This is a genomic window from Mesorhizobium sp. 43Arga (assembly GCF_053714255.1).
Genome location: NZ_JBSKBO010000003.1, coordinates 112553 through 225552 on the forward strand (window position 1 = coordinate 112553; position 113000 = coordinate 225552).

General features: G+C 62.6%; 108 protein-coding genes (2 of these 108 running past the window's edge). 67 read left to right on the forward strand and 41 right to left on the reverse strand.

The features are described 5' to 3' along the window. Positions 1 to 347 carry the beginning of a hypothetical protein gene (locus ACWGS8_RS13180; RefSeq protein ID WP_454581368.1) on the reverse strand. The gene continues 490 nt to the left of window position 1, outside the view, so only the first 347 of its 837 coding nucleotides appear in the window; the start codon lies at positions 345 to 347; its stop codon lies beyond the left edge, outside the window. Between the two features lie 209 nt (positions 348 to 556). Between ACWGS8_RS13180 and ACWGS8_RS13185 the strand changes: the two genes are divergently transcribed. Further along, entirely contained in the window at positions 557 to 1852 is a 1296-nt protein-coding gene (locus tag ACWGS8_RS13185) for a glycosyltransferase (protein ID WP_454581756.1), read from the forward strand. 10 nt (positions 1853 to 1862) lie between these two features. On the opposite strand, the gene ACWGS8_RS13190 is transcribed toward ACWGS8_RS13185, so the two are convergent. Together ACWGS8_RS13190 and ACWGS8_RS13195 are read right to left on the reverse strand one after the other, a co-directional pair. After that, positions 1863 to 3929: an acyltransferase family protein gene (locus tag ACWGS8_RS13190; RefSeq protein WP_454581369.1), complete on the reverse strand. Its 2067-nt coding sequence runs from the start codon at positions 3927 to 3929 to the stop codon at positions 1863 to 1865. A 247-nt stretch (positions 3930 to 4176) separates the two neighbouring features. Next, a complete protein-coding gene (locus tag ACWGS8_RS13195) occupies positions 4177 to 4707 on the reverse strand; it encodes a hypothetical protein (protein WP_454581370.1) in 531 nt (176 codons plus the stop codon). Positions 4708 to 4881: 174 nt separating this feature from the next. Here ACWGS8_RS13195 and ACWGS8_RS13200 point away from each other — a divergent pair, with 174 nt between their 5' ends. From ACWGS8_RS13200 to ACWGS8_RS13220, 5 genes are all read left to right on the forward strand, one after another. Continuing rightward, the gene (locus ACWGS8_RS13200; protein ID WP_454581371.1) at positions 4882 to 5940 is read left to right on the forward strand and encodes a glycosyltransferase family 4 protein; all 1059 of its coding nucleotides are present in this window, start codon (positions 4882 to 4884) and stop codon (positions 5938 to 5940) included. 44 nt (positions 5941 to 5984) lie between these two features. Next, positions 5985 to 8147 (forward strand): amylo-alpha-1,6-glucosidase, encoded by a 2163-nt coding sequence (locus ACWGS8_RS13205; protein WP_454581757.1) that lies wholly within the window; start codon positions 5985 to 5987, stop codon positions 8145 to 8147. 109 nt (positions 8148 to 8256) lie between these two features. Beyond that, entirely contained in the window at positions 8257 to 10029 is a 1773-nt protein-coding gene (locus ACWGS8_RS13210) for an alpha,alpha-trehalose-phosphate synthase (UDP-forming) (protein WP_454581372.1), read from the forward strand. Then, positions 10026 to 10829, forward strand: coding sequence for a trehalose-phosphatase (gene otsB, locus ACWGS8_RS13215; RefSeq protein ID WP_454581373.1), 804 nt, complete (start codon positions 10026 to 10028; stop codon positions 10827 to 10829). The genes ACWGS8_RS13210 and otsB overlap by 4 nt, the downstream gene beginning before the upstream one ends. Before the next feature lie 35 nt (positions 10830 to 10864). Next, positions 10865 to 11071, forward strand: coding sequence for a hypothetical protein (locus ACWGS8_RS13220; protein ID WP_454581374.1), 207 nt, complete (start codon positions 10865 to 10867; stop codon positions 11069 to 11071). A 9-nt stretch (positions 11072 to 11080) separates the two neighbouring features. Here ACWGS8_RS13220 and dprA read toward each other — a convergent pair whose 3' ends face one another. Genes dprA through ACWGS8_RS13240 form a run of 4 tightly spaced genes read right to left on the reverse strand, consistent with a single transcriptional unit; the run spans position 11081 to position 15139 of the window. Next, positions 11081 to 12214 (reverse strand): DNA-processing protein DprA, encoded by a 1134-nt coding sequence (dprA, locus tag ACWGS8_RS13225; RefSeq protein ID WP_454581758.1) that lies wholly within the window; start codon positions 12212 to 12214, stop codon positions 11081 to 11083. Positions 12215 to 12231: 17 nt separating this feature from the next. After that, on the reverse strand, positions 12232 to 12819 hold the full coding sequence (plsY, locus tag ACWGS8_RS13230; protein WP_454581375.1) for a glycerol-3-phosphate 1-O-acyltransferase PlsY: 588 nt from the start codon (positions 12817 to 12819) through the stop codon (positions 12232 to 12234). A gap of 56 nt (positions 12820 to 12875) precedes the next feature. Next, positions 12876 to 14162 (reverse strand): dihydroorotase, encoded by a 1287-nt coding sequence (locus ACWGS8_RS13235; RefSeq protein WP_454581376.1) that lies wholly within the window; start codon positions 14160 to 14162, stop codon positions 12876 to 12878. After that, on the reverse strand, positions 14159 to 15139 hold the full coding sequence (locus tag ACWGS8_RS13240; protein ID WP_019858236.1) for an aspartate carbamoyltransferase catalytic subunit: 981 nt from the start codon (positions 15137 to 15139) through the stop codon (positions 14159 to 14161). The genes ACWGS8_RS13235 and ACWGS8_RS13240 overlap by 4 nt, the downstream gene beginning before the upstream one ends. Positions 15140 to 15312: 173 nt before the next feature. Here ACWGS8_RS13240 and ACWGS8_RS13245 point away from each other — a divergent pair, with 173 nt between their 5' ends. The 3 genes from ACWGS8_RS13245 (at position 15313) to ACWGS8_RS13255 (ending at position 18004) form a co-directional block, all read left to right on the forward strand. After that, positions 15313 to 16941: a DNA alkylation response protein gene (locus tag ACWGS8_RS13245; protein WP_032930346.1), complete on the forward strand. Its 1629-nt coding sequence runs from the start codon at positions 15313 to 15315 to the stop codon at positions 16939 to 16941. Positions 16942 to 17096: 155 nt separating this feature from the next. Then, positions 17097 to 17645 carry a hypothetical protein gene (locus tag ACWGS8_RS13250; RefSeq protein ID WP_454581377.1) on the forward strand — a complete coding sequence of 183 codons (549 nt, stop codon included), beginning with the start codon at positions 17097 to 17099 and terminating at the stop codon, positions 17643 to 17645. Next, complete coding sequence (locus ACWGS8_RS13255; protein ID WP_454581378.1) at positions 17645 to 18004, forward strand: DUF6105 family protein; 360 nt, start codon at positions 17645 to 17647, stop codon at positions 18002 to 18004. The genes ACWGS8_RS13250 and ACWGS8_RS13255 overlap by 1 nt, the downstream gene beginning before the upstream one ends. Here ACWGS8_RS13255 and ruvX read toward each other — a convergent pair. Continuing rightward, positions 17904 to 18428, reverse strand: a complete 525-nt coding sequence (ruvX, locus tag ACWGS8_RS13260) for a Holliday junction resolvase RuvX (protein WP_454581379.1) — start codon at positions 18426 to 18428, stop codon at positions 17904 to 17906. The genes ACWGS8_RS13255 and ruvX overlap by 101 nt on opposite strands. A 126-nt stretch (positions 18429 to 18554) precedes the next feature. Between ruvX and ACWGS8_RS13265 the strand changes: the two genes are divergently transcribed. The 6 genes from ACWGS8_RS13265 to ACWGS8_RS13290 all read left to right on the forward strand — a co-directional run bounded on the left by ACWGS8_RS13265 (position 18555) and on the right by ACWGS8_RS13290 (position 22972). Beyond that, positions 18555 to 19262, forward strand: coding sequence for a metal-dependent hydrolase (locus ACWGS8_RS13265; protein ID WP_454581380.1), 708 nt, complete (start codon positions 18555 to 18557; stop codon positions 19260 to 19262). A gap of 24 nt (positions 19263 to 19286) precedes the next feature. Next, positions 19287 to 19703, forward strand: a complete 417-nt coding sequence (locus ACWGS8_RS13270; RefSeq protein ID WP_454581381.1) for a hypothetical protein — start codon at positions 19287 to 19289, stop codon at positions 19701 to 19703. 124 nt (positions 19704 to 19827) lie between these two features. Further along, a complete protein-coding gene (gatC, locus tag ACWGS8_RS13275) occupies positions 19828 to 20115 on the forward strand; it encodes an Asp-tRNA(Asn)/Glu-tRNA(Gln) amidotransferase subunit GatC (RefSeq protein WP_027029060.1) in 288 nt (95 codons plus the stop codon). Between the two features lie 7 nt (positions 20116 to 20122). Beyond that, positions 20123 to 20578, forward strand: coding sequence for a GNAT family N-acetyltransferase (locus tag ACWGS8_RS13280; RefSeq protein WP_454581382.1), 456 nt, complete (start codon positions 20123 to 20125; stop codon positions 20576 to 20578). Continuing rightward, entirely contained in the window at positions 20578 to 22143 is a 1566-nt protein-coding gene (locus ACWGS8_RS13285) for an amidase (RefSeq protein WP_454581383.1), read from the forward strand. The genes ACWGS8_RS13280 and ACWGS8_RS13285 overlap by 1 nt, the downstream gene beginning before the upstream one ends. 28 nt (positions 22144 to 22171) lie before the next feature. After that, positions 22172 to 22972 (forward strand): YdcF family protein, encoded by an 801-nt coding sequence (locus tag ACWGS8_RS13290; RefSeq protein WP_454581384.1) that lies wholly within the window; start codon positions 22172 to 22174, stop codon positions 22970 to 22972. On the opposite strand, the gene ACWGS8_RS13295 is transcribed toward ACWGS8_RS13290, so the two are convergent. Next, the gene (locus ACWGS8_RS13295) at positions 22945 to 23664 is read right to left on the reverse strand and encodes a DUF599 domain-containing protein (RefSeq protein WP_454581385.1); all 720 of its coding nucleotides are present in this window, start codon (positions 23662 to 23664) and stop codon (positions 22945 to 22947) included. The two genes, ACWGS8_RS13290 and ACWGS8_RS13295, sit on opposite strands and share 28 nt — an antisense overlap. 172 nt (positions 23665 to 23836) lie before the next feature. On the opposite strand from ACWGS8_RS13295, the gene ACWGS8_RS13300 reads away from it, so the two are divergent. The 3 genes from ACWGS8_RS13300 to ACWGS8_RS13310 all read left to right on the forward strand — a co-directional run bounded on the left by ACWGS8_RS13300 (position 23837) and on the right by ACWGS8_RS13310 (position 26726). Beyond that, positions 23837 to 25240, forward strand: a complete 1404-nt coding sequence (locus ACWGS8_RS13300) for an L-serine ammonia-lyase (protein WP_454581386.1) — start codon at positions 23837 to 23839, stop codon at positions 25238 to 25240. A 70-nt stretch (positions 25241 to 25310) separates the two neighbouring features. Then, on the forward strand, positions 25311 to 25748 hold the full coding sequence (locus ACWGS8_RS13305) for a DUF1489 family protein (RefSeq protein WP_454581387.1): 438 nt from the start codon (positions 25311 to 25313) through the stop codon (positions 25746 to 25748). Positions 25749 to 26024: 276 nt separating this feature from the next. Further along, the gene (locus ACWGS8_RS13310; protein ID WP_454581388.1) at positions 26025 to 26726 is read left to right on the forward strand and encodes a DnaJ domain-containing protein; all 702 of its coding nucleotides are present in this window, start codon (positions 26025 to 26027) and stop codon (positions 26724 to 26726) included. Between the two features lie 45 nt (positions 26727 to 26771). On the opposite strand, the gene ACWGS8_RS13315 is transcribed toward ACWGS8_RS13310, so the two are convergent. Beyond that, positions 26772 to 28229: a D-alanyl-D-alanine carboxypeptidase gene (locus ACWGS8_RS13315; RefSeq protein WP_454581389.1), complete on the reverse strand. Its 1458-nt coding sequence runs from the start codon at positions 28227 to 28229 to the stop codon at positions 26772 to 26774. A gap of 285 nt (positions 28230 to 28514) precedes the next feature. On the opposite strand from ACWGS8_RS13315, the gene ACWGS8_RS13320 reads away from it, so the two are divergent. The 3 genes from ACWGS8_RS13320 (at position 28515) to clpA (ending at position 31928) form a co-directional block, all read left to right on the forward strand. After that, positions 28515 to 28844: a phasin family protein gene (locus ACWGS8_RS13320; RefSeq protein WP_454581390.1), complete on the forward strand. Its 330-nt coding sequence runs from the start codon at positions 28515 to 28517 to the stop codon at positions 28842 to 28844. Between the two features lie 279 nt (positions 28845 to 29123). After that, the gene (clpS, locus tag ACWGS8_RS13325) at positions 29124 to 29453 is read left to right on the forward strand and encodes an ATP-dependent Clp protease adapter ClpS (RefSeq protein ID WP_454581759.1); all 330 of its coding nucleotides are present in this window, start codon (positions 29124 to 29126) and stop codon (positions 29451 to 29453) included. A gap of 6 nt (positions 29454 to 29459) precedes the next feature. After that, positions 29460 to 31928 (forward strand): ATP-dependent Clp protease ATP-binding subunit ClpA, encoded by a 2469-nt coding sequence (gene clpA, locus ACWGS8_RS13330; protein ID WP_010909564.1) that lies wholly within the window; start codon positions 29460 to 29462, stop codon positions 31926 to 31928. 169 nt (positions 31929 to 32097) lie between these two features. Here clpA and ACWGS8_RS13335 read toward each other — a convergent pair whose 3' ends face one another. The 4 genes from ACWGS8_RS13335 to ACWGS8_RS13350 all read right to left on the reverse strand — a co-directional run bounded on the left by ACWGS8_RS13335 (position 32098) and on the right by ACWGS8_RS13350 (position 35113). Further along, a complete protein-coding gene (locus ACWGS8_RS13335; protein WP_454581391.1) occupies positions 32098 to 32529 on the reverse strand; it encodes an HIT family protein in 432 nt (143 codons plus the stop codon). Between the two features lie 107 nt (positions 32530 to 32636). Then, positions 32637 to 33851: a GNAT family N-acetyltransferase gene (locus tag ACWGS8_RS13340; RefSeq protein WP_454581392.1), complete on the reverse strand. Its 1215-nt coding sequence runs from the start codon at positions 33849 to 33851 to the stop codon at positions 32637 to 32639. Between the two features lie 55 nt (positions 33852 to 33906). Further along, on the reverse strand, positions 33907 to 34635 hold the full coding sequence (locus ACWGS8_RS13345) for a glycerophosphodiester phosphodiesterase (RefSeq protein WP_454581393.1): 729 nt from the start codon (positions 34633 to 34635) through the stop codon (positions 33907 to 33909). 13 nt (positions 34636 to 34648) lie between these two features. Further along, positions 34649 to 35113, reverse strand: coding sequence for a RidA family protein (locus tag ACWGS8_RS13350; protein WP_454581394.1), 465 nt, complete (start codon positions 35111 to 35113; stop codon positions 34649 to 34651). Between the two features lie 138 nt (positions 35114 to 35251). Here ACWGS8_RS13350 and ACWGS8_RS13355 point away from each other — a divergent pair, with 138 nt between their 5' ends. From ACWGS8_RS13355 to tsf, 5 genes are all read left to right on the forward strand, one after another. Beyond that, positions 35252 to 36082, forward strand: a complete 831-nt coding sequence (locus tag ACWGS8_RS13355) for a cell envelope integrity EipB family protein (protein ID WP_454581395.1) — start codon at positions 35252 to 35254, stop codon at positions 36080 to 36082. Positions 36083 to 36118: 36 nt separating this feature from the next. Further along, positions 36119 to 36397, forward strand: coding sequence for a DUF4031 domain-containing protein (locus tag ACWGS8_RS13360; protein ID WP_454581396.1), 279 nt, complete (start codon positions 36119 to 36121; stop codon positions 36395 to 36397). Further along, complete coding sequence (locus ACWGS8_RS13365) at positions 36394 to 37005, forward strand: LysE family translocator (RefSeq protein WP_454581397.1); 612 nt, start codon at positions 36394 to 36396, stop codon at positions 37003 to 37005. The genes ACWGS8_RS13360 and ACWGS8_RS13365 overlap by 4 nt, the downstream gene beginning before the upstream one ends. A 207-nt stretch (positions 37006 to 37212) precedes the next feature. Beyond that, positions 37213 to 37995, forward strand: a complete 783-nt coding sequence (gene rpsB, locus ACWGS8_RS13370; protein WP_010909556.1) for a 30S ribosomal protein S2 — start codon at positions 37213 to 37215, stop codon at positions 37993 to 37995. A 110-nt stretch (positions 37996 to 38105) separates the two neighbouring features. Then, complete coding sequence (tsf, locus tag ACWGS8_RS13375; protein ID WP_454581398.1) at positions 38106 to 39026, forward strand: translation elongation factor Ts; 921 nt, start codon at positions 38106 to 38108, stop codon at positions 39024 to 39026. Positions 39027 to 39039: 13 nt separating this feature from the next. Here the strand turns inward: tsf and ACWGS8_RS13380 are convergent, their stop codons facing one another. Next, positions 39040 to 39975 (reverse strand): LysR family transcriptional regulator, encoded by a 936-nt coding sequence (locus ACWGS8_RS13380; protein WP_454581399.1) that lies wholly within the window; start codon positions 39973 to 39975, stop codon positions 39040 to 39042. A gap of 111 nt (positions 39976 to 40086) precedes the next feature. Between ACWGS8_RS13380 and ACWGS8_RS13385 the strand changes: the two genes are divergently transcribed. The 13 genes from ACWGS8_RS13385 (at position 40087) to lpxB (ending at position 53227) form a co-directional block, all read left to right on the forward strand. After that, entirely contained in the window at positions 40087 to 40629 is a 543-nt protein-coding gene (locus ACWGS8_RS13385; protein ID WP_454581400.1) for a nuclear transport factor 2 family protein, read from the forward strand. 37 nt (positions 40630 to 40666) lie between these two features. After that, on the forward strand, positions 40667 to 41776 hold the full coding sequence (locus ACWGS8_RS13390) for an aldo/keto reductase (RefSeq protein WP_454581401.1): 1110 nt from the start codon (positions 40667 to 40669) through the stop codon (positions 41774 to 41776). A gap of 160 nt (positions 41777 to 41936) precedes the next feature. After that, positions 41937 to 42659 carry a UMP kinase gene (pyrH, locus tag ACWGS8_RS13395; protein WP_454581402.1) on the forward strand — a complete coding sequence of 241 codons (723 nt, stop codon included), beginning with the start codon at positions 41937 to 41939 and terminating at the stop codon, positions 42657 to 42659. Positions 42660 to 42767: 108 nt separating this feature from the next. Continuing rightward, positions 42768 to 43322 carry a ribosome recycling factor gene (frr, locus tag ACWGS8_RS13400; protein WP_010909550.1) on the forward strand — a complete coding sequence of 185 codons (555 nt, stop codon included), beginning with the start codon at positions 42768 to 42770 and terminating at the stop codon, positions 43320 to 43322. A gap of 32 nt (positions 43323 to 43354) precedes the next feature. Further along, a complete protein-coding gene (locus ACWGS8_RS13405) occupies positions 43355 to 44089 on the forward strand; it encodes an isoprenyl transferase (protein ID WP_454581403.1) in 735 nt (244 codons plus the stop codon). After that, positions 44086 to 44901, forward strand: coding sequence for a phosphatidate cytidylyltransferase (locus tag ACWGS8_RS13410; RefSeq protein WP_454581404.1), 816 nt, complete (start codon positions 44086 to 44088; stop codon positions 44899 to 44901). Before ACWGS8_RS13405 ends, ACWGS8_RS13410 begins: the two co-directional genes overlap by 4 nt. Before the next feature lie 95 nt (positions 44902 to 44996). Beyond that, positions 44997 to 46139 carry an RIP metalloprotease RseP gene (rseP, locus tag ACWGS8_RS13415; RefSeq protein WP_454581405.1) on the forward strand — a complete coding sequence of 381 codons (1143 nt, stop codon included), beginning with the start codon at positions 44997 to 44999 and terminating at the stop codon, positions 46137 to 46139. A gap of 217 nt (positions 46140 to 46356) precedes the next feature. Then, positions 46357 to 48732 (forward strand): outer membrane protein assembly factor BamA, encoded by a 2376-nt coding sequence (gene bamA, locus ACWGS8_RS13420; RefSeq protein ID WP_454581406.1) that lies wholly within the window; start codon positions 46357 to 46359, stop codon positions 48730 to 48732. A 75-nt stretch (positions 48733 to 48807) separates the two neighbouring features. Then, entirely contained in the window at positions 48808 to 49863 is a 1056-nt protein-coding gene (gene lpxD, locus ACWGS8_RS13425) for a UDP-3-O-(3-hydroxymyristoyl)glucosamine N-acyltransferase (protein ID WP_454581407.1), read from the forward strand. Further along, complete coding sequence (gene fabZ / locus ACWGS8_RS13430) at positions 49856 to 50323, forward strand: 3-hydroxyacyl-ACP dehydratase FabZ (protein WP_454581408.1); 468 nt, start codon at positions 49856 to 49858, stop codon at positions 50321 to 50323. Before lpxD ends, fabZ begins: the two co-directional genes overlap by 8 nt. Positions 50324 to 50336: 13 nt before the next feature. Then, the gene (gene lpxA / locus ACWGS8_RS13435) at positions 50337 to 51170 is read left to right on the forward strand and encodes an acyl-ACP--UDP-N-acetylglucosamine O-acyltransferase (protein ID WP_454581409.1); all 834 of its coding nucleotides are present in this window, start codon (positions 50337 to 50339) and stop codon (positions 51168 to 51170) included. Continuing rightward, positions 51142 to 52056 carry an LpxI family protein gene (locus ACWGS8_RS13440; RefSeq protein WP_454581410.1) on the forward strand — a complete coding sequence of 305 codons (915 nt, stop codon included), beginning with the start codon at positions 51142 to 51144 and terminating at the stop codon, positions 52054 to 52056. The genes lpxA and ACWGS8_RS13440 overlap by 29 nt, the downstream gene beginning before the upstream one ends. Next, a complete protein-coding gene (lpxB, locus tag ACWGS8_RS13445; RefSeq protein WP_454581411.1) occupies positions 52049 to 53227 on the forward strand; it encodes a lipid-A-disaccharide synthase in 1179 nt (392 codons plus the stop codon). Before ACWGS8_RS13440 ends, lpxB begins: the two co-directional genes overlap by 8 nt. 49 nt (positions 53228 to 53276) lie before the next feature. On the opposite strand, the gene gltA is transcribed toward lpxB, so the two are convergent. Both gltA and gltX read right to left on the reverse strand, forming a co-directional pair. Next, positions 53277 to 54605, reverse strand: a complete 1329-nt coding sequence (gene gltA, locus ACWGS8_RS13450) for a citrate synthase (RefSeq protein ID WP_019858188.1) — start codon at positions 54603 to 54605, stop codon at positions 53277 to 53279. A gap of 183 nt (positions 54606 to 54788) precedes the next feature. Then, positions 54789 to 56213 (reverse strand): glutamate--tRNA ligase, encoded by a 1425-nt coding sequence (gene gltX / locus ACWGS8_RS13455; RefSeq protein ID WP_454581412.1) that lies wholly within the window; start codon positions 56211 to 56213, stop codon positions 54789 to 54791. Between the two features lie 104 nt (positions 56214 to 56317). Between gltX and ACWGS8_RS13460 the strand changes: the two genes are divergently transcribed. Further along, complete coding sequence (locus ACWGS8_RS13460) at positions 56318 to 58768, forward strand: ComEC/Rec2 family competence protein (RefSeq protein WP_454581413.1); 2451 nt, start codon at positions 56318 to 56320, stop codon at positions 58766 to 58768. On the opposite strand, the gene lexA is transcribed toward ACWGS8_RS13460, so the two are convergent. Then, entirely contained in the window at positions 58762 to 59499 is a 738-nt protein-coding gene (gene lexA, locus ACWGS8_RS13465) for a transcriptional repressor LexA (protein ID WP_032933442.1), read from the reverse strand. The genes ACWGS8_RS13460 and lexA overlap by 7 nt on opposite strands. Positions 59500 to 59877: 378 nt before the next feature. After that, positions 59878 to 60651 carry a GntR family transcriptional regulator gene (locus ACWGS8_RS13470; RefSeq protein WP_454581414.1) on the reverse strand — a complete coding sequence of 258 codons (774 nt, stop codon included), beginning with the start codon at positions 60649 to 60651 and terminating at the stop codon, positions 59878 to 59880. Between the two features lie 151 nt (positions 60652 to 60802). Here ACWGS8_RS13470 and ACWGS8_RS13475 point away from each other — a divergent pair, with 151 nt between their 5' ends. The 4 genes from ACWGS8_RS13475 to kynU are packed head-to-tail and all read left to right on the forward strand — an operon-like array spanning position 60803 to position 64824. After that, the gene (locus tag ACWGS8_RS13475; RefSeq protein ID WP_454581415.1) at positions 60803 to 61789 is read left to right on the forward strand and encodes an ABC transporter substrate-binding protein; all 987 of its coding nucleotides are present in this window, start codon (positions 60803 to 60805) and stop codon (positions 61787 to 61789) included. A gap of 59 nt (positions 61790 to 61848) precedes the next feature. Then, complete coding sequence (locus ACWGS8_RS13480; RefSeq protein WP_454581416.1) at positions 61849 to 62628, forward strand: ABC transporter ATP-binding protein; 780 nt, start codon at positions 61849 to 61851, stop codon at positions 62626 to 62628. A gap of 5 nt (positions 62629 to 62633) precedes the next feature. Then, complete coding sequence (locus tag ACWGS8_RS13485) at positions 62634 to 63557, forward strand: ABC transporter permease (RefSeq protein WP_454581417.1); 924 nt, start codon at positions 62634 to 62636, stop codon at positions 63555 to 63557. A gap of 19 nt (positions 63558 to 63576) precedes the next feature. Further along, positions 63577 to 64824, forward strand: coding sequence for a kynureninase (gene kynU, locus ACWGS8_RS13490; protein ID WP_454581418.1), 1248 nt, complete (start codon positions 63577 to 63579; stop codon positions 64822 to 64824). A gap of 67 nt (positions 64825 to 64891) precedes the next feature. On the opposite strand, the gene kynA is transcribed toward kynU, so the two are convergent. Together kynA and ACWGS8_RS13500 are read right to left on the reverse strand one after the other, a co-directional pair. After that, positions 64892 to 65728, reverse strand: a complete 837-nt coding sequence (kynA, locus tag ACWGS8_RS13495; protein ID WP_454581419.1) for a tryptophan 2,3-dioxygenase — start codon at positions 65726 to 65728, stop codon at positions 64892 to 64894. After that, on the reverse strand, positions 65725 to 67362 hold the full coding sequence (locus ACWGS8_RS13500) for an AMP-binding protein (RefSeq protein WP_454581420.1): 1638 nt from the start codon (positions 67360 to 67362) through the stop codon (positions 65725 to 65727). Before ACWGS8_RS13500 ends, kynA begins: the two co-directional genes overlap by 4 nt. A 313-nt stretch (positions 67363 to 67675) precedes the next feature. Here ACWGS8_RS13500 and ACWGS8_RS13505 point away from each other — a divergent pair, with 313 nt between their 5' ends. Continuing rightward, a complete protein-coding gene (locus tag ACWGS8_RS13505) occupies positions 67676 to 68506 on the forward strand; it encodes an alpha/beta hydrolase (RefSeq protein ID WP_454581421.1) in 831 nt (276 codons plus the stop codon). 46 nt (positions 68507 to 68552) lie between these two features. Here the strand turns inward: ACWGS8_RS13505 and ACWGS8_RS13510 are convergent, their stop codons facing one another. From ACWGS8_RS13510 to ACWGS8_RS13530, 5 genes are all read right to left on the reverse strand, one after another. Continuing rightward, entirely contained in the window at positions 68553 to 69758 is a 1206-nt protein-coding gene (locus ACWGS8_RS13510) for a molybdopterin molybdotransferase MoeA (RefSeq protein WP_454581422.1), read from the reverse strand. Next, positions 69758 to 70240: a cyclic pyranopterin monophosphate synthase MoaC gene (gene moaC / locus ACWGS8_RS13515; RefSeq protein WP_454581423.1), complete on the reverse strand. Its 483-nt coding sequence runs from the start codon at positions 70238 to 70240 to the stop codon at positions 69758 to 69760. The genes ACWGS8_RS13510 and moaC overlap by 1 nt, the downstream gene beginning before the upstream one ends. Positions 70241 to 70306: 66 nt before the next feature. Further along, positions 70307 to 71155, reverse strand: a complete 849-nt coding sequence (gene trpC / locus ACWGS8_RS13520; RefSeq protein WP_454581424.1) for an indole-3-glycerol phosphate synthase TrpC — start codon at positions 71153 to 71155, stop codon at positions 70307 to 70309. Between the two features lie 3 nt (positions 71156 to 71158). Then, positions 71159 to 72169 carry an anthranilate phosphoribosyltransferase gene (trpD, locus tag ACWGS8_RS13525; RefSeq protein WP_454581425.1) on the reverse strand — a complete coding sequence of 337 codons (1011 nt, stop codon included), beginning with the start codon at positions 72167 to 72169 and terminating at the stop codon, positions 71159 to 71161. After that, positions 72166 to 74058 carry a SurA N-terminal domain-containing protein gene (locus ACWGS8_RS13530; RefSeq protein WP_454581426.1) on the reverse strand — a complete coding sequence of 631 codons (1893 nt, stop codon included), beginning with the start codon at positions 74056 to 74058 and terminating at the stop codon, positions 72166 to 72168. The genes trpD and ACWGS8_RS13530 overlap by 4 nt, the downstream gene beginning before the upstream one ends. A 144-nt stretch (positions 74059 to 74202) precedes the next feature. Between ACWGS8_RS13530 and tpiA the strand changes: the two genes are divergently transcribed. The 5 genes from tpiA to ACWGS8_RS13555 all read left to right on the forward strand — a co-directional run bounded on the left by tpiA (position 74203) and on the right by ACWGS8_RS13555 (position 79363). Next, positions 74203 to 74973: a triose-phosphate isomerase gene (gene tpiA, locus ACWGS8_RS13535; RefSeq protein WP_454581427.1), complete on the forward strand. Its 771-nt coding sequence runs from the start codon at positions 74203 to 74205 to the stop codon at positions 74971 to 74973. Positions 74974 to 75140: 167 nt separating this feature from the next. Continuing rightward, a complete protein-coding gene (secG, locus tag ACWGS8_RS13540) occupies positions 75141 to 75605 on the forward strand; it encodes a preprotein translocase subunit SecG (RefSeq protein WP_454581428.1) in 465 nt (154 codons plus the stop codon). A gap of 211 nt (positions 75606 to 75816) precedes the next feature. Further along, positions 75817 to 76938, forward strand: a complete 1122-nt coding sequence (locus ACWGS8_RS13545) for a L,D-transpeptidase (RefSeq protein WP_454581429.1) — start codon at positions 75817 to 75819, stop codon at positions 76936 to 76938. 218 nt (positions 76939 to 77156) lie between these two features. After that, positions 77157 to 78794 carry a CTP synthase gene (locus ACWGS8_RS13550; protein WP_454581430.1) on the forward strand — a complete coding sequence of 546 codons (1638 nt, stop codon included), beginning with the start codon at positions 77157 to 77159 and terminating at the stop codon, positions 78792 to 78794. Positions 78795 to 78817: 23 nt separating this feature from the next. Beyond that, entirely contained in the window at positions 78818 to 79363 is a 546-nt protein-coding gene (locus tag ACWGS8_RS13555) for a DUF1697 domain-containing protein (protein WP_454581431.1), read from the forward strand. Positions 79364 to 79454: 91 nt separating this feature from the next. Here the strand turns inward: ACWGS8_RS13555 and ACWGS8_RS13560 are convergent, their stop codons facing one another. Both ACWGS8_RS13560 and ACWGS8_RS13565 read right to left on the reverse strand, forming a co-directional pair. After that, positions 79455 to 80912, reverse strand: coding sequence for an NCS1 family nucleobase:cation symporter-1 (locus ACWGS8_RS13560; RefSeq protein ID WP_454581432.1), 1458 nt, complete (start codon positions 80910 to 80912; stop codon positions 79455 to 79457). 210 nt (positions 80913 to 81122) lie between these two features. Beyond that, positions 81123 to 82025: a LysR substrate-binding domain-containing protein gene (locus ACWGS8_RS13565; protein ID WP_454581433.1), complete on the reverse strand. Its 903-nt coding sequence runs from the start codon at positions 82023 to 82025 to the stop codon at positions 81123 to 81125. Positions 82026 to 82287: 262 nt separating this feature from the next. On the opposite strand from ACWGS8_RS13565, the gene ACWGS8_RS13570 reads away from it, so the two are divergent. From ACWGS8_RS13570 to ACWGS8_RS13610, 9 genes are all read left to right on the forward strand, one after another. Next, positions 82288 to 83796, forward strand: a complete 1509-nt coding sequence (locus ACWGS8_RS13570; protein ID WP_454581434.1) for a leucyl aminopeptidase — start codon at positions 82288 to 82290, stop codon at positions 83794 to 83796. Positions 83797 to 83849: 53 nt separating this feature from the next. Next, on the forward strand, positions 83850 to 84755 hold the full coding sequence (locus ACWGS8_RS13575) for a proline iminopeptidase-family hydrolase (protein ID WP_454581435.1): 906 nt from the start codon (positions 83850 to 83852) through the stop codon (positions 84753 to 84755). Between the two features lie 18 nt (positions 84756 to 84773). Next, on the forward strand, positions 84774 to 86435 hold the full coding sequence (locus ACWGS8_RS13580) for an ABC transporter substrate-binding protein (protein WP_454581436.1): 1662 nt from the start codon (positions 84774 to 84776) through the stop codon (positions 86433 to 86435). 22 nt (positions 86436 to 86457) lie between these two features. Further along, positions 86458 to 87474: an ABC transporter permease gene (locus ACWGS8_RS13585; RefSeq protein ID WP_454581437.1), complete on the forward strand. Its 1017-nt coding sequence runs from the start codon at positions 86458 to 86460 to the stop codon at positions 87472 to 87474. Next, the gene (locus tag ACWGS8_RS13590; RefSeq protein WP_010909510.1) at positions 87474 to 88445 is read left to right on the forward strand and encodes an ABC transporter permease; all 972 of its coding nucleotides are present in this window, start codon (positions 87474 to 87476) and stop codon (positions 88443 to 88445) included. Before ACWGS8_RS13585 ends, ACWGS8_RS13590 begins: the two co-directional genes overlap by 1 nt. Next, the gene (locus ACWGS8_RS13595; protein ID WP_454581438.1) at positions 88442 to 89401 is read left to right on the forward strand and encodes an ABC transporter ATP-binding protein; all 960 of its coding nucleotides are present in this window, start codon (positions 88442 to 88444) and stop codon (positions 89399 to 89401) included. The genes ACWGS8_RS13590 and ACWGS8_RS13595 overlap by 4 nt, the downstream gene beginning before the upstream one ends. Positions 89402 to 89409: 8 nt before the next feature. Next, positions 89410 to 90390, forward strand: a complete 981-nt coding sequence (locus ACWGS8_RS13600; RefSeq protein ID WP_454581439.1) for an ABC transporter ATP-binding protein — start codon at positions 89410 to 89412, stop codon at positions 90388 to 90390. Positions 90391 to 90509: 119 nt separating this feature from the next. Beyond that, entirely contained in the window at positions 90510 to 90812 is a 303-nt protein-coding gene (locus ACWGS8_RS13605; RefSeq protein ID WP_454581440.1) for a DUF982 domain-containing protein, read from the forward strand. A gap of 674 nt (positions 90813 to 91486) precedes the next feature. Then, positions 91487 to 93532: an SPFH domain-containing protein gene (locus tag ACWGS8_RS13610; RefSeq protein ID WP_454581441.1), complete on the forward strand. Its 2046-nt coding sequence runs from the start codon at positions 91487 to 91489 to the stop codon at positions 93530 to 93532. Between the two features lie 248 nt (positions 93533 to 93780). Here ACWGS8_RS13610 and ACWGS8_RS13615 read toward each other — a convergent pair whose 3' ends face one another. Then, positions 93781 to 96927 (reverse strand): autotransporter, encoded by a 3147-nt coding sequence (locus tag ACWGS8_RS13615; protein WP_454581442.1) that lies wholly within the window; start codon positions 96925 to 96927, stop codon positions 93781 to 93783. Between ACWGS8_RS13615 and ACWGS8_RS13620 the strand changes: the two genes are divergently transcribed. Next, a complete protein-coding gene (locus ACWGS8_RS13620; RefSeq protein WP_454581443.1) occupies positions 96926 to 97129 on the forward strand; it encodes a hypothetical protein in 204 nt (67 codons plus the stop codon). The genes ACWGS8_RS13615 and ACWGS8_RS13620 overlap by 2 nt on opposite strands. A 264-nt stretch (positions 97130 to 97393) precedes the next feature. Here the strand turns inward: ACWGS8_RS13620 and ACWGS8_RS13625 are convergent, their stop codons facing one another. Beyond that, a complete protein-coding gene (locus ACWGS8_RS13625) occupies positions 97394 to 98113 on the reverse strand; it encodes a hypothetical protein (RefSeq protein ID WP_454581444.1) in 720 nt (239 codons plus the stop codon). Positions 98114 to 98315: 202 nt separating this feature from the next. On the opposite strand from ACWGS8_RS13625, the gene ACWGS8_RS13630 reads away from it, so the two are divergent. Beyond that, positions 98316 to 99776 carry a caspase family protein gene (locus tag ACWGS8_RS13630; RefSeq protein ID WP_454581445.1) on the forward strand — a complete coding sequence of 487 codons (1461 nt, stop codon included), beginning with the start codon at positions 98316 to 98318 and terminating at the stop codon, positions 99774 to 99776. A gap of 209 nt (positions 99777 to 99985) precedes the next feature. After that, positions 99986 to 100984, forward strand: a complete 999-nt coding sequence (gene dusA / locus ACWGS8_RS13635; protein WP_454581446.1) for a tRNA dihydrouridine(20/20a) synthase DusA — start codon at positions 99986 to 99988, stop codon at positions 100982 to 100984. A gap of 2 nt (positions 100985 to 100986) precedes the next feature. On the opposite strand, the gene ACWGS8_RS13640 is transcribed toward dusA, so the two are convergent. Beyond that, the gene (locus ACWGS8_RS13640) at positions 100987 to 101694 is read right to left on the reverse strand and encodes a TIGR02281 family clan AA aspartic protease (protein WP_454581447.1); all 708 of its coding nucleotides are present in this window, start codon (positions 101692 to 101694) and stop codon (positions 100987 to 100989) included. A gap of 10 nt (positions 101695 to 101704) precedes the next feature. Further along, a complete protein-coding gene (locus ACWGS8_RS13645; RefSeq protein ID WP_454581448.1) occupies positions 101705 to 101935 on the reverse strand; it encodes a DUF1289 domain-containing protein in 231 nt (76 codons plus the stop codon). 197 nt (positions 101936 to 102132) lie between these two features. Here ACWGS8_RS13645 and ACWGS8_RS13650 point away from each other — a divergent pair, with 197 nt between their 5' ends. Continuing rightward, positions 102133 to 103125, forward strand: a complete 993-nt coding sequence (locus ACWGS8_RS13650) for a nicotinate-nucleotide--dimethylbenzimidazole phosphoribosyltransferase (RefSeq protein ID WP_454581449.1) — start codon at positions 102133 to 102135, stop codon at positions 103123 to 103125. 30 nt (positions 103126 to 103155) lie between these two features. Here ACWGS8_RS13650 and ACWGS8_RS13655 read toward each other — a convergent pair whose 3' ends face one another. Further along, positions 103156 to 104676 carry a sensor histidine kinase gene (locus ACWGS8_RS13655; RefSeq protein WP_454581450.1) on the reverse strand — a complete coding sequence of 507 codons (1521 nt, stop codon included), beginning with the start codon at positions 104674 to 104676 and terminating at the stop codon, positions 103156 to 103158. Positions 104677 to 104752: 76 nt separating this feature from the next. Between ACWGS8_RS13655 and ACWGS8_RS13660 the strand changes: the two genes are divergently transcribed. From ACWGS8_RS13660 to ACWGS8_RS13675, 4 genes are all read left to right on the forward strand, one after another. After that, positions 104753 to 105376: a thermonuclease family protein gene (locus tag ACWGS8_RS13660; RefSeq protein ID WP_454581451.1), complete on the forward strand. Its 624-nt coding sequence runs from the start codon at positions 104753 to 104755 to the stop codon at positions 105374 to 105376. Between the two features lie 34 nt (positions 105377 to 105410). Continuing rightward, positions 105411 to 106022: a glutathione S-transferase gene (locus ACWGS8_RS13665; RefSeq protein ID WP_454581452.1), complete on the forward strand. Its 612-nt coding sequence runs from the start codon at positions 105411 to 105413 to the stop codon at positions 106020 to 106022. Next, the gene (locus ACWGS8_RS13670; RefSeq protein ID WP_454581453.1) at positions 105962 to 106636 is read left to right on the forward strand and encodes a uracil-DNA glycosylase family protein; all 675 of its coding nucleotides are present in this window, start codon (positions 105962 to 105964) and stop codon (positions 106634 to 106636) included. Before ACWGS8_RS13665 ends, ACWGS8_RS13670 begins: the two co-directional genes overlap by 61 nt. A 107-nt stretch (positions 106637 to 106743) precedes the next feature. Further along, positions 106744 to 107235 carry an Lrp/AsnC family transcriptional regulator gene (locus ACWGS8_RS13675; RefSeq protein WP_006205209.1) on the forward strand — a complete coding sequence of 164 codons (492 nt, stop codon included), beginning with the start codon at positions 106744 to 106746 and terminating at the stop codon, positions 107233 to 107235. A 15-nt stretch (positions 107236 to 107250) separates the two neighbouring features. On the opposite strand, the gene ACWGS8_RS13680 is transcribed toward ACWGS8_RS13675, so the two are convergent. The 8 genes from ACWGS8_RS13680 to mobB form a co-directional block, all read right to left on the reverse strand. Beyond that, positions 107251 to 107817, reverse strand: a complete 567-nt coding sequence (locus ACWGS8_RS13680; protein WP_454581454.1) for a DUF3299 domain-containing protein — start codon at positions 107815 to 107817, stop codon at positions 107251 to 107253. A gap of 44 nt (positions 107818 to 107861) precedes the next feature. Beyond that, positions 107862 to 108440 (reverse strand): N-acetyltransferase family protein, encoded by a 579-nt coding sequence (locus tag ACWGS8_RS13685; RefSeq protein WP_454581455.1) that lies wholly within the window; start codon positions 108438 to 108440, stop codon positions 107862 to 107864. Then, positions 108400 to 109104 (reverse strand): DNA alkylation repair protein, encoded by a 705-nt coding sequence (locus ACWGS8_RS13690; RefSeq protein ID WP_454581456.1) that lies wholly within the window; start codon positions 109102 to 109104, stop codon positions 108400 to 108402. The genes ACWGS8_RS13685 and ACWGS8_RS13690 overlap by 41 nt, the downstream gene beginning before the upstream one ends. Before the next feature lie 6 nt (positions 109105 to 109110). After that, positions 109111 to 109980: an NAD(P)-dependent oxidoreductase gene (locus ACWGS8_RS13695; RefSeq protein WP_454581457.1), complete on the reverse strand. Its 870-nt coding sequence runs from the start codon at positions 109978 to 109980 to the stop codon at positions 109111 to 109113. Between the two features lie 106 nt (positions 109981 to 110086). After that, positions 110087 to 110908: an ABC transporter permease gene (locus tag ACWGS8_RS13700; RefSeq protein WP_454581458.1), complete on the reverse strand. Its 822-nt coding sequence runs from the start codon at positions 110906 to 110908 to the stop codon at positions 110087 to 110089. Then, a complete protein-coding gene (locus tag ACWGS8_RS13705; RefSeq protein WP_019858121.1) occupies positions 110905 to 111624 on the reverse strand; it encodes an ABC transporter permease in 720 nt (239 codons plus the stop codon). Before ACWGS8_RS13705 ends, ACWGS8_RS13700 begins: the two co-directional genes overlap by 4 nt. 80 nt (positions 111625 to 111704) lie before the next feature. After that, complete coding sequence (locus ACWGS8_RS13710; RefSeq protein ID WP_010909469.1) at positions 111705 to 112490, reverse strand: ABC transporter substrate-binding protein; 786 nt, start codon at positions 112488 to 112490, stop codon at positions 111705 to 111707. 158 nt (positions 112491 to 112648) lie between these two features. Next, positions 112649 to 113000, reverse strand: partial view of a molybdopterin-guanine dinucleotide biosynthesis protein B gene (gene mobB, locus ACWGS8_RS13715; RefSeq protein WP_454581459.1) — the 3' portion only. The gene runs 152 nt beyond the window's last position; only the last 352 of its 504 coding nucleotides appear in the window; its start codon lies off the right edge, out of view; its stop codon occupies positions 112649 to 112651.

The window sequence follows — 113000 nt, forward strand, 5'->3', positions numbered from 1 at the left end:
ATATCAGACAGATCGGCGCTGATTCTCGCCAGCACATCGGCAAAGAAGCCGCTATCTCCAGCCAACAGCGCCTTGTACCAGACGGCATCGGGCATATCGCCGAACACCGCGCCGGCGGTTGCCCCGGCAGCTTCGACGAGGTCGCGTGAATATTGGGTTCGGGCAGGATGGCGTCCGCCCGAACCATCGGTCAACAGGTAGATTCGCGGTTTGCTCAGCTCAATCCAGTGATGAATCCTAAGCTCATGCCCTGGATGCGCAAGGATCAGCACATATTGTAATTTTTCGGGCAAACAACGGCTCCAATCCAGGCTTTGGCCTATATCCGCGTTTTTAATTGCATCCAAGGCGATCAGCCGTCAAAGGCCTCCCAACATTGGGGCAGGCGCTGGGTCATTTTTGTGCAAACTTGTCTGGCCGATGCCTTCAAACTAAGAACGCTGCCTAGCATCTGTTGTCCCTCACCGCCAATGCGGACGGTTGCGAAACAGACAGGAGGCGGCATTTGCGGGTTCTCATCACCAATCTGTTCGTAGCGCACAACAGCGGCACCGAAGTGGTTGTCGAATTGCTGGCCGACGGGCTTCGCGGCGCCGGTCATCAAACCATGGTGCTGGCGCCCACCCTTGGCGACATGGCCGACAGAATGCGCAGACGGGGACACCAAGTGGTGGACCGGATTGCCGAGATCGTCGAAAAGCCTGACATCATCCATGGCCAGCATTTGACGCCTTGCCTGACGGCGCTGGCGCGGTTTCCCGACGTGCCGGCCGTGTTTTCCTGCCACAGCGCTTTCTTTGAGATCGAAGCTCCCATGCTTCATCCGCAGATACGCCGCTGGATCGCGGTCGACGAAGCGTGCAAGGCCAAATGCCTGTCGCGTGGTGTACCGGCTGACAGGTTGGACCTCATCTACAACGCAGTCGACCTTCACCGTTTCAAGCCGCGCCTGCCGCTACCTTCCAGACCCGCCAGAGCGCTGCTGCTGACCAAGAATTTCGAACACCAGCAGGCGGTGCGCGAAGCCTGCTCGAAGAGCAACATCGTGTTGGATGAGGCGGGTCCGGCTACCGAACGCTTTTCCCATCAGATCGAAAAGGATTTGCTTGAATACGACATCGTCTTTGCAACCGCCCGTATGGCCCTTGAAGCGGCCGTGGTGGGCTGTTCGGTCGTCGTCTGCGACGCGCGGGGCTTCGCCGGGCTGCTCGATACAGCGAACATGGAGGCGTGGCGGCACATGAACCTCGGGGTTGGTCTTCTGACGAGGCCGACCACGATCGAGAACCTGATGGAAGCGATTTCGCGGTTCGATGCCGGCGATGCCGCGAAGGTTTGCGCCTATTTCCGCGAAGTGGCTGATGTCTCGCACTTCGTTCAAGACCATCTCAAGGTCTACAATCAGGCCATGCAGGCGCAGACCGATACGACTGCCGACGAGCGGTCGCTGGCAACCGCGCGCTGGATCGAGGAAATCGGGGTTTCGGTTGCGCCCCGCAGATGGGCCCACATTGTGAAAGAGATGCATGGATGGCAGGTCTCGCCAGGCCAGACCGCGCTTGTGGAATTGCTGCAATCACACACAAAAGCGCTGGAGAGCAATGTCGCGTCGTTGATAGAGCTTGGCGAGCAGGTCAAATCCATCGGACCCGAAATCGCAAAAATGGGACCGATCCTTGAAGTCTCGGCTTCGCTCGACAGGGTGACCCATGACAGCCAGGCCAGATTGCATCGAATTGACGAGGAGTTGTCGCGCCTTTCAAATTTCGTCAATGAGATCAAGCGGCTCTACAACGGCATGATCCCGCTTTTCATCAGAAGAATACTTCTCAGGGTTCGCAGGCGAGGGTGACGCAGATGGTCTACATCCCAAAGCGTGCGGCCTGGTCTTTGGAAATTGTGGACTCGATCCCTGACACGAAGTCCTCCGCCAGAAGCGAATTGGCATAGGCCGTGACATGATCGCCGTCGAAGAACAACGGGTGTCCGTTCCTGAATGCCGAACATGTAACTTGCGGACAGAGCGTGGGTAAAGGGTCCCAGACGTGAATGTTCGGCAGAACCGCTGATATCTCGGCGTAACCCTTCAAAATTGGTGATCGAAGATTTTCTATCAGCTTTCGATCGATGTCGAATCCGTTGGCACAGGACGGATTCATTGAATTGAACCAATCACTGCATCGAAAGGCCGAGGCCCCAAAGATTGGCTTTGGGCCTTCGAAAACAATCGACAGTCCCGCCTTGGAGAGTTGGCTAAGTTGATCGATAGCGTTCTTGACGGCTTGTTCCCTCTCCTGCTCGCTGTTCTCCGCGTTGCTATCGGAGCCAGCACCCCATTGAAGGCTAACCCGCGTCAGCCGGAGCGAGGGCAGGAACAGCACGTCGCGAGGCTTGGCAATCTTGGCTATGTAGGCTGCATTGGCACTCGCGGCATGAGCGCACGTCGGCTCGGTGTCGCGGCGAAGATTCAAGCTGATGAACGGGCAACCGGCGGTCGACACCACCACTGTTCTGATGCCGGTTTCGAGCGTGAAGCGCTTCAGGAGTGGGATGTAGGCTCCCGCGTGAGAGTCGCCCAGCACGAACAAGGTCTCGCTGCGTCCTTCGGCTGGGCACCCGCCTTTGGTGAGGAACAGCGCGTCTTCCACAGTTTCCGTGACGACGACGCAACCGGGAAATTGAGGAGAGGTGTCTGGCGAGGTCGCATACCATTCGCCTCGATTCCTCATGACCGTGCTCAAGGCGATTTCATATCGATTGTCGCGCATCAGTTCGAAGCCGAAAAATGCAGCAGCGATGACAGCTAGAAAGAGGGCGACGACGGCTATGTCAGGGGCGGTTCTCAAAAGTCGCAATCGGCGCGTCGGTGTTTCGATCCAGAAATACGAGCCGAGGCTGAACGCTGCCGCGACCAGCAACGCTGCTAGTTTTGTGGCGGTGGTTTCAATGCCTATCGTCCATCTTGCGATCACGAAGACTGGCCAATGCCACAGGTAGAGAGAATATGAGATCCATCCGACGAACCTGACCGGCTTTATTTCCAACACCGCAAAATGCGGCGCCCGATCGCTTCCCAGATAGCAGAGGCATCCGATCAAGACAGTTGTGCAGACAACTGCAGTGATGTTCTCAAGCCCATGAGAGTCCTTGCCGAAGTCGAGCGCGAATGTTGCCAGGAGGCCTATTAGCGCGATCGAGGCTGCAAGATTGCAATGCCTTTCGAAGCCCGCCCGGTCCCCTATCCGGCTGACAAGCTGAAAGCACAATATGCCGCATGCCAACTGCCAAAAGCGGGCATAGGGCATGTAGAAAGCGTGAAGCGGATTCGCGGCCAGAAGATGAAGCCATATCGCCACCGACGCGACGGCGAGCGCACCATAAACAAGCGCCGAAAACCTCTTCCCGCGCGGTCCTGTAACCCAAGGAAAAAACAGCAGCGGGAAAACGATGTAGAATTGTTCCTCAACCCCAAGAGACCAGGTGTGGGTGAATGGGTTAAACTCGGTCACGGGTGAAAAATAGTCGGTTCCCTTGGCCAGGAAGATGTTGCTCAGGCCGACGAAGGCCAAAGAGGCGGTTTTGCTGATTGATGTGCTGAGCCAAGCGTCTGGAACAAACAGAAACGTGGCGAGCGCACTGACCAGTAAGCACAGCAACAGGGCCGGCATGATTCTTGTGAATCTGCGCGCATAGAATTCCAAGATAAAATGAAAAGCGGACTGGCCCCGGTAGCGCCTCGACACGGTATAGCTGACGACGAAACCAGAAATTACGAAGAAAACATCAACCCCTAGAAAGCCATTGGGGAGGCGGTCGCCGTACAGATGGTAGAAAACGACTGACAGGATCGCGATGGCCCGAAGCCCGTCAAGGAAAGTCAGGTAGTCCTTCGACGAGCTTCCCGAGGTCGAACTAAAGTTATCGGCCATTGGATGAAACATACGTTCTTGTAGGTAAAAAATCCGATCGGATAACGTTCTGGTTTAGGCCAGTCGGTGTCCAGTTGACGCGCAGCGCCTTACCCTGCGGGGAGTTACAGGATGTGCCGCTGATGGGAAAGGCCGGACACAGGAATTGTTTCGTTCGAGGGCACTGTCAGGCTGATCCGCGGCTTGCAGCCGAATGTCGCGAGCGAGGACATCCGACTCGCTCGCAGGCCTCCGCGGTGCACCGCGTTCAGCCGTTCCGCGACAAATGCACGTCCAGGACGGCGGCCTTCTTGGCGATTAGGCCTTCCAGATCCGCGTCCGACCTTTTGGTGCCGGTCCGTTCGCGCAGCAGCGTGATCACCGCGCTCATTGAAAGCGGAGTAGTCTGGGAAAGCGGGATGTTTTGCGAGAGCGGGACGGTCTGGGTGGCCAGAATGACATCCACGGCCCCGGCAACATCCGGAATCTCCGTTGGTGCTCGCATGGTCGGCTCCTTTCTGCTCAGGTCCGCTTCGGCGGCGTCGGCAGGTCCTCTGACGCCGCGATCGAAGACGACCGCCAGGCCGTTCTTGACGGCCAGCGCTGCGACCATATCGTCGAGCTTGCGGTCGGAGAGGGCCGGGTCCGCGGGTTTCAGGATCTTGCGGATCACCCTGGCGGCCTGATCGGTCGACACGAAGTCAAAACGCCGTTTTCTGGCCTCGACATATTGTTCGATGATCATGCTCAGGCGGCGGGCCGCAATATCCCTGGGTTCCTGCACATCCTTGGGTTCCACCGGAGCCTCCCTTGCCTGCCATGCGTGCAAATTCGGCGGCCAAAAGGAGATAGGGCGGCCCGATGGGACATCAAACGTCCTTCGATCATTTCGTCGCACCCGCCAATGAGCCGGAACGATCCCGCGGCTCAAACATTTCGTTCCATGACTAGCGCATTGAGGGAAGGCCGGGCCATGAAGATTGCTCATGTCGCGCCGCTGTACGAATCCGTGCCGCCAAGACTGTACGGCGGCACCGAGCGCATCATTTCCTACCTGACCGAAGCCCTTGTCGACCTCGGCCATGAGGTGACGCTGTTCGCCAGCGGCGACACGAAGACCTCCGCCAGGCTCGTGCCGTGCCGCGAGCGGGCGCTTCGTCTCGATCCGCGCCCGTTGAAGTCCGAGATCGCGGCGCATTTGTCGATGCTCGACGAGGTGAGGAAGCGCGCCGACGATTTTGACGTCATTCATTTCCACCTCAGCCATTTCCTGCACTTTCCGTTTTTTCGCGACATGCCGCAGCGCACGGTGACGACACCGCATGGCAGGCTGGACTACGCGGATCTTGCGCAAGCCTATGACCGGTTCCCGCGCTTCCCGATGATTTCCATCTCCCGCAGCCAGCGGGCGCGATTTGCGTCCGCCAACTGGCTGGCGACGATCCATCACGGGCTGCCCGTCGATCTCTATGAACCCGATTTCGAGGCTGGTTCGGATGGCGGCTATCTTGCCTTTCTCGGCAGGATGTCGCGCGACAAGCGGCCGGACCGGGCGATCGACATCGCCCGCCGCACCGGGCTGAAACTCAAGCTCGCGGCCAAGATCGGCGACGACGATCGGGCCTATTTCGAGGAAGTCGTCCAACCGATGATCGATGGCGACCGGGTCGAATATGTCGGCGAGATCGGCGAGGACCAGAAGAGCAGGTTTCTTGGCAATGCAGCCGCCCTGCTGTTTCCGATCGATTGGCCTGAACCTTTCGGTCTTGCCGTGATCGAAGCCATGGCCTGCGGAACCCCGGTCATGGCCTGGAGTTGCGGCGCCATGCCCGAGATCGTCGACTATGGGGCTACCGGCTTCGTCGTCGAAACCATCGAGGATGCGGTCGCTACGATGCCGGCTCTCCTGCAACTGGACCGGCGGCGCATAAGGGCTATGTTCGAAAGGCGGTTTTCAGCCGACCGGATGGCCAGGGACTACGTCGCGGCCTATTCCCGGCTCAGCGGTCATGAGCAAAGCAGAGCCTCGTAGGCCTTCACCCGCCCGAAAAACCAGCAGGGACAATCTTCTTGACCATCACCCAACTCGACGAGCGCAAGCTTGATCCTGCCATCGCACTGGCTTCCCTGGACGAAACCGCGCCGAGGGAGCCGCACAGGCTGTTCGCGCTCAAGCATGGCGACTGCTTTGCCGTCGCCGATGCCTATGGCGACATACGCGGTGTCGGCGACGGGTTTTTTCGCGACGACACACGCGTGCTTTCCGAATTTCGCCTGACCGTCGGGGGGCGGTCGACATCGTTGCTCGGCGCGTCGCTTAGCCAGGACAACGTGCTCTTCACCACCAACCTGACCAATCTGCCAATCGAGAGCGCCGCTGGCCGCCAGATACCGCAGGGCGCTATCCATATCGAGCGCGTTCGGCTGCTGTGGGAGGAAAGGCTGTATGAGCGCATAACGCTCTCCAACTACAGCCGCGAGCATTCGACGATCCTGTTGTCGCTGCGTTTTGGCGCCGATTTCCGTGACATGTTCGAGGTCCGGGGCTCGACCCGCTCGAAGCGTGGAACCGCCCATACGGCCGAGATCTCAGGGAACGCCGTCGTGCTTCGCTACGAGGGCCTGGACAAGGTCGTGAGGACATCGGCGATTTCATTCTCACAGACGCCCGATCAACTGACTTCCGAGCGCGCCGATTTCGTCATCGCCGTCACCAAGCGCAGCAGCCAGACGCTATACGTGGAAGTGGGCAACGAGACGGACGATCGCCCCGAAAGCCGTCGGTTTCGCGCCGCTGCTGCCCGCGCTCGCTTCGGCATGCGCGCCAAGCGCCGGCATGGCGCGACGCTGCACAGTTCGGGCCGCGTTTTCAACGACTGGATGGAGCGGGCGCGCGCCGATGTCGCGCTGCTCACAACGGAACTGGCGACCGGCCCTTACCCCTATGCCGGCATTCCCTGGTTCTCCACCGCCTTCGGCCGGGATGGCGTGATCTCGGCCTTGCAGATGCTTTGGCTCAATCCCGGTCTGGCGCGCGGCGTCCTGGCGTTTCTTGCCCAGCACCAGGCGACCGAAACCTCTCCCTTCAGCGATTCCGAACCCGGCAAGATCATGCACGAGACCCGCAAGGGCGAGATGGTGGCGCTGAGCGAACTGCCATTCGGCCGCTATTATGGCGGTGTGGACACGACGCCGCTCTATATCCATCTTGCCTGCGCCTATGCGGACCGCACGGGGGACACGGGCTTCATCGATACGCTGTGGCCATCGCTTTGCGCCGCGGCGGAGTGGATCGAAACGGCGAGCCGTTCGACGGGATTCCTCACCTACCAGCGCGCCGCGGAATCCGGCCTTGCCAACCAGGGATGGAAGGACAGTTTCGATTCCGTCTTTCACGCCGACGGCCGCATCCCGAAAGGGCCGATCGCGCTGGTCGAGGTGCAGGGCTACGTCTTCGCGGCGTTCCAGGGCTTGGCGAAACTGGCGCGGCTGCGCGGTGAAGTGGAGCGCGCCGAGAGCTGGGAAATACGCGCCGACGCCATACGCCAAAAAGTCGAGCGCCATTTCTGGATCGAGGACCTCAATTACTATGCGCTGGCGCTGGACGGCGATGGTCAACCCTGCAAGGTGCGCACCTCCAATGCCGGTCACCTGCTTTACGTCGGCCTTCCCGGTCCGGAGCGCGCGCGCATGGTTGCCGACCAGCTGCTGTCGGCCTCGTTCCATTCGGGCTGGGGGCTGCGGACGCTGGCGGACGACGCGATCTTCTTCAATCCGATGTCCTACCACAACGGCTCCATCTGGCCGCATGACACCGCGATCTGTGCTGCCGGATTGGCGCGGTACGGCATCCGCGACAGCGTCGTGCGGCTGATGAGCGGCACCTTCGAATCCGCCGTTCATTTCAACATGCGGCTGCCCGAACTGTTTTGCGGCTTCACGCGCGCGGCCGGTGAAGCGCCGATCGCCTATCCGGTGGCCTGCCTGCCGCAAGCCTGGTCCGCCGGCTCCGCCTTCATGCTCATGCAATCATGCCTCGGCCTGCAGATCGATGGCTGGACAGGTGAAATCCATGTGACCCGGCCGCGCCTGCCGATCGGCATCGACAACCTCGTCGTCCGCCATCTTTCGGTAGGGCAGGCGGCGGTGGACCTGACGTTCCAGCGCGTGGGAGATCGTGTCGGCGCCTTCCTTGCCGAACCGCATGAGGGGCTCGTGCCACTCGTGGTCAGAAGCTGAAAAATCGGAACCATCCCGCGCCGTGGACGTTGGACCACCACGCCATGGGGTGCCGAAACCACAGCCCATAAAGCCGCTGCGGTATCCCGTTGAAAGGTAATCGATTTCAATGCCCGACAACAGTTCGTATCTAGTCGTTCCCGTATTCGCATTGTGGCTCTTCGTTCTTGTCGCTGTCAGCGTCCTGGCCGTTGTGCTGGTGACGATGAGGCTGCGGGCGCGCAAGGCCAGCAGGCTGGCCGCTGCGGGGGGTGACCCTGCTCGCGGCCCATTGCCGGAATTCGAGAAGAACGGGCAGTCGGCCGCCGCGGCACTGGTGCAGTGGTCGCCCGAAACGCTGCGTCACATCCTGGCGACGGAGCTTCCCAATGCCCAGGTGATCGTCGTCTCAAACCGTGAGCCGTATATCCACAACCGCGAGGGCGACGACATTCAACTGGTCGTACCCGCGAGCGGGCTCGTGTCCGCCCTGGAGCCGATCACGCGTGCCTGTGCGGGCACCTGGATCGCCTATGGCGGCGGCTCGGCCGACGCGCTTGTAGTCGACAAGAACGATCGGATCGAGGTGCCGCCGGACGATCCTTCCTACACGCTGCGCCGTGTCTGGCTGAGCGAGGAAGAACAGCAAGGCTATTATCTCGGCTTTGCCAATGAAGGCCTCTGGCCGCTGTGCCATATCGCCTTCACCCGGCCGATATTCCGCGCCTCGGATTGGGAAGCCTACGAGGCGGTCAACCGCAAATTTGCCGATACCGTCGTCGCGGAAGCCCGCAACGAGCGGCCGATCGTGCTGGTCCAGGACTACCATTTCGCGCTGCTGCCGCGGATGGTCCGCGAGCGCCTGCCCGAGGCGATCATCATCACCTTCTGGCACATCCCATGGCCGAATTCGGAGGTGTTCAGCATCTGCCCATGGCGCGAGAAGATTCTCGACGGGCTGCTCGGCAGTTCGATCGTCGGCTTTCACACGCAGTTCCATTGCAACAACTTCATCGACAGCGTCGACCGTTTCCTGGAAAGCAGGATCGAACGCGACGATTCGGCCATTTCCTATGGCGGCGAGATCAGCCTGGTTCACGCCTATCCGATTTCGATCGAATGGCCGCCGGCGCAACTGGGCAAACTGCCTGATGTGGCGCAATGCCGCCGGCAGGTCCGCTTGAAATTCGGCCTGGCCGAGAATGTCAAACTGTGCGTGGGGGTTGAGCGTCTCGACTACACCAAGGGCATCCTCGATCGCTTCAATGCCCTCGATGAACTGCTGACGCTTCATCCGGAATGGATCGGCAAGGTGGCGCTCCTGCAGATCGCGGCACCCAGCCGCGGCAGCTTGCCTGCCTACCAGCAGCTCTACGAGGAGTGCCTGCGCCATGCCGAGGATCTCAACCAGCGCTATGGTCGCGAAGGCTACACGCCCGTGCTGATGGTGACTGAACATCACTCGCAGCAGCAGGTCTATGAAATCTACCGTGCCGCCGACGTTTGCATGGTCACCAGCCTGCATGACGGCATGAACCTGGTCGCCAAGGAGTTTGTCGCCGCGCGTGAGGACGAACAGGGTGTGCTGCTGCTCAGCATGTTCGCCGGCGCTTCCAAGGAGCTGCTGGACGCACTGATCGTCAACCCCTATGACGCGGCGATGATGGGCGATGCCTTGCTGCAGGCCTTGACCATGTCGCAGGAGGAGCAACGACAGCGCATGCAACGCATGCGCGAGATCGTGCGCGACAACAATGTCTATCGGTGGGCGGGCAGCATGCTTCTCGATGCGGCGCGCTTGCGAAAACGTGACGCGGTCGATCGCGCCGTCAGCGCCGCTCCGGCGGCGGCACCAGGCAATGTGATATCGCTGCTCGATCGCAAACGCGTGGCTGCGCTATGATGTCGATCTCGCCAAACCTGGCCGTGCCTGTCGTTCCACAGGGGCCATGGAGCCTGTTCCTCGATATCGATGGCACGCTTCTCGAACATGCCGCGCATCCGGATGCGGTGGTTGTCGATGACGATTTGCGCACCCTTCTGGTGCGGCTCGAAGCGCAGCTGGACGGAGCACTGGCGTTCATCACGGGACGGTCGATCGCCGCTGTCGACCATCTCTTCCAGCCTCTCAGATTGCGCGCCGCGGGGCTTTATGGCCTCGAGCACAGGCTGGCGCGCGATGGTCCGGTCGAGGCGGCCGGCGAACCGGCTGACATTGCAGCGCTTGCCGACGAAATCGCCACGGAACTGGACAATGCGGATGTCTATATCGAGCGCAAGGGACCAATCCTGGCCATTCATACACGCGCGGCACCGCATTTGCTGCAACGCGCGACACAGCTCGTCGAACAGGCACTGGACAGATTGCCCGCGGGATATCGGGTCCTGGCCGGAAATGCCGGTGTGGAACTGATGCCGCTGGAGGCGGCGAAGGGAGCAGCCATCCGGCGCTTCATGCAAATTCCGGCTTTCAGAGGACGGCGACCGGTGTTCCTCGGGGACGATACATCCGACGAGAACGGGTTCGAGACCGTCAACGAATTGGACGGCATCTCGGTTCGCATAAAGCCGCAGGGATCGACAGTTGCACCTTTTGCGCTGGCCGGCGTGGATGCGGCCCTGGCCTGGCTGGACGAGATGAGCAGAAACGAGACCGCGGAAGCGGCGACGCTGGCCGCAACGGACAAACCGGATCGCCCCTAAATCATCGCCGGTTCATGTGCATGGAAGGAGTTGCAATGACCCAACTGACCAGCCTCATCCGGGAAGTCATGCCCGCCTGGCTCTGGCGGCGCTCTGAGCCACAAAGCGGCGAAGCGGCAGCTGAGCCGTTGCCTCCCGAAAATGCGGACGCAGTCTGGCGCAAGGCTGTCGAGAACGATTTGTTTGGAGCCAACACGCCGGACTACGCCGAGACCGGCGCGAAGGAACCCAACCGCCATTGACGGCTGCGGTCAGCCTTCTCCGAAAATCAGCGAAACATGGCCGCCGGCGTGGCGTTCGAGTCGGCCGGCGAGGTCGAGTTCCAACAGAACCATGAAGACCTGGGCCGGGTGCAGGCCGGTGTGGCGGATGATCTCGTCGACTGGCACTGGTGTCGGGCCCAGCGCCTCGATGACCTTGGCGCGGTCGCTCTCGCCGGGTGGTGATGTGGCCGAGAAGTCGGGCGGGTCCTCGAATGGCGGCACGGCAGGCGCCCGCATGCCGGTCAGCGGCGCGATCGCCCTGGAAATATCCGACGCCTCGGTGACCAGCGTGGCGCCGTCCTTGAGCAGGCCGTTGGTGCCGGCAGCGCGTGGATCGAGCGGCGAGCCCGGCACGGCAAAGACCAGCCGGCCCATTTCGCCGGCAAGCCTGGCGCTTATCAGCGAGCCCGAGCGCTGGGCGGCCTCGACCACCACCAGCCCGAGCGCCGCGCCCGCGACAAGACGGTTGCGGCGTGGAAAATCCTGGGCGCGCGGCTGCCAGCCGAAGGGCATTTCGGAGATGACGGCGCCGCGCTCGGTGATTTCCTCGCACAGGCCGGCATTTTCGGGCGGGTAGGGCAGGTCGAGACCTCCGGCCAGCACACCGACCGTGCCGGTTTGCAGGCTGCCCTGGTGCGCGGCCGTGTCGATGCCGCGCGCCAGCCCCGAGACGATGCCGTAGCCGTCGCCGCCAAGGGCGGCCGCCAGCATGCGCGCCATCTTGATGCCGGCGAGCGATGCGTTGCGGGCGCCGACGATGGCGACCCCAGGTAGCCGGAACACGGCGGCATTGCCCTTGACCGCCAGAAGAGGTGGAGGATTGTCCATGCTTCTCAGAAGCGGGGGATAGTCGGGCTCGCCGATACCGACAAAACGCGCGCCAGCCCGGCGGGCTGCCTCGAGTTCGGCCTCGGCCTCAGCGATTGACGGAATGCGGGCGACCCGGCTGGCGCCGCCCGAAATCATCAGTTCCGGCAGGATTTCCAGCGCCACCTCGGCCGAGCCGAAGCGGTTGATCAGGTCGCGAAAGGAAGCCGGGCCGACATTCTGGGTGCGGATCAGCCGCAGCCAGCTCAGCCGCTGCCGGTCGCTGAGGCGCGGCCCGGCGGCTGGCTCGCTCACCGCGGTGGCGTGCTCGCTCACCCCTTGGCTCCGATCTTGCCCTCGGTGCCAGCAAGCAGCCGCGAAATGTTCGCCCTGTGCTTGATGAAGACGATGAGGCTCATCACCACGAACAGAGCGGCAATCTGCGGTGCGCTCATGAAGTACAGGGCTATCGGCACGACGACGGTCGCTGTAAGTGCCGCAAGCGACGAGTAACGGAACAGGAATGCTATCACCAGCCAGACGACAGCGAAGATCAGCGCCACCTGCCAGGCAAGGCCGATCAGCACGCCGAGATAGGTCGCGACCCCCTTGCCGCCCTTGAAGCCAAGCCAGACCGGAAAGAGATGGCCAAGGAAAGCGCCGAGGCCGGCCCAGACCGCCGTTTCCGGCGCGAAATGGCCTGATATGAGCACGGCGGCCGTGCCCTTCAGCGCATCGAGCAGCAGGGTCGCTGCGGCCAGGCCCTTGTTGCCGGTGCGCAGCACATTGGTGGCGCCGATATTGCCGGAGCCGATCTTGCGCACATCACCAAGGCCGGCCGCGCGGGTCAGCAGCAGCCCGAAGGGAATCGAGCCCAAGAGGTAGCCGAATACCAGCGCCAGGATCAGGCCGTAAGTCATTGTTTCCCCCGCATTTTCCCTAGGTCAGCCGATCAAGCGCGACGTCCGTTCCCGGTCTATGCAGAAAACACTGTGCGGCCCGCCACCAGTGTTTGCAAGACCTTGCCTTGCAGGCGCGCGCCTTCGAAACAGGTGTTCTTCGAGCGCGAGCGGATACCGCTTTCGCTGACGATCCAGGGTTCGTCAAGATCGACAAGCGCAAGGTCGGCAATGGCGCCGGGCTTCAGCGTGCCGCCGGGCAGTCCGAACAGCCTTGCCGGCGCGGTGGACAGCGTTTCGACCAGCCGCAGCAGCGGCAAATCGCCATTGTGGTAGAGCCGCAAGGCCGCGCCAAGCAATGTCTCCAGCCCGATGGCGCCGGCCGCGGCGTCGGCGAAGGGCAGGCGCTTCGTGTCGACATCCTGCGGATCATGCGAGGAAACGATGATGTCGACCGTGCCGTCCCTGACCGCCTCGATCATCGCCAGCCGGTCTTCCTCGGCGCGCAGCGGCGGCGTCAGCCGGAAGAAGGTGCGGTATTCACCGACATCGTTTTCATTGAGCGACAGATTGTGGATCGACACGCCCGATGTCACATCAGCGCCATCGGCTTTGGCGCGCGTCACGGCGTTCGCGGCCATCGCCGTCGAGATTTTGGCCGCATGGTAGGAGCCACGCGTCAGCCGCGCCAAAGCCAGATCGCGCTCCAGCGGGATCGATTCGGCTTCACGCGGAATGCCGGAAAGGCCAAGCCAGCTGGCGTACAGACCTTCATTCATCACGCCTGACGAACCAAGGTCGGCATCCTGCGTCTCGTGCACGATGGCGGCGCCGAAATCGCGGGCATAGGTGAGCGCCCGGCGCATCACCAGCGAACTGGCGATGGTGTGGCGGCCATCGGTGAAAGCGACGGCGCCGGCCTCGCGCAGCAGGCCGAACTCGGTCATCTCGCGGCCGTAGAGGCCCTTGGTGATCGCCGCGGCCGGAAAGATGTTGATGATCGCGGTATCCTTGGCGGTGCGCAACACGAACTCGACCAGCGCGACATTGTCGATCACCGGATCGGTATCTGGCATCATGACGACGGAGGTGACGCCGCCGGCAGCCGCGGCGACGCTTGCCGAAGCGATGGTTTCGCGATGCTCGCCGCCCGGCTCGCCGATAAAGACGCGACCGTCGATCAGGCCGGGAATGATCGCCTTGCCCGCGCAGTCGATGGTGATAGCGCCTTCAGGCGCGCCCTGGTTCAACGCCGCCTTGCCGGCGGCAACGATTTTCTTGCCATCGACGACAACGGAGCCGACTTCGTCGATGCCGCGCGAGGGGTCGACGATGCGGGCACGTTCAAAGACCGTCGTGCTCATGCGCCGCGACCCTCTTGATTGCGGCCCTCTTGATTACGACGGGGGTCGAGCAGCGCTTCCATCACTGCCATGCGCACGGCGACGCCCATCTCCACCTGCTCCTGGATCACGCTTTGCGGGCCGTCGGCGATTTCCGAGGCGATTTCGACGCCGCGGTTCATCGGGCCGGGATGCATCACCAGCGCATCGTCCTTGGCGGCCTTCAGCTTTTCGGCATCGAGGCCGAAATAGCGGAAATATTCGCGCACCGAAGGCACGAAGGCGCCTTCCATGCGCTCGCGCTGCAGGCGCAGCATCATCACCACGTCGGCGTCCTTGAGGCCTTCGGCCATCGAGCGCGTGACGATGACGCCCATCTTCTCGATGCCGGACGGCAGCAGTGTCGAAGGCGCCACCACGCGTACCTGCGCGCCGAGCGCGTTGAGCAGCATGATGTTGGAGCGCGCGACGCGCGAATGCAGGATGTCGCCGCAGATCGCCACGATCAGTTTCGACAGCGGCCCCTTGGCGCGGCGGATGGTCAGTGCGTCGAGCAGCGCCTGGGTCGGGTGTTCATGCGCGCCGTCGCCGGCATTGACCACGGAGCAGCCGACTTTCTGCGCCAGCAGGGCGGCAGCCCCCGCCGATTGGTGGCGGATAATCAATATATCGGGCCGCATGGCATTCAGTGTCATCGCAGTGTCGATGAGTGTTTCGCCCTTCTTCACGGAAGAACTTGCCACCGACATGTTCATGACATCGGCGCCGAGCCGCTTTCCGGCCAGCTCGAAAGAGGACTGCGTGCGGGTCGAGGCCTCGTAGAAGAGATTGATCTGGGTGCGGCCGCGCAGCGTCGAGGTCTTCTTTTCGGACTGCCGCGAAATCGCGACGGCTCGATCCGCCCGGTCGAGCAAGAGCTCGATGTCGGCAGGCGAAAGATCGCTGATGCCCAGAAGATGGCGGTGGGGGTAGAGTGGCAGGGACGAAGCGTCGGTCATCTCAAGGCGCTGCTATAGGGTGCGGATTTTGCGCCCGCAAGCGCCAGCTTTGGATTGGCGCCGTTCTCCCCGGTATTTTCGTCGCGCGCGCGGCAACGCTTGGCTATATCTAGCCGATGGCTTCGGATTCGAAGTCTTCTTGCGGACTTTTCTACCGACAGTAAGGATTGGGCGTGACCGACGACGTGACGAACCAGCCGCCGCCGCTGACGGGCGGCAACGCCTGGCGGGGCGATCCGTTGCTGATCCAGCTTGCCGAGCGCTTTTCAGATCCGGTGCGCAAGGACCTCGACGGGCTCGGCCGTTTCGTGCTGACGCAGGAGGCGCAGGAGTTGGCGCGCCTGGCCAATGTCGAGACGCCGAAGCTCAGGACGCATGACCGCCAGGGACGGCGCATCGATCTCGTCGAGTTCCATCCCGCGTACCACGCCTTGATGCGCCGCTCGGTGGCCAACGGGTTGCATTCCTCGGTCTGGGAAAATGGCGACGCCGAGATCGGCCGCCGCCATCAGGTGCGCGCCGCCCGTTTCTACCTGACCGCCGAGCTCGAGACCGGCCATCTCTGCCCCATCACCATGACCAGCGCCTCGCTGGCGGCGTTGATGGCCAGCCCGAAGCTGTTTCGCGAATGGGCGCCCCGGGTGACGACCCGCAAATACGACCAGAGCCAGAAGCCGCCCGTCGAGAAGACCGGGCTGACGCTCGGCATGGGCATGACCGAAAAACAGGGCGGCACGGATGTGCGCGCCAATGTGACCAGGGCCGAACGCGCCGGCAGCGGCTTTTATCGCCTGACCGGACATAAATGGTTCATGTCGGCGCCGATGTCGGACGCCTTCCTGGTGCTGGCCCAGGCGCCGGAAGGCCTGTCCTGCTTCCTCGTGCCGCGCGTTCTCGGCGACGGATCGGGCAACGGTTTCCGCTTCCAGCGGCTGAAGGACAAGCTCGGCAACCGCTCCAACGCGTCTTCAGAGGTCGAGTTCGTCAATGCCATCGGCGAGATGGTCGGCGAGCCCGGCGCCGGCGTGAAGACGATCATGGACATGGTGACCCTGACCCGGCTCGACTGCGCCGTGGCGTCCTCGGCGATCATGCGGGCAGGGCTGGCGGAAGCGGTTCATCATGCCCGCCATCGCCAGGTGTTCGGCTCGACCTTGATCGAGCAGCCGCTGATGCAGCGCGTGCTGGCCGACATGGCGCTGGATGTTGCAGCCGCCACGGCACTGTCGTTCCGGCTGGCGCGCTCCTTCGACGAGGCGGCGAGCGATCGCGGCGAGGCGGCGTTTGCCCGCGCCATGACGCCGGTCGTCAAATACTGGGTATGCAAGATCGCACCGCCGTTGCTTTACGAGGCGATGGAGTGTCTCGGCGGCAATGGCTATGTCGAGGAGGCGCCGCTCGCCCGCTATTATCGCGAAGCGCCTGTCAACGCGATCTGGGAAGGGTCGGGCAATGTCATGGCGCTCGACGTGCTGCGCGTGCTCGGGCGCGCGCCCGGCCTGTTCGAAGAGGTGCTGGCCGGCATAGACCGCGACCTCGGCGCTGGCGGGCGTGGCACGATCGGCGTGCTGAAGGCGGCGATGCAGGTGGCTTCGACTGACGAGGGCTCGGCCCGACTGCTGACTGAACAACTGGCGCTGTCGGCCGCCGCGGCGGAGCTGCGCCGGCTCGGGGCAGGGCGGATCGCCGATGCCTTCGTCGAGACCCGCCTGGCCGGTCAGTGGCGCAACACCTATGGCATGATCGATTCGCGTCACGACGCGCGCATGATCATCGACACGCTCTATCCTCCGGTGAATTGATCCGAGAGCGGCGCAACGCTCGATTCTTCGATCAGTTGATCGCGTCTGAGAACAGTGGGCGCGCCCTGTGGATCGCCGTTAACCTTAACAAATGGTTTCCATTGCGGCGGCGGGCGGCAAAGCCCAGTGTCATTCCTGCCGAAGCAGGAACCGCGATGCGACACGTACTGACCTCCTTTCTGTCTGTGCACTGGGCAATTGTCTTCGCCCTGCTGGCGCTGATCTGCATCGATGGAGACCGCGGTGTGTCGGCAGCCCTCGGCGTGCTCGGTGTGACCGTCGAGAGCGCGCGGTTTGTCGATCTGCAAAATGTCGTCGTGGTCGCGCCGCTGGCGATCGCCTTGCTGGTCGTGGCGGTGCTGTTCTTCTGGGCCTTTGTCGATACGCTGATCAACGATGCGGCCAGCCCGGGCGCCGACAGCGTCGTTCGCGTCGCCTTCATTTCCGCGTCCGGCGTCCTGTCGATGATCCTGATCGGTGGCGCCGCGCAAGGCATCAACGGGCTGTTCATGGTCGTTGCGGTGCAATTGGCGGCACTTCTGGCCTCTTATGTCGCGATGCTCGCCGAGCGGCGCTCCGCGGCCGCGTTGGATGACGCCGATTTTCGCGCCACGGCGCATACCATGGCGAAGGCAGCGGCCCATAATTCGCTGCTTTCCCTGATATCGGGCCGGACCGAACCGAACGGGAAGGGAGGCCGCTGATGCGCCATATCTTCGCATTGTGGGCGGCCCCGATGGCGCTGTTCTGGGGCTGGTTCTACCTGTCGCTCAACGACATGAATTTCGGCTATGTGATGCTGACCCGGCAGCTGCACGATTTCGTGTTCCAGCTTTACGGCCAGATGCTCGGCATCGATCCGGCCGTCATCCCAGGGATGGTGGGAAAGGCCTGTATCTTCGACGGGTTTCTGCTGATGGCGATATGGGCTTTTCGCCGCCGCCGCGAAATTCTGGACTGGATCAGGCGGCGTCGGTCGGGCCCGGTTCCGTTCGACCGCCCAATTCCGTTCGAGCGGCTGAATCGAGCGACTGAAGCCGGTCCAAGACTCCCTGCAGAATAAAGGCCGCGGCCGCCGAGTCGATCTTGCCGGCGCGTTTGGCGCGCGAGAAATCCATTTCGATCAGCGTCCTTTCGGCCGCCACCGTCGACAGCCGTTCATCCCAGAACACGAAGGGCAGGTCGCTCAGCTGCGCCATGTTGCGCACGAAGGCGCGCGATTTCTGCGCGCGCGGACCTTCCGACCCGTCCATGTTGATCGGCAGCCCGATCGCCACCGCGCCGACATTCTCCTTCTTCAGCAGAGCCAGAAGCACGGCGGCGTCGAGCGAGAATTTCCTTCGCATGATGACCGGGCGCGGGTGAGCGAAGGAGAATCCCCGGTCGGAAACCGCGACGCCGATCGTCTTGTCGCCGAGATCGAGCCCCGCCAGCGTCCTGCCGTCGGCGAGCCATGCCGGCAATTGCTCGATCGTGATGATAGCCAACGGTTTTCCCTCGTCTCTTTCAGCAGCACGCGTCCTTCCGGATGCGCGGCGGACACTATACCCTTTGATCTCGGGGTCATCGGCGTTCTATCCTCTGGCCCGACAAAAATCGAGGAAAGCATTTTCATGAAACTGACCTGGTACGGCCATTCGGCCTTCCGTATCGAAACCGGCGACGCCAAGATCCTCATCGACCCCTATTTGCTGGGCAACCCGTCCTGGACGGGCGGCTGGGAAGGGCCGGCCGAAGGGATCACGCATGTCCTGCTGACGCATGGACACAGCGATCATATCAGCGGCGCGCTGGAGGTGCTCGGCAAGAGCGGCGCCCAACTGGTCGCCAATTTCGAGATCTGCATGTACCTGGTCGGCAAGGGCGCCGATGGCAGCAAGATCAACCCCGGCAATATCGGCGGCACGGTCGATTGCGGCGGCTTCACCACCACTTTCGTCCAGGCGCTGCACTCTTCCTCGTTTGGCGAAGACGGCGGCAAGAACGTCTATCTCGGCAATCCCGGCGGGCTGGTCCTGCACTTCCCGGAAGACCGCACGCTCTACCACATGGGCGATACCGACATCTTTTCCGACATGGCGCTGATCAACGAATTGCATGAGCCGAAGATCGGCATCGTGCCGATCGGCGACCGGTTCACCATGGGCGGCGCCGTGGCGGCACTCGCCTGCCGGCGCTTTTTCAAGTTCGATACGGTCGTCCCTTGCCACTTCGGCACGTTTCCGATGATCGATCCCACGCCTGAGAAATTCGTGGCTGGCCTCGAAGGGTCCGGTGTAAAGGTCGCATTGCCGAAAATCGGTGAAACGATTACGATCTAGAAACAGCCAAAGCGGAACAAATCCATGGCGTTGGGGCGGTCTCTTTGCGTGTCGATGTTTGTCGCGGCATCGCCCGCGCTCGCCGCGGATGATTTTATTGAAGGCGTCTACCTTCAGTCCGAGGAGCTTTGTGCGCAGGCCAAAAAGGATAAGCTGCAGACACTGATTGACGCCGGCAATATCGTGTTGTCGGCGCATGGGCTGCAAGGCGTCGAATACAACTGCGAGTTCGTGCAGGTCAGCAAGGCGACACGCTCGCCGAGTTGGGCGGTGACGGCTATCTGCCAGGAGCCGGGCTATGTCTTTCCCGATGTCCTGTCGGTGACGCGCATCGGCGCGACGCAGATCGATCTCGTATCGGTCCGGCCGATCGATGACGAAAGAGAGGCGAGCGGCAACAGCGGCAGCTATTATCTGTGCGAGGGCGTTGCCCTGCCATAGACTTGTCCTTGGACCGATGGCCGAGAGCCAGGCCGCCATGACGCCTGGTCTCTCGCACGATGCATGTTGCGCAGTACGCGCGGCGCCGCTATAGCCCGGATTGGTTTTCCCCGAGGCAAAATCTATGTCCGTTGATGTCAAGACTGTGAAGCGCGTCGCGCGTCTCGCCCGCATCGCGGTGAGCGAAGAAGACGCAGAACGCATGACCGGCGAACTGAACGCCATACTGGGCTTCGTCGAGCAATTGAACGAGGTCGATGTCTCCGGCGTCGAGCCGATGACCTCGGTGACGCCGATGGAGATGAAGAAGCGCAGGGATGTCGTCACCGACGGCAACAAGGCGGCCGACATCGTCGCCAACGCGCCGGCGACCGAAGAGAATTTCTTCCTCGTGCCGAAGGTCGTGGAGTAGGGCGCCGATGGCAATCGAGATCGCCATCGAGACACCGTTGCAGGACGACGTGCGCGGCCTTGTCAAGGAACTCAACGAGACCTTGCTCGAATTGACGCCGCCGGAGCACTGCTATCATCTGACGGTCGAGCAGATGGCCGGCCAGGACACGACCGTTTTCATCGCCCGCGACAATGGCATCGCCATCGGTTGTGGCGCGCTGAAGCGCCATGGCGGGGCCATTGGCGAGGTCAAGCGCATGCATACGCGGCCTTCGCATCGCGGCCAGAAAATCGGCGCCAGCATCGTTGAGCGCGTCGAGGCGCTGGCGAGGCAGGAAGGACTGAAGCGGCTGGTGCTGGAGACGGGCGACCGCCATCCCGCCGCCTGGACCGTCTACGAACGTGCCGGGTTTTCGCGCTGCGGCCCGGTGCTGGATTATCCCGATTCCAAGTGGTCGGTGTTTTACGAAAAGAGCCTTTGATGAGCGACCTGACCAGACTGACGATTTCGCAGGCCCGCGCCAAGCTGCGCGGCAAGGAAATCACCGCGACCGAGATCACCGAGGCCTATCTCTCGGCGATCGATCGCGCCAATCCGGCGCTCAATGCCTATGTCGCGGTGACCGGCGACAGAGCGCGTGACATGGCCAAGGCCTCCGACGCCAGGCTGGTCAAGGGCGAGGGCGGTGCGCTGGAAGGCATTCCGGTGGGGATCAAGGACCTGTTCGGCACCGAAGGTGTCCATACCCAAGCCTGCAGCCACGTGCTCGACGGCTTCAGGCCGCTTTACGAATCGACCGTTACCGCCAATCTGTGGGCGGATGGCGCGGTCATGCTCGGCAAGCTCAACATGGACGAGTTCGCCATGGGCTCGTCCAACGAGACCTCCTATTACGGTCCGGTCATCAACCCGTGGCGGCGCTCGCGGCTCGACACAGTGGTGATGCCGACGACGCATCAGGGCGACGGCGGTTTTGTCTCGGCCGGCGGCACGAAAACCCAGCGCAGCCTGGACAATGCGCAGCTGGTGCCGGGCGGTTCTTCCGGCGGTTCGGCGACCGCCGTCTCGGCGTTCCTGTGCGCCGGCGCGACGGCGACCGATACGGGCGGCTCGATCCGCCAGCCGGCCGCCTTCACAGGCACGGTCGGCATCAAGCCGACCTATGGCCGCTGCTCGCGCTGGGGCATCGTCGCCTTTGCCTCGTCGCTCGACCAGGCCGGCCCGATCGCGCGCGATGTTCGCGACGCCGCGATCCTGCTCAAGTCGATGGCCTCGGTCGACCCGAAGGACACCACCTCCGTCGACCGGCCGGTGCCGGACTATGAGGCGGCGATCGGCAAGCCGATCAAGGGCATGAAGGTCGGCATTCCCAAGGAATACCGCGTCGACGGCATGCCCGAAGAGATCGAGGCGCTGTGGCAGAAGGGCATTGCCTGGCTGAGGGATGCCGGCGCCGAGATCGTCGACATTTCGCTGCCGCATACGAAATACGCACTGCCGGCCTACTACATCGTGGCGCCCGCCGAGGCTTCGTCCAACCTGGCGCGCTATGACGGCGTCCGCTACGGCCTGCGCGTGCCGGGCAAGGACATTGTCGAGATGTATGAAAAGACCCGCGCCGCCGGTTTCGGCCGCGAGGTCAAGCGTCGCATCATGATCGGCACCTATGTGCTGTCAGCCGGCTACTACGACGCCTACTATCTGCAGGCGCAGAAGGTACGCAATTTGATCAAGCGCGACTTCGAAAATGTCTTCGCCGCCGGCGTCGATGTCATCCTGACCCCGGCGACGCCGTCCGCCGCCTTCGGCATCGCGGATGAGGACATGGCCGCCGATCCGGTGAAAATGTACCTTAACGACATTTTCACGGTCACCGTGAACATGGCCGGCCTGCCGGGCATCGCGGTGCCCGCCGGCCTTGATCCCAAGGGGCTGCCGCTTGGCCTGCAGCTGATCGGCCGGCCGTTCGAGGAAGAGACGCTGTTCCAGACCGCCGCCGTCATCGAGCAGGCGGCCGGCACATTTCAGCCTGAGAAGTGGTGGTAAGGATATCGATCCTCTGAAGGGGTGAGCGATGTTCTTCCTTCTTTCCAAGGTCTTCTGGTTCTTCATCCAGCCACTCAACCTGACGATCTTCCTGCTTTTGGCGGGGCTGATCGCCGCAATGATCGGCCGGCGGCGGCTGGCCGTCACCGGCAGCGTGCTGGCGTTTCTGATTCTGGCGCTCTCGACCTGGACGTCGCTTGGCGCGATGATGCTCAACCCGCTCGAGGAGCGCTTTCCCCCACGCCCGCCGCTGCCGCAGAAGGTCGACGGCATCGTCGTGCTCGGTGGCGGGTTCGAGGGCGCCATCAACCTCGCGCGTGGCGGTTATGAATTGAGCAGCAGCGGCGACCGCATGGTCGAGACCGCAATCCTCGCCCGGCGCTTCCCACAGGCCAAGGTGGTTGTATCAGGCGGACACGGCGCGTTTTTCATCGACGCCGAGGGGGACGCCGACACAGCATCCCGCCTGCTCGTTCCGCTGGGAGTATCGGCCGATCGTCTTGTCCTGGAAGACAAGTCCCGCAACACGTACGAAAATGCCGTCTTCAGCCGCAAACTTGTCGAACCGAAGCCGGGCGAGACCTGGCTGCTGGTGACCTCCGCCTTCCACATGCCACGGGCCAAGGCGCTGTTCGACAAGGCTGGTTTTCCAACCGTTCCATGGCCGGTCGACTATCACACCTCCGGCAAGGAAGGTGTCGGCTTGTTTCGCGACAATGCGATCGATTCCGTGCAAAACACCACCATAGCGCTGCGCGAATGGATCGGGCTTTTTGCCTATTGGCTTTCCGGCCGCATCGATCAGCCGTTTCCAGCACCGGGCGGCTGACCGATGACGGCGCGCCGCGCCGCCGAGAAAAACTGGCGCCGCACCAGCACGGCCAGCAGCAGAAGCGTCGACAGCACGAACACCACCGGATCGACGAACCAGCCGAGATAGCCGATCGAGAAGAACACGCCGCGCAGGCCCGAGTTGAAATGCTTGCCGGCCAGCATGTTCATCTGCGCCGCGCGCCATACCGCGGTTTGCGTGACCGGATTGCGCGAGGCTTCGCCATGTGGGATCGGCACCGCGCCGATCAGGATCGAGCAATAGTTGAACAGCCGGTAGGCCCAGCCGAATTTGAAGAAGGAGAAGGCGAGGATCAGCACCAGCCCCAGCACTTTGATCTGAAAGGCCGGGCGCGACGGCGCGCCGCCGAGCGGCAGGTTGCTCAGCACTTCCAGCACCCGATCGGACGCGCCGAGCAAGGCAAAACAACCGCCGAGAGCGATCAGCGAGCTCGAGGCGAAGAAGGCGGTTCCCTGCTGCAGGCCGCTCATGATGGCGGTGTCGACGATGCGGATTTCGCGCTCGGCCATGGTGCGCATCCAGGTTTCGCGCTGCGCATTCATCGCCGTCGTCAGCGACATGCGGCTGACCAGCTTGCCGTCCGAGGCGAGCGTATGCAGCAGCCACGCGATCAGGAAGAAGGCCAGCGCCCCGAGATCAGCCATCGAGAGATAGAAGGAATCGCCCATGGGCTGAATTTAGCACATCCAGCGCGGTCGCTTCGATGCCGGCTCCCGCGATCGAGAACAATGTCGCTGCCGGAGCAAACAAGGTCGGCAGGTGCTGCGCCGCGATCGCCAAAAGAGCGGAAACATCCGGGGAATTCCTATATGTAGTGCTCGGCGTGACTCAGGAGACAGCGTGTTCCTTTCGGTTTTCGACCTGTTCAAGATCGGCATCGGCCCCTCGAGCTCGCACACGATGGGCCCGATGACGGCCGCGCGGCGGTTTCTCGACGAGGTCGCGGGTGACGACTGGCCGCGGCCTGCCGGCGCCAAGGTCGCCCGCATCGGCGCCAGCCTGCATGGCTCGCTCGCCTATACCGGTATCGGCCATGGCAGCGACCGCGCCGTCATCCTCGGCCTTGCCGGCCAGACCCCGCAAACGGTCGATCCGGACCAGGCCGACGACATCATTGGCCGCATCACCGCCGACAAGCTGATTTCGCCGCCCGGCCACCCATCTTACAATTTCGACCCGGCCACCGATCTCGTGCTCGACCGCAAGACACCGCTTACCGGCCACGCCAACGGCATGGCGTTCTATGCCTATGACGCCAGCGGCCGCCTGCTGCTCAAGCGCATCTACTATTCGATCGGCGGTGGCTTCGTGGTGTCGGAAGAAGAGCTGCAGCGGATGAAGGCCAAGGGGTCGGTGACGACTGAAGGCAAGAAAGTGCCGTATCCCTTCAAAAACGCCGTCGAGATGCTGAAGATGGCGGCCAAGAGCGGGCTATCCATCGCCGAGATGAAGCGCGTCAACGAGGAATCGCAGATGTCGCGCGAGGACCTCGACGCCGGCCTCGACGCCATCTGGGGCGCGATGAAGGGCTGCATCGACCGTGGCCTGTCGCAGGACGGCATCATGCCGGGCGGGTTGAAGGTGCGGCGCCGGGCCCGGCAATTGCACGACAAGCTGCAGGAACAGTGGCAGCAGAACCGGCCGAATCCCTTGCTCGCCAATGACTGGCTGTCGATCTACGCCATGGCGGTCAACGAGGAGAATGCTGCCGGCGGCCGCGTCGTCACCGCGCCGACCAACGGGGCGGCCGGCACGCTGCCGGCGGTGCTGCGCTATTGGCTGCATTTCCATCCCGAGGCCGACCAGCCGAGCATACGTGACTTCCTGCTGACGGCGGCGGCCGTCGGCGGCATCATCAAGACCAATGCGTCGATCTCGGGCGCCGAGGTCGGCTGCCAGGGCGAGGTCGGATCTGCCTCGGCGATGGCCGCGGCCGGCCTGTGCGCCGTCATGGGCGGCACGCCCGAGCAGGTTGAGAATGCCGCCGAAATCGCGCTCGAACACCATCTCGGCATGACTTGCGATCCGGTCGGCGGGCTGGTCCAGGTGCCGTGCATCGAGCGCAACGCACTGGGCGCCGTCAAGGCGGTGACCGCCGCGTCCCTGGCGATCAAGGGCGACGGCGTCCATTTCGTGCCACTCGACGCGGCGATCGAGACCATGCGCCAGACCGGCCTCGACATGAACGAGAAGTACAAGGAAACCAGCCTTGGCGGGCTCGCCGTCAACGTCGTGGAGTGCTGAGCAAGGCTTGGCACTGTGGAGAAGTCCGTCAGGCCGTTGACGTCCCGGCGCTCCGGACTAACCTTAGCGAATGGCTCTCAATCTGCTAAAACTGTGCGTCGGCTGCGACAGCGTCGAGGATCTCGAGGAATGGATCGAGTTCCGTCTCGATGAACGGCGCCGGGCCGGCGAACCGGCCGAACACTGGCACACCACCCGCATGGTGCCGACGCGCGGCACCGAGATCACCGATGGTGGTTCGCTCTACTGGGTGATCAAGGGCAATGTGCAATGCCGGCAGCTGATCACCGAGATCCGCCCCTTCACCGATAACGAGGGCATCGGGCGCTGCCATCTGATGCTCGATCCGCATGTCGTGCGTACCGACTGGCAGCCGCGCCGGGCTTTCCAGGGCTGGCGCTACTTGAAGCCTTCGGATGCTCCGGGCGATCTCGGCAAGGGCAAGGCCGGCCTGGTGGAGATGCCGCCGAAACTCAGGCGCGAGCTTGCCGATCTCGGCTTGCTGTAGGCCTTCGCGCGCAAGCCTTGCCGGTTTTGGCGCTGGCTTTTCTGGCCCTCCATCTTGCTTCCTGCTGGACTTGCAAGCGGCGCGACAACGCCACATCTTGAAATTCATGCGCGATGAAAAGCTGTCGAAGCCTACAAGGACGGCGGGGTTGGAGAGCCATCCCTTATGGCGATCCTTTTCCTGTCCGGGTGAAGGCCATCATTCCGGCGCAGAAAAAGTGTCGGATGACATTACGCGGCTGTCCGGGCGGACAGGGCATCTGCGGGGCGGTGGCAAATGTTAGGCGCAATTATCGGTCTGGTCGCATTGCTGCTGGTGCTCCTGGGCGTTGCCTCGGCCTTCCTGCGGGCCGATCCGGCCCGGCTGGCAACCGGCATGAGAACACTGGGACCGATCCTGCTGGCGCTGGTGGGCGCCGCCGTGCTTCTGGTCGGTCGAAGCGGAATCGGCGGCGTCATGCTGTTCGTGGCGATCGGCTGGTATGCCGCCACGCGAATGCACCGGCCCGATGTCAGGCCGGCGCCGGGAAAACGCTCAACGGTGCGGACGGCAGCGCTCGAAATGGAGCTGGATCACGATACGGGCGGCCTCGAAGGACTGGTTTTGGCCGGCCGCCATGACGGCAAGATGCTTGGCGCGATGGGCCTTGCCGAGCTGCAGCATCTTTACCGCGAACTCTCCGGCGACGCGGAGAGCCGCCAGTTGCTAGAGACGTATCTTGACGGCAGATTTCCCGTCTGGCGCAAAAACACTGAGACGAACGGTGGCGAAGGGCTGGGTGTTACGCCAGGTCCGGGCGCCATGACTAAGGAGGAGGCCTACAAGGTCCTTGGTCTTGAAGCGGGGGCCGCCGCGGCGGATGTCCGCAAGGCGCACCGCCGCCTGATGCAGCGCCTGCACCCCGATGTCGGCGGCACGTCTTTCCTGGCGGCGCGAATCAACGAAGCCAAGGACGTCTTGCTCTCCAATCACAACTAGTCTCCTTCGACGCAGAAATTTTCCGGGAGATGCTTCCACGCCGCCCTACTGCTGGACGGCGTAGCACTCGATTTTCTTCTTCTTCAAAGCGGTGCAGGCCTTCCAGGCGGCGTCCTTCGAACCAAAGCCGCCGAAACGGGCGCGGTAATAGGTGACGCCGTCCTTGTCGAAGGCAACGGTGAAGCCGGAAGCATCCGCCAGCACCTTCGGCGCCTGCTTGCTGGTCTTGTCGAGGACGGCCTGGGCTTCCGACTGCTTCTGCGAGGAAGCGACCTGGATGGCCCAGCCCGACGGCACCGACGCGGTGTTGACGGGATCGACGGTTGGCGTCGGCGCGGCAGCCGGCGCCGGCTCGGCATAGGCGGCCACGACCTGTGCGGCGGCGACCTTGGGGGCGGAGACGATGACCGTCTTCACCTTCTTTGCCGGGGCAACCAGCGTGGGCGCTTCGCCCTGGTCATTGCTGTCGGCATTGTCATCCTCGGCAGCCGTCGCGTCATCGGCAGCCGTCGCGTCGTCGGCAACGGCGTCATCGGCGCTGGCCACCGCGACCGGCTTGTCGTCCGGGGTCGGCGCGTCGTGCTTGGGCAGCAGAACCTTGGCAAGGGCCTTGACCGGGTTGCTGCTGTCGGCCTTGGCGACGAGGTCGCCGCTACCGCGGGTCGAGGCCCTCGGCATGTAGGTGTTGATCAGGGAGGCCATCTGGTTGTCGCGGCTGCCGCCCGACGTGCCGCCCATAACAACAGCGACGAGCCGGCGGTTGCCATCGTTGACCGACGAGACAAGGTTGAAGCCGGAGGCGCGGGTGTAGCCGGTCTTGATGCCGTCGACGCCCTTGATGCGGCCGAGCAGGCGGTTGTGACCGTTGATGCGCTGGCGGCCGTAGAGAAAGGAGCGCTGCGAGAAATAGCCGTAGTATTGGGGGAAATGCTCCCTGAGCGCGATGCCGAGCGTTGCCATGTCCCGCGCGGTGGTGAACTGGCCGGGGTCGGGCAGGCCGTTGGCGTTGCGGAAGACGGTGCCGTTCATGCCGAGAGCCCGCGCCTTGGCGGTCATCATGCGGGCAAAGGTGGTTTCATCGCCGCCAAGCATCTCACCCAGCGCGGTGGCGGAGTCGTTCGCCGACTTGGTGACGATCGACAGGATCGCGGTTTCGACCGAGACCGAACCGCCCGGCTTCACGCCGAGTTTCGTCGGCGCCTCGGCGGAGGCCTTGGCGGAAAACACGACGGGCGTGTTGCGGCTGATCTTGCCCTTCGCCATCGCTTCGAAGGTCAGATAAAGCGTCATCATCTTGGTCAGCGACGCCGGGTAGCGCCTGCCATTGGCATCCGCGGAGTACAGCACCTTGCCCGTCTTGGCGTCCACGACGATGGCGGCAGGCCGCGCTGCCAGCGAGGAGGCGACGTCGGCGCAAACGAACGTCATCGCCAGGGCGAGGACCATGATCGCTTTGAGGGGGGAGGTGGATTTGGAAACGATGCCCAACAACGCCTTACGCACTGATATTTCCCTTGAATTCTTCGTTGCGTTGGAGGCGGCAAAGGGTCCTGCCTCACTTTCAGCCAAGCTAACGGGGCAGCGTTACCAATCCGTTTATGGTAACCGCCGCGTTCACCATTTTCTTCGGGCTTGAAACGCACTTTATTTGATTTTTAGCCATTGCCGGCGCAGGCGGACCCCGCACGCCCGCGAAATATTGACTTTTGTGCGGCGCACAATATATTGAGGTGCATTGCACAACGGCGCCCCGAAGAAGGACGCCTCAACCGTCAAGGGAATCGTGAAATGACCCAGACCTATGAGGACTTCAGCAAATACGGCAAGGAATTCGCGGACACCGGTTTGAAGAGCTTCGCTTCGCTCTCCAAGGGCGCCCAGGCGATCGCCACCGAGGCCGGTGAATACACCAAGAAGAGCTTTGAGGCCGGCAGCGCCGTCGTCGAGAAGCTGTTTGCGGCCAAGTCGTTGGACAAGGCGATCGAGATCCAGTCGGACTACGCCAAACAGTCCTACGAGGCGTTCGTCGCCGAGGCCACCAAAATTGGCGATCTCTATGCCGAACTCGCCAAGGAAGCGTACAAGCCGTTCGAATCGATCGTTGCCAAGGCGAAGTAATTTTCGCCCCGACAGTTTCAGATCCGGCCCTTTGGGCCCAGGACAAAACCCGGTCGCGGAAACGCGGCCGGGTTTTTTCATGCTAATTTCCGGTTTGCGGCGGCGTAGCGCTTCACGATTGCGAAAATCCGCCAAGTTTGGTCACCTAGCCATATTGTCAGCTAACCAGAAGGGCTTAAAATCGTCCATCGAACACCTACATGTCGAACTCGCATGGGGATTCGAAAAAGGCAGGATTACGTGACGATCGGTTTGACTGCCACGAGACAAGTGGCGCGGATGCAAAACGGCGGCGGCGACGGCAATGAGGCCGGCCGCGGGACGGCCGTCATCACGCGCACCAAAACCAAGACCAAGAAGCCCAGCCTTTACCGGGTCCTCATCCTCAACGACGACTACACTCCCATGGAGTTCGTGGTTCATGTGCTGGAGCGTTTTTTCCAGAAGGACCGCGAAGCCGCCACACGCATCATGCTTCATGTTCACAATCATGGAGTGGGCGAGTGCGGGATCTATACATTCGAGGTGGCCGAGACCAAAGTGTCTCAGGTCATGGATTTCGCCCGACAGAATCAGCATCCGCTGCAATGCGTGATGGAGAAGAAGTGAGGTAACATGCCGGCTTTCTCCCAAGGCCTGGAAAAGGCGCTTCACCAGGCGCTGACGCTCGCCAATGAGCGGCACCATGAATACGCAACCCTTGAACATCTGCTGCTCGCGCTGATCGACGACACCGAGGCGGCCGCCGTCATGCGCGCCTGCAACGTCGATCTCGACGAGCTGAAGCACACTGTTCTCACCTATATCGACACCGAGCTCGACAATCTGGTCACCGGCTACGACGAGGATTCCAAGCCGACCGCCGGCTTCCAGCGCGTCATCCAGCGCGCGGTGATCCATGTCCAGTCGTCGGGCCGCGAGGAGGTGTCTGGCGCCAATGTGCTCGTCGCCATCTTCGCCGAGCGCGAGAGCCATGCCGCCTATTTCCTGCAGGAACAGCAGATGACCCGTTACGACGCGGTCAACTACATCTCGCACGGCATCGCCAAGCGCCCCGGCGCATCGGAAACGCGCTCGCCGCGCGGCGCCGATGACGAGCAGGGCGGCCAGAACGGCGCCGAGCCGCAAGAGGAAGGCGGCAAGAAGAAGCAGCAGCAGGACGCGCTGACGGCTTATTGCGTCAACCTCAACAACAAGGCCAAGGCCGGCAAGATCGATCCGCTGATCGGCCGCGAGTCGGAAATCAACCGCACCATCCAGGTGCTGTGCCGCCGCTCCAAGAACAACCCGCTCTATGTCGGCGATCCCGGCGTCGGCAAGACGGCGATCGCCGAAGGTCTCGCCAAGCGCATCGTCGAGGGCGACGTTCCCGAAGTGCTGCACAATGCCACCATCTTCGCGCTCGACATGGGCACGCTGCTGGCGGGCACGCGCTACCGCGGCGATTTCGAGGAACGGCTGAAGCAGGTCGTCAAGGAACTCGAGGACTATCCGGGTGCGGTGCTGTTCATCGACGAGATCCATACGGTGATCGGGGCAGGGGCCACCTCGGGCGGCGCCATGGACGCGTCGAACCTGTTGAAGCCGGCTCTGTCGTCGGGTGCGATCCGCTGCATCGGCTCGACCACCTACAAGGAGTTCCGCCAGTTCTTCGAGAAGGACCGTGCTCTGGTGCGGCGCTTCCAGAAGATCGACGTCAACGAACCGACCATCGAGGACGCCATCGAGATCATGAAGGGCCTGAAGCCCTATTTCGAGGAGTTCCACAAGGTTCGCTACACCTCGGAAGCCATCAAGGCCTCGGTTGAGCTGTCGGCGCGCTACATCAACGACCGCAAGCTGCCGGACAAGGCGATCGACGTGATCGACGAGACCGGCGCCTCGCAGATGCTGGTGCCGGAAGCCAAGCGCAAGAAGACCATTGGCATCAAGGAGATCGAAGCGACGATCGCCACCATGGCGCGCATTCCGCCGAAGACGGTTTCGGCCGATGACGAGAAGGTGTTGCAAGGCCTCGATATCGAGCTGAAGCGTGTCGTATATGGCCAGGACACCGCTATCACGGCGCTGACCTCGGCGATCAAGCTGGCCCGTGCCGGCCTGCGCGAACCGGAAAAGCCGATCGGCTCGTATCTGTTCTCGGGTCCGACCGGCGTCGGCAAGACGGAAGTGGCCAAGCAACTCGCCGCCTCGCTCGGCGTCGAGCTGATCCGCTTCGACATGTCCGAATATATGGAACGCCACACGGTTTCGCGGCTGATTGGCGCGCCTCCGGGGTATGTCGGTTTTGACCAGGGCGGCCTGCTCACCGACGGCGTCGACCAGCATCCGCACTGCGTGCTGCTGCTCGACGAGGTCGAGAAGGCGCATCCGGACCTGTTCAACATCCTGTTGCAGGTCATGGACCACGGCAAACTGACCGACCACAACGGCAAGCAGATCGACTTCCGCAATGTCATCCTGATCATGACCACCAATGCGGGCGCATCGGATGCGCAGCGCGCGGCGATCGGTTTCGGGTCGACCAAGCGCGAAGGCGACGATGTCGAGGCGATCAACCGGCTGTTCACGCCGGAATTCCGCAACCGTCTCGATGCGATCATCCCGTTCGGTTCGCTGCCGGTGCCGGTGATCCATCAGGTGGTGCAGAAGTTCGTCATGCAACTCGAGGCCCAGCTCTCCGAGCGTGGCGTCACCTTCGACCTGTCGCCGGATGCGATAGCCTGGCTGGCCGACAAGGGCTATGACGAGCGCATGGGCGCGCGGCCACTCGGCCGTGTGATCCAGGAGCACATCAAGAAGCCGCTGGCTGACGAGGTGCTGTTCGGCAAGCTCAAGAAGGGCGGCACGGTGCGCGTCACCGTCGAGAAGAAGGAAACGGGCGAGACCGGCCTGAAGCTCGAATCGCTGGCCGACGAGGCGCCGGTGAAGCCGAAGAAGGAAGAGCCGGAAGACGCGCCGAAGCCGCCCAAGGCCGTGGCCAAGAAGCCTGCCGCCAAGAAGGTCGTGGCGCAGAAGCCGGAGCCCAAGGGCAAGGATGGCGGCAAGCGCAGCCTGGTCCCGCAACTTCCCCGCAAGGGCTGATCGGCGCGCACTCGAAAGGAGCCCCGGCAACGGGGCTTTTTTCATTTGGGCAATAGGGTGGCTGGGGCCGATCGGCCCTCAACCCGAACAGGGCCCGCAAAGCGATCCGCTGGCGGCTGATGCAAGATGGCGCTCAGCCGGGCGATCGAACCGCTGGCCGGTTGTGAGGTCAGCTCCCAAGCGCCGCGCGTATTTTCGCGGCGTTCTCAACCAGCACTTCGGGTTTTTCCATCGTGCCCGTGTGCGGCTTCAACGGAATGCCGTCGAAGCGCGGGATGACATGGACGTGCAGGTGATAGACGGTCTGCCCCGAGGCTGGCTCGTTGAACTGCAGGATGGTGACGCCGTCGGCATTGAGTGCCTTCTTGACCGCCTGTGCCACCTTCTGGACGACGTTGAAAAGCGGGCCGAAGGTCGACGGGTTGGCGTCGAGCAGATTGCGCGACGGGGCTTTTGGCACCACCAGCGTATGGCCGGGTCCTTGCGGCATCACGTCCATGAAGGCGACGACGGCGTCGTCTTCGTAGACGCGGTGCGAAGGAATTTCTCCACGCAGGATCTTTGCGAAGATGTTGTCGGTCTCATAGGCGGTTTCAGCCATGGCGAACACTCCGGATTTTGCCTCGCGTCCCGTGTAGCGAAGCTCTTCGGGAGCGGCAAGACGACGGGACGGGCGATCAGGCGAGATCGGCCATGCCAGAAGGCCTGCTACTCCTCGAGATCCTTGCGGAACGGGGTATGTTCTTCGAGATATTCGCCCATCCGCTCCACCTCGCGCCGTTCGCGCTGGAGATAGTCTGCCACCGCATTGCGCAGGCCGGGATGCGAAATGTAGTGGGCCGAATGCATTGTCACCGGCCGGTAGCCGCGCGCCAGCTTGTGCTCTCCCTGCGCGCCCGCCTCGACCACCTTCAGCTTGCGCTCGATGGCGAAGTCGATGGCCTGGTGGTAGCAGACCTCGAAATGCAGGAAGGGATGATCCTCGATACAGCCCCAATTGCGGCCGTAGAGCGCGTCCGAGCCGATGAAATTGATGGCGCCGGCAATGTAGCGACCGTTGCGCCTGGCCATCACCAGCAGGATATCGTCCGCCATGCGCTCGCCGATCAGCGAGAAGAACTGGCGGTTCAGGTAGGGGCGGCCCCATTTGCGGCTGCCGGTGTCCATGTAGAAGGCGAAGAAATCATCCCAGGCCTTTTCGGTCAGGTCCTTGCCGGTCAGCCGGTCGATGGTGATGCCATCGGCAAGCGCCTCGCGCCGTTCCTTCTTCATCGCCTTGCGCTTGCGCGAGGCAAGCGTGGCGAGGAAGTCGTCATAGGTCGAAAAACCTTCGTTGAAGAAGTGGAACTGCTGGTCGGTGCGGTGCAGGAAACCGGCGGCCTCGAGCATCGCGACATCGCTCTCCTGTGCGAAGGTGACATGTGCCGAGGACACGCCGAGCTTGTCGGTCACCATTTTGAGGCCAGCGGCAAGCCCGGCCTTCACTGCATCCGCATCCTCGCCTTTGCCGACCAGCAGGCGAGGGCCGGTGACCGGCGTGAACGGCACGGCGCATTGCAGTTTCGGATAATAGCGGCCGCCGGCACGCTCGAAGGCGTCAGACCAGCCGTGGTCGAACACATATTCGCCCTGGCTGTGCGATTTGAGATAGCAGGGGACAGCGCCCAGCAACCTGCCTTGCGCGGTCTCCAGCCTCACATGATGTCCCTGCCAGCCGGTGCGCCGCACGGCGCAGCCGGAATCTTCCAGGGCGCTTAAAAAAGCGAATGAAACGAGCGGGTTATAGCCATTTTCCGCATCGCCGCGCGTGGTGCCGGCAAAGCCGTTCCACTCGTCGCAGGTGAACGCGCCGATGCCCGCGGCGATGCGGATCGAATAGTCCGCATTTGCAGTTTGCCCGTCGCCATCGTCGCCCTGATCCATGAGGCTTATTTAAGCTCCATCCGGGCCGCTACAAATCACGTTTCAGACACTCCGCTCAAGCGACTTTGACCAGGTCGGGTTCGAACCCTTCGAATGTCATCTGATCGGCATATTTGAACGTCAGGTCGATCGCGGGCTGATCATGCACCGTCCAGGTGATGACAGGCATTTTGAGCTTTTCACGCACGAAGCTGACGAACGGGTTTGGCAAGTCGCCGGCGGCGTAGGACGTGAAGGATAGCTCATGCGCCAGCATGGAAAAATGCGCCTCGATCAGCTTGAGGTCCTTGCCGTAGGCGGTCAGGCCAGCGGGAATGCCGGGTGCATCTTTCGGGAAATCGCGGATCAGCCAGTGATCGAACGACATGATCGCCGCCTTGCCCTTGTAGCGCTTGAGCATCTTGCCGACGCGGGCGACCAGTCCCTCATCGCGGCCGGGAATGCCTTTCAGTTCGACGACCATGGGCACGCGGCCGTCAACGAGGTCGAGCGCTTCCTGCAGCGTCGGCACGCGGTCGGATGTGCCGCCAACCCTAAGCGCGGTCAGTTCGGCCGCGCTGCGCTGCCAGACGAAACCGTCCTGTCCGGTCAGTCTTTTCAGATCGTCGTCATGGATGATGAGGGGAACGCCGTCCGACGACAGATGCACGTCGCATTCGATGGCGTAGCCTCGTTCGGCCGCGGCGGTGAAGGCGGAAAGCGTGTTTTCCCAGCGCGTCTTGTTCATGTCGTGGAAGCCGCGATGGGCAACGGGCCGAGCGATCAGCCAAGATAGGTCGGTCATGTCAGGCCTTCGTTCATTCGACTTCGAAGATGGCTTCGATCTCTACTGCGGCATTAAGCGGCAGGGAGGCGGTGCCGACGGCGGAGCGAGCGTGCTTGCCGCGCTCGCCAAGGGCGGCGACAAGGAAATCGGAAGCGCCGTTGGCGACCAGATGCTGCTCGACAAAGTCGGGGGCAGAGGCAACGAAGACAGTGATCTTCACCAGCCGGCTGATCTTCTCCAGGTCGCCGAGTGCAGCCTTGGCTTGCGCCAGAATGTTGATCGCGCAGTATTTCGCCGCCTCCTTGCCGCTTGCCGTATCGACGTCGCGGCCGAGCAGGCCGCTCGCGTGCAGCTTGCCGTCCTTGAGCGGCAATTGCCCGGCGGTGAACAGCAGATTGCCCGACCTGCAGTAGGGAACGTAGTTGGCGGCAGGTGCGGCCGCGACAGGAAGCGTCACGCCGAGATCGCTTAGCCGCTTTTCGATTGTTTCACTCATTGCTTTTCCCTATTGCTGGAAGGCGCCGCGCTGGCGGGGCCGAAATTGCTATTTTTGCCTCGCTTCCGCCACGAGTTTTTTTAAGCTGGACCATCTTTCCCTGCGGCCTGCCATCAGCCGCGACGATCGGAGTACCTCATGCGCGCAGCGCGCCTTGCATTCCATGCCGTTCTGTTGTCAGCGGTGTTCCCGATGGTCCCCGCCTTCGCAGTACCGGCGCTGCAGGCTCATCGCGCCGTGTATGACCTTACCCTCAAGAAGGCGGACGATCGCTCCGGTATAACAGGCATATCCGGCCGCATGGTCTATGAATTCAATGGCTCGGCGTGCGAAGGTTATACGGTGAAATTTCGCTTCGTCACCCAGATCGTTACCGCCGAGGGCACGAAGCTGACGGACCAGCAGACGACGACTTTCGAAGATGCCGAAGGCAAGACTTTTTCCTTCGTGACCAAATCCTTTGTCGACCAGAACCTCGACAAGGAGGTCAAGGGCATCGCCACGAAAGACGCCAAGGGCCTCAAGGTCGATATCGACAAGCCCCAGAAGAACAGCCTGGAACTCGCTGCCACCCAGTTTCCGACCCAGCATCTTGTCGAGTTGATCGGCAAGGCCGAGAAAGGCGAGAATTTCTACCAGACGAACCTGTTCGACGGCTCGGAGGACGCCAACAAGGTGATGACGACTACTGTTGTCGTCGGCAAGAAGACCGAAGCCGACAAGATCGATCCGGAGGCTCCCGCGCTGGCCAAGCTCGCCACCGACAAGTACTGGCCGGTCGACATCGCCTATTTCGACGACAACGCCCAGAACGGCGAGGAAGTGCCGGAATACCGGATCAGCTTCAAGCTGCACGAGAACGGCATCACCCGTGATCTCACCATGGACTATGGCGACTTCTCGATGACCGGCAAGCTGGTCAACCTGTCACTTTTCGACCAGACGAAGCCTTGTCCGGCGTCGAAATAGGAGGGTTGCTCAATTGAGCTGGCCGTGGCGGGCTTGATGGCAGTCTATGTCGACGCGGCGATCTGGAAATGGGCCGGCCATCGCTGGTGCCACCTGATGGCCGACGACATAGACGAGCTGCATCGTTTCGCCGCCGCCCTGGGCGTCAAGCGTTCTTCCTACGAGGGACCGCCCAAGACATCCGCTCCGCATTATGACATAACCGGTTTCGAGCGCGACCGCGCGGTGCGGCTCGGCGCCATCGAATGCAGCCGCGAGGAGATCGTCGCGATCTTCCGGCGCGTGCGGGTGCCCAATGGAAAGGCCAAGCGATGACACCAACGGCATTTCTGGCTTATTGCGCCGCCGTCACACTCGCCGCCGCCACGCCGGGGCCAGCGATGTTCACGGTCATCACCAATGGAGTGTCGCGCGGTTTCCTTCGCGCATTCATGGCCGGTGTCGGGGTTGCCGCCGGCGATGCCGTGCTGGTCACTCTGGCGCTGCTCGGCCTGGTGGCGCTGGCGCAAACCTTCGAATGGATATTTCTCCTGCTGAAATATGCTGGCGCCGCCTATCTGATCTTTCTCGGCATCAAGATGTGGCGCGCCTCGGCCACCCAATCAAATGAGCTGCGGACGGGCGAGGCGAGATTGTCCCGGTCGTTCTTCCTCGGCGCGTCGATTGCGCTGGGCAACCCCAAGGCGATCCTGTTCCACGCCTCGATCATGCCGCTGATCCTCAACCTCGACACGCTGACTTTTGTCGATGGCCTGCTGGTGGTGGCCACCGTCATCAGCGTCAATATCCTGACCATGGGGGTCTATGCAGCCCTTGCGGGCCGGGCTTCGGGCTGGTTCAGGACGCCGAAGGGCATGCGGCTGATGAACCGGTTTGCCGGCAGCGCCATGATCGGCACCGGAGCGCTGATTGCCGCACGCTGAGCGGTAACACGCTTGCACATAAAACGCTGGCACATAAAACGCTGGCCCGCTTGCGTTTGTCGCGCTTCCCCTCTATATGCGCGCTCATTCCACACACGGACTTTGGTGTCTGCCCGGGAGAAATCCGGCTGAAACCTCCGGTGGTGTTCGAGGACATTGTCCAAAAATGCCTGTGTCCGTGGAGGCTAACCGGAAAGGAAAATGAGAATGGCTCTGCCTGATTTCAGCATGCGCCAGCTTTTGGAAGCTGGCATTCACTTCGGCCACCAGACCCACCGTTGGAACCCGAAGATGGCGCCCTATATCTATGGCGCCCGCAACAACATCCACATCATCGACCTCTCGCAGACGGTGCCTTTGCTGCACCAGGCGCTGAAGCAGGTTTCCGACACCGTCGCCAAGGGCGGCCGCGTGCTGTTCGTCGGCACCAAGCGCCAGGCGTCCGACATCGTCGCCGACGCAGCGCAGCGTTCGGCCCAGTACTACGTCAATTCGCGTTGGCTCGGCGGCATGCTGACCAACTGGAAGACGATCTCGAATTCGATCCAGCGCCTGCGCAAGCTCGACGAGATGCTGGCCGGCGAGGCCCAGGGCCTGACAAAGAAGGAACGCCTGAACCTCGACCGCGAGCGCGAGAAGCTCGACAAGGCGCTCGGCGGCATCAAGGACATGGGCTCGACGCCTGACCTGATGTTCGTGATCGACACCAACAAGGAAGCGATCGCCATCCTGGAGGCCAAGCGCCTCGGCATTCCGGTGGTCGCCATCATCGATTCGAACTGCGATCCGGACAAGATCGACTTCCCGATCCCCGGCAATGACGACGCGGCCCGCGCCATCCAGCTCTATTGCGACCTGATCGCCAAGGCTGCGATCGACGGCATCGCCCGTCAGCAGGGCGCGCTCGGCGTCGATATCGGCGCTTCGGTCGAAGCCCCGGTCGAGCCGGCGCTCGATCCGGCTCCGTCGACCGAGGCCCCGCAGGCGTAAAACGGCGAGGGCCGGTTCCGGCCTTCATCTTTCTAATATTTTGGCACGCTAAACGGACGCATCATCGAGTGCCGGTGGTGCGTCGGTGCATTTAAAACAAAGAGGCGACAATGAGCATTTCGGCTGCACAGGTCAAAGAACTCCGCGACTTGACCGGCGCGGGCATGATGGACTGCAAGGCGGCGTTGAACGAGACCAACGGCAACATGGAAGAAGCCGTCGACTGGCTGCGCAAGAAGGGCATCTCCAAGGCGGACAAGAAGGCCGGCCGCACCGCGGCCGAAGGCCTGATCGGCGTCGATGCCGGAGTGCGCGAAGCTGCCGTCGTCGAGGTCAATTCCGAGACCGACTTCGTTGCTCGCAACGCCGCTTTCCAGGAAATCGTCGCCAACGTGGCCAAGGTTGCTCTCGCCTATGGCACGACGGAAGCCGTGGCTGCCGCGAAATATCCGGGTTCGGACAAGTCGGTCACCGACACTATCAAGGATGCTGTCGGCACCATCGGCGAGAATCTGGGCTTCCGCCGCTCGGCCAAGCTGACCGTCCCGCATGGCGCGGTTGCGACCTATGTCCACAACGCGGTTGCCGACGGTCTTGGCAAGCTCGGCGTGCTGGTTGCGATCGAAACCACCGGCAACGAACATGCCGCCAACGCCTTTGGCCGTCAGGTCGCCATGCATGTCGCCGCAACCAACCCGATGGCGCTGACGGCGGAGCAGATCGATCCGGCAGCCGTCGAGCGCGAGAAGGCCATCTTCTCCGATCAGGCGCGCCAGTCCGGCAAGCCGGAAGCGATCATCGAAAAGATGGTCGAGGGCCGCCTGCGCAAATTCTACGAGGAAGTCGTGCTCCTGAAGCAGGCCTTCGTGCTCAATCCCGACATCACCGTCGAGAAGGCGCTGAAGGATGCCGAGAAGGAAATCGGCGCGCCGGCCAAGATCACCGCTTATCTGCGCTTCGCGCTCGGCGAAGGCATCGAAAAGGAAGAGACCGATTTCGCGGCGGAAGTCGCTGCGGCGGTCAAGAAGTAAACTTCCTACCGCTTTAGTCCGAAAGCGTTTTTCGGCCGGATGTCCGCAGGGATGTCCGGCCGATTTCTTGTGCGGTGTCGATAAAGGCCCGCAGTTTCGGCGCCATCGCCGCCCGGCGCGGGAAGTAGAGGAAAAGGCCAGGTTCCTCGATTGCCGATTGCGGCAGAACCTGCACCAGGCGGCCGGCTGCAAGATCGGCGCGCGCCAGCGGCTCGAACATATAGGCGAGGCCCACTCCGGCAAGCGCCAGGTTAATCGCCGCCAGCGAATCCGTGACGATGGCCGTGCCTCCGGTCTCCATGGCGATATCCTTGCCGTCTTCGGTCAGATCCCAGCGATAGAGGGCACCGGAGCGGACAAGCCGGTAGCCGATGCAATTGTGGTTGGCGAGATCGGCCACGCTGCGCGGACGGCCGCGGCGCCCGATATAGGCGGGGGAGGCGACGATGACGGTTTTGAACGGAGGTGTGAGCCGCACGGCCAACATGTCCTGCGCGATCATCTCGCCCAGCCGGATGCCGGCGTCAAAACCTTCGCCGACGATGTCGACCAGTCCCTGATCGGCGAAAATCTCCACCGTAACGTCCGGATAGCGCTCGGCCATCGCCGCGACGACAGGCGTCACCGCCAATGGAATCGCGATGGTGGAGGCGTTGATCCTGAGCAGGCCGGACGGCCTGCCCTTGACGCTGCGGATTCGATCGACCCGTTCACCGATATCCTGAAGGGCAGGGGCCGCGGTCTCCACCAGCGCCTTGCCGGCTTCTGTCAACGAAACGCTGCGCGTCGTGCGAGCGAACAATGGCTGGCCTATGCGCTCCTCGACCAGGCGCACGGCATGGCTGACCGCTGATGGGCTCATGCCGAGTTCGGCCGCGGCAAGCCCGAAGCGGCCGCGCCGGGCAACGGCTACGATGACGGGCAGATGTGTGAGAAGATCCCGGTCCATTCATGAACAATATCGCATGGTCTTTACGAACAGTGCAATCTTATCGATGTCAGGGCAGAGGCCCACATTGTCCGCAACAGCGATTTGCTGATGGCATCAAGGAGAAGAGACATGAACGCGTTGAAGCACGTAACGTTCGCGGCAGGCATGGCGCTGGCGCCGATCGATGCCGGCGGGGCCGAACCAGTCGGCTGGCATGCGCTCGCGGACGAACGCGCCGTCATTCGGATTGCCGATGCCATCGACCGTGCCGTCGACGCGCAGAATTGGAAACTGGCGCGCAGCTACTTCGCGGATCGGGTTACCGCCGATTTCAGCAGCCTGTCCGGGCAGCCGGCGGCCAACATCGGCTCCGACGACCTGATCGGCGCCTGGGCCGGCAATCTCAAGGGCGGCAAGACGAGCCTGCATCTGCGCACAAATCACCAGGTCGTTCTCGAGGCGGATACGGCGACGGTCCGTTCGAACGGCTATGCCTGGAACCGGATGGAGGGCAATGGCGACCCGCTTTGGGAAGTCTGGGGCACTTATGAGCATCATCTGACGCGCTCCGCCGCCGGCTGGAAGGTCGACGGCTTCGCGTTCCACATGACGCATGAGCGCGGCAACCCCTGGGTCAAGGCAACGCCGGGCAATGACACTGCGGGCCAGTGACGGAGCGGCATTCACCAGCAAGCATTGGAAGACGATCATGACCATGACCTATTACACGCTTGGCAACAGCGGCCTCAGGGTCAGCCGGCTGGCGTTGGGTACGATGACTTTCGGCAAGGAATGGGGTTGGGGAGCCGACAGGGACACAGCCCGCGCGATGTTCGATGCCTATGTCGAGGCGGGCGGCAATTTCTTCGACACGGCGGATCTCTACACCGGCGGCACGGCCGAAGCCTGGCTTGGCGAATTCATCGCCGACCGAGGCTTGCGCGACACCGCGGTGATCGCCAGCAAGTTCACCATGAACATGCAGGCGGGCAATCCGAATGCCGGCGGCAACGGCCGCAAGAACATCATGCGGGCCGTCGATTCCTCACTGAAGCGGCTGGGCACCGACTATATCGATCTCTATCTCATGCATGTGTGGGACAGGCTGACGCCGGCCGAAGAGGTCATGCGCACGCTCGATGACCTGGTGCGGATAGGAAAGGTGCGCCATGTCGGCCTGTCCGATGTGCCGGCCTGGTATGCAGGGCGGGCACAGGCGATCACCGAACTGCGCGGATATGAGCCGGTTTCGGCCCTGCAGCTTGAATACTCCCTGGCCGAGCGCTCGATCGAGAACGAGTTCGTGCCTTTCGGCACGCGCCATGGCGCCGGCATCATGGTCTGGAGCCCGCTGGCCAGCGGGCTGCTGAGCGGCAAGTATCGGCCGGCTCAGGCCGGAAATGCCGGCCGGCTCGACGGCTTCCGCAATTCGACGCATCCGGGATTCCAAAAGTTCACGGAACGCAACTGGGCCATCGTGGCCGAACTCGAAAAGGTCGCATCCAAGCTCGGCCGCAGCATGCCACAGGTCGCGATCAACTGGGTGGCGACGCAGCCGGGGATTGCCACGGTCATCCTTGGTGCGACCACGCTTGCCCAGATACAGGACAATCTTGGCGCGCTGGACTTCGAGATTCCGGCAACGCTTCGCGATCGCCTGGATTCGGTCAGCAGAACGCCGGCGCCGTTCCCCTATTCCTATTTCGGGCCGCAGATACAGGCGCGCGTCACGGGCGGTGCCGCAACCGGTGACAAGCCGTCCGGCTATGCATCGCCGGTGCTTGTCGAGGGCGAGCCAGCCAGCGTGTCGACCGACTGATCGATCCGGCAGGTTGCCACCCATTTGCCCGTCGGGCGCCGCGTGACATCGCGGCGCCCTTCGTGTATCGGAACTCGGCATCGCGCCAATGTTCGGGGCGCGGCGCCTGCGCGAGGGCGGCCTGCCCAGGCGTGACCACATACAAAATGACGAGGACCAGATGACGGTGAAGCCCCTCTACCGACGTGTCTTGCTGAAAGCGTCGGGCGAAGCGTTGATGGGCGAACAACATTTCGGCATCGATGTCTCGGTCGTGGATCGCATTGCCGCCGACATCGCCGAGGCCCGCGCGCTGGGTATCGAGGTCGGCGTCGTCATCGGCGGCGGCAATATCTTTCGCGGCGTGGCCGTCGCCTCCAAGGGCGGAGACCGCGTCACCGGCGACCACATGGGCATGCTTGCCACGGTCATCAACTCGCTGGCGCTACGCACCTCGCTGAACAAGATCGGCGTCGACGCCGTGGTGCTGTCCGCGATCGCCATGCCGGAGCTGTGCGAAAGCTTTTCACAGCGCCAGGCTACCGCCTACATGAACCAGGGCAAGGTGGTGATCTTTGCCGGCGGCACCGGCAATCCGTTCTTCACCACTGATTCGGCGGCGGCACTGCGCGCGGCCGAAATCGGCGCCGATGCGCTGTTCAAGGGCACGCAAGTCGATGGCGTCTATTCGGCCGATCCGAAAAAGGATCCGAATGCGACCCGGTTCGAACGCATCAGCCACGCCGAAGTCATAAATCGTGGCCTTTCCATCATGGATACGGCTGCGATTGCACTTGCGCGCGAAAACAACATTCCGATAATCGTCTATTCGATCCACGAAAAAGGTGGTTTTGGCGATATTCTGAGGGGCGGCGGCCGTTGCACGGTCGTCGCGGACGATTGATCCGGGGCCTGATCCCTAAAAGGGAAAACCGGCTGTTCGAAAATCAGGCTCGAACGGGGCCTTGCCCCGAGGCAGTGAACCCGCGGCAGACGGGTCGAGGAGACTAAGATGAGTGGTGAGTACGACGATCTCAAGCGGCGCATGGATGGGGCAATCGCCGCGTTCAAGCATGACCTGGCTTCGCTGCGGACCGGCCGCGCCTCCAGCAATCTGCTCGACGCCATCCAGGTGCAGGCCTATGGCACCACCATGCCGATCAACCAGGTTGCCAACGTCACGGTGCCGGAACCGCGCATGATCTCGGTGTCGATCTGGGACAAGTCGATGGTCGGCGCGGTCGACCGCGCCATCCGCGAATCCAACCTGGGCTTCAACCCGATCGTCGACGGGACCAATCTGAGGATTCCGCTGCCGGAGCTCAACGAACAGCGCCGCAAGGAACTGGTCAAGATCTCGCACGGCTACGCCGAGAACGCCCGTGTCGCCGCGCGCCATGTGCGCCGCGACGGCATGGACTTCCTGAAGAAGGCCGAGAAGGATGGCGTGATCAGCGAGGACGATCAGCGCAAGCGTTCGGACCAGGTCCAGAAGCTTACCGACGAAACGATCAGCACCATCGATCATCTGCTTTCCGACAAGGAAGCTGAAATCATGCAGGTTTAGGGTTGGCCGCTGGCTGACCCGAAAGCGAGATCATGACAACGCCCGCGCATGTCGCGATCATCATGGATGGAAATGGACGCTGGGCCAAGGCGCGCGGCATGCCGAGGCTTGCCGGTCATCGCGCCGGCGTCGAGGCGTTGCGCAAGACCGTGCGCGCGGCGCCCGATCTCGGCATCTCCTTCCTGACGGTCTACGCTTTCTCGTCGGAGAACTGGTCGCGGCCGAAGTCCGAGGTCAGTGACCTGATGGGGCTGTTGAAACTGTTCATCCGCCGAGATCTTGCCGAACTGCACCAGAGCGGCGTGCGGGTCAGGATCATCGGCGACAGGGCAGGGCTGCAGGCGGATATCAGGGGGTTGCTCGAAGAGGCCGAATCGCTGACCGCCCGCAACGAGTCCCTGACGCTGGTAATCGCCTTCAACTATGGCGGGCGCGACGAGATCGTCCGCACGGCACGCAAGCTTGCCTTGGCCGCGGCGCGCGGCGAAATCGACGCCGAATCGATCACCGCCGATAGCTTTGCCGGCGGTCTCGACACGCAAGGCATTCCCGATCCGGAACTGGTCATACGCACCAGCGGCGAGCTTCGCCTGTCCAACTTCCTGTTGTGGCAGGCCGCCTACAGCGAGCTCGTCTTCCTGCCATGCTATTGGCCTGACTTCAGCCGCGAACACCTTGCCGAGGCGTTGCGCGAATTTGCCGGCCGCGAGCGCCGTTTCGGCGGATTGGGCCAGCCAGACGTCGCTTCGCGACCGGCCGCGGGATGAGCAACCTTCAGCTCCGCGTCATTTCAGCGGTCGTGCTTGCCGTCATCGCCCTCGGCCTGACCTGGCTTGGCGGCCTGCCTTTCCGGCTGCTGTGCGCGGCCATGTCGGCGATGATCTTCTACGAGTGGACACGCATGTCGCGGCCAGCCGCGGCCAATGGGCTTGGCTTCCTGCCCGAAGCACTGGTCGTCGTGTTCATCGGCGCCTTGATTGCCGGGCTTGCCGCGCCATGGCTGCTGCTGCTCGTCGTGATTCTGATTGCCGTTACGGCGATTGCCGCCGTGGTTCGCAAGGCCGGGCAGTGGGAGGCAAGTGGTCTTGCCTATGCCAGCGTGTCCGGCCTGTCGCTTGCCCTGCTGCGTGATGGCGACCATTCGGGCCTCGTCGCCATCCTGTTCCTGTTCGCGGTCGTCTGGGCGACCGACATTTTTGCCTATTTCGTCGGGCGCGCCATCGGCGGTCCCAAACTGGCGCCGTCGATTTCGCCCGGCAAGACGCGCAGCGGCGCGCTCGGCGGCGCTGCTGGTGGCGTTGTCGCCGGGGTCGTGCTGGCAGCAGCCGCCGGTGCCGGCAATCTGGCCTTGCTCGGCCTTGTGGCGCTTGCGCTTTCGATTGTGGCCCAGGCCGGAGACCTGTTCGAATCCTGGGTCAAACGGCGGCATGGCCGCAAGGATTCGGGCATGCTCATTCCAGGCCATGGCGGCGTCATGGATCGTGTCGACGGGCTTGTCGCGGCGGCTCTTGCCCTATACGTCATTGGCTGGATTTCGGCGGGCGCCGATCATCCGGCACAGGGGCTGTTTCCGATTTGAACGGTGTCGTTTCACGATCTGGTGCGGGCGTGCCTTGGATTCGCCTGGATTGATGTCACAGTCACGGCGACAGCGGAAGAATTTGAGGACATGAGTTGAACGGGATTCTTCACGCGATTTTCAGCACGGAAGGCTTGTTTCTCGGCACGCTCGTGCCGTTTCTGTTCGTGCTGACCGTGGTGGTGTTCGTCCACGAGATGGGCCACTACCTCGTCGGCCGCTGGTGCGGCATCGGGGTCAGGGCCTTCTCGATCGGCTTCGGCCCCGAACTCATCGGCTTCAATGACCGGCATGGCACGCGCTGGAAGCTTTGCGCCATACCGCTTGGCGGCTATGTCAAATTTGTCGGCGACATGAACGCCACCTCCAGCCAGCCCACGTCGGAAGAGCTGGAGACGCTGACCGACGAGGAGCGCAAGGTCGCCTTCCACACACAGGCCATCTGGAAGCGCGCGGCGACCGTGGTGGCCGGGCCTCTGTTCAATTTCCTGCTGACGATCGTCGTCTTTTCCGTGCTGTTTGCCTCCTATGGGCGCTATGTCGCAGAGCCCATGGTGGCGGAAGTCACGGCAGACAGTCCGGCGGCAAAGGCCGGCATCCAGCCTGGCGATCGCTTCGTCAGTGTCGACGGCAGCAAGGTCGAAACCTTTGGCGATGTGCAGCGGCTGGTCTCGGGCCGCGCCGGCGATACCATCACCTTTGTCATGCGGCGCGACGGCAAGGAAGTCACGGTGACAGCGACGCCGCAGTTGATGGAGCAGCAAGACGCGCTCGGCAACAAGGTCAAGGTCGCCGTGATCGGCGTCGTCAACAACAAGGAACTCGGTCAGCCTCGTCTCATCACCTACACGCCGGTCGGGGCGGTTGCGGCGGCAGTCGAGGAAACAGGCCACGTCATCGAGCGCACCGGCCAGTTCTTGCAGCGTTTCGCCGTCGGGCGCGAGGACAAGTGTCAGTTGGGCGGTCCCGTCAAGATCGCGGACATGGCCGGCAAGGCGGCGAAACTCGGTTTCGAATGGCTGGTGCAGCTCGTCGCGCTGCTCTCCGTCGGCATAGGTTTTCTAAACCTTTTGCCGATTCCCCCCCTCGACGGCGGCCATCTGTTGTTCTACGGGGTGGAGGCCGTCATTCGCCGGCCGGTGTCGGAACGGATGATGGAAATGGCCTATCGGGCCGGTCTGCTCCTGGTCTTGTGCTTCATGGGTTTCGTGTTCTGGAACGATCTGTTTGGATGCTGAAATCATGAAGAAATTTGGCTTTGGCATGGTCGATGTTGAGACGCCGTTTACCATGCACGGGGATATGAGTGACGCGAAAGCCACGCACCAGGGTTAAGTAAATACAAATTAACCAGAAGCCTTGCGTGTAGGGAAAATCCGGTTAATACGGTAGGGGAAATTACCGCACGTCCGGTTTTCTCGCCGTGGGGACTACGAGAAAAGGTTATTAAGCCCGATGAAGGCAGCATCCAAGTTTCTGAGCGCCGCGTCAGCGGCGGCACTGTCCGCCGCTCTGGTCGTGCCAGGTGCGCTCGCAGTACAATTCGTTGCCACATCGGCGGCTGAAGCCGCTGTCGTCAGCAGGGTGGAGGTGAGCGGCAACCAGCGTGTCGACGCCGAAACCATCCGCAATTACATCACCATCAAGCCGGGCAAGGCCTTCTCCAGTTCGGACGTCGACGCGGCCGTCAAGGCGCTGTTCGGCACCGGCCTGTTCTCGGACGTCCAGATCAACCAGGTCGGCTCGACGCTGGTGGTCAAGGTCGCCGAATATAAGGTCGTCAACCAGGTGCTGTTCCAGGGCAACAAGAAGCTCAAGGACAATGCGCTCGAGGCAGCGGTTCAGCTGAAGCCGCGCGGCACGTTCTCCCAGGCGACGCTCGATTCCGACGTCGAGGCTGTCAAGGCCGCCTACAGGCGCATCGGTCGCGATGATGCCGGCGTGACCACGCAGGTCATGGAACTCGGCGACAACCGCGTGAACGTGGTCTTCCACATCACCGAAGGCGACCGGACGCAGATCGCGGCGATCAATTTCGTCGGCAACAGCGCCTATTCAAGCCGCCGTCTGTCGGACGTGATCAACACCAAGCGTTCGTCCTGGGTGTCGTTTATCCTGCGCGACGACGTCTATGACGAGGACAAGCTGCGGGCCGACCAGGAGCTGCTGCGCCGCTTCTACTACAATCACGGCTATGCCGATTTCCAGGTCGTGTCGGCCGTCGGCGAACTCGACAGCGCGACGAACAAATACACGGTCACCATCACCGTCCAGGAAGGCGAACGCTACAATTTCGGCGATATCAGCGTCGAAAGCACGATCCCGGAAGTCGACTCCAAGTCGCTGGAATCGGTGGTCGAGACCCGCAAGGGCGACGTCTACAACGCCAAGGATGTCGAGGACTCCATTATCGCGCTCACCGAGAAGGTGGCGGGTTCAGGCTATGCCTTCGCGCAGGTGACGCCGCGCGGCGACCGCAATTTCGAGAACCATACGATTTCGGTGGTCTATACGGTCGACCAGGGCACCAAGGCCTATATCGAGCGCATCGAGATCCGCGGCAACGACCGCACGCGTGACTATGTCATCCGCCGTGAGTTCGACGTCAGCGAAGGCGATGCGTTCAACCAGGTGCTCATCCAGCGCGCGAAGAAGCGCCTGGAAGACCTGAATTATTTTGACAAAGTCGAAATCTCGACGGTGCCCGGCTCGCAGCCCGACCAGGTCGTGCTGGTGGTCGACGTGGTCGAGAAGTCGACCGGTGAATTCTCCGTTGGCGCCGGCTATTCGACCGGCGGCGACTCGGCAGGTCCGTCCGTCGAAGGGTCGATCACCGAGCGCAACTTCCTCGGCCGCGGCCAGTTCATCAAGCTGTCGGCGGGTGGCGGCAAGAATTCGCGCGACTACGCCGTATCGTTCACCGAGCCGTATTTCCTCGGTCGACGCATCGCAGCGGGCTTCGACATCTACAAGTCGACGAGGCAGTACAACGGCAACTACGACAGCGACACCACCGGTGCGACGGTGCGCTTCGGCCTGCCGATCACCAACAGCATTACGACACAGCTGGCGTATAACATCTCTCAAGAGAAGTATAAGGTCGACGACAGCTGCAATCCCACTGATGCGCTTCCGCAGGGCAACTGCAACATTTCCCAGGCCATCTTGGATGGCATCGCGGAAAGCCCCTGGATCAAGTCGTCGGTCAGCCTGGGGCTGGTCTACAACACCATCGACGACATGAAGAACCCGCATGAGGGTATCTATGCCAACACGACCGTCGAGGTCGCGGGTCTTGGCGGCGATGCCAAGTTCGTGAAGATCACCGGACGCGGCAGCGTCTATCAGACGCTGTCCGAGCAGCTTGACCTTGTCGGGCTCATTTCAGGTGGCGCAGGGCATGTCGAGGGTTACGGCAACAATGGCGACCTGCGCATCTTCGATCACTTCCAGAGCACCGATCGCATGATCCGCGGCTTTGCCTATGGTGGCATCGGCCCGGTTGCTTCCGACACCAGCGGCGACCATCTGGGCGGCACGACCTATTTCAACGCTTCGGCAGAGGCCCAGTTTCCGCTGCCGGTCATTCCCGAGAGCTTTGGCCTGCGCGGCGCGGTGTTTGCAGATGCGGCGACGCTTTATGGCAGCAAGCTCGCAACCGGCCTTGTCAATCAAGATTCTACTGGCATGAAGGTGCGCGCTTCGGTCGGTCTCGGCTTGATGTGGGCTTCGCCGTTCGGCCCGATCCGTATCGACTACGCGATCCCGGTCAAAAAGGAAGCGAGCGACGACGTGCAGGAATTTAACTTCGGCATATCGACCCGCTTCTGATCGGCGGCCAACGATGCTCCCGGGTTTTTTGGATCCGGGAGAAATGTTCCGACCTAGCTGGATATAGCTTCTGGAATGACCGATCCGGTGTTCTTCGCGCCATCACGCCGGTATACGGCGGCCGAAGTCGCGAATCTGACCGGCTCGGTGCTTGTCGATTCCGGCCAATCCGACGTTTCGATCGAGGCGCTGGCGCCGGCCCACGAGGGCGGCGCCAATGCGCTCGTCTTCGTCGACGGCAGGCGTAATTCCGCGCTGATGCCGTCGCTACGCGCTGCCGCGGTGCTGTGCCCGGCGGAATTCGCCAACAAGGCGCCGTCCAGCGTCGCTGTGTTGATCCATCCGCGTCCGCAACAGGCATTCGCGCTGGTCGGCCGGCTGCTGTTTCCGACAGCCGCCACGCCGGGCCCAATGACTGGTGAAACCGGTGTTTCACCGCATGCCCATATTGATTCGACCGCGCATGTCGAAGCCGGTGCCATCATCGAGGCCGGTGTGGTCATCGGGCCAGGCGTCTCGATCGGCAGCGGCACCGTCATCGCGCCAAACGCGGTCATTGGACAATCCTGCCAGATCGGCCGCGACGGTTATGTCGGTCCGGGCGCAAGCATCCAGTATGCGCTGATCGGCAATCGGGTCATCATCCATGGCGGCGCCAGGATCGGCCAGGACGGCTTCGGCTTTGTCGGCGGTGCCAAGGGACCGGAACGCGTTCCTCAGATTGGACGGGTCGTCATCCAGGACGATGTCGAGATCGGCTCCAATTCCACTGTCGATCGCGGCGCCATGTCCGATACGATCATCGGTCAAGGCACCAAGATCGACAATCTCGTGCAGATCGCCCATAACGTCCGCATCGGTCGCAATTGCATAGTGGCCGGGCTTTCAGGTATTTCCGGTTCCGTGGTCGTGGGTGACAACGTTACGATGGGCGGCGGCGTCGGGCTCGCGGATCACCTGACCATCGGCTCAGGAGCCAAGCTTGCCGCCAGAAGTGGATTTATGAGCAATGTTCCCGCCGGCGAGATCTGGGGCGGTTATCCGGCACAGCCGATGGCGGAAGCCATGCGGGAGATAGCCATGTTGCGCACGATGGCCAGGGCACGCAAGCAGGGCAAGGACAATGGCTGATATGGTGGCGGCGACGACGCTGGAAGCGGTCGACATAATGGGGCTGATGAAGCTCCTGCCGCACCGCTATCCCTTCCTGATGATCGACCGCATCATCGACATCGACGGCGACGATTCCGCCGTCGGCATCAAGAACGTCACCATCAACGAGCCGCATTTTCAGGGGCATTTTCCGGAGCAGCCGGTGATGCCGGGGGTGCTTATCGTCGAGGCCATGGCGCAGACGGCCGGCGCCATCTGCATCCGCAGCCTTGGGGCGTCGAAGCCGTCGCTGGTCTATTTCCTGACCATCGACAACGCCAAATTCCGCAAGCCGGTCGTTCCCGGCGACCAGTTGAAGATTCACGTCAAGAAAATCAAGAAGCGCGGCAACCTGCTCAAATTCGCCTGCGAAGCCCTGGTCGATGGAACCAAGGCGGCCGAGGCCGAGATTTCAGCCATGATGGTCACCGGCGACTGACGATCGAGTGCTTATGAAAATCAAGACTTCAATCCATCCTTCCTCCGTCGTGGAAGAGGGCGCCCAGATCGGCGAGGGTGTGCGCATAGGGCCATTCTGCCATATCAGCTCCGATGCCGTGATCGGCGACGGTGTCGAACTGGTCAGCCATGTCTCCGTCATGGGCGCGACCACCATCGGCGCCTCGACCAAGGTCTATCCGATGGCGACATTGGGCGCACCGCCGCAGAACACCAAACACAAGGGCGGCCGCACAACGCTGGTCATCGGCGCCAACTGCACCATCCGCGAAGGCGTCACCATGCATGTCGGCACCGACAACAGCCGCGGCGAAACGACAGTGGGCGACAATGGCAATTTCCTTGCCTACGCCCACATCGCTCATGATTGCGTTGTCGGCAAGAACGCCACCTTCGCCAATGGCGCCACGCTGGGCGGCCACTGCGAGATTGGCGACAATGTCTACATAGGCGGCCTCAGTGCCGTTCATCAATTCGTGCGGGTCGGCGACAACGCCTTTCTTGGCGGGTGCTCGGCTTTCGTTGGCGACGTCATTCCCTATGCCATTGCCGTCGGCAACCGCGCCACCTTGCGCGGTTTGAACATCATCGGCCTCAAGCGCGCCGGCCTGCCGCGTTCCGAAATCTATCTGTTGCGCAAAGCCTACAGGACGATTTTCGACCGCTCCCGCACCGTCGGCGAGAACATCGAATTCGCCAAGGCCGAGTTCGCCTCTTCGCCGACCGCCATGAAGATCGTCCACTTCATCAGCAGTCGCGGCAAGCGGCACTATGCGGTGCCATCGCTCAAAGGCAGCGATGGCGACGATACCGACGATGAAGACTGAGACGGCTTCTGCCGGTCTTGTTCTCCCGCCAGATGCCAGGGTCGGCATCATCGCCGGCGGCGGCAGTCTTCCGGTCGAAGTCGCGGCCGGCTCGGCCGGGCAGGGTCATCCGCCCTTCGTCGTCCTCATGGAAGGCGAAGCCGACCGTTTGCCGGAATTGTGCCGGTATGAGCATGAGACCCTTGCCCTGGAGGCGATCGGCTCGCTTGTTCCACTGCTCAAACGCCACCGGATCACCCATCTGGTGCTTGCCGGCGAGATCAAGCGCCGGCCAAGGCTGACGCATCTGCGCCCAAGCCTTGGCCTGCTGGCCGTGATACCAATTGTCGTCAGGGCGCTGGCGCGCGGCGACGATGGCCTGTTGAAGGTGGTGGCGCGCGGTCTTGAGGCCCGAGGGATAAAGGTCATGGGTGCCCACGAGATCGTGCCTAACCTCGTCGCCGCCGAAGGGGTCTTGACCAAAGCGGTGCCACAGAAATCGGATTGGCGCGACATCGAGGCGGGCTTTGCGGCGGCTAAGGCCATCGGGGCGCTGGATATCGGCCAGGCGGCGATTGCGGTCGGCGGCCGGGCCATCGCGCTCGAGGGCATCGAGGGGACGGCCGGATTGCTCGACCGGACGAGGCTACTGCGAGGCCATGGCCGCATCGCCGGCAAGACGCGCGGTGTCCTGGTTAAATGCGCCAAGCCTGGTCAGGAGCTGCGTGCGGACCTTCCTTCGATGGGACCGCAGACGGTCGAAGCGGCACATGCGGCCGGGCTCGCCGGTATTGCGGTCGAAGCGGGACGCTCGCTGATCCTCGAAGGCCCCGCAACCCTGTCGCGCGCCAATGAACTTGGCCTGTTCATCGTCGGCCTGGCCGCGGCGGAGCCTGCGCATGGCTGACAGGGCGTTGAAAATCGCGATCGTCGCCGGCGAGGAATCGGGTGATCTGCTTGGCGCCGACATCGTGCGTTCGCTGCGCCAGGCAACCGGCCGCGAGGTGCAACTCGTCGGCCTCGGCGGCCGGCACCTCGGGGAATTGGGCCTGGTGTCGCCCTTCGATGCCGGCGAGATCGCGCTGATGGGTTTCAGTGCCGTCCTGCGCGACCTGCCGCGCCTCGTCAGGCGGATCGGCCAGCTGGCCAAAACCATCGCCGAGGAAAGGCCGGACTGCCTGGTCACCATCGACAGTCCGGACTTTTCCTTGCGCGTCGCCAGGAAGGTGCGGACCGCCAATCCGTCGATACCGATCATCCACTATGTCTGCCCGAGCGTCTGGGCCTGGCGGCCGGGCAGGGCGGTGGCGATGAAGCCCTATGTCGACCATATCCTCTGCATCCTGCCGTTCGAGGTGAAGGAGCTCGAACGGCTGGGCGGCCCGCCCGGCACCTATGTCGGGCATCGCCTGACGCATGATGCGGGCGTGCTTGCCGCCCAGAAGGCGCAGGCCTTGCCGCGCGATCTTGCCCAGGACCGGATCAAGACATTGCTCGTCCTGCCGGGCTCGCGGCGCGGCGAGGTGCGGCGGCTGATCGAACCGTTCGGCGAGACCGTGTCGATGCTGCGCACGCGTGGGCATCGGCTGCGGCTGCTGCTGCCGACGGTTCCGCATGTCGCCGATCTCGTCAAATCCTCGGTCAACCGTTGGGACGAAAAACCCGAAATCATCGTTGATCCCGGGCGCAAATGGCAGGCTTTCGGCAAGGCCGATGCCGCGCTGATCGCATCGGGAACCGTATCGCTGGAACTGGCTTTGGCCGGTGTGCCGATGGTGTCGTCCTACAGGCTCGATCCGGTCGCCCGTGCCGTCGCGCCATATCTTGTTTCGGTTTGGTCGGCGCTGCTGCCCAATCTCATCTCGGATCGCGCACTTATCCCCGAGTTCTACAACGAGTACGTCAAGCCGAACAATCTGGCGCGACAACTGGAAGCATTGTTCGCCGACAGCGGCATGCGCGCCTGGCAGAAAGACGGCTTTGCCGAGATCGCGCGGCGCATGGCGACGGACAAGCCGTCGGGCGAGATCGCTGCACAGGTGGTTATGGAGAGCATCAAGAGAGTGAGTAGGCAGTAGGCAGTAGGAAAATCCCCAATCCCTACTGCCTATTCACTACTGCCTCGTGTTACCGCTTGGCGATCGGCACGTAGTCGCGCTCCGGCGCTCCGGTGTAGAGCTGGCGCGGCCGGCCGATCTTCTGGCGCGGATCCTCGATCATCTCCTTCCACTGCGCGATCCAGCCGACGGTACGGGCGACCGCGAACAGCACGGTGAACATGGTGGTGGGGAAGCCCAACGCTTTCAGCGTGATGCCGGAATAGAAGTCGACATTCGGATAGAGCTTCTTCTCGATGAAATAGGGGTCGGTCAGCGCGATCTTTTCCAGTTCCATGGCGATGTCGAGCAGCGGATCGTCCTTGATGCCGAGTTCGCCCAGCACCTCATGCGCCGTCTTCTGCATGATTTTCGCGCGAGGATCATAGTTCTTGTAGACGCGGTGACCAAAGCCCATCAGCCGGAACGGGTCGTTCTTGTCCTTGGCGCGGGCGATGAACTCCGGGATGTGATCGACATGACCGATCTCGCCCAGCATGTTGAGCGCCGCTTCATTGGCGCCGCCATGGGCCGGGCCCCACAGGCAAGCGATGCCGGCAGCGATGCAGGCGAACGGGTTGGCGCCCGACGAGCCGGCGAGGCGAACCGTCGAGGTCGAGGCATTCTGCTCGTGATCGGCGTGCAGGATGAAGATGCGCTCCATGGCGCGCGCCAGCACCGGATTGATCTTGTACTCCTCGCACGGCACGGCAAAGCACATATGCAGGAAGTTTGCCGCGAAGCCGAGATCGTTCTTCGGGTAAATGAAGGGCTGGCCGATGTGATACTTGTAGGCCATGGCCGCGATCGTCGGCATCTTGGCGATCAGCCGCATCGAGGCGACCATGCGCTGGTAGGGGTCCGAGATATCAGTGGAGTCGTGATAGAAGGCCGACAGCGCGCCGACCACGCCACACATCACCGCCATCGGGTGCGCGTCGCGGCGGAAGCCGGTGAAGAAGCGCGACATCTGCTCGTGCACCATGGTGTGGCGCGTTACGCGGTAATCGAAATCGTCCTTCTGCGCTTTGGTCGGCAGTTCGCCATAGAGCAGGAGGTAGCAGACTTCGAGGAAGTCGCCGTGTTCGGCCAGCTGGTCGATCGGATAGCCGCGGTGGAGAAGAATACCGGCATCGCCGTCGATGAAGGTGATCTCGGACTCGCAGCTTGCCGTCGAAGTAAAGCCTGGGTCGTAGGTGAAGGCGCCGGTCGTGCTGTAGAGCGAGGCGATGTCGATAACGTCGGGTCCGACGGAGCCGCTTCGCACCTTGAATTCATGGGTCTTGCCGGCGAATTGAAGCGTTGCGGTAGCCTCTTGGTTCGCCCCGCCCACATCCAGTTTTTTCGCAGCTTCGGTCATTGCAAACTCCTTGTTGTTTCCTCATGCCGGCAAAGGCAAATTCTGCAGAGCGACACGTCGAAATCACCGCAATGCGCGTATTCGCCACCGCATTATAGGAGGTGCGTGCCAGATTGGGCCAAGGCCTAATGTTGCACTGCGAAACGCGCCTTTCAATGCCAATCTTCTTGGGCCAGTTTGCTCCTAATCGATTTGATCCGCTATGCGCGCCAGGCTTTCCTCGCGCCCAAGCACGGCAAGCACGTCGAACACGCCGGGCGAGGTGCTTTTGCCGGTCAGCGCGGCCCGCAACGGTTGGGCCACGGCGCCAAGCTTGTGGCCACCGGCCAGCGCATAGTCGCGGATCGCGGCTTCCGCCGCGGCGGCCGTCCAGTCGCCGGAAAGCGCGTTCAAGGCCTCGTGAGCGCCGCTCAGGATCTTGCGAGCGTCATCATTGAGCAGGAGGGCCGCCTTCTCGTCGACCGGCAGCGGGCGCGTGGCGAACAGATAGGCCGCGCCGTCGACGAGCTCGACCAGCGTCTTGGCGCGCTCCTTCAGGCCCGGAAGGGCGGCCAGCAACTGCGCCTTGTTGTGTTCGTTGAGGCGTGCGGCCATCGCCGGGCCACCCTCAAGATAGGGCAGAGTGGCGATGAAGATGTCGAGCAGCTGCGTGTCGGCCATGCGGCGCATATGCGCGCCGTTGATCGCTTCCAGCTTGGCGAAGTCGAAGCGGGCAGCGCCCTTGTTGACGTCGCCGATGTCGAACCAGGAGATCATGTCCCTGATCGACATGATCTCGTCATCGCCGTGGCTCCAGCCCAGGCGCGCCAGGTAGTTGAGCAATGCCTCCGGCAGGTAGCCCATGGCCCGATAGGCCTCGACGCCGAGCGCGCCATGGCGCTTCGACAGCTTGGCGCCATCGGCGCCATGGATCAGCGGGATGTGCGACATGGACGGCACGTCCCAGCCCATGGCGTTGTAGATCACGGTCTGGCGGGCGGCATTGGTGAGGTGGTCGTCGCCGCGGATAATGTGCGTGACACCCATGTCATGATCGTCGACGACGACGGCATGCATGTAGGTCGGGTTGCCGTCCGAACGCAGGATGATGAAGTCGTCGAGATCCTTGTTGGGGAAGCGCACTTCGCCCTGGACACGGTCGTGGACGATGGTCTCGCCCTCGGTCTGCGCCTTGATGCGGATGGCGCCCTTGGCGCCTGCAGGCGCCTCTGAGGGGGCGCGGTCGCGCCACTGGCCGTTGTAGCGCGGCGGCAGGCCCTTGGCCCGTGCTGCCTCGCGCATTGCCTCAAGCTCGGCAGGTGTCTCGTAGCTGTAGTAGGCCTTGCCCAGGCGCACGAGTTGCTCCGCGACTTCGCGGTGGCGCGGCGCGCGCTCGAATTGCGAGACCGCGTCGCCGTCCCAGCCAAGACCGAGCCAGGAGAGGCCGTCGAGGATGGCGGCCGTCGCGGCGTCGGTCGAACGCTCGCGATCGGTGTCCTCGATGCGCAACAGCATCGTGCCGTCGGTGTGCTTGGCATAGAGCCAGTTGAACAGCGCCGTGCGCGCGCCGCCGATGTGCAGGTAACCGGTGGGCGAGGGGGCAAAACGGGTGACGACCTTGTCGGACATGAAACTCTCGGAAACCATCTGAAGCGGGGTGTGCGGCTGCGCGGACTTTCGCGCGCCCGGCGTTCATGTAGCATAGGGCGACAGGGGTGCAAGGGGCAGACCCGATGGCTGGACGAGGCCGGGACTGGGAACAGGGCGAGGACGCCAGTGTTGGCGTCAGCGAGCGGTCCCTGTTTGCAGCCCCCCTGGCGAACCCACTGCCATCGCCTCTTGTGCGGGTGCCCGGGAGCCAGCCGCCGCATGCGGATATTCCGGCGATACTTCCGTCGCCTGCCTCAGGCCGGATTGTGCGTGTCCGGCGGCAACTCGGCAGGGTTTCCTGGCCTCGCCTGCGCCACGGTGCGGCGAGCGCAGCGGAGCTCGAGCTTGACCGGGGCGTCGCCTTCCTGCTGGTGCCGGTTTGTCTGGCCGCTGGTGCGATCGGCTATTATTCGCTCGCGGCGGAGCCTGATTTTGCAAAGCCTGTCGCGGTCGTCGTGCTGATGGCGGTCTGTGCGCTTGTTTCGCGCTCCTGGCCGAAAACCCATCTGGGCTTCATGGCGGCATTGTTGTGTGCGCTTGGCCTGCTTGCCGCCAAGGTCGAGACATGGCGTGCGGGCACCCAGATGTTGGGTTCGGAAATCTCGACGCAAGTGACCGGCCGCGTCGTTTCGCTCGACCGGATGGAGACCGGCCGCATCCGGCTGACCATCGACGTGACGTCGACCGCGCGGCCGAAACTGCGCTATGCGCCGGAAAGGGTCCGGCTTTCGGCGCGAGACATCCCGGCGGACATGACCGCCGGTTCCTTGGTCACCGGCTACACCAAGCTGTTGCCGCCAACCGGTCCGGTGCGGCCCGACAGCTACGATTTCTCGTTCGACAGCTATTTTGCCGGCATTGGCGGCAGCGGTTTCTTTCTCGGCAATCCAAAGCTTGTCTCCGCCACCAACGACGAGATGCCGCTCACGGCCCGCCTTTTCTCAGGGATAGAAAATGCCCGTGAAGCCATCGCCGACCATATCAGGGCCACGGTCGGCGGTGCTGAAGGTGAGATCGCGGCGGCGCTGATCGTCGGCGTGCGCGCCGGCATTCCCGATGAAATCAACGAGGCGATGCGGCGCACTGGCATCTATCACATCATCTCCATTTCGGGACTGCATATGGCGCTGGTCGCTGGCACCATCATGGGTCTGCTGCGCGGCGGCTTCGCGCTGTTTCCGGATTTTTCCGCGCGTCGGCCGGTGAAGAAATACGCGGCCGCCGCGGCCCTTTTCTCGATCGCCGCCTATCTCGTCATTTCCGGCGTCGTCGTCGCTGCCGAGCGCAGCTTCATCATGCTGGCGGTGATGCTGATTGCCGTGCTGTTCGATCGCGCAGCGCTGACCATGCGCAATCTGGCGATCTCGGCGATCGCCGTCATTGTGGTTTCGCCGCATGAGGTCGTCGGCCCGAGCTTCCAGATGTCCTTCGCCGCGACCGCGGCGCTGATCGGTGCCTATGCCGGCTGGGCGGATCATCATGCGGGAAAGGCGAGACCGCCACCGCCAAAGCGATCCCTGCCGGGTTTTCTCACGCGAAAATTCCTGCTGGCGACGGGCGGGTTGGCGATGACCTCCATCATCGCCGGCTGCGCCACGGCGCTGTTTGCCATCTGGCATTTCCAGCGAGTGTCGCCGCTCAGCCTGTTCGCCAATCTGGCCGTCATGCCGATCGTGTCAGCCGTGATGTTCCTGGCCGTTGCCAGCGCGTTGCTGATGCCATTCGGATTGGATGCGCCGACCCTCTACCTGATGGGCAAGGGCCTGACGGCGATGATAGCCATATCGGCGTGGATATCGGAACGCTCACCGGTCGATGCGGTCGGGCTGATTTCGCAGCAATCCGTCCTGCTGGTGACCATCGCCCTGGTCATCGCGACGATGGCGACGACCTGGCTGCGGCTCGCGGCACTGCCATTCGCGCTTGCCGGCCTGCTGACTGTATCGGATACGCGCACGCCCGATGTGCTTATCTCGGAAGATGCGCGGCTGGTCGCACTGCCGATCGGCGGCGGCGAACTCGCGGTCAGCCGGGCTCGCCCGAACGAGTTCACCGTCGACAATTGGAAACGCGCGCTGGTGTCCGAAACCATCGTCGTGCCGGAGATGTTCGACAAGGCGGACGGGCAATTCGACATCGCCGATGCCGTCAATCTGCCGCCGGGAGCACCGTTCTACTGCACGGATGGCGTCTGTCTTGCCCGGCACCCATCCGGTGCAATCATCGCGCATGTCGAAGACCGCGAGGACACCTGGAAAGCCTGCGGCTTCGCCGATTTGATCGTCGTCAATGACGCGACGGGCTATGATGCCTGCCACAATCCGCTGGTTCTTGTCGTTACCAAGCGGCAACTTGCCCGCAAGGGCAGTGCCGCCGTCTTCTTCGACCGCCAATCGGCGACCGGTCCGCCAATCATCAGCTTCGCGGTGGACGGGCCGTATCGGCCCTGGCACGAGCAGCGAAAGTTTTCGCGTGAGGCGAGGGGGCTGCCGCCCTATCAAAAATCCGAAAAGCCGGCCGTTCCTGCTCAGTAGCGCCTGATCAGCCCGACAAGCTTGCCTTGCACCTTGACCCTGTCCGGCCCGAAAATCCGCGTCTCGTAAGCCGGGTTGGCGGCTTCAAGGGCAATCGAGGCGCCCTTGCGGCGGAACCGTTTCAGGGTTGCTTCCTCCTCGTCGACCAGCGCCACGACGATCTCGCCCGGGCTTGCCGTGTCGGCGTTGCGGATGATCACCGTGTCGCCATCAAAGATGCCGGCCTCGATCATCGAGTCGCCCTTGACCTCCAGCGCATAGTGCTCGCCGCCCATGATCATGTCCGGCGGCACCGAGATCGAATGCGTCTGGTGCTGGATGGCATCGATCGGGACACCGGCGGCGATACGGCCCATCACCGGGATCGACACGGCAGAGACCGCGTCGTCGTCATTGCCGGCCGCCGGCAAGCGCGATGGCGCCGGCTTGATCTGGCGACCAAGGCCGCCCTGGCCGAGACTGCCCTGGATGACGCTCGGCGAGAACTTCTTTGCCGCGTTGAGGCCGGGTGCGATCGAATCCGGCAGCCGCAGCACTTCCAGCGCCCGCGCCCGGTTGGGCAGCCGGCGAATGAAGCCGCGTTCCTCCAATGCCGTGATCAGGCGATGGATGCCTGACTTGGAGGCGAGATCGAGCGCTTCCTTCATCTCGTCGAAGGATGGCGGAATACCGCTTTCCTTGAGCCGTTCATGAATGAACATCAGCAGTTCATGTTGCTTGCGTGTCAGCATGGCGGCCCCCCAAGGCATTGAACGACGGGTTGAACCAGAATCGAAAAACAAACCCAGAACAAACACTATCTGTTCCAGTTGTGTTCTGCAACTGTTTAAAGTTTAATGAATTTGTTAAGACGTCGGAAATTTTTTGCCCCTGGGAGCGGGCAGCGATCGACCGCTTCCGCTGCCGTTACGTGCATTGAAATCATTTTGGTTAATGGCCTGTGGCCTACTCCTGAATGCGGTTTGGCATCAGGCATTTGAGAGGCGTTCACGGGCCGGATTTGTATGGTTTGTCGATCCATTTCCGGCGGAACGAAACGAAATCAAAACGCCAACGATCACTGGCTTTGGGCAGGCTCGACCGCTGGGATCGGGACAACCGCGGCAGCCTCATCCGGAAACGGCTTTCAGGCTGCCGGCGCGCGCAGTGTAGGTGTTGGCACCACTGTCTTCGCTGTGCACATAGACATGCAGCGTGTAGCCGATATGCGCTGTCATTAGCGCCTTGGCCCGCTCCACATCGCGATCGAGCGCCGCTTCCATGATCGCGGTGTGATGCTCGATGGCGATCGCCTCGCGCAAAGCGTCCATTGCCTCGCCATAGCCATCCTTGAGGCCGGCAGCCGCCCGCAATGTCGGCGCCAGGCCGAGAAACCGATGATGCCGCCGTAGCTGATCGGCGATCGTCGAGCGGAAGCGCAACAGCCAGTTGGACGTCGCCGCGCTCAACAGCGCCGCATGGAAGGCCTCGTGGCTCTCGTCCCATTTGTCGACGGCCGCATCGGAAGGGTCGTCGACCGCGGTCTTGCAGCGGGAGAGCCGGTAGTGAGCGGTGACGACCGCGTCCTCCCATTCCCTGCCGCCGTTCGCGATCGATTCCAGGAACAGCGGCATTTCGACAACCATCCTTGCGCGCGCCAGGTCCTCGAGCTCGGCGCGCGACACGGGAGCGACGGCAAAACCGCGATTGCTGATGGCGGTGACCAGGCGCTCGGCTTCAAGCCGGGACAGGGCTTCACGCAGCGGCGTCCAGCCGACGCCGTATGTGGCGCGCAGCGCACTCAGCTTGAGTGGCGCGCCCGGCATGAGGCGGGTGGTCAGGATATCTCGCCGCAGCAGCTGATAGGCCGCCTCGGTCTTCGTGGAGCTGTTCTGATCCTGCATCGCGATCCGTCTATCATCGGGCCTGGAAAATTATATATGATGGTGGCGCATGGCAAGAATTATATATAATGTTTGACACACAGCGAGGGACTGACCATGATCCCCGCAGTTGCCGCCTGTGAGCGGCGCTGATCAAATCTGGGAGGAAATGATGATGAAGTCGAAGTCCGCTTGGCTGTCGGGATTGGCCCTGGCAGGCGCATTGATGGTCAGCGCCGGCAGCGCCGCGGCCGATCAGATACGCATCGGCATCGCCAATTTCGGCGAGCATCCGCAGCTCAACGCTGCCATAGCCGGCTTCAAGAAGGCATTGACGGACAAAGGTTTTGTCGAGGGCAAGGACGTCGTCTACACCGAAAGCCATACCAATTTCGATGCATCGCTGGTGCCGCAGATGATTGCCAAGCTGCAGGCGGAGCAGCCCAAGCTGATCTACACCATCACCACGCCGGTCTCCCAGATCGCCAAGAAGGCGCTTGCCGGCTCCAGCATTCCGATCGTTTTCGCCGCGGTCACCGATCCGGTGGCGGCCAAGCTGGTGCCGTCATGGGACGCCGGCGATGAAGGCATGACCGGCGCCAGCGATCTGCAGGATGTCGCCGCGGTGATGGCCTTCACCAAGAAACTGCTGCCGAACGCCAAGCGGTTCGGCGTGCCTTACAATCCGGGCGAGGCCAATGACGTTGCCCTGATCGAAAAGATCAAGGCGGCGGCGCCGGCGGCGGGCTTCGAGGTCGTGGAAGTCGGCGTCGACAACGTCAATGACATCCAGCAACGCATCGCCTCGCTCGCCGGCAAGGTCGACGTGATCTACGGCCCAGCCTCCAACCTGATCCAGCCGGCGATCGCTGCTGTCTCCGCGGCCGCTCGCCAGGCCGGAATCCCGATCGTCAACTCCGATGACAGCGCGGTCCGCAACGGCACCGTGCCGGCAAGCTTTGCGGTCAATTACACGCAGGTTGGAGTCAATGCCGGCAACATCGCCGCCGAGATCCTCAAGGGCAAGGATCCCAAGACGATCGCGCCGTCGCGCCCGGCGTACAAGGATCACATGGCAACGATTTCCCGCAAGGCGATGGCCGCGTTCGGCATCGAGATACCGGCCTCGATGGCCGATTGCGGTTGCATCGTCGACTGATATCGAGCTGCAAGGGGCGATGGCGTCGGCGCCGTCGCCCTTCACGCCAGGGAGGAATGATGCTCGATATCCGATCCGCGCGCAAAATATTCTACAAGGGGCAGGCCGACGAGAAGGTCGCGCTGGACGGCCTCAGCCTGTCATTGGCCACCGGCGAGTTCGGCATCGTCATCGGCTCCAACGGGGCCGGCAAGAGCAGCATGCTCAACGCCATTTCCGGAGCCCTTGTTCTGGATACCGGCAAGATCCTGATCAACGGCGCCGACGTGACAGCCCTGCCGGTGTACAAGCGCGCCACAAGATTGGCGCGCGTCTTCCAGGATCCGATGCGCGGCACCGCCGCAAGCATGACCGTGGCGGAAAACATGCTGCTGGCCGATCTGCGCAGCCAAAAACGCACGCTGCGGCAAGGGCTGAACGCCGCGCGGCTCGCGTCCTACAAGGAGCGCCTGTCGATATTGGGCCTCGGCCTTGAAAACCGTCTCGACACCCGCGTCGATCTGCTCTCGGGCGGGCAGCGTCAGTCCCTGTCGCTGATCATGGCCGTCGGCGGATCTCCGGACCTGCTGCTGCTCGACGAGCATACAGCGGCACTTGACCCGCGCACGGCCGAGATCGTCATGCAGGCGACAGTGCGCGCCGTCAACGCGCTGAAGCTGACCACGCTGATGGTGACCCACAACATGCAGCACGCCGTCGACTATGGCAGCCGGGTGATCATGCTCGATGCGGGCCGGGTCCTGCTCGAGGTCACCGGCGAGGAGAAGGCCAGGGTCACGGTTATCGATCTGATTGGCCATTTTTCCATCAAGACCGACCGCATGTTGCTGGCGAGCTGATCACCATGGGCTTTATTCAGGACGTTCTGACCAGCTTCGTCGCGATCATGCCGGTGACCCTGGCGCAAAGCCTGATCCTGGCCTTTGTCGTGCTCGGCATCATGATCCCGTTCCGCATGCTGAATTTTCCCGATCTGACCAGCGAGGGCGCCTTTCCGCTGGGCGGCTGCGTCTGCGGCGTGCTTCTTGCCGCAGGCGTATCGCCGCTGACCTGCATCGTCGTCGCATTTGTGACGGGTTTTGCGGCGGGCTGCTGCACCGCCTTCATCCATCTGCGCTTCCGCATCCACACGCTGCTCGCGGGCATCCTGATGATGACGATGCTCTACAGCATCAACCTTCGCATCATGGGCAAGTCCAACCTCTCGGTTTTCGGCTCGCCCACCGTGTTCGACTGGGTGCCGTTCGCCCGGCCGGGTTTTCCGGCCAGCAAGATCGTCGTCGCCGGCCTTCTCGCGCTCATAGTCTTCGCAGCACTCTACATGTTCTTCAGGACCGAGAAGGGGACCGCCGTGCGTGCCGTCGGCGCCAATCCCGACATGGCCGAGGCGCAGGGCATCAATGTCTGGGCGGCGACCATAGGCGGTGTCGGGCTGGCAAGCGCGTTTTCGGCCTCGAGCGGCGCGCTGATGGTGCAGTCGCAGGGATTTGCCGACGTCAATATGGGATTGGGCATCCTCATCAACGGCCTGGCCGCTCTGATGATCGGCGAGGCGGTCGTCGGCAAGCAGGCGGTCTGGCGCCAGCTGCTGGCCCCCTTTGCCGGCGCGATCATCTATTACCAGCTGGTGTCATTCTGCCTCGCCGCCGGCATGCCGCCCCCCGACCTGAAGCTTGCCACGGGCCTGTTCGTGCTCGCCATGCTTGCTTTGCCCAGCCTCAAGCGCAGCCGGGGACCCGCGCCGGCGCGCGAAGCGATCCGTGAATAACCAGGGAATATCACAAATCATGCGTACAACGATCGGTCTCGCGGCAATCGAAGCCATGGATGCGGCGGATCCGCTGCGTGCCATGCGCGACCGCTTCATTTTGCCGGAAGGTGTGATCTACCTCGACGGCAACTCGCTGGGTGCCGCGGCGCCCGCCGTCTTCAACGAGCTGCAAAAGGCGGCGACGCAGGAATGGGCGCAGGACCTCATCCGCGCCTGGAACACCGCCGGCTGGTTCGACATGCCGGTCGCGCTCGGAGACCAGCTCGGGCGGCTGATCGGCGCCGCTTCCGGCCAGACGGTGGTCTGCGACACGACCTCGATCAACATCTACAAGGTGCTGCATACAGCCCTTGGCATGCGGCCGAACCGCTCGGTCATCGTTGCCGAGGGCGACAGTTTCCCGACCGATCTCTACATGGCCGAAGGCGTGGCCTCGACGCGGCCGGGCACGGTGCTGCGGCTCGAAGGCGTCGATGCGCCCACCATTGAGGAACTGATCGACGAGCGCGTGGGCGTCATCCTGGTCAACCACGTCAATTACAAAACCGGACAATTGCGCGACATGGCCGCCCTGACGTGCAAGGCCCATCAGGTCGGTGCGCTGATCGTCTGGGATCTCTGCCATACGGCCGGCGCATTGCCGGTCGAACTCGATGCCGCGAACGCAGATTTCGCCATCGGCTGCACCTACAAATATCTCAATGGCGGTCCAGGCGCGCCCGCCTTCATCTATGCCGCGAAGCGCCATCACGACGATGTCCATCAGCCGCTGAGCGGCTGGTGGGGCCATGCGCGGCCCTTCGCTTTTGAACAAAGTTATGCGGCCGGCAGCGGCATCCGCCGGTTCCTGTGCGGCACGCAGCCGGTGCTGTCGATGCGGGCGCTGAAAGGGGCGCTCGAAATCTGGAACGATGTCGACATGGCGGCGGTGCGCAAGAAGAGCATCGCGCTCACCGACCTGTTCATCCAGCTCGTCGAAGCCAGATGCGGCGCCTACGGCCTCGAACTCGAAGGTCCGCGCGACGGCAATGCGCGCGGCAGCCAGGTGTCGTTCCTCCACCCGCATGGCTACCAGGTGATGCGCGCCTTGATCGAACGCGGCGTGATCGGTGATTTCCGCGCGCCCTCGACCATCCGCTTCGGTTTCACGCCGCTCTATGTCGGCTACAAGGACGTCTGGCAGGCAGTCGAGGTGCTGGAGGACATTTTGCGCACCGGTGCCTGGCAGGAGGCACGTTTCGCAGTCAAGACGGCGGTGACCTGAGACGTCAGCGCAATTCCAAGAAAAGTGCTGGCGGTTTTCCCCCAGTAATTGCGCCAAAGCAAAAAAGTCAGAGCCGGGTGCGGACCGTCCACAGTTCCGGAAACAGCACGACCTCGAGCATCTTCTTCAGGTACGATGCGCCTGAGGTGCCGCCGGTGCCGCGCTTCAGGCCGATGATGCGCTCAACCGTCGTGACATGGTTGAAGCGCCAGCGACGGAAATAGTCCTCGAAATCGACGAGCTTCTCGGCAAGCTCATAAAACATCCAGTAGCGCTGCGGATCGCGGTAGACGGTCTGCCAGGCGACCAGGACTTCTTCGTTTTCGCTGCGCGTCTCGCGCCAGCCCGTGCGTCTGGCGTCGGCGCCGATGTCAAACCCGTTGCGCGCCAGAAGCAGCAGCGCTTCGTCGTAGAGGGACGGCTCGGCCAGGATTGCCTCCAGTTTTTGGCTGAGGTCAGGCCGGTGCTTGTGAGGTCCGAGCATTGCCAGGTTGCGGTTGCCGGCCATGAACTCGATGGCGCGGTATTGCCAGGACTGGAAGCCCGAGGACTGGCCGAGCGCGTCGCGGAATTCGGTGTATTCGCTTGGAGTCATCGTGCGCAGCACGTCCCAGGCATTGTTGAGCTGCTCGAAAATGCGGGCGACGCGCGACAGCATCTTGAAGCTCGGCTCGAGCCGGTCGGCGCGAATGGCGCTGATGGCGGCGCCGATCTCATGCAGAGCGAGTTTCATCCAGAGCTCCGAGGTCTGGTGCTGGACGATGAACAGCATCTCGTCATGCGCCGACGACAGCGGCGTCTGCGCCTCCAGCACTTTTTCCAAATGCAGATAGTCGCTGTAGGACATGCGTTCCTTGAACGACATCTGTGCGCCTTCGGACGCCGGATCGTAGGGCTCGCTCAATTGATTTTCTCCGTGATTTTCTCCGCGCGCAGCCGGAAGCGCTGGATCTTGCCGGTCTGGGTCTTGGGCAGGGCGGCGATGAATTTGACCGAGCGCGGATATTTGTAGGGCGCGATCGTTGCCTTGACGTGATCCTGCAGGCGCTTGACGGTCAACGCATCGGGCGCCACGCCTTGCACCAGCACGACATGCGCCTCGACGATCTGGCCGCGATCGCCATCCTCGGCGCCTATCACGGCGCATTCGGCGACATCGGGATGCGACAGCAGTGCCGCCTCGACCTCGGGGCCGGCAATGTTGTAGCCGGCGCTGACGATCATGTCGTCGGAACGCGCGGCGAAGTGGAAGAAACCGTCCTCGTCCTGGGTGAAAGTGTCGCCGGTCAGGTTCCAGCCGTCGCGCACATACTCCTTCTGCCTGTCGTCGGCCATGTAGCGGCAGCCGGTCGGACCGCGCACCGCCAGCCGCCCGGTCTCGCCGCGTGGCACCTCGCGCATCGCGTCGTCGACGATGCGCGCCTCATAGCCGCCGACCGGCTTGCCGGTTGAGGCGGGCTTCCTGTCGCCAAAACGGTTGGAGATGAAGATGTGCAGCATTTCGGTGGCGCCGATGCCGTCGAGGATCGGCTTGCCGGTCTTCTCGGTCCATTCTTCGAAGACCGGAGCCGGCAAGGTCTCGCCCGCCGATACGGCGACGCGCAGCGACGACAGGTCGGCGCCTTCATCCATGGCCTTCAGCATGGCGCGGTAGGCGGTCGGCGCCGTGAAGGAAATGGTCGCTTTATAGGTTTCGATGATGTGGATCATGTTGGGCGGCGTCGCCTGTTCCAGTAACGTCGCCGCGGCACCGAAGCGCAAGGGGAAGATGGCGAGGCCGCCAAGGCCGAAGGTGAAGGCGAGCGGCGGCGAGCCGACGAAGATGTCGTTCGGCGTGACCTGGAGGATCTCGCGGGCATAGGCATCGGCGATGATCAGGAGGTCGCGGTGGAAATGCATCGTCGCCTTCGGCACCCCCGTCGTGCCCGAGGTGAAGCCGAGCAGCGCGACATCATCGCGGCCGGTGTTGACGGCGGTGAAGGTGACCGGCTTGTCGAGCGCGGCGCGATCGAGCTCGGCATCATGATTGGCGGTACCGTCGAAGCCGATGACCTGCTTCAGGAAGGCGCTGTCCTTGGCGCAGGCGGTCATCTCGTCCATCAGCCTGGTGTCGCAGAGCGCGATGGTTATTTCCGCCTTGTCGACGATCTTGGTGAGCTCGCCGGCGCGCAGCATCGGCATGGTGTTGACAACGACCGCGCCGGCCTTGGTCGCGGCCAGCCAGCAGGCGACCATTGCGGGGTTGTTGGCGGAGCGGATCAGCACCCGGTTGCCCGGCTTCACGCCGTAATTCTCGACCAGCGCGTGGGCCAGCCTGTTCGTCCAGTCGGACAGTTCCTTGTAAGTGCGACGGCGGCCATTGCCGATGAGGGCGGTGTGGTCGCCAAGACCCTTCTCGACCAGCCTGTCGGTCAATTCGACGCCGGCATTGAGATGTTCGGGATAGTCGAAGCCGTCGAGCAGGAAATCCGGCCACTGATCCGGCGGCGGCAGATGATCGCGCGTGAACGTGTCGATATGCGCTGAAGGCCCAAGCATGCCGCCGCCATCCCATTTGCTGCCTGGCCAGTGCGCGGAGCGCCTGGCCGAGGTGGTGGATCTGAAGTTCCCGTCTTTTCGCGAGAGGCTTTGTGCAGCCAGCTACACCTGTCTGTCGACGCCACCGGAAGGGTGGATATCCGCAGGTTCGGACAGCACAGCAGACCTCCCATTGTCGGCTGTTTGTCAGGCAGGATCGCACCAGTCGAAATTTGTTTCAAGCCTAAAATGTTTTTGCCCTGAAGCATTGACGCATGGCATGGTGGCGGCCATTGCTAGCGTTAAACGCATGCGTTTTTGGGAGAGGGTGCCGATGCCTAGACATCGCATTGCCGATTGGGACAATGCCTACGCCAATGGTGCGAACATCGCGGGCAGCGACCGTTGGCCCGCCGCGTGGGCGGAACCGGCGCAAGCCTTCCGGGACGCGCTCGCGGCAGAGGGTAGAACACACATCGACATCGCCTATGGCGAGCGACCGCGCAACCGCCTCGACCTTTTCCTTCCAAAGGCCGCGCCCAAGGGGCTCGTCTTGTTCATCCATGGCGGTTACTGGCTGGAGTCCGGCAAGAGCGACTGGTCGCATCTGGCCAAGGGCGCGGTCGGCAGCGGCTATGCCGTGGCGATGCCGTCCTACACGCAGTGCCCGGACATACGCATCGCCGGCATCGTCCGTGAAGTCGGCGCGGCGATCGAAAAAGTGGCGGCAATGGTCGACGGACCGTTGATGCTGACTGGACATTCGGCCGGCGGACATCTCGCCAGCCGCATGGTGACCACAACGACGCCGCTCGCCGCTGATGTGGCAAAGCGCATCCGCCATGTCGTTTCGATCTCGGGCCTGCACGACCTGCGCCCGCTCATGCGCACCGGTATGAACGCCGCTTTGGCAATCGACGAGGCCGAAGCCCAAGCCGAGAGCCCAGCACTGCTGCGGCCCATGGATGGCGCCCGCATCACCTGCTGGGCCGGCGGCGGTGAGCGCTCGGAGTTCCTGCGCCAGAATGCGCTGCTGGCCAATATCTGGACGGGACTAGGCGCCGCCACCAGCTGCGTGGTCGAGCCCGACCGGCATCATTTCGATATTGTCGATGGCCTCGCCGATCCGGCGCATGCGCTGACACGAACCTTGATCTCGCAATAGGTGAGATCGTTTTTGTCCTGTTATCAGTTAGTTATGGGATGGTTCTTCAGCGTAACATCAGCACGCTGCAAGAATCTCCAGCAACGGATGCAGGGGCAAATGGCGCCCGAACGATCAGCCCATTGGCATCGGCCAGCATCCTCAGCATGGATGAATCCTGGATGCTGAAAGGCGTCGCCACCAGCCCGCCACCGTCTTCCCTGACCACCGCGCGCACATAGTCCTGGCGCAGGTCATTGGCCGGCATTGCGGCGCCCAGTCGCGCCGGACGGATGTCCTGGCGATGATTGCGGCCGCCGAGCCTCGCCAGGAGTGGCTTCAGGAACAATTGCGAGCAGACCAGGCTTGCCACCGGATTGCCGGGCAGGCCGATGCACCTGATGGCGCCGAGGCGGCCGAACATCAGCGGCTTGCCGGGGCGCATGGCGATCTTCCAGAAGCCCAGCGCCATGCCTTCGCCGGTCAGCACGTCATGGATCAGGTCATGGTCGCCGACCGAGGCGCCGCCAAGCGTGACGATGACATCCGCGCCGGCCGCGACCGCCTTTCTGACCAGCGTTGCGATGGCGTCCTTGCGGTCGGCGGCAATGCCGAGATCGAGCGCGCGGGCGCCAACCGATTGCGCGGCGGCGGCGACGCCATAGGCGTTGGACGAGATGATCTGGTCCGGCCCGAGTTCGCTGCCGGGCGGCAACAACTCGTCGCCAGTGGCGATGATGGCGACCAGCGGCCGTTTGACCACAGTGACCACGGGGTGGTTGGCCGACGCCGCCAGCGAAAGCGCCGCCGGATCGAGCAAGCGACCTTTCTCCAGCAGGACGTCGCCCTTGGAAAAGTCGAGGCCGACGCGGCGGATGTTGCGCCACTCGGCCGTCGGTTCGATCACTTCGATATGGCCGCCGCCGAGGTCGCGGACGTTTTCCTGGATGACGATGGTGTTCGCACCCTCGGGCAGCGGCGCGCCGGTGAAGATGCGCACCGCCTGGCGCTCGCCGACTGAGCCGTCAAAGCCGCGCCCGGCCGGCGCCATGCCGATCACCGTGAGTTTCGACGGCACGGACGCCACATCGGCCGCGCGGACCGCGTAGCCATCCATTGCCGAGGCGTTGAAGGGCGGCTGGGTGCGAAGTGCCGCGACCGGTTCCGCCAGCACACGATCGACCGCTTCGAACAGAGCGACGCTTTCGCCGGCCAGGGGGGCTGCACCATCCAAGAGGCGCTCAAGCGCCTCCGCTACCGGAACAAGCGCCATCAGGCGCCAGCCTTGTAGTCGCCGGACTTGCCGCCGGTCTTTTCGACCAGGCGGATGCCGGAGATGACCATGCCGCGATCGACCGCCTTGGCCATGTCGTAGATGGTCAGGCAGGCGACCGATGCTGCGGTCAGCGCTTCCATCTCGACGCCGGTCTTGCCGGTGACGCGCGCCAGCGCGGTGACCTTCAGGCCGGGCAGCGCATGGTCGGGCTCGATGTCGACGGAAACCTTGGTCAAGAGCAGTGGATGGCAGAGCGGGACCAGCTCATGCGTCTTCTTCGCCGCCATGATGCCGGCGATGCGGGCAGTGCCCAGCACATCGCCCTTCTTGGCGTTGCCGGCGAGGATGGTCTTCAGCGTCTCGGGCTGCATCGAGACGAACCCTTCGGCGACCGCGGTGCGGGTCGTTTCTTCCTTGTCGCCGACATCGACCATATTGGCCTCGCCCTGCGTGCCGAGATGGGTGAGGGCGGACTTCATCGTCAGACGGCCATAGAGCGACGTGCGTCCATTCGGACGCACAAAGTACGCTCTATCACTTTGAATCTATGCATCGTGCTCTCCGAAAATCGATTCCGATTTTCGGGCCGATGCAGCTAGCGCCTTGCCGGTCAGCAGAAGGCGCGTGGCTGCGGTGACATCCTGTTGCCGCATCAGGCTCTCGCCGACGAGGAAGGTGCCGATGCCGGTCTTCTGCATTCTCAGGCAATCATCGTGGGTGAAAATACCGCTCTCGCTGACCAGCAAATGGTCGCCCGGCACCATCGGCGCCAGCCGCTCCGAGGTTTCGAGGCTGGTTTCGAACGTTCTCAGATTGCGGTTGTTGATGCCGATCAGCCGCGACGGCAGTTTTAGCGCGCGCTCGGTCTCGGCCTCGTCATGCACCTCGATCAGCGCATCCATGCCGAGTTCGAATGCGGTCGCTTCCAATTCGCTCGCCAAGGCATCGTCGACGCTGGCCATGATGATCAGGATGGCATCCGCGCCCCAGGCGCGGGCCTCATAGACCTGATAGGGATCGAACAGGAAATCCTTGCGCAGCGCGGGCAGGGCGACGGCCGCCCGTGCCCTGGTGAGGAATTCCGGCGCGCCCTGGAAGGACGGCGCATCGGTCAGTACCGAAAGACAGGCGGCGCCGCCCTTTTCATAGGCTTGCGCCAGTGCCGGCGGATCGAAGTCGGCCCGGATCAGCCCTTTGGAGGGGCTGGCCTTCTTGATTTCGGCGATCAGGGCGAATCCGCCCGATCTGTGCTTCGCCTCGAGTGCGGCGAGAAAGCCGCGCGGCGCGTCGGCATCCTTCGCCTGCGCCCTGATCTCGGCAAGCGGTATCAGTGCCTTGGCGGCGGCGATCTCGTCGCGTTTGTAGGCCTCGATCTTGCGCAGAATGTCAGACACGGATCACCCGTTCGAGATTTCGACCAAACGGTCGAGCACCTGCAGCGCCCGGCCGCTGTCGATGGCTTGCGCGGCGAGCGCGATGCCGTCGCCGAGCGTTGTCGCCTTGCCCGCGATCACCAGGCCGGCGCCGGCATTCATCAGCACGGTGTCGCGATAGGCGCCGGCAGCGCCGCCCAACATGTCGCGCAAGGCCTTGGCATTGTAGGCGGCGTCGCCGCCGCGCAGCTCGTCCTTGGTGTGGCGCTTCAGTCCAACCTCTTCCGGGGTCAGCGTGAAGCTGCGGATCTCACCGCCGATCAGTTCCGCCACCTGCGTCTCGCCGGTGGTGGTGATTTCGTCATAGCCGTCGCCATGAACGACCCAGGCATGCTCGGTGCCCAGCGCCCTCAATGTCTCGGCCACCGGCATGATCCATTCCGGCAGGAACACACCGACCATCTGCCTGAGGACGCCAGCCGGATTGGAGAGGGGCCCGAGCAGGTTGAAGATGGTGCGGGTGCCGAGCTCGACGCGGGTCGGGCCGACATGCTTCATAGCCGGATGGTGCGCGGGCGCGAACATGAAGCCGACGCCGGCTTCGTAGATGCAACGGCCGATCGTGTTCGGCGGAATGTCTATCTTGACCCCAAGCGCGATCAAGACATCGGCCGCGCCGGTCAGTGACGACAGGCCGCGATTGCCGTGCTTGGCGACCGGCACGCCGGCGGCGGCGATGACGAAGGCCGAGCCCGTCGAAATGTTGACGCTGTGGGAATTGTCGCCGCCTGTGCCGACGATATCGATGGCACCCGCGGGCGCCTCGACGCGCAGCATCTTGGCCCGCATCGTGGCGACAGCGCCCGAAATCTCGCTCACTGTCTCACCGCGTACGCGCAGCGCCATCAGGAAACCGCCGATCTGCCCGGGGGTCGCGTCGCCCGACATGATGATGTCGAAGGCCTCGCGCGCTTCCTCGAAGGAAAGCGCGGTGCCGGCCGCCACCTTGGCGATGTGGGTTTTCAGCGCGCTCATCTTGTCGAGGCTTGGGCAACGGCGGCCTGGTCGATGCGGACGTCATACTGCGTCTGCAACTGCGCCACCAATTGGTCGAGCAGGTCGTCCGACATGCCGGAAGTGAAGGATTTCTGAGCGTCTTCCGGCACCGAGCTGGCATCGGCTCCGGCGGGCTCGAACACTTCGGCGACCTTGAACAGGATCTGTCCGTCACCGGTGGGCGAGGGGATCAAGCCGGTACCGCCTTCGCCGACGCCGAACATCACGGCAGCACCTTCCTTGCCGAAATCGGCGTCGTCGGCTTCGCGCTTCAGACCGCGCTTGGTCTGCTTCTCCAGCTTGAGATCGCCAGCGATGACATCGAGCGTGGCGCCGGCCTTGAGCCGCTTGTCGAGCTCGCTGGCCTTGCCGGCCAGTCGCTTGGTGGTCTCAGCCGCGGTCCAGTCCGCAACGACTTTCTGGCGCACCTCGTCCAGTGTCCGGTCGCGAGCCGGCGTGATCGAAACAACCTCATAGAAGATGAAGCCGTTGTCGGCCGTGGTCAGCGCTTCGTTTTCGGTTTTGGGCTCGGCGTCAAAGACCGCCTTGATCAGTGCAGGAGATTCCGGCAGGTCCTTGACGATGGAGCCGTCCGGCCTGACACCGCTACGATCGATGGCGTCGATGGTGACGTCCTTCAGCTTCAGCTTGGCGGCGGCTTCGGCCAGCGAACTGCCGGAGGCGCGGGTGTCTTCGTAATTGTCGTGCACATCCAAAAGGATGCGGCTTGCCTCGCCCAGCGCCAGATCCTTACGGATCTGGTCGGACACTTCGGCGAGCGGCTTTACCACCTCGGGCTTGATTTCAGTGACGCGCAGCAGCACCGGACCGAAGGCGCCCTGAACGACCTGGCTGACTTCGTTGGCGTTGAGCGCGAAGGCGGCATCGGCAACCGCCTTGTCGGCGATCTTGTCCTTGGCCAACGTGCCAAGCAGCGTGTCGGCCGGGGTCTTGCCTTCGGCCGTCACCAGCTTTTCGAAAGTGGCGCCGGCCTTTAGCGAATCAAGTGCGGCCTTGGCCGCATCCGGTGTCTTGAACACAAGCTGCTCGATCGTGCGCATTTCGGGCGTGGTGTAGCGCGCCTTGTTCTTGTTGTAGTCGTCGCTGACCTGTTGCTCGGTGACGGCGGTCGGATCCATGATGTCCACCGGCTCGAGGCGGACATAGGAGAATTTGCGGTACTCGGGTGCGGCGTAGGTCTTCTTGTTGGCTTCGAAATAGGCCTGAAGCACGCTGTCGCTCGGTGCCTCGATCGGCTCGACCAGCTTCTTGGGCAATACCAGATAGTCAACGGTTCGGTCCTCACCGCGATAGAGCGCCACCGCCTTGAAGAAGGCATCCGGCGCCTTGAGGCCGTCCGAGACTGCCTCGACGATCTGCTGGCGCACCGCCACCTGGGCGCGGTTCTTCAGGTAATCCTCGGGCCGCATGCCAACCTGGCGCAGCATGTACTCGAACGTCCTCCTGTCGAACTCGCCCCCTGGGCCCTTGAACGCCGGGTCCTCGCGCGTCAGCTCAGCCAGCCGGTCCTTGGACAGGCCGAGGCCAAGCTTGCGGGCCTGTTCGTCGAGAACGGCGCCGGAGACAAGCTGAGCCAGGACCTGGTTGTCGATGCCGAGCGCCTTTGCCTGTTCGTGGGTGAGGCGCTGACCGAACTGCTGCGACATGACGGCGAGCTGGCGATCATAGGCGAGGCGGTATTCGTTGATCGACACCTTGGTGCCACCCGCTATTATCACCGAATCGTGGCCGGCAAAGCCGCCCATCAGCCGCCCGGAGATGCCCCAGGCGGCGAAACTGACCACCAGCAGCGAAAGCAATGTCTTCGCGACCCATGTACCCGCCGCGCTTCTCAATATACCAAGCATCGTTACTTCCGATTTATGCGCATTTCCGCATGCGCCGAGTCTGAAACAAGCGCAATAGCGCCCTTCCGGCCCACTGTCGATTGCTTTGTGGCCTGATTTTGGTAGTGAGGGCCAGAGCCTGATATTGCCCGGAGAAAGCAGACCATGACGCCAGGAATTCGCCCGCTTGTCGCCGGCAACTGGAAAATGAACGGCACTAGCGCTTCGCTGAACGAGCTCAGGATGATCGGCAACGGGTTCATGAGTGGGCTCGACGCGGAGACCGAGGCCTTGGTCTGCGTTCCCGCGACGCTGCTTTCCCATGCCGCGGAGATTCTGTCACGCACGCCGGTCCATGCCGGCGGCGAGGATTGCCACACCAAGGAAAGCGGCGCCTACACCGGCTGCATCTCGGCGGAGATGCTGAAGGATGCCGGCGCGAGCCATGTCATTGTCGGCCATTCCGAATGCCGCGAACAACGCGGCGAGGACGATGCGACGGTCCAGGCCAAAGCCGCCGCCGCATGGCGTGCCGGGCTCGTGGCCATCATTTGCATCGGCGAGACGCAGCAGCAGCGTGAAGCGGGCGCCACGCTCGACGTGCTTTCGCGCCAGATCGCTGGTTCGGTGCCGCCGAGTGCCACGCCATCCAACACTGTCATTGCCTATGAGCCGGTGTGGGCGATCGGCACCGGCCTGACGCCGACCGCGGCCGATGTGGCCGAAGCGCATGCGCATATCCGCGAAAAGCTGTCGGAGAAACTTGGTGCCCCTGCCGCCAAGACGCGCATTCTCTACGGTGGCTCGGTTAAGCCGTCCAACGCGGTGGAACTGCTGGGCGTCAGGAATGTCGATGGCGCGCTGGTTGGCGGCGCCAGCCTGAAAGCGGCCGATTTCCTCGGTATCGCCGAGGCCTATCGCAGCATTTCAGGCTGAGATTCACGACGAAAGACGGGGCTCATCCCGTCCAAATTCGTTGCAAAGGGCGCGTTGCTTCCCATATTCCGGCCACGGGCTTGGAAATGCCGTGAAAGCATTGTATTGAGCCGCCTCCAATTCACCGGTCGTGTCCGCGGCCGGGCAAGGCCTTGCCAGGAAAAACTATGCAAACCGTACTGATCGTCATCCATCTCATGGTCGTGCTCGCCCTCGTCGGCGTGGTGCTGCTGCAGCGCTCCGAAGGCGGCGGTCTTGGCATTGGTGGCGGATCGGGCTTCATGACGGCGCGCGGCGCCGCCAACGCGCTGACCCGCGCAACGGCGATCCTGGCGGCGGCTTTCTTCGTCACGTCCCTGACCTTGTCGATCATTGCCCGCTACGGCGAAAAGCCGATCGACATTCTCGATCGCGTCCCCGCGACCGGCAAGGGCGTGCTCAACCAGTTGCCTGGCACGACGACCCCGGCACCGGCCGGCAGCACCACCCCGACGCCGCCGTCGGGCAATGGCGCAGGGACGACGCCTGCGCCGGCAGCTCCGGCCACCGCGCCGGCCTCCGGTGCGACGCCGCCGGCAAACAACGGCACCACCAACACCGCGCCCGCGGCACCGCAGGTCCCGAACCAGTAACCTCCATCTGGTCCAACCGCCACCTGTGATCGTTTGAACACAGTCGCGGCAAATGCTGCGCGATCACGAAGATTCAACGTGCAGCAGCGCGGTCTCGCGCTTGAGGCATCCGCGCTTATTCGACTATAGATTGCACGCGGCATTTTCGGTGTCCTTGGGGGACGCCGGGCGACGCCGTGGGCAACAAGCATTGAACGATCGGATCTTCGCCATGCAGCTTCGCAGCTTCATTTTCCTGGGACTTTGCGCCGTACTCGGCCTGAGTTCCCCGGCTTTCGCCGGCGTGCCGGCCAATTTGGCCGCCAATCAGTCGGTCGACAAAACCGACGCCATCAACGTCGCAGTCAAGAGCGATGCGGCGCAGTTGAGGCTTCTCAAGAAGAAGAAAAACCCGACACCGGACGATCTCGCCCAGATCAAGAAGATTGAGGCCAAGATCGTTGCCGACAAGGAAGACGCCAAGGCCAAGGCGCTCGAAGCCAGGAAGCTGGCGATGCGCGAAGCGGCCAAGGCCAAGGCCGACGCCGAACGGCAGGCCTTCCTGGCCAAGAAGGGGAAGAACGCTTCTGCAACGGCCGAAGTGGCTGACGCCAAGCCGGCCAAGACGACCACCAAGGTCATCGAGCCGATCGAACCGATCACACCCATCCAGTCGGCCGAGCCGCTTCCGGCCGAAGCGATGAATGTCGCACTGACAGGCAACAATAGCGAGCTTCGCAGCGAGGTCATCGGCCACAAGCAGCCGAGCGGCGGCCTTTTCGCTGGCCTGTTCGGCGGCACCTCCGGGTCGTCGATCAGCTATCTGCCCGAGACGCGGGCTCTCGACCAGGCTCTCGCCAAGAGGGATGCCAAGAAGCCGTTCAAGGTGAAGCCTGAGTTTGAGCCGCAGGACGTGGAGTTCACCGGTTACGACGCCGGCACCATCGTCATCGACACCAGCGCCCGCCGGCTCTATCTCGTCGAGTCGTCGTCGACCGCGCGTCGCTACGCGATCGCGGTCGGTCGTGAAGGCCTGCAGTTCAAGGGCACGGTCGCGGTCGGCGACAAGCAGGAATGGCCGCGCTGGATCCCGACGCTCGACATGCAGAAGCGCGAGCCCAAGCATTACGGCCAGTACAAGGACGGCATGCCCGGCGGTGGCCAGAACCCGCTCGGTGCCCGCGCCATCTACCTCTACGACGGCAAGAAGGACACGCATCTGCGCATCCATGGCACCATCGCACCGCAGTCGATCGGAACCAGCGCCTCCAATGGCTGCTTCCGCATGATCAACGAGCACGTCATGGACCTCTACAGCCGCGTCAGGGTCGGCACCAAAGTCGTCATCATCTGACGGTTCCGTCATCCTGCCGAAAGGGCCGGCTCAGCCGGCCCTTTTGTTTTGCCTCATTCACGGCCGAGCCTGCTCGGTCGTGATCCCTGGACAAACGGAAAGCCGTTTGTCCGAGAAAACCGGGTTCCACTCTTCGGGATCATGGTCCGACGCCTTCTTGGGAAAAAACCTTCGCGGTGGTTTTTTCTCTGGCGGAATCAATCCAGCCGCGTTAAGCGATGACTCCCATGGCGCGATATGTATTCATCACAGGCGGCGTGGTTTCCTCACTTGGAAAAGGCATAGCCGCAGCGGCCCTTGGGGCTCTCCTGCAGGCGCGAGGCTATCGCGCACGCATCAAAAAACTCGACCCGTATCTCAACGTCGATCCCGGCACGATGTCGCCGTATCAGCATGGCGAGGTGTTCGTCACCGATGATGGTGCGGAGACCGATCTCGATCTTGGCCATTACGAGCGTTTCACCGGCCGCTCGGCCAATCAGCAGGACAACATCACCACCGGCCGGATCTACAAGAACATCATCGAGCGCGAGCGGCGCGGCGACTATCTTGGCGCGACCGTGCAGGTCATTCCGCACGTCACCGACGAGATCAAGAATTTCGTCCTCAACGGCAATGACGACTATGATTTCGTGCTGTGCGAGATCGGCGGCACGGTCGGCGACATCGAGGCGATGCCGTTCCTCGAGGCGATCCGCCAACTCGGCAACGATCTGCCGCGCAACAATGCCGTTTACGTGCATCTGACCTTGATGCCCTACATCCCGACGGCTGGTGAACTGAAGACCAAGCCGACCCAGCATTCGGTCAAGGAACTGCGCGGCATCGGCATCGCCCCAGACATCCTGCTGGTCCGCGCCGACCGCGCCATTCCCAAGGAAGAGCGCCGCAAACTGTCGCTGTTCTGCAATGTCCGGGAAAGCGCCGTCATCCAGGCGCTCGACGTGCCGCACATCTACGACGTGCCGATGGCCTACCACAAGGAAGGGCTCGATTCGGAAGTCCTGGCCGCCTTTGGCATCGATCCTGCGCCGAAGCCGCGCATGGAGCCCTGGCAGAAAGTGTCGGACCGCATCCACAGCCCGGAAGGCGAGGTGACCATCGCCATCGTCGGCAAATACACCGGCCTCAAGGACGCCTACAAATCGCTGATCGAGGCGCTTTCGCATGGCGGCCTGGCCAACCACGTCAAGGTCAAGCTCGACTGGATCGAATCGGAGATCTTCGAGAAGGAGGATCCGACGCCGTGGCTGGAAAAGGTGCATGGCATCCTGGTTCCCGGCGGCTTTGGCGAACGCGGCTCCGAAGGCAAGATCCTGGCGGCGAAATTCGCGCGCGAGCGCAAGGTGCCGTATTTCGGCATCTGCTTCGGCATGCAGATGGCCTGCATCGAGGCGGCGCGGTCGCTGGCGGGTGTCGAGCATGCCTCCTCGACCGAGTTCGGCCCGACCGAGGAGCCCGTTGTTGGCCTGATGACCGAATGGCTGAAAGGCAACATGCTGGAGAAGCGGCGTGAGACCGGCGACCTCGGTGGCACAATGCGTCTCGGTGCCTATCAGGCGGACCTCGCCAAGGGCTCCAAGATCGCCGACATCTATGGCGACACGCAGATTTCCGAGCGCCACCGCCACCGCTACGAGGTCAATATCGACTACAAGGAGCGGCTGGAGGATTGCGGGCTGGTGTTTGCCGGCATGTCGCCAGACGGCGTGCTGCCGGAGACGGTCGAATATCCCGACCATCCGTGGTTCATCGGCGTGCAGTATCATCCCGAGTTGAAGAGCCGGCCACTCGATCCGCATCCGCTGTTCGCCAGCTTCATCGAGGCGGCTGTGGAACAGTCTCGCCTGGTGTAGCCACCTGCCCGGCGGCGCCTCTCATGCAGACCTATGTCGCGCTCCTCTACAGCATCATCCTGGGCGAGGGACGCCGGGTCGTCATGGCGGACCTCAAGGCGATGGCGGAAGGCCTCGGCTTGAGGAATGTTCGCACCTTGGTGGCGACGGGAAATCTGGTCTTTGAAGCGCGGGCGACCGATATCGGCAAGCTGGAACAGCGGCTGGAAACGGCCTTCGAAAAAACCTTCGGCCGTCATGTCGACATCATCGTGCGCACTGCCGAGGAATGGCTGAAACTTGCCGCCGGCAATCCGTTTCCGGCCGATTCAACTGAAGCGGGCGACCAGGTGGCCGTGCGGGTGATGCGCAAACCCGCGCCCGTGGAGGACGTCGCGGCGCTGCAAGCCTATGCCGCCGAGGACGAGAAGGTGTTGCCTTGCGCGGGCGACATCTGGGTCGTCTTCTCGCGCGAGAGGCCAGCGTCACGGCTGCTTGCGGCTATGAACCACAAACGCCTCGGCATCGGCACGTCGCGCAACTGGAACACGGTGCGCAAGTTGGCGGAGATGGTAGGCAGTAGGCAGTAGGCAGTAGGCAGTAGGCAGTAGGCAGTAGGCAGTAGGCAGTAGGTAAGTAGTCTGTGTGTATTCCCTAGCCCCTACTGCCCACTCCCTCTTTTCAAGCCTTCGCCGTCCTGGCGCCCGCACCGACGGCGGCGGTGCGCAGCACGTAGTAGATGGTACCGGCGATGGCGACACCGAAGAACCAGCCGTAGACACCCCACCAGGACGGGAGCCAGTTGGTGAAGTTCGGCAATATCGACGAGAACACGGCACCTATGCCGGCGGCGATGAAGGCATTGACGTGCCAGCCGCCCTGGAAGCGGAACTCGCCGTTCTCGCGATACAGCGCCTCGACGTCGACCTCGCCTTTGCGGATCAGGTAATAGTCGACCATCATGACGCCGAAGATCGGCCCCATCGTCGCGCCGATGATGCCGACGAAATGCGCGGCACTGCCTTCCCAAGGCGCGAAGGGATAAAGCACCAGTGCGATAAGTGCTGCGATGTAGCCGCCCTTCTTGAAGTCGATCTGGCGCGGGAAGACGTTGGAGAAGTCGAAGGCCGGCGAGACGAAGTTGGCGACGACATTGATGCCGAGCGTGGCCACGGCGAAGGTAAGGGCGGCGAGCGCCGCCAGGAACCAGCTGTCGAACTTGGCCGATATCTGGTCGGGGTGCAGCAACACCTCGTGATAGACGTCATAGGCAGCAATGGTGGTGACGCCGGCGACCAGCGAAAACAGGATCAGATTGACCGGCAGGCCCCAGATGTTGCCCTTGCGCAGCGCCGCCTTGTCCGGAGCGTAGCGGGCGAAGTCGCAGAAATTGAGATAGAGCGCCGAGAAATAGGTCACCCAGATCGCCGCGACCCCGAAGAGCGCCGTCCACGATCCGGGATCGCCCGGAATGCCGGCATCGGCGGTCTTCTCGCGCAGCACGTCCATCGGAATGTCGCTGGTAAAGGCGAAGCTCCCCGATTTGACGCAGAGATAGATGGCCAGGAGCAGCATCATCACCCAGACGGCAGGCCCCGCCCAATCCTGGAAGCGGCGCACCGTTTCCATGCCTTTCTGGATGATCAGCAGTTGCAGCGCCCAGATGATGACGAAGCAGATCACTTCCAGCGTGGAATGGCCGAGAAGATGCGAGGTCTTGTTGAATTCGTCGAACCATTGCAGGCGGGTCAACAATGCCACGATGGCGCCGGAGGCGGCGGCCGTTTGCGCACCGTACCAAAAGCAGGCGACGATAGCGCGCACCAAGGCCGGGATGTTGGCGCCCCAGATGCCGAAGGAGGCGCGGGCAAGCACGGGGTAGGGCACGCCGGTTTTGACGCCGGCGTTGCCGACCATGTTCATCAGCGCATAGATGATCAGCGAGCCGATGCCGATGGCGATGATGAAATTGACGAAGCCGCCGCAGAACAGGAACAGGCTGGCGGCGAGATAGTAGCCCCACAGGCTGTGAACGTCCGACGTCCAGACGTTGAAGATCGAGAATGCCCCCCAGTTTCGAACTTTGGCCGGAGCGAGATCCTCGTTGTACAGGTCAGGCGATGCGCCTTGTATGGTCACTGCAATGTCCTCCCCTTGATTGGCCACGCGCCTCCACGCGATGGCCGTGCAGGTTAAGCCTGACGCAGGGGAACCGACAAGCAACCCATTTGCCGGCTTTGGCCTTAAAGATATTCAATGCGAACCGCGATTATCGAGGCGGCGCAATGGTGGGCCACTGCTGACTACCAACAGTTCGGGTGATTCGAATTTCGGTAATGGCGGCTATGCCTAGGCGATGGCCATGACCCGCTTGTGGTCCTCGACCTCCGACAACAGCCAGTCCTGAAACAGGCCGGTGCCCGGCTTGTTGCCGATGCTGCGGCGCTGATGCAGGTAGATGCCGGCCGGGTAGGTGTGGCGGGCAGGAAACGGCGCGACGAGTTTGCCTTGCTGCAGAAAATCCTGCGCCATCATCGTATCGGCGAGCGCAATCCCGGCGCCATTGATCGTCTCGCGCATGATGAGCGTGCAGTCATCGAGCGTCGTGCTGGATTTCGGCGTCGTCTCCAGAACGCCTTCCTGCTCCAGCCAACGCTTCCACCTCATGCTCTCGCATTCGTGGATAAGATGATGGTTGACCAGATCGGCGGGCGATCGCAGCGGCACAGGCCCATCGAGCAATGAGGGCGCACAGACCGGCGTCAGAACCAGCGGGATCAAAAGTGTCAAGGCTGGGCCGGCCTTGTAGACGAACTCGTCGACAATGGCCAAATCGAAGTTGGCGCGCTTGCCTGACGTCGAGATCTCCAGCTCCACCGCTGGATGCAACTTGCGAAAGTTCGGCAACCGGTCCGCCAGCCACAGGTTCAGGACCGCCGGCACGCACAAGACCCTGACGCGTTGGGTCCTGCCGTGGCTTGGGCCATCGGTGAGGCTGACATCGTCGGTGGCGCGCCAGATGGCCTCGAACGCTTCGGAGAGGCTGCGCGCATAGTAGGAGCCCCTGATGGTCGGCGTTATCTGGCGGAAGCCGCGTTCGAACAGATCCTGGCCGAGATTTCTTTCAAGCGCACGGATATGGCGGCTGATGGCCGAGGGCGTCAGGTGCAATTCTTCGGCTGCATCCTTGATGCTGCCGAGACGTGCGGCGGCCTCGAAAGCGCGCATGCCGTTGAGTGAGGGAAGGGCCATTGGCCAATCATGAATTGTCAGTTGATTTTTTGTCAATCGACTTGGGTAAAATTGGCGTTTGATCACCTGGCCTGTTCGGCGCTACCCAAAAGGCAAGAGCGGCTAAGTCGCCATCAGAAAACGATTATTTCGGGGCCTCCGGCACCATTCCACCAACGGCAGAGACCGGCAACAGGGTTTCCGCCATTGGCGGGCGAAGCTTTGCGCGCGATGCACGCTGCGCCGAGGCCGGAGCCATCAGCACATGGGAGACTGCCAGTCTATGCCTCAATCGCCAGTGCCGGTCTTTGAAACGACGGACGAGATTTCCGCGGAAACCTCGGTCGTCGTGATCTTGCAAACCGGCCAGGCAGGCCTTGGCCCGCGGGCGGCGGCACTGGACGCCGAGATGGGCGGGATCCTGTCGCGTGCCTGCTCCGACGCGACCGCCCTGGCCGAATCCGGCAGTTGCATCGATCTCATCGCCCCACAGAGTGTATCGGCCCGGCGCGTGATCGTCCTGGCCCTTGGCAAAGCCGAGGCCGTAAGCGCCCTGTCCCTGGCGCGCGCCGGCGGTTTGCTTGCCGCGCATCTGGAAGGCAAATGCGAATGCGCGGCGACGCTTGTCCTCGATCCGATTGACGGCATCGACCTGCCCGCAGCCGAAATCCTGGCACGCGTCGCGCTGGGCATGCGGTTGCGGCGCTATCGTTTCGACATGCGCAACCGGCGCCAGGGCGCGGGAGCGGACAGGACCTTGCGGGTGCAACTGGTCGGGGCAAACGGTGCGGAACTGACCCCGGCACTGGCACGGATCAATGCCATCGCGGATGGCGTCGAATATGCACGCACGCTGGTCAACCTGCCGCCGAACCATCTCCATCCCGACAATTTCCACGATCATCTGGAGCCGCTGCGCGAGGCCGGCATCGATGTCGAGATCCTCGATACGGCGCGGCTGAAAGAACTCGGCATGAACGCGATCCTGGCCGTTGGGTCCGGGTCGGTGCGGCCGCCGCGCGTCGCGGTGCTGCGCTATCGCGGCAAGGGCGCTCCTTCCCAACCGATGGCTTTCGTCGGCAAGGGCGTGTGTTTCGATTCCGGCGGTCTCTGCATCAAGCGCGGCGAGCAGATGTTCGACATGAAGGCCGATATGGGCGGCGCGGCCGCCGTGGTCGGCCTGCTGATCGCGCTTGCCCGGCAAGGCAGTCCGGTACACGCCGTCGGCGTCCTCGGCATTGCCGAGAACATGCCGTCCGGCACCGCGCTCAAGCCGCGTGACATCATCACCACGGCTTCAGGACAGACGGTCGAGGTGTTCGACACGGACGCGGAAGGGCGCCTGATCCTGGCCGATTGCCTCTATTATGCCGCCTCGCGCTTCAACCCCTCGGTGATCGTCGATCTGGCCACGCTGACCTATTCGGTGATGCGCGGCCTCGGATCGGTCTTTGCCGGTCTCTTCAGCACCGACGATGCCATCGCGTCGCAGATGATCGCTGCGGGGGAAACGGTCGGCGAGCGGTTCTGGGAACTGCCGCTCGACAAAGCCTATGACGAAGGCTTGCAATCGCCCTTCGCGGATCTGCGGCATCACGCCAAGGATATGGAGGATGGCGACGCGCCTCACGCGGCCGCGTTCCTGCGCCATTTCATCGAGGATCGTCCCTGGGTGCATCTCGATATCGCCGGCAAGGAAATGGCCGACGCGGATCGGCCGCTCGGCCGCGAAGGCGCCACGGCGTTCGGCGTGCAGATGCTGGAAGAGTGGGTGCAGGCCAGGGTGAACTAGGCCTGCTGTCAGGGACAGAAACAAGATGCGTTCAGATGGGATGGGAAATCGGAATGTCGGCTGAGAGCATGGGCAGGGAAGGGCGGGCCAGCTTCGGCGGCTACGAGACCTGGTATCGGATCAGCGGCGACCTCGATGCAGACAAGGCTCCGGTGGTGATTCTGCACGGTGGGCCGGGCGCCGCCCACAACTACGTCGATGCCTACAAGCTTCTTGCCCGACGAGGCCGCGCCGTCATCCACTACGACCAGCTGGGCTGCGGCAATTCCACTTTGCTGCCGCAGAAGGGCGCCGATTTCTGGACGCCACGGCTCTTCATCGACGAGCTTGAAAACCTGGTCGATCATCTTGGCATCCGCGCGGGTTTCCATGTGCTTGGCCAGAGCTGGGGCGGCATGCTGGGCGCCGAGTGTGGGGTAACGCGGCCGAAGGGCCTGAAGTCGCTGACCATCGCCAACTCGCCGGCTTCCATGAAGCTTTGGGTCGAAGAGGCCAACCGGCTGCGCGCCGGCCTGCCCGCGGATGTGCAGGAGACGCTGACCCGGCACGAACAGGCCGGCACGACGGAAGATCCGGCCTACCAGACAGCAACGATGGTGTTCTACGAGCGGCACGTCTGCCGGGTCGTGCCTTTCCCGCCCGAAGTGACGGAGACCTTCGCCCAGATCGTGCGCAATCCGACCGTCTATCACGTGATGAACGGGCCGAACGAGTTCCATGTCATCGGAACGCTGAAGAACTGGAGCGTCATCGAGCGCCTGCAAGCCGTCGATGTTCCCACGCTGATCATCTCCGGACGCTACGACGAGGCCACGCCCGCGACCGTGCAGCCCTACAAGGACGGCATCAAGGGATCGCGCTGGGAGATATTCGAGCATTCCAGCCACATGCCGCATGTCGAAGAGCAAGAGGCGTGCATGCGGATGGTGGGCGACTTTCTGGACGACAACGACAACTGAGAAAAGGGGAACCAAGACATGAAGAAACTGCTTTTGGCCGCATCAGCCGCGGCACTGCTGGCCGGCACGTGGCTCGCTCCGGCACAGGCTGAATATCTCAAGGAGCACCGAGGTGGCACAATCCGCCTCCTGGCCCGCTCCGCGGCGGGAACGCTCGATCCGCACATCAACTATACCGACCAGGGCTGGCAGATGTACCAGCCGATCTATGACGGCCTCGTGGCCTTCCGCAAGGCCGAGGGCATGGACGGATTCACCATTGTCCCCGATCTGGCCGAGGCGCTGCCACAGGTCACCAATGACGGCAAGACCTTCACGTTCAAACTGCGCAAGGGCATCAAGTTCTCCAACGGCCAGGATATGGGCGTCAATGACGTCGTCGCCTCCTTCCAGCGCATCTTCAAGGTTTCCGGGCCGACTTCCGGCACCTTCTATGCCGGCATTGTCGGCGCCGACAAATGCCTGGCCGATACCAAGAACTGCACGCTGGATGGCGGCGTGGTCGGCGACGCGGCTGCCGGCACCATCACCCTCAATCTCACCAAGCCTGACGCCGAAATCCTCTACAAGCTTGCCTTGCCGCACGCCGTGGTGCTGCCGGCGGACACGCCCGCCGAAGACATGGGCTCCAAGCCCATTCCCAGCACAGGCGCCTACATGATCTCCGCCTTCGACCCCAACAAGGGGATGACGGTGTCGCGCAACCCGAACTTCAAGCAGTGGAGCGAGGAGGCGCAGCCGGATGGCTATCCGGATGTCGTCCAGTATGATTTCGGCCTGTCCGAGGAAGCGGCCGTCACGGCGATCCAGAACGGCGAGGCGGACTGGATGTTCGACGCGCTGCCGAGCGACCGGCTGGGCGAACTTGGCAGCAAGTCCATGGACCAGTTGCATATCTCGCCACTTTCGGCGTGGTGGTATGCGCCGCTGAACAATCGTCTGGCACCCTTCGACAATGAAAAGGCGCGCCAGGCCGTTGCCTATGCGATCGATCGCAACACGCTGGTCAAGCTGTTCGGCGGCAAGGTGCTGGCCTCGCCGGTCTGCCAGGTCCTGCCGCCGGACTTCCCGGGCCATGAGGACTATTGCCCCTTCACCAAGAACCCCGGCACCAAATGGTCGGCGCCCGATCTCGACAAGGCAAAGCAGCTCGTCGAGGAATCCGGCACCAAGGGCCAGAAGGTGACCATCATCGCCGAGGACACCGCCATCTCACGCTCCATCGGCGTCTATCTGCAGAGCGTGCTGACCAGCATCGGCTATGTCGCCGACGTCAAGCCGATCTCGCCCAATATCCAGTTCACCTACATCCAGAACACCAACAACAAGGTGCAGATGTCCATTACCCAGTGGTACAAGGACTATCCCGCAGCCTCGGACTTCCTGAACATTCTGTTCAGCTGCTCCTCCTTCCGTGAAGGTTCGGACGCCTCGATCAACATCGCCGGCTTCTGCGACAAGGATATCGACGCCAAGATGCAAAAAGCGCTGGATCTCGGCGTCACCGACCAGAAGGCCGCCGACAAAATGTGGGCCGAGATCGACAAGCAGGTCACGGACAAGGCGCCGGCCATCGGCCTCTTCACGCCGAAGCGGCTTGATTTCGTCAGCAAACGGGTTGGCAATTTCAAGTTCAACCGGCAGTTCAACTGGATGATCACCCAGTCCTGGGTGCAGTAACGACCTTTGGAGGGACACGTCCGTGTCGAACCAAGCCATCGCCATGCCGCGCAAGACGCGAGGGCCCTGGGCCATCGCGTTCGCGAAGCTGGCAAGGGACAGGGCCGCCATGGCATCCCTGGCCGTGTTCCTCCTCATCGTGCTGGCCTGCCTCAGCGCGCCCCTTTATGCGAAGTGGGCCGGCGTGGACCCCTTCGCCTCGACGCTTGACGCCGTCATCCAGATCGACGGCGCCGACGTTCCCGTGATGGAACAATCGACGGAAGGGCTCGGGCTTGGTTACACGCCGCTCGGGCCGACCTGGCGGCTCGGCAATTATTTCCTTGGCGCCGACAGCCAGGGGCGCGATGTCATGGCCAGAATGCTCTATGGCGGGCTGAGCTCGCTGCTCATCTCCGCAGCGGCCACCATCTTCACGCTGATCATCGGCACGGCGGCGGGATTGATCGCCGGCTATTTCGGCGGCATCACCGATACGGTGCTGTCGCGCTTGCTGGATGTGCTGTGGGCCTTCCCGGTCTATCTGCTGGCGATTTCGCTTTCCATCGTCACCATCGCGCAAGGCCTCAGGATCGGGCCGATCGATATCGAGTCCGGCAGTCTTTGGCTGCCGGTCATCATTATCGGCATTGTCTATATTCCCTATGTGGCGCGCCCGATACGCGGGCAGGTGCTGTCGCTGCGCCACAGCGAATTCGTGCTGGCCGCGATCAATCTCGGCGTGCCGGGATGGCGCATCCTGTGGCGCGATATCCTGCCCAACATCACCACCACGCTCATCGTCTTCGTGCCGCTGATGATGGCGCTGAACATGCTGACGGAATCGGCGCTTTCCTTCCTGTCGATCGGCGTGCAGCCGCCCGCCGCCAGCTGGGGCACCATCATCCAGGACGGGCAGGCGCTGCTCTACACCAGGCCACTGGTGGCGCTGGTGCCGGGCCTGGCGATCGCAGTGTCTGTCATGGCGCTCAATGTCTTCGGCGACGGTCTGCGCGACGCGCTCGACCCGCGCTCCAAGGTTCGGCTGGGGCGCGACTGATGTTTTACGCCATCCTGCGCCGTTTCGGTCAGATGCTGTTCGTGATGTTCGGCATCTCGGTCATCGTCTTCCTGATCTTCTTCGCGACGCCAGGCGCCGATCCGGCGGCGCGCATCGCCGGCCGCAATGCATCGCCCGAAGTGCTGGAAGCGGTGCGCCACAGTTTCGGCTTCGACCGGCCGCTCTATGTGCAATATGTGAAGATGATGGAGAAGATCTTCGTCACCGGTGACCTGACCTCCTTCGTCAACCGCGGCTGGAAGGTGGTGCCGGCGGTGATGGATTCCATCCCCGTCACGCTCTCGCTGGTGTTCGGGGCGGCAATCCTTTGGGTCGTTGTCTCCATCATCATCGGCATCGTTGCCGCCGCCACCCGCGACAGCTGGCTGGACAAGCTTTTGATGGCACTGGGGCTGCTCGGCATTTCCATGCCGGTCTACTGGCTGGGCGAGGTGATGAACCTGATCACCCAAAGCCGCTACCACGACAGCTGGGCATTCTCCTGGGTCCCGCCGCTCGGTTACAAGAATTTCTCCGACGATCCCAAAGGCTGGTTCCTGACCCTGGTCATTCCGTGGATCACACTGGCCATTCTCTACATCGGCATCTACGGGCGCGTGTTGCGCGCGGCCATCATAGAATCCCTGCAGGAAGACTTTATCCGCACGGCCCGCGCCAAGGGCCTGTCGGAGACGCGCATCCTGCTGCGCCACGCCTTGCGCACATCGCTCATCGCCTTCGTCACCTTGTTCGGCCTCGACTTCGGCGCGCTGGTGGGCGGCTCGGCCCTTTTGACCGAGGTGGTGTTCGGGCTGCACGGCATCGGCAAGCTCACCTATGACGCGCTGCAGAACCTCGATCTGCCGATGATCATGGCAACGGTGATGTACGCGTCCATGTTCGTGGTGATCGCCAATGCGGTCGTCGATTTCGTCTACATCCTTCTCGATCCGCGCCTGAGGACATCATGATACTGTCGGTGCGCGACCTCAAAGTATCCTTCCGCACCAATGACGGTCTGGTGCGGGCCATCGATGGCGTCTCCTTCGACCTCGAGGAAAGCGAGATCCTCGGCGTCGTCGGTGAATCCGGTTCCGGCAAGACGGTGTCGCTGCTGGCGGTGATGGGCCTCATCACCGATCCCAACGCCAGCATCGAAGGCTCGATCCGCTACAAGGGCCGCGAGCTGGTGGGGCTGCCCGCGCGGGAGCTTCGTCGTTTACGCGGCAACGAGATTGCGATGATCTTCCAGGATCCGATGACGGCGCTGACGCCGGTCTACACGATCGGCTGGCAGATCGCCGAACAGATCCGCGCGCACCAAAATATCAGCAAGGCCAAGGTGATGGAGCGCGTCGAGGAACTGCTGGCCGAGGTGAATTTTCCCAATCCGCACGAAGCGATGTCGCGCTACCCGCACCAGCTTTCGGGGGGCATGCGGCAGCGCGCGGTGATTGCGATGGCTCTATCCTGCAATCCGGCGCTGCTGGTGGCGGACGAGCCGACCACCGCGCTCGACGTCACGGTGCAGGCCGGCATTCTCGACCTCGTGCGCAAATTGCGCGCAACGCATAAATCGGCTGTGGTGTTCATCACGCATGACATGGGCGTGGTCTCCGAACTCGCCGACCGGGTGATGGTCATGTATGCGGGTCGTGTGGTCGAGCGCGGCAGCCGCATGGAGCTGTTTTCCGACCCGCGGCATCCCTATACACGCGCGCTGCTGGGTTCGATCCCGCCGCTGACCGGTGAAAAGCCGCGCCGCCTGCCGGCCATTCCCGGTTCGCCGCCATCGCTCCTGCGCTTGCCGCAGGGCTGCGCCTTCGGCCCGCGCTGCCCGGCTCACTACGAGCCCTGCGTGACCGGCAAGCCAGACCTCGGCATCGGCACCCACGCCGCGGCGTGCTTTCGGGTGGCGCAGGCATGAGCGGACCGATGACCGACAGCCCAATCCTGGAAACGCGTTCACTCGGCAAGCGTTTTTCGATAGGCACCCGTTTTTCGGCCGAAGGCAAGCGAACCGTGCATGCGGTCGACAGTGTTTCGCTCACCGTGCGGCGTGGCGAGACGGTCGGCCTGGTTGGCGAATCCGGCTGCGGCAAGTCCACGCTGGCGCGCTGCCTAGTGAGGCTCTACGACATATCGGACGGCGAGCTGCTGTTCGAGGGCGAGGACATCACCTTGAAGTCGCTGTCCGAACTCAGGCCGCTGCGGCGCCGCCTGCAGATGGTTTTCCAGGATCCGTCGGCCTCGCTCAATCCGCGCAGGCGCGTCGGCGATCTGGTGGCCGAGCCGCTGCGTATCCACGGCAAGCTTTCGTCGCGCGAGATCACCGCGCGTGTCGCTGAACTGTTCGATCTCGTCGGGCTGCTGCCTGACCATGTCATGCGTTATCCCCATGAATTCTCCGGCGGCCAGCGCCAGCGCGTCGGCATTGCGCGGGCCATCGCGCTCAACCCGGATCTGGTTGTCCTGGACGAACCGGTCTCCGCGCTCGACGTCTCGGTGCAGGCGCAGATCGTCAACCTACTTGCCGATCTGCAGGAGAAGCTGAACCTCACCTACATCTTCATCGCCCATGACCTGTCGGTGGTGCGCCAGGTGTCGACCCGCATCGCGGTTATGTATCTCGGCTCGATCGTCGAGGAAGGGCCGGCGGAGGACGTGTTCGCGACGCCCGCCCATCCCTACAGCCAGGCGCTGATCTCGGCGGTTCCTGTTGTCGAGACGACGCCCGGCGGGACACGCAAGCGCATCATCCTCACCGGTGACGTGCCGAGCCCGCTCAAGCCGCCGTCCGGCTGCCGCTTCCATCCGCGATGCCCGATCGCGGTCGAGCGATGCCGCACGGAACGGCCGGATTTGAGGGAATATCGACCCGGTCGCAAAGTGGCCTGCCACTTCCCCACGGTCTAGCTGGCGACCACCGACCAAAAGATTTTTTAAAGGTTCCGTTTTCTGTATGGAACCAACCGCAAGACTGTGCGTTTCATAAGGTTCGATCGGGCGGCATCGCGATCGACCGGGAGGAAACGATGGACTACCTGCATTTCTTTGCGCCCGTGCGAATCTCGCGCGGGCAGGGATACCCTGTAGAAGAAGTGGATAGTGTCGCCGAGGCGATGGTTTTCTTGCGTAAATGGCCGACGGGACGACGTGGGCCAGTGTATCAGTGCGCGCTGAATTGCTGCTCGGCGGCTTTGTCGGGACAGATGTCGGCGGAGGAGGCTAGGAAGGCATTCACCGGCTTTGCCCGGATCACGCGGCTTCTGGACGACGACATGGCGTTGCCCGTCGCCGGCCAAAACATGGCGGAAGTATACGCGCTGCGGCGGTAGCCGCGTCCGGATTGCCGAACACACACTGCGGCCATGACGGCCGCAGTGTGTTGACGCGTCCGCGGTAGCGTGTTCGGCCGGTTTTTCCGGACCTCGCAGACGCCTGGTCCGAGCCAAAGGCTCAATCCCAAGCGACGGAATAGCGATCGATCACCCAAAGCCAGGAGCCGTCGGCCTGCCGCCTGGCAACTTCGCCGGTGATGTCGCCGTCGGGAAGTCGGGTCGAGGTGAGGGCAAGGTCGCCGCAAATGAGCGCTGGCCGATCAGATAGCGCGTGCATTGCGGGAGGAGTGAGGTGGATGTTCCGGGGTCTTTCCAGCTTTGTCGAGTTGCGCTCTTGCCAATTTGTAAAAAGCCAACCAACATGCTTTCGAATAGCGAAAGCGTTGGAAATACTTATACGAGTTCCGCGCGGAACATCTTTAAACCTGTTGGCGCGATCCCTACGTGATTTGCGTTATGTCTATCAAGGCAACACCGATGTGAGATAGCTCACGGCCACGCCCGCACTGGGGACTCGGGACGCGGTCATTCTTCCATACAATGAGAGCCCAAACGTTCGACACGCCCTTAGTGCGTCGAGCGTGTCGGTGCGCAATCTCCCCGCTTATCAAGCAACACCAACCGGGTGGCGGTCGGGTGAACAAACCCGCGCGCCCCATAGGAGAGAAGAGATGGATGCCCTGCAATATCTTGGCCCGACGGGATGGATGGCGATCGAGGTAGCCGTGCTAGTCATCGCGCTGGCAATCCTGTTGTGGTGGAGCGGCGTGGTCCGCTACATCCCGAACGACAGGCTCGGCATCTTAGAAAAACTGTGGAGTTTTCGCGGCTCCGTTAGCAATGGCTTCATCGCGCTCAACCGTGAGGCTGGCTACCAGCCGGAAGTCGTGCGCGGCGGCCTGCATTTCTTCATGCCGTTCCAATATTCGATGCATCGCGCCAATCTTGTCACCATCCCGCAGGGTCAGATCGGCTATGTCTTTGCCCGTGATGGCAAGCCGCTGCCTCCGACGCAGACACTTGCATCCAACACCGACGCCGATGATTTCCAGGATGTGCGCGGCTTTCTCGAAAAAGGCGGGCAGAAAGGACCGCAACGCAAGATCTTGCGTGAAGGCACCTATGCTATCAATCTCGCACAATTCATCGTGCTGACCGCCCAGTCGATCTATGCCGTTAATCTGAGCTCGTCGGAACAAAACCTTTTTACCAACATGTCCAGTATGATCGAGGAGCGGGGCGGCTTCGAGCCAGTCGTCATCCACAATGCCGAGGACATGATCGGTATCGTCACCATCCATGACGGTCCGGCCCTGCCGGACGGCGAGATCATCGCACCGACCGTCGCCAACGATCCGAACGACCCGAACTTCCACAACAATTTTCAGGACCCGGAGAAGTTTCTCAATGCCAGAGGCTACCGCGGCCGGCAGCTGCAGGTGCTGGCCGACGGCAGCTACTTCCTCAATCGCATTTTCGCGACTGTCGAACTGGTCAAGAAGACGATCATTGACGTTGGCACGGTGGGTGTCGTCGTCTCCTATAACGGCCGCCACGGCGCGGATATATCCGGGCAGGCATACCGTCACGGCGAGCTGGTCGAAATCGGCTCACGCGGTGTCTGGTCAACGCCGCTACTGCCGGGCAAATATGCGTTCAATACCTATGCCGGCAATATCATCACCGTGCCGACCACCAACTTCGTGCTGAAATGGACGAAGGAGCAGTTTGGCGAACACAGGCTGGACGAAAACCTGTCTGAAGTGTCGTTGATCACCAAGGATGCGTTCGAGCCTGTGCTGCCGCTCTCCGTCGTCGTGCATATCGACTACATGAAGGCGCCGCTCGTGGTGCAGCGTTTCGGCGACATCAAGCGGCTGGTCGAACAAACGCTCGATCCGATGGTTTCTGCTTACTTCAAGAATATCGCCCAGACAAAGACGCTGATCCAGCTTTTGCAGGAGCGTAGCGATATCCAGCGCAAATCGGGCGAGGAGATGCGCGAAAAATTCAATTCCTACAGCCTCGAGCTGCAGGAAGTGTTGATTGGTACGCCTCGTGCCGCCAATGGCCAGAACAGCATAGAGCAGATCCTGATCCAGCTGCGCGAGCGCCAGATCGCGGTTGAAAAAGTCGAGACTTATAAATTGCAGGAGAGGGCGGCCATTCAGGAGCGCACGTTGCGTGAGAAGGAGGCGCTCGCCGAACAGCAAGCCAAGATCACGACATCGGCCCTTACCATCGAGATCAGCGAGAACGAGGGCAAGGCGCAACTCGCCCGCACCCGCCAGCAGGCGGAAACCATTCAGGTCACTGCCAAGGCAGAGGCCGAGAAGGTGCGCCTCGCCGGCCAGGGCGAGGCCGACATGATCAAGGCTATCGCGCTTGCCGATGCCGAACGCATCAAGGCGACCGGTTTTGCGGATGCCGAGAAGGTGCGCGCCATCGGTCTCGCGGAGGCCGAGGCCACCGAGAAGAAGGTCGGGGCCTTCGGCGGCCCGGACTATCAGCTCAATTCGCAGGTTCTCATGCGCTTCGCCGAGGCGATCGAGAATGGCAGGCTGCCGCTGGTGCCGCAGATCCAGATCGGCGCTACCGGTGGCGAGAAGGGGGCCGCCAATGGCCTTGTCGAGATGATGCTTTCGATGCTCGTTGCCGACCGGGTTGGCCGGCAAACCGTACCGGATGAGATCCCGGCACCCGTTGAGGAGGATTGATGGCGCGCGGCGATGCTTTGCTAGAGCGGTTCGCCGTTTCACGGAAACGGCGAACCGCTCTATCTCCTCGTTTTGACGCATTCCCGACGGAAGGCTGCGGCGAAACCGCCGAGCCCAACCGCTCATACTTTTCCTGGAATTGCCCTAAAGCGCGTCGCGCTGAAACAGATTCAGGCGACGCGCTCTAAATCTTTGTTTTGATGCATGTGGTTGCCCAGAACCGCAGCGCACTCCCGGTCGACATGCATTTAGAAGGCGACCTTCAGTCCGAACTTGGCGCCGATGGAGGAACTGTCGGACGACACCTTGCCACGGACTTCGCCGTTGACGGTGGCCAGCTCCGAAACCTTCAGATTGAAGCCGGCCGACAGCGCCGCCGAAAAATCCGCATCGTCAAAGTCGATCGTCCTGGTGTCGATTTCGGTCGTGTTCTTGTAACCGAAACGCTGCTGGAATTCGGCCCTGGCATAAGGGCTGAGCACCATGCCGTTGCTTAGCTTGTAATCGCCATAGATGCCGGGCTCGAACCTGAACGCGCCAAAGGAAAGCCGGCTCTTGCCGAACTGGTTGCCGCCGCTGTCTGTATAGGGATCGCCGCGGAACGAAACGCCAAGCAGGCCGCCGCGCAGGTCGAAACGGGTGCGCTCGCCCAAGGTAAAGATGTGGCCGACCGACCCCGTAACCGCATAGCCCTCGGTGTCATAGCTGCCAGTGGTGCCAAGCACGCCGTTCGTAACGTCGCTTCCGCCGAAGAAGCCGGAGGCGGAGACCAGCGCGTAGTCAAAGTCTTTGCGAAACAGCGCGTAGCCGCCGAACATGCCGGCCTTGTTGGTGCCTTCGCCTATGGCGTCAAATCCGCGGAACGCGCCGAGGTTGACATCGGTCGAGGCATAGCCGGCGAAAACGCCGATGTTGAGGCCGTACTCATTGTCGAACTGGAAATGCTTGGCGGCATTGAAATCGAGGCTGATCGCGGCCGAAAAATCATTGGCATCGAAGCTCGGACCGGGGCCATTCAAACCACCGCCAGTAATGCTGTAGCCGTCATGCTCGGTATGAGCGAACTGGCCGGAGGCAAAGACGCCGAAGCTGGACGAAACCGGCACCATTCCAGATCCGGTCGCGGGCGAAAGGTGGAGGTCAGCATCGATCGCGTCGCGGTTTATGCCATAGAGAGCCTCGATTGCCACCGTGACCGCGCCGGCGTTGGTGGCGCTGTTCGGCGCCGCCGCAATGCCGAAATTGGCCGGCGTGGCACGCAGGAACAAGCCGCCATTGGCGCCAGCGATGATCTCATAAGTGAAAAGCGAACCCGGCGTGCCCGGAATGCCTTGGATGTTGAAGGTCCCGGCGATCGGCCCATTGGTCGAGACGATGATCGGGATATCGGTCGCCTGGGCGAATTGCGGCGTACCCAGCAGATTGACGATGATGGTGTTGACGCCAGTCGCCGAAAATGCGGTGGCGACGAGTTGATCCGACTGCAGCGTCTGTTGGTCGATGTCGAGGCCGATGCTGGCGCCGGCGAGGGTGAGGCCGCCGAGCGTCAACACGTCGTTGGCGGCGCCGTTCGTCATGTTGATCAGCGAATTCGTTGCGATGATCGAGCCCGGCATGGTGACGTTGCCGTTGATGAACAGCGTCGAGCCGTTGCCGAGGTTGAGTTGGTTGATGCCTTGCGTACCACCGCGGAAGCGGAGCGTGGAATTGTCGGCGGAAAAAGTATTGAACCCGTCAAAATTCTGGCTTTTGCCGCCGGCAGCGAGGTCGGTGTCGGTGACGGTGCCGTTGGCATTCGTTCCACTGAACAGAACACCATCGTCCAGATTGAGCGGATCGATCGCGCCGGATCCGTCGATGATGAGCGTGTCGGGACCAAGGCCGGTGATATCACCGTCGATCGTGCCGCCGGAGAGCTGGACGTGCTCTGCGTCGATGCCGCCCTCGATGGTGCCGCCGGAAACTGAAACCTGGTCGAATCCGGCGCCACCGATGACATTGCCTCTGATGGTGCCGCCGGAGACCGTGATCGTATCGTTGCCGTCGTCCCCGGAAACGTCGGATCCGATGGTACCGCCGCTGATGACGATCGTGTCATCACCGGTGTCGCCAATGACCTGTCCCGCAAGCGCGCCGCCCGAAATGAATATCTGATCGTTACCGGCGTTGCCCTCCAAAAAGCTGTTTATGGTACCCCCGCGCAGAGCGATGACATCATCGCCGGCCCCACCGCTCACCGAACCCGCGAGCGAGCCCCCCGTCATGGTGAAGGTGTCGTTGCCGTCCTCCAATCCGACCGAATCCGGTCCCTCCACGGTACGGTCGATCCCTATGACGGCATTGCCGGAGATTGATACGCTGTCATTCTGGCTGCCAGCGAAGATCGAGCCGTCAATCCTGCCGCCGCTCACGTCAAAGCTATTGCCGCCGCCTTCGCCGAACACCGAACCGGTTACACGGCCTGCGGTCATGTTGAAAGTATCGGCGCCGTCTCCGAGGTCGACGCGGCCCGGCGCCGCGGTCGTCCCGATGGTGCCGCCGTTGATGTTGACGGTGTCGTTGCCTTCGTTGCCGAATATGCTGCCGCCCATCGTGGCTTTGTCGCCGACCGTTATCGTGTCGTTCCCGGCATCTCCCTCAACATCGAGATCGACTGCGGCATTGCCGTTGATCGTGACGCGGTCGTCGCCTGCGTTTCCGGTCACATAGCTGTGGATGGCACCGCCGCTGATATCCAGCGTGTCGTTGCCGTCGTCACCGCTCAGACTACCGTCGAGGATGCCACCGGTCATGGTGAAACGGTCGTCGCCGTCGCCAAGCCCGACGGAGCCTCCTCCTTCCGAATCGCCGAGAACTATGGCGCCATTCTTGATGGTGACGATGTCGGCGCCGCCATTGGTGAAAACAGATCCATCGACAATGCCGCCGTCGCCACCGGCGACGCTTGTGTCATTGCCAATGGTGACGGTGTCGATGCCATCTCTCCCGATGACCGAGCCTTCGACTTCACCGCCGGTCATCTCCAGCGAATTCGTGCCTTCGCCAAGGTCGATGTTTAGAATGGTGCCGCTGTGGATGATGACCGTGTCATTGCCGGCCCCGGTGTCGAGATTGGCATCGACTTGCGGCGCAAACAGCTCGCCGTTGAGATCCCCGTCGGACATCTCGAACCGGTCGTTGCCACCAAGGAGTTGGATGGTCCCCGACCCCTGCTCCAGGGAGGTCGTTGCCTCCGACGTTATCGGCGGCAGGCCACTCACAACGGGCGTCGGCGTGCTGTTGTTCAGGATGCCGCCAACAATGTTTACAAGGTCGTCGCCGTTACCGTCATAATCGTTGACGATGACAGTCGACGAGCTGTTGTCTTGCCCTTGGTAACCTTGGAACTGCGTCATGAAGACGCCGGTGACGTCCTGGACAGCTCCGGTTGTGTTGCACTCGACCGTGACCGACGTCGTTTGGAATGTCGTTACGGCGGAGATGCCTGACCCGACCGTTGTCGAGTTGCCTTTCGCGGTGGCGGAACAGGCTGCTGCATCAGACACTTGGAACGTGGACGCTGCCGCTAACGCAAGCAACGAAACACCCCCCAATTGATAAGTCCTGCGCGGCACCCTCATTCGACTCCGCTTACGAGAAATCGATACCGTTACAACCTTAGACAACTAATATAGGTTACCGCCATCATCTGGTGGAGGTCGTTAAATTGCTTGCCCGGCAGTGTACGCGGGGCGCCGCCCTACGGCAATGGCCAGGCATTCGCCTTCGGGCTACTATAAGGCCATCTGTGGCGACAAGGTCACTATCGAAACTTGGATCGAACTGCTCACTGGGCGGTAGATCACCGTTCAAAGGGAACTTTTACAGCTCAGAATAGGCTGCCGAAACTGTCAGGTCTCCCGCATGGGCAACCTTGCGGTCGTAGCTTGCCCATATCTCGCCGTCACATTGGTGCGCCCAGCGGTGACAGAAAGAGAAATCGGTAGGCAAATCCACATCCGGCGTCACGATCTTTGAAAACGGCGTCAGAAAGCTCTCGAACTGTGCGGTGTATTTGTTGTTTTTGTAGCGGGACCGGTTCACCGTTTCGGGCAGTTTCTCGATTATCTTGGTGACGCAGTCGCGGGAAACCAAAAAGATACCGGTGCCACATAGCGATACCCGGACAAAGCCGTTCATCTCTTGCCGGGGTTCGATGACGGTTCCGACGAACTCTAGACTCCGTGCAAAGGCCTTGTCGAATGGCAGTTGCGACAGAGAATGAAGTTTGCGCAGATCAACCAGGCGCCGTGGATACAAGGTGCCGACCACCGGCTTTTTCAGCGCCAGCATCGCGGCGATGAGATCGGGCGAAAAGCCCATGTCGCTGTCGATCATCAGGATATGGCTGCAATCCGGTTTGTTGTAGTAGAAATTCGTCAGCAAATAGTTCCGGGAAAACGGGATATCCGTGTACTCGATTTCCGACAATGTGAAGGTGTAGCTGGACAGGCTTTTGTGAGTCAGGGCCGCGAACAGGCTGCGGACGAACACGCTTTTGTAGGCCGCACCATAAACCGGCAGCGCCAGGTTGATCTTCATTGGCATCTTGTCCTCCACAGTCCAGTGACTGGACCCATACAAACCCCTTTCTCCTATCTTTGATACGATTCCTGGTATAAAAATCTGCCAGCCTTTGGCGGCGCGGGTCCAGACGCTCGGGCAGGATTGTGATTTGCGTCATGGTGCGCTGGTTCGAAGGCTGCGAGATCAACATGACGCAGGCCCAAACGAGCATGCCGACATGACCCATCGCCTCAGACATCTGTTTCGCATCCCACTGCTCCTGCTTCTCGTGCTTCTTGGCTCGGCTAGCGCTCGCGCCGCGGTCGAGCAGAGCCCGACACCGCAACCACGCAACCGGCTGGCGATCGTCATTGGCAATTCGAACTATCAAAGCAACCGGCTCGAGCATCTCCCCAATGCGGCAAACGATGCCACAGGGCTCTCTGAGAGCTTGAAGCGGCTGAATTTCGAAGTCCTGACGGGCACCGATCTTTCGACCGAAGGTTTTGCCAAGCTCCTTCAAGACGCTGATGCACGGTTGCCCACCGCCAGTGCCGTTTTGATTTTCTACGCCGGTCACGGCGTGCAGCTGAATGGCGAAAACTACCTGCTCCCGGTCGATACGCCCGATCCTGAGAGCCTCGAAAAACTGACGGGCAGGGCCATCAGGCTGAATGATGTGATCGCGCGGTTCGCGCGCCGCGACCGCCAGACATTCATATTCCTGGACGCTTGCCGCAACAATCCGCTCGGTTCCGGCGCCGGCGCGAGCAACGGTCTGGCACAGGTCGAAGTCGGCGAAAACACATTCGTGGCCTTCGCCACCCAGCCTGGAAATGTCACGGCTGACGGTGGCGGCAAAAACAGCCCGTTCACCACGGCATTGCTGAAGAATATCGAGATCCCCGGGCTCAGCATTTCGGACATGATGATCCGCGTCCGCAACGACACCGAAGCGTTGACGGTCGGCCGTCAAGTGCCTTGGGATCAATCGAACCTGCGCGAGCAGTTCTATTTCACGGAGCAACAGGTATTCGACCCGGAACAGTTGAGCGCAAGCCTTGCGCGCATCCTGGCAGACCCCGAGGCAAAGAAGAGATTGCAGGTCGAACTTGCCTCCAACGACCTGCAAACCGCCGTGCTTACCGTTGGACAGACGTTGCGGTCGGTCGAGGTTCCGGCACCGTCGGCCAGTGCGGCGGAGCCGGTTGGCACCCAGGTCGCCAATCTGTCTCCCACTGAAAGGATCGAGGACGCTCGCCAAAGTGTCGTCACCGATCTCCAAACCCTTATAGTCGGCGGACCCGCGGGGGCGGCGGACAAGGACAAGACGGCCGATCTTGCGCGCAACATTCAGACGGAGCTTCGTCGCCTGGGTTGCTACCGGATGCAGGTTGATGGTGATTGGGGCACGGGCTCGGTTCGTGCTCTCACCGACTACTACAAGAACACCAAGCAGGTCGCAGCTACGACCGAGCCGAGCGTCGGGCTGCTCGGCGATCTCTTTCTGCGCTCCGGCAGAATCTGCAAGCAGCCGGTCATCGTCAGGGCCAAGCCGGCTAAAGTGGCCTCGGAGGCCGACTCCTCGCGAAACAGCTCCAGCCGCACGACTGGGAAACGCCCGCAGGCCGCGCCGAGACGCCCGGCGGCGCCCCCACCGGATATTTCCGGGGGCATAGGCATTGGCGGTGTATTTTAGGTGCGGCCGCCTTTTCTCTCGGCGCTGGCGCAAACCGTCGACGCCGGAATTGCGAAAATTCTTTTCATGTGACTGTCGATTCCTGCTTGTCGATCCGACATTGGACGTTTAGCGCCTATTCCTCTGCATCCTCGCGGTGCAGAAAAGTCGTGGTGCGGCGTAAAGTCGAGTGCACGCGACGCGACCTAACTTGTTGAAGTTGCGAAAAAATGCTGAAAAATCAAGATCATAGAGTGGCCATCGCGCCCATGATGGACTGGACGGACCGGCATTGCCGGTTCTTCCATCGCCAGCTGACGAGCCGTGCTCTGCTCTACACCGAAATGGTGGTGGCCGACGCGGTCATCCAGGGCGCGCGCGAGAGGCTGCTTGGCTTCGATGACGCGGAACATCCGGTCGCGCTGCAGCTCGGCGGCTCGGATCCGGCGAAACTTGCCGAGGCGGCGCGTATTGGCGAAGCCTTCGGCTATGACGAGATCAACCTCAATGTCGGCTGTCCGTCCGACCGCGTCCAGTCGGGCACGTTCGGCGCTTGCCTGATGAAGGCGCCCGACCTCGTTGCCAGTTGCGTTGCGGAAATGAAGGCGGCGGTGGCAATACCCGTCACCGTCAAGTGCCGCATCGGCGTCGACGAACAGGATCCGGAGCCGGCGCTGGATGCGCTGGCGAACGGGGTTTTCGCGGCCGACGCCGACGCCTTGTGGGTGCATGCGCGCAAGGCGTGGCTGGAGGGGCTGAGCCCCAAGGAAAACCGCGACATCCCGCCGCTCGACTATGACAGGGTCTACCGTCTGAAGACCAAAAAGCCGAACGAATTCATTGGCATCAACGGCGGAATTCAGTCGCTTGAAGAAGCGCTGGCGCATCTCGACCATGTCGACGGCGCCATGCTCGGCCGCGCCGCTTACCACACGCCAGGCATTCTGGCCGGCGTTGACGCTGCCTTTTACGGCGCGAAGCCCGAGGCATTCGATTTCGCCGGGCTGATCGATGCCATGGCAGACTATGCGGCGCGCCACATCGAACGGGGCGGGCGGCTCGGCCACGTCACCCGCCACATGGTCGGGCTGTTCCATGGGCTGCCCGGCGCACGCCGCTACCGCCAGATCCTGTCCACCGACGCAAACCGGCCCGGTGCCGGGCCTGACGTGCTGAAGACGGCTTTCGCGGCCGTCGAATTCGGAGGAAGGGCCGCGGAGGCAGCCTGAGCTCAGTCGCGCAGGATCATGCGGTCGCCGCGCACGTCGAAGCCCGACAGCGAGCCGATGAAGTTCATGCCGAGCAGGCTCTGGCTCAGCATGCCGGGTGCCGCGACCATCACCGGCATGTCCTTGCGCACGATGCCGCCGATCGCCACTGCGTCGGTCTTGACCGCCGCGGCGCGCGCCATGCCGTTGGCTGTCGAAACCGGTATCGTGTAGTTGAGCGCCGCCGGGTTGAAGCCGGCGGCCTGCGCGTCTTCCGAAGTCAGCACCGTGCTGGTCGCGCCGGTGTCGACAACGGCCCTGATCGGGTTGCCATTGACTAGGATGCGCGCTTCGAAATGGCCATTGTCGGCCTTGTCGAGGGTCACTGTGGCGTGGCCGTCTTCGACGCCAAGCGCCAGCGGACTGCCGGGAACGAGGCCCGCGGTCACCCGGTTGGCGATGTCCTGCAGTTCGTAGCGGTACTGGTAGCCAGCGATCAGCGCCAGCACGATCGCCGCCCAGGCGCCGAAATTGCGAGCCATGTCGCCCAACGGGCGACCCGATCGCAGCAGGCCGGCTCCGATGAGGGCGCCGAAGGCGCCAAGCCAGATCAGCCTGCCAAAGTCGTAATTCTCGACGCCAAGCGTGCTGCCGGCGGAATCATTGAGCACCAGCAGGGCTGCGCCCACGCCGATCACCGCCATCAGAATCCAGAACAGCCGGCTGCTCATCCGTGCCTCGTTAAAGTATGTCGCGTTCGCGCGCCATGCGGGTGCGGCGCGTTTCGCGGCGCGGCCGGCGCTCGACCGTTTCCAGTCGGGCCGGCAGTTCGGCCATCACATTGCGGCGCGTTTCGGGCGTCATCCCCGTCCAGGCGCCGATTTCCTCGCGCGTGCGGCCGCAACCGAAGCAGAAGCCGGTTTTCATGTCGATCGAACAGACCAGGATGCAGGGGGATTCGATGGCCGTCATGACTTTCTCTCGAGGGATCCGTACGGGATCCGCTCTTCCACCTCCACATGGTGCAACGGCAAAGCCAATGCAAGCCCTCGCGATCGCGCCTTCCCGGGCCATCTTTGCGGCAATCAAGGCGGATGTTTGGGAGAGGTTGTGCCGATCACGCAACGCAGCTATGCCGCTCACCAAATCCAGGAATGATTGCTCACGACATGACCAGCGCTCTGCCTTTCGATGATTTTCGCAACCTGCTCGACAGTCTGCCGGCAGCCGACCTCAAAGCCGAGGCGCACGTGCGCGCGCTGTTTGCCAAGGCCGACAAGCCTGCGCATTCGCTCGGCCGCATCGAGGACATAGCGGCGTGGCTTGCCGCCTGGAGTGGCCGGGCTCCGCCCGCGGTGACACGGCCGCTGATGGCGGTCTTTGCCGGCAATCACGGCGTGACCCGTCATGGTATTTCGCCGCGTCCGATGTCGGCGACCGCCAACGCGGTCGAGCTATGCGCGGCAGGCGGTGCGGCGATCAACCAGATATGCATTGCCTATGATCTGGGATTGAAGGTGTTCGATCTTGCCCTGCATATCCCGACAGGCGACATCACAGAAGATGCCGCGCTTGACGAGCGCGGATGCGCGGCCACCATGGCCTTCGGCATGGAAGCGATTGCGGGCGGCACCGACCTGCTTTGCCTCGGCGATCTCGGCGTCGGCAATTCCACCGTCGCCGCCGCCCTGTTTGCCACGCTGTTCGGGGGAGCCGACTGGGTTGGCCCGGGATCCGGCGCCGACGCTGCTATGCAGGCGCGCAAGGCGGATGTGGTCGATGCGGCGCTGGCCTATCACCACGGCCATCTCGACGACCCGCTGGAAGTGCTGCGCCGGGTCGGCGGCCGCGAGTTCGCCGCGATAGCCGGCGCCATCCTCGCCGCGCGGATGCAGAAGATACCGGTGCTGCTCGACGGCTTCGCCGCAACGGCCGCCGCGGCGGTGCTTTATGCCGCGAACCCCGCAGCGCTGGACCATTGCCTCCTCGCCAGCCTGTCGCCGGAGCCCGCGCATGCCAGGGCCGCCGAACTGCTTGGCTTCCGCCCGTTGCTCGACCTCGGCATAGGCCATAGCGAAGGGGCAGGGGCGGCACTTGGGGCAGGCCTGGTCAAGGCGGCGGCGCTGACCAGTTCAGGCATGGCGGCGGCGGTTCGGGTCTAGGCGCGAGGCACCGGGCGCTGACGAGGTCCGTTATCGCCGTCGCGCCGCCACCGCCGCGGTTGGCAGGGCCGGCAGTTCTTCCATCACCCGGCTCAGCGGGAAGATGGCAATCGCCTCGGTGCCTTCGCGCAGCTTGGAATGAAGTTCGAACTCGCCGCCATGCATGGCAAGCAGGCCTTGCACGATCGGCAGGCCAAGCCCGGTGCCTTGTTCGGCGCTCTTGATGGCGATCGAACCCTGGCCGAAGGCCGAGAGCACGACCGGAATCTCGTCCTCGGGAATCCCCGGACCATTGTCCTTGACGGAGATGTATTGCCCGCCGCCCGCCGTCCAGCCGACGCGGACGCGGATTTCGCCGCCGGTGGCGGTGAATTTGATGGCGTTGGATAGAAGGTTGAGCGTGATCTGGCGCACGGCGCGCTCGTCGGCGAACAGCCGCGGCAATGTCTGTTCGAAATCCTGGATGACGCGGATATCCTTGTTGCGCGCCTTCAACTCCATCATGTGGCAGCAATCCTCGACGATGTTGAGCAACATCACCGGCTCTTCGTTGAGTTGGTAGCGACCGGCCTCGATGCGTGACAGGTCGAGGATTTCGTTGATCAGGTCGAGCAGGTGCTGGCCGGAATCATGCACGTCATGGGCATAATCGCGATAGGTGGGATTGCTCATCGGACCCAGCACCTCGTTCGCCATCACCTCGGAAAAACCGAGAATGGCGTTGAGCGGCGTGCGCAATTCGTGGCTCATGGAAGCGAGGAACCGCGACTTTGCCAGATTGGCATCCTCGGCCCGGCGCCGCGCCTCGTCCGACATGGATTTCGCTGTCTCCAGCTCGGCGATCAGCGCATCCTTTTCGGAACGGAACGACAACAGCATCAGCGAGGCGCGGTTGAGCTGACGGGCGACATAGACGAAGAAAGGCAGCGACAGGACAAGCAGCCCGGCCAGGACCGCCTCGACCGGCATCCACAGCTTGGTAGCGACATAGGCATAGAGCGCCACCGGCACCGCGAAAGTCGCCAGCAGCGCGCCGCTCAGCGATGAAGCCATGAGCGCTGTCCCGGCCATGGCAAGAAGCAGCACCACCGCCTTGACCACCTGAAACTGATCGACCTGGCAGGCGCCGCAGCCGAGCAAGACGAACCAGCCCCAGCCGAGGCCGCAAAGGAAATGGCCGACCAGGAATTCCCGTCGCGTTTGCAAGGGGTTAAGCTCGGACGCTTCCGTGCGCTCGATGCGCCGCGCCAACAAGGCGACGATCGTATAGCAGGTGAGCGTGAACAACGCCCAGAGCCCGATCTCATTGCCGACACCCGCGAGCCGGCCGGCCGCCGCGATCGCCAAGACGAGCAGGGGGATGACCACGGCGCCGCTTGTCATAGCGCGGGCATGGAGTTTCAGCAGTTCGCGGTCGAAATCGGGATTGCCGGCCTGCTGCGAAAGACGGTCGCGCGTCTTGCGCACCGCGCGCGCCACATCGCTGTTGCGATGGGGTTTCCTGCGGTCCACAATGAACTTGTCCGCTGTGTTCGAGCGTTGCAAGGGCATCAAAAACTTCAATTTATGCGCGCAGCGATTTCAAGGTGTTAAGCTACGTTCGAATGATTAACCAACCGTTTGCCATATGAGCCGTTCCTGGTCGCCAAGATCGCACCGACGGTACACGGCGCCGCGCCCGAGAAGCCTGTGGCGCAAGGTGCTGGACTATTGGCTGGCCATCATCATTCTGGGGCTGCTGATCCTGTTGGCGGCGCGCCTCGATCGGGTGGAGACGCGCCAGACGCAAGGCGCTGCCATCATCAATGATGGCGATTCGATCACGCTCGGCACCGAGCGCATCCGCATGCGCGGCATCGATGCTCCGGAATACACCCAGACCTGCCGCAAAAACGGCACCGATTATGCCTGCGGCACGCTTGCACGCCAGTCGCTGGTGCGCCTGATCGCCGGCAGGACGGTCACCTGCAGCGGCTGGCAGCGGGATCGCTATGGCCGGTTGCTTGGCGACTGCAAAGCCGGCGGCACGGACCTCAACCGCGCTCAGGTCGAGGCGGGTTGGGCTGTTGCCTTTGGCGACTTCGAAAGCGAGGAAGCGACCGCCCGCGCCGCAAAGGTCGGTATCTGGGCGGGTACGTTCGATCAGCCGCAGGACTGGCGCGACAGCCATCACGGCGAGGTCGTGGAGCGAAAACACGGCACGCTGGCGTCGATCGGCGACGCCGTGCGCGAGATTTTTCGCTTCTGGTGAGGTGTATCGGCTTGGAAGGAAAGGAAGGATTGAAATGAAGCTCTTCGACGGTGGCCGGGCTCCCAATCCGCGGCGGGTACGCGTCTTCCTCGCCGAAAAGGGGATCGCCGTTCCGCTGGTGTCTGTCGACATGGGCGCGCTGGAGCACAAGGGCCAAACGGTGAGCTCGCGCAACCCTTTGCAGCGCCTGCCGGTGCTGGAGCTTGACGATGGCACCGTCATCACCGAATCCGTGGCCATCTGCCGCTATTTCGAGGAGTTGCATCCGGAGCCGGCCCTGTTCGGACGCGGCGCGCTCGGCAAGGCACAAGTCGAGATGTGGCAGAGACGGATGGAGTTCAACCTGCTCAGCTGCGTCGCGCAGGCGTTTCGCCATATCCATCCGGCCATGAAGGAATGGGAAATCCCGCAGATCCCCGAATGGGGCGAGGCCAACAAGCCCAAAGCAATCGAATTCCTGAAACTCCTCGACGGCGAGTTGGCGAACCGGGAATTCGCCGCCGGCGATGACTATTCGATCGCCGACATCACCGGCCTGATCGCGATCGACTTCATGAAGCCGGCCCGCATCAAGGTACCGGAGGAATGCACCAATGTCTTGCGTTGGCATCAGGCGATCTCCGGCCGGCCGAGTGCCGCCGCTTGAGCGTGGAACTGGACAGTTTAGCAGCCAAGGTCCGGGCCTGCCGCATCTGCGTTGAAAATCCCGCCGGCAAGCCGCTGCCGCATGAGCCGCGGCCGGTGCTGCGGCCTTCGTCCAGCGCCCGCATCCTGATTGCCAGCCAGGCGCCGGGAACCAAGGTGCACCTGTCGGGCATGCCGTTCACCGATGCCTCGGGCGACCGCCTGCGCAACTGGCTCGGCGTGACCAGCGACGAATTCTACGACATCGAGAAATTTGCCATCGTGCCGATGGGCTTCTGCTTTCCGGGCCAGGATGCCAAGGGGGGTGACCTGCCGCCAAGACGCGAATGCGCGCCGGCCTGGCGTGCGCCCTTGATGGCGCTGATGCCGCGGATCGACCTGGTGCTGACAATCGGCATCTACGCGCAGTCCTGGCATATGGGCGCCGCGCGCCGGCCCTCGCTGACCGAAACGGTGATGGACTGGCGCGCCATCTGGGAGAGTTCCGTCGGCGCGAAAGTGCTGCCGCTGCCGCATCCATCCTGGCGCAACAGCGGCTGGTTGAAGCAGAATCCATGGTTTGAAATGGATTTGCTGCCTTTCCTGCGTTCGGAAATCCGCTATCGCCTCGGTTAGGTCTTCAGCAAGAAATCACTCGCTTTCGTGGTGATTGGCAGAATTTCTTTCTTGTGAAAGGCCCGAATAAAGGGGAATATAGCCAAACTATTCCTCAGGAGCCTCTAATGGACCGCCTTGACCGAAAAATTCTCCGCCTCCTGCAGGAGGACGCGACACTCGCGGTGGCCGACGTCGCCAAAAAAGTCGGCCTGTCGACCACGCCCTGCTGGCGCCGCATCCAGAAGCTCGAGGAGGAGGGCGTCATCAAGCGGCGCGTCGCCATTCTCGACCATGAGAAGGTCAATGTGCGGGTCACCGTCTTCGTCTCGATCCGCACGAATTCGCACAGCCACGAATGGCTACGCCGCTTTTCCGAGGTCATCCAGGAGTTTCCCGAGGTGGTCGAGTTCTACCGCATGAGCGGCGACGTCGACTACCTCTTGCGCGTCGTGGTGCCCGACATCGCCGCCTACGACGCCTTCTACAAGCGGTTGATCGCCAAGATCGAAATCCGTGACGTGTCGTCGTCCTTCGCCATGGAGCAGATCAAGTACACCACCGAAATCCCGCTCGACTACATGGTGCTGGACAAGGAATCGGGCGCCAACGCCGCCTGAGCGGGCGGCGCCCGCTCAGTTCTTCTTCTTGTTGAGGAAACTCCAGGGCGAGTTCACCGGCAGGGTGACGGTGTCCGGCACGGTGTCGACGCCGACCACATCCGCCTTGCGCACGCTGTAACCGGACTGGATGACGCTGACGCCATCCAGGATGAACAACTGACTTTTCTCTATGTCCGGCTTCAAGGCACCGGTGACGGCGACCGACTGGTAGGCTTGCGACATCTTGTAGGGATGGGCTGGCGTGACCAGCACTATCTGGTTGGGCGGCGGCGTCGGCATGTGGCTGCAGGCGCCCGTCCATGGCACCAGCAGGAACTGATAGACGAGATCGCCATCGCGATCGATAGGCAATGCATAGCCGGCTAATTGTATGGTCTTGTCCTGCAGGCTGAGCGACAGTGTCTCTCCATGATCGGGCAGTTTAGCCGCAATCATCGGCAAACCGGCGTCTTCGGCAATTGCCTGTGTCGCCGGGCGCAAATCCTTCCAAAAAATATGCATGGTCTCGGCCGAGGCGCCGGCCGCGCAGAGAAACAGCGCGGCCGCGAGCGCCAGGATTGATTTGAAATGGATGCTCATGCCGCTTCCTTTGCGGGCGAGTAAAGACGCCGAGGTCAATGACGTCAATGCTCGAACCGCATCACATGTCGGCGAGAACCGGCCTTGCCGGCCTCGCGAAAGCCGCGCGACGCGAACATGTCGCGAAAACCCATGAAGCGGTAGCTCGGCGACGCCTCGTCCACGGGATAGGCCTCGATGATGCGCGCGCCCTTGGCGAAGGCATGATCGATGGCTGCATCGAGCAAGGCCGAGGCAAGGCCGCCGCCGCGCAAAGCCCTCGGCACATAGAAGCAGGCGATCGACCATACGCCCGTCTCGCTGTCATCCTGTCGCTTTGAAAGCCTGCGATAGGTCTCGCGCGGAGCGACCGAACACCAGGCAATGGTCTTGCCGTCGATCTCGGCGAGGATGCCGACCGGGGTGCCGGCATCGATAAGCGCCATCATCTGGCGCTTCTTTTCATCGTTCCGGATATGCTCGCGGCCAGAGTGCCGCCAGGCCATGCACCAGCAGTATTTCGGCGCACCCGGCTGCTCAAACAAGGTCTCGAATCTGCCGCCGGTCGCCCGCGTCACCTCGATGAAGCGGATATTGGCGACGTCAAACGTTTCTGTTGGCGAGGCGTTCGAGCGTTTTGGCATCCGACAATTCCTTCACAGCATCCTTGCCGATCCAGCGCGCGGTCTTGTCCGGGGAGTCGGCAAGCTTCTTCGCCACGGCCAGGGCAGGGGTGTACAGGCCCATCGATCGCTTGCCGATCTGCCGCAGCGCCCAATTGACGGCTTTCCTGACGAAGTTGCGCGGATCACCGGCATGGACTTCGATCAATGGTAAATAGGACAGGAACGTCGCGTCCGTCTCCCTTTTCAAATGCACGGCCGCCCATGCCAGCATGGCAAAGGCCGTGCGGCGGACGAATTCACGCTCGTCGACTGCAAACTCCTCGATCAGTGTGCGCCAGAACGGCGTGTCGACGAACAGGTCGGACACGGTATCGACAACTTCCCAGGAATCGAAATCGCTGGCCCAACGGCGGCATTCCTCGATTGTGATTTTCTTCGGCTCGCCGGTAAAAGCCGCCATCAGCCGCGCTTCGCGAATGCCGCTGGTCCAAAGCGCCAGGGATCGTTCGTGATTGCGCTTCAGCTTGCGCGCCAAAGGCCGCAAATCCGTATTGCCGACACCAAGCGCGGTCGTGATGTTGATGCCGAACCGCGCCATGCCGGCGCGGTTCTCCTCGGTGCCGATTGAGCGCAGATGCGCGACGATGTCCTGCGCTGTCCAGCCTGGAGCGGGCAGGGACATGGCCGCCTACTTCTCCAGGCGCGCCAGCAGCGAGGACGTGTCCCAGCGCTTGCCGCCCATGGCCTGCACATCCTTGTAGAATTGGTCGACAAGCGCGGTCACCGGCAGTTTGGCGCCATTGCGGTCGGCCTCCGCCAGGCAGATGCCGAGGTCCTTGCGCATCCAGTCGACGGCGAAGCCGAAATCATACTTGCCGACATTCATCGTCTTGTGGCGGTTCTCCATCTGCCAGGAACCGGCGGCACCCTTGGAAATCACCTCGATCACCTTCTCGATGTCGAGCCCGGCCTTTTTGCCGAAATGGATGCCTTCCGACAGACCCTGCACCAGCCCGGCGATGCAGATCTGGTTGATCATCTTGGTGAGCTGGCCGGCACCCGCCGATCCCATCAGGCCGACCATGCGAGCATAGGCATCGATGACCGGCCTCGCTTTGTCGAAGGCAGTCTGGTCACCGCCGACCATGACGGTCAGCACGCCGTTTTCTGCGCCGGCCTGGCCGCCGGAGACCGGCGCGTCGAGAAACGAAAACCCACCTGCCTCCGCTGCCGCCGCCAGTTCACGCGCGACTTCCGCCGAGGCCGTTGTGTTGTCGATGAAGACCGAACCTTTCTTCATCGATTTGAAGGCGCCTTCGGGACCTGTCGTCACCGAGCGCAGATCGTCGTCATTGCCGACACAGGAAAAGACGAAGTCCTTGTCCTTGGCCGCCTCCGCCGGCGTCGTCGCAAGGCTGCCGCCATGCTGGCCGACCCATTGCTCGGCCTTGGCCTTGGTGCGGTTGTAGACGGTGACGTCATGGCCACCTTTGTTCTTCAAGTGGCCGGCCATGGGATAGCCCATAACGCCAAGACCGAGAAATGCCACAGATGCCATAAGCTTGCCCTTCAGACGGAAACGAAATTGCTGCGGAAGCTCTAGGCCCTGCGCTCAATTCGTCAAGACGCCTGTGGTCCGATCGACTGGCGCAGCCAAGAACGGGTCAGCGTTTCAGGTGGATGGTGATCCGGCGCTCGATCCATTCGATCGCATGGCGCAACAACTCGACCATCACCAGGTATACCAGGGCGACCCAGATATAGGCCTGGATGTCGAAGGAATTGGCAAAGGCGAGTTTTGCATTGCCCATCAGGTCGTAGACGGTGATGATGGCGACGATGGCGGACGCCTTGACCATCAGGATCAGTTCATTGCCGTAAGGCCGCAAGGCGACAACCAGCGCCTGCGGCAGGACGATCTTGCGCAACGTCTGCAGTTTGTGCAGGCCGAGGGATGCGGCGCCTTCCCATTGGCCCCTGTGCACGCTTTCGATGGCGCCGCGCAAAATCTCGGCCTGGTAGGCGGCGGTGTTGAGCGCAAAGGCGAAGACGCCGCAGTTGAAGGCGTCCTTGAAGAAATCCCAAAGCCCGATCATCTGGAGTTCCGGCCTGAACGACCCCAGCCCGTAATAGATCAGGAACGTCTGAACCAGCAGCGGCGTGCCTCGAAAGAAATAGACGTAACAGTAGGCAAGACCGGACAGGATCCGGTTCCTGGACATACGCCCGTAAGCAACGGGCATCGACAGGACGGCGCCAAGCACCATCGAAATGGCGACCAGCGACAAGGTAACGCCCAGTCCGCTTAGATAAGCCGGCGCATATTTGGCGAAGAAGGCCGGGTTCCAGGCAAAGACAAGATAGCCGACGATGCCAAGGCCAAAGGCGATCCAAAGGCAGACCAGCGCGTAGCCGACGATGCGTGGTCGCGGCCAGCCGCGGGTCCGCGGTGGCGGCCGCTCGACCATGGCGGTGGTGGCGCTCATCGTTGTGCCTCCCGTTTGCCAAGCGAGCGCAAAATGGCACTGGTGGCGAAGGATGACACGACGGCCAGACCGAGAAAGACCAGAGCCGCAATGCTGTAAAACAGGAACGAATGCTTGGTGACGCGAGCCGCCACGCCGGCATTGCGCAGTGTCTCGGCAAGACCGACGACCGAAACCAGGGACGTGTCCTTGAGCAGGCTGAGCCAGCAGTTCTCGAGGCCGGGGAAGGCAATGCGCAGCAGCTGCGGCAAGATCACCAAGCGCATGGTCTGCCATTTGGACAAACCAATGGAATAACCACCCTCATACTGCCCCTTCGGGATGGCGCGGAAGGCCGAGAGGAAAACCTCGCTGGCATAGGATGAGAAGATCAGCGAGAGCACGATCATGCCGGCGACGAAGCTGTTGACGTCGATGGTCGCTTCGGGGCGGAAATATCGGATGAGATGCTGTAGCAGGATCGGCATGCCAAAGAAGAACAGGAAAAGCGTCACCAGTTCCGGCAGGCCCCGAAAGACCGTGGTGTAGATATTGGCGGCGAGGCGCAGCGACGGCTCCTCGGATTGCTTGCCGAGCGCAATGAAAAAGCCGATCGCCAAGCCAATGGGGAGCGTCGCCAGCGCAAGCAGAACCGTTACAATGACGCCATAGGCAATGTCGTCACTCCAGCCGTCAGGTCCCCAGCTGAGAAGTGTCCATATGCTTTGGGCTGGCATTGACGGATCTTATCTCCACGGCGTTCCCAGGATGAATAGAAAGACGGCGGGGAATTTCCCCGCCGTCTTGATCCTGTCTATCAGGACTCGGCGCCGAAGACGTCGAACTTGAAGTACTTGTCGTTGATTTCCTTGTATTTTCCATTGGCGCGGATGGCGTCGATGGCCTCATTGAGCTTGTTAACCAGATCGGTCTCGCCCTTGCGCACGGCTATGCCGGCGCCCGGCCCGAAGATCTCGACCGGTTGCGGCGAAGGCTGGCCGAGGATCTTGCAGCAGGCGCCATCAGGCGAGTCCAGCCACTGCTGCAGCACGACGATATCGTCCTCGATGGCGTCGAGACGACCATTGGCCAGATCTGCCTGCTCCTCGGGGCTGCTCGGATAACCCTTCACGGTGCTGTCGGTGTAGGTCTTCGAGGCATAGTTGAAATGGGTGGTCGTCGTGGCGACGCCGATAGTCTTTCCGGCGAGATCTGCCTTGGTCACACCCTTCAGCGTGCTGTCTTTCGGCACTGCGAGAGCCGAGGGCGTGTTGTAGTATTTGTGGGTGAAGTCGACCTTCTCCTTGCGCTCCGGCGTGATCGACATCGAAGCGACGATGGCGTCGAACTTGCCGGCCTGAAGTGCCGGGATGATGCCGTCCCAATCCTGGGCGACGAAGGTGCACTTGACCTTCATTTGGTCGCAAAGCGCCTGGGCGATGTCGATATCGAAGCCGACGAGCTTGCCGTCGGAGGTGAGGTTGTTGAACGGGGGATAGGCGCCTTCGGTGCCGATCCGCAGCGTCTTTTCCTGGGCCTGGGCGACGCCGAGCGTCAGCAGCGCAGCCGATGCGGCGAGCGCGATACGCAGTGCAATACGCATGATAGTCCTCTCTTTATGGTCCCGACCGTCGTTCCGAAACGGCTCTATGGGGCGGTGCTTTTGACCGCCCGCTGAGGCGATACTCCCATTCTTTCCAAGAAAAAAGCAACTGCAAAACCATCGAAATCGGCAATGGGGTTCTGCCGTTACGTTACATCTCAAGCAACGAGGCCGGTGGTGCGCTCGATGAAGTCGACTATCGATTTTACGTCGTCGAGGTCGAACGCCGGCAGGCTCTTGTCCGTGACGGCGAAATCGGCGGCGATGGCGACAATATTGGGATTGCCCGCCGAAAGCGGCGTCCGATCCTTCGCCTCCAGGCGCCGCGTTTCGATCTTGCGGTGGGCTTCGCGCTTGTAGCCTTCGACCAGCACGATGTCGCATGGGGCGAGTCGCGAGAGGATGCTTCCCAGCGGCGGCTCGTCCTCGCCACGCAGTTCGTGCATCAGAGCCCAGCGGTTGCCGGACACGATCGCGACCTCGGTGGCGCCGGCCTGCCGATGGCGGAAA

Bases quoted from the DNA above. Each gene is read 5' to 3' on its own strand.
- ACWGS8_RS13190 (WP_454581369.1), bottom strand. From the start codon at position 3,929: ATGGCCGATAACTTTAGTTCGACCTCGGGAAGCTCGTCGAAGGACTAC.
- ACWGS8_RS13200 (WP_454581371.1), top strand. From the start codon at position 4,882: ATGAAGATTGCTCATGTCGCGCCGCTGTACGAATCCGTGCCGCCAAGA.
- ACWGS8_RS13210 (WP_454581372.1), top strand. From the start codon at position 8,257: ATGCCCGACAACAGTTCGTATCTAGTCGTTCCCGTATTCGCATTGTGG.
- otsB (WP_454581373.1), top strand. From the start codon at position 10,026: ATGATGTCGATCTCGCCAAACCTGGCCGTGCCTGTCGTTCCACAGGGG.
- ACWGS8_RS13220 (WP_454581374.1), top strand. From the start codon at position 10,865: ATGACCCAACTGACCAGCCTCATCCGGGAAGTCATGCCCGCCTGGCTC.
- plsY (WP_454581375.1), bottom strand. From the start codon at position 12,819: ATGACTTACGGCCTGATCCTGGCGCTGGTATTCGGCTACCTCTTGGGC.
- ACWGS8_RS13235 (WP_454581376.1), bottom strand. From the start codon at position 14,162: ATGAGCACGACGGTCTTTGAACGTGCCCGCATCGTCGACCCCTCGCGC.
- ACWGS8_RS13240 (WP_019858236.1), bottom strand. From the start codon at position 15,139: ATGACCGACGCTTCGTCCCTGCCACTCTACCCCCACCGCCATCTTCTG.
- ACWGS8_RS13250 (WP_454581377.1), top strand. From the start codon at position 17,097: ATGCGACACGTACTGACCTCCTTTCTGTCTGTGCACTGGGCAATTGTC.
- ACWGS8_RS13255 (WP_454581378.1), top strand. From the start codon at position 17,645: ATGCGCCATATCTTCGCATTGTGGGCGGCCCCGATGGCGCTGTTCTGG.
- ACWGS8_RS13265 (WP_454581380.1), top strand. From the start codon at position 18,555: ATGAAACTGACCTGGTACGGCCATTCGGCCTTCCGTATCGAAACCGGC.
- ACWGS8_RS13270 (WP_454581381.1), top strand. From the start codon at position 19,287: ATGGCGTTGGGGCGGTCTCTTTGCGTGTCGATGTTTGTCGCGGCATCG.
- gatC (WP_027029060.1), top strand. From the start codon at position 19,828: ATGTCCGTTGATGTCAAGACTGTGAAGCGCGTCGCGCGTCTCGCCCGC.
- ACWGS8_RS13280 (WP_454581382.1), top strand. From the start codon at position 20,123: ATGGCAATCGAGATCGCCATCGAGACACCGTTGCAGGACGACGTGCGC.
- ACWGS8_RS13285 (WP_454581383.1), top strand. From the start codon at position 20,578: ATGAGCGACCTGACCAGACTGACGATTTCGCAGGCCCGCGCCAAGCTG.
- ACWGS8_RS13290 (WP_454581384.1), top strand. From the start codon at position 22,172: ATGTTCTTCCTTCTTTCCAAGGTCTTCTGGTTCTTCATCCAGCCACTC.
- ACWGS8_RS13295 (WP_454581385.1), bottom strand. From the start codon at position 23,664: ATGGGCGATTCCTTCTATCTCTCGATGGCTGATCTCGGGGCGCTGGCC.
- ACWGS8_RS13305 (WP_454581387.1), top strand. From the start codon at position 25,311: ATGGCTCTCAATCTGCTAAAACTGTGCGTCGGCTGCGACAGCGTCGAG.
- ACWGS8_RS13310 (WP_454581388.1), top strand. From the start codon at position 26,025: ATGTTAGGCGCAATTATCGGTCTGGTCGCATTGCTGCTGGTGCTCCTG.
- ACWGS8_RS13320 (WP_454581390.1), top strand. From the start codon at position 28,515: ATGACCCAGACCTATGAGGACTTCAGCAAATACGGCAAGGAATTCGCG.
- clpS (WP_454581759.1), top strand. From the start codon at position 29,124: ATGCAAAACGGCGGCGGCGACGGCAATGAGGCCGGCCGCGGGACGGCC.
- clpA (WP_010909564.1), top strand. From the start codon at position 29,460: ATGCCGGCTTTCTCCCAAGGCCTGGAAAAGGCGCTTCACCAGGCGCTG.
- ACWGS8_RS13335 (WP_454581391.1), bottom strand. From the start codon at position 32,529: ATGGCTGAAACCGCCTATGAGACCGACAACATCTTCGCAAAGATCCTG.
- ACWGS8_RS13340 (WP_454581392.1), bottom strand. From the start codon at position 33,851: ATGGATCAGGGCGACGATGGCGACGGGCAAACTGCAAATGCGGACTAT.
- ACWGS8_RS13345 (WP_454581393.1), bottom strand. From the start codon at position 34,635: ATGACCGACCTATCTTGGCTGATCGCTCGGCCCGTTGCCCATCGCGGC.
- ACWGS8_RS13350 (WP_454581394.1), bottom strand. From the start codon at position 35,113: ATGAGTGAAACAATCGAAAAGCGGCTAAGCGATCTCGGCGTGACGCTT.
- ACWGS8_RS13355 (WP_454581395.1), top strand. From the start codon at position 35,252: ATGCGCGCAGCGCGCCTTGCATTCCATGCCGTTCTGTTGTCAGCGGTG.
- ACWGS8_RS13360 (WP_454581396.1), top strand. From the start codon at position 36,119: ATGGCAGTCTATGTCGACGCGGCGATCTGGAAATGGGCCGGCCATCGC.
- ACWGS8_RS13365 (WP_454581397.1), top strand. From the start codon at position 36,394: ATGACACCAACGGCATTTCTGGCTTATTGCGCCGCCGTCACACTCGCC.
- rpsB (WP_010909556.1), top strand. From the start codon at position 37,213: ATGGCTCTGCCTGATTTCAGCATGCGCCAGCTTTTGGAAGCTGGCATT.
- tsf (WP_454581398.1), top strand. From the start codon at position 38,106: ATGAGCATTTCGGCTGCACAGGTCAAAGAACTCCGCGACTTGACCGGC.
- ACWGS8_RS13380 (WP_454581399.1), bottom strand. From the start codon at position 39,975: ATGGACCGGGATCTTCTCACACATCTGCCCGTCATCGTAGCCGTTGCC.
- ACWGS8_RS13385 (WP_454581400.1), top strand. From the start codon at position 40,087: ATGAACGCGTTGAAGCACGTAACGTTCGCGGCAGGCATGGCGCTGGCG.
- ACWGS8_RS13390 (WP_454581401.1), top strand. From the start codon at position 40,667: ATGACCATGACCTATTACACGCTTGGCAACAGCGGCCTCAGGGTCAGC.
- pyrH (WP_454581402.1), top strand. From the start codon at position 41,937: ATGACGGTGAAGCCCCTCTACCGACGTGTCTTGCTGAAAGCGTCGGGC.
- frr (WP_010909550.1), top strand. From the start codon at position 42,768: ATGAGTGGTGAGTACGACGATCTCAAGCGGCGCATGGATGGGGCAATC.
- ACWGS8_RS13405 (WP_454581403.1), top strand. From the start codon at position 43,355: ATGACAACGCCCGCGCATGTCGCGATCATCATGGATGGAAATGGACGC.
- ACWGS8_RS13410 (WP_454581404.1), top strand. From the start codon at position 44,086: ATGAGCAACCTTCAGCTCCGCGTCATTTCAGCGGTCGTGCTTGCCGTC.
- bamA (WP_454581406.1), top strand. From the start codon at position 46,357: ATGAAGGCAGCATCCAAGTTTCTGAGCGCCGCGTCAGCGGCGGCACTG.
- lpxD (WP_454581407.1), top strand. From the start codon at position 48,808: ATGACCGATCCGGTGTTCTTCGCGCCATCACGCCGGTATACGGCGGCC.
- fabZ (WP_454581408.1), top strand. From the start codon at position 49,856: ATGGCTGATATGGTGGCGGCGACGACGCTGGAAGCGGTCGACATAATG.
- lpxA (WP_454581409.1), top strand. From the start codon at position 50,337: ATGAAAATCAAGACTTCAATCCATCCTTCCTCCGTCGTGGAAGAGGGC.
- ACWGS8_RS13440 (WP_454581410.1), top strand. From the start codon at position 51,142: ATGGCGACGATACCGACGATGAAGACTGAGACGGCTTCTGCCGGTCTT.
- lpxB (WP_454581411.1), top strand. From the start codon at position 52,049: ATGGCTGACAGGGCGTTGAAAATCGCGATCGTCGCCGGCGAGGAATCG.
- gltA (WP_019858188.1), bottom strand. From the start codon at position 54,605: ATGACCGAAGCTGCGAAAAAACTGGATGTGGGCGGGGCGAACCAAGAG.
- gltX (WP_454581412.1), bottom strand. From the start codon at position 56,213: ATGTCCGACAAGGTCGTCACCCGTTTTGCCCCCTCGCCCACCGGTTAC.
- ACWGS8_RS13460 (WP_454581413.1), top strand. From the start codon at position 56,318: ATGGCTGGACGAGGCCGGGACTGGGAACAGGGCGAGGACGCCAGTGTT.
- lexA (WP_032933442.1), bottom strand. From the start codon at position 59,499: ATGCTGACACGCAAGCAACATGAACTGCTGATGTTCATTCATGAACGG.
- ACWGS8_RS13470 (WP_454581414.1), bottom strand. From the start codon at position 60,651: ATGCAGGATCAGAACAGCTCCACGAAGACCGAGGCGGCCTATCAGCTG.
- ACWGS8_RS13475 (WP_454581415.1), top strand. From the start codon at position 60,803: ATGATGAAGTCGAAGTCCGCTTGGCTGTCGGGATTGGCCCTGGCAGGC.
- ACWGS8_RS13480 (WP_454581416.1), top strand. From the start codon at position 61,849: ATGCTCGATATCCGATCCGCGCGCAAAATATTCTACAAGGGGCAGGCC.
- ACWGS8_RS13485 (WP_454581417.1), top strand. From the start codon at position 62,634: ATGGGCTTTATTCAGGACGTTCTGACCAGCTTCGTCGCGATCATGCCG.
- kynU (WP_454581418.1), top strand. From the start codon at position 63,577: ATGCGTACAACGATCGGTCTCGCGGCAATCGAAGCCATGGATGCGGCG.
- ACWGS8_RS13500 (WP_454581420.1), bottom strand. From the start codon at position 67,362: ATGCTTGGGCCTTCAGCGCATATCGACACGTTCACGCGCGATCATCTG.
- ACWGS8_RS13505 (WP_454581421.1), top strand. From the start codon at position 67,676: ATGCCTAGACATCGCATTGCCGATTGGGACAATGCCTACGCCAATGGT.
- ACWGS8_RS13510 (WP_454581422.1), bottom strand. From the start codon at position 69,758: ATGGCGCTTGTTCCGGTAGCGGAGGCGCTTGAGCGCCTCTTGGATGGT.
- moaC (WP_454581423.1), bottom strand. From the start codon at position 70,240: ATGAAGTCCGCCCTCACCCATCTCGGCACGCAGGGCGAGGCCAATATG.
- trpD (WP_454581425.1), bottom strand. From the start codon at position 72,169: ATGAGCGCGCTGAAAACCCACATCGCCAAGGTGGCGGCCGGCACCGCG.
- ACWGS8_RS13530 (WP_454581426.1), bottom strand. From the start codon at position 74,058: ATGCTTGGTATATTGAGAAGCGCGGCGGGTACATGGGTCGCGAAGACA.
- tpiA (WP_454581427.1), top strand. From the start codon at position 74,203: ATGACGCCAGGAATTCGCCCGCTTGTCGCCGGCAACTGGAAAATGAAC.
- secG (WP_454581428.1), top strand. From the start codon at position 75,141: ATGCAAACCGTACTGATCGTCATCCATCTCATGGTCGTGCTCGCCCTC.
- ACWGS8_RS13545 (WP_454581429.1), top strand. From the start codon at position 75,817: ATGCAGCTTCGCAGCTTCATTTTCCTGGGACTTTGCGCCGTACTCGGC.
- ACWGS8_RS13550 (WP_454581430.1), top strand. From the start codon at position 77,157: ATGACTCCCATGGCGCGATATGTATTCATCACAGGCGGCGTGGTTTCC.
- ACWGS8_RS13555 (WP_454581431.1), top strand. From the start codon at position 78,818: ATGCAGACCTATGTCGCGCTCCTCTACAGCATCATCCTGGGCGAGGGA.
- ACWGS8_RS13565 (WP_454581433.1), bottom strand. From the start codon at position 82,025: ATGGCCCTTCCCTCACTCAACGGCATGCGCGCTTTCGAGGCCGCCGCA.
- ACWGS8_RS13570 (WP_454581434.1), top strand. From the start codon at position 82,288: ATGCCTCAATCGCCAGTGCCGGTCTTTGAAACGACGGACGAGATTTCC.
- ACWGS8_RS13575 (WP_454581435.1), top strand. From the start codon at position 83,850: ATGTCGGCTGAGAGCATGGGCAGGGAAGGGCGGGCCAGCTTCGGCGGC.
- ACWGS8_RS13580 (WP_454581436.1), top strand. From the start codon at position 84,774: ATGAAGAAACTGCTTTTGGCCGCATCAGCCGCGGCACTGCTGGCCGGC.
- ACWGS8_RS13590 (WP_010909510.1), top strand. From the start codon at position 87,474: ATGTTTTACGCCATCCTGCGCCGTTTCGGTCAGATGCTGTTCGTGATG.
- ACWGS8_RS13595 (WP_454581438.1), top strand. From the start codon at position 88,442: ATGATACTGTCGGTGCGCGACCTCAAAGTATCCTTCCGCACCAATGAC.
- ACWGS8_RS13600 (WP_454581439.1), top strand. From the start codon at position 89,410: ATGACCGACAGCCCAATCCTGGAAACGCGTTCACTCGGCAAGCGTTTT.
- ACWGS8_RS13605 (WP_454581440.1), top strand. From the start codon at position 90,510: ATGGACTACCTGCATTTCTTTGCGCCCGTGCGAATCTCGCGCGGGCAG.
- ACWGS8_RS13610 (WP_454581441.1), top strand. From the start codon at position 91,487: ATGGATGCCCTGCAATATCTTGGCCCGACGGGATGGATGGCGATCGAG.
- ACWGS8_RS13620 (WP_454581443.1), top strand. From the start codon at position 96,926: ATGAAGACGCCGGTGACGTCCTGGACAGCTCCGGTTGTGTTGCACTCG.
- ACWGS8_RS13615 (WP_454581442.1), bottom strand. From the start codon at position 96,927: ATGACGCAGTTCCAAGGTTACCAAGGGCAAGACAACAGCTCGTCGACT.
- ACWGS8_RS13625 (WP_454581444.1), bottom strand. From the start codon at position 98,113: ATGAAGATCAACCTGGCGCTGCCGGTTTATGGTGCGGCCTACAAAAGC.
- ACWGS8_RS13630 (WP_454581445.1), top strand. From the start codon at position 98,316: ATGACCCATCGCCTCAGACATCTGTTTCGCATCCCACTGCTCCTGCTT.
- dusA (WP_454581446.1), top strand. From the start codon at position 99,986: ATGCTGAAAAATCAAGATCATAGAGTGGCCATCGCGCCCATGATGGAC.
- ACWGS8_RS13640 (WP_454581447.1), bottom strand. From the start codon at position 101,694: ATGAGCAGCCGGCTGTTCTGGATTCTGATGGCGGTGATCGGCGTGGGC.
- ACWGS8_RS13645 (WP_454581448.1), bottom strand. From the start codon at position 101,935: ATGACGGCCATCGAATCCCCCTGCATCCTGGTCTGTTCGATCGACATG.
- ACWGS8_RS13650 (WP_454581449.1), top strand. From the start codon at position 102,133: ATGACCAGCGCTCTGCCTTTCGATGATTTTCGCAACCTGCTCGACAGT.
- ACWGS8_RS13655 (WP_454581450.1), bottom strand. From the start codon at position 104,676: ATGCCCTTGCAACGCTCGAACACAGCGGACAAGTTCATTGTGGACCGC.
- ACWGS8_RS13660 (WP_454581451.1), top strand. From the start codon at position 104,753: ATGAGCCGTTCCTGGTCGCCAAGATCGCACCGACGGTACACGGCGCCG.
- ACWGS8_RS13665 (WP_454581452.1), top strand. From the start codon at position 105,411: ATGAAGCTCTTCGACGGTGGCCGGGCTCCCAATCCGCGGCGGGTACGC.
- ACWGS8_RS13670 (WP_454581453.1), top strand. From the start codon at position 105,962: ATGCACCAATGTCTTGCGTTGGCATCAGGCGATCTCCGGCCGGCCGAG.
- ACWGS8_RS13675 (WP_006205209.1), top strand. From the start codon at position 106,744: ATGGACCGCCTTGACCGAAAAATTCTCCGCCTCCTGCAGGAGGACGCG.
- ACWGS8_RS13680 (WP_454581454.1), bottom strand. From the start codon at position 107,817: ATGAGCATCCATTTCAAATCAATCCTGGCGCTCGCGGCCGCGCTGTTT.
- ACWGS8_RS13685 (WP_454581455.1), bottom strand. From the start codon at position 108,440: ATGCCAAAACGCTCGAACGCCTCGCCAACAGAAACGTTTGACGTCGCC.
- ACWGS8_RS13690 (WP_454581456.1), bottom strand. From the start codon at position 109,104: ATGTCCCTGCCCGCTCCAGGCTGGACAGCGCAGGACATCGTCGCGCAT.
- ACWGS8_RS13695 (WP_454581457.1), bottom strand. From the start codon at position 109,980: ATGGCATCTGTGGCATTTCTCGGTCTTGGCGTTATGGGCTATCCCATG.
- ACWGS8_RS13700 (WP_454581458.1), bottom strand. From the start codon at position 110,908: ATGAGCGCCACCACCGCCATGGTCGAGCGGCCGCCACCGCGGACCCGC.
- ACWGS8_RS13705 (WP_019858121.1), bottom strand. From the start codon at position 111,624: ATGCCAGCCCAAAGCATATGGACACTTCTCAGCTGGGGACCTGACGGC.
- ACWGS8_RS13710 (WP_010909469.1), bottom strand. From the start codon at position 112,490: ATGCGTATTGCACTGCGTATCGCGCTCGCCGCATCGGCTGCGCTGCTG.